The sequence below is a fragment of the Enterococcus sp. PLH-Efm8 genome (assembly GCF_053011625.1).
The window spans coordinates 56,690-172,032 of record NZ_CP172569.1 but is presented as its reverse complement, the minus strand read 5'-3'; the positions used below and the strand labels follow the sequence as shown (position 1 = coordinate 172,032).

Sequence of the window (115,343 nt, the reverse complement as noted above, 5' to 3'; positions counted from 1 at the left end):
TACAAGCTGCTAGAAGAATTTAATGGAACTTTGGCTTTGAAGGATGCCAAAAAAGCGGGCATTTCTCCTGTAACGATCAAACGTATGGTAGATCGAGGGGAGCTGGATCGAGAGTATCCAGGTTTTTTCACCTTACCTGGTCAATTTCCTGATGAATTGTTTATGGCGCAAAAAAAATATGAACGCGGCATTATTTCACATATTACCGCGTTAGATTTGTATGATTTAACAGATATGATCCCTAGACAGATCGATCTGACTGTACCTTACGGTTATCACGTTTCTGAAAAAGGATTGAAGGAATTCGCAGTTGAGCTACACTATACAAAAGCGGAATGGTATGAATTAGGTAAGATTGAAATAAAAAGTCGCTATGGGAATCCTATTATAGCTTATGATCCAGAAAGAACTTTATGTGACATTTGGAATCCCTGGTATACCGTTGAGGATGAAATCAAAGTAAAAGCAATCAAAAACTATATGGAGTCGGACAGAAAAAATCTTAGAAAATTGAATGAGTATCGACGAATTTTACCAACAGACAAAACGATGCGTTCTTATATTATGGCTTTAAATTAAAGGAGAAGATACATGACACCTACGCAGTTAAAAGCAAAAGTGAAGAATATTTCTAGAGAAAAAGAAGTTGATCCGCAGCTTGTTTTAAGACATTTTATGATGGAAAAATTCTTGGAAAAAATCTCAGAGTCTCCTTATCGTGAAAATTTTGTGTTAAAAGGCGGCTTCTTGATTGGCTCAAAGGGTTCTGTTGCAAAGTTTTAAATAAAGAATAAAATCCCTTACGGTATCTATGATTTAAGCTGGGATTCCCAATAATACCTTGATTTCAGTACAGACCGAAAACCCGAAGAGAGTGCCTTCTTTTCGGGTTTTCTTATATAATCCTCGAATGGCTTCCATGCCTTTAATCGTGGTAGAGGCAGTGCGTAAACTTCGATAGAATTTATTGCGTCTCTTTACTGGACGATGGTCTTGTTCAATCAAATTATTCAGGTATTTAATGGTACGATGTTCTGTCCCTTGATAAAAGCCGTATTCTTTTAGTTTCTTAAAGGCACTTGTAATAGAGGGGGCTTTATCTGTGACTACAACCTTCGGTTCATCAAACTGCTTCACTAACCGCTTAAGAAAAGCATAGGCTGCTTGTGTGTCCCGTTTTTTACGTAACCAAATATCCAAGGTTAAACCATCTGCATCGATGGCTCGATACAAATAATGCCATTTTCCTTTAATTTTGATGTACGTTTCATCCATTTTCCATGAATAAAAGGATTTTTTATTTTTCTTTTTCCAAATTTGATAGAGTAGTTTGCCATATTCTTGCACCCAACGATAAATCGTCGTATGAGAAACGTTAATGCCACGATCATATAAGATTTCTTGAACTTCACGATAGCTAAGGTTATAACGAAGATAGTAGCCCACGGCTACAATAATCACATCCTGCTGAAATTGCTTTCCTTTAAAATGATTCATCGTCATTCCTCCTGCTATCTTTTTCTATTATTCTACCTTATTTGATAGTAGATTTAAAACTTTGCAACAGAACCTTACTATGCTTGGAAGCAGGCGTCAAGCCAAACACTATCAAACCTTCTGAATACCAAGCTTTAGAACTAACGTATGGGAAATTTGTCGAAACGAAAAAAGCCAAGACTGTTTCAAGTGAATGGTTGGACTACTTAGAAAATGTCAACAAGTATGGCGCATGTTACATCATGAAAAAGGAGGACAACGAAAATGAATAAGGTGATTTATCAACTAACAACGGAAGATGTGTCACACTTTTTAACAAACAAAGAACATTTGAATGAAGTAATCAGACGGATTCAAAAAGACTTTAGTTGTATGGAAGAAATGAAGTACTTTATTCAAAGAGTCGAAGAACAATTGTATTTGGAAAGTGAAACGAGTCAAACGAAGGTTACAGTCAGCAATAATTATTTAGACGTGTATAAACGTCGTCCTGACACATTAAAAAAAGGAGCGGAGCTTCTACGACTAGAAACAGAAAAATATATCATGAATGTTTACCTAGAAAGGAGTGAACTGGTCGAAAACTTTGTCAGCTACACGATTTGCAGGAAACACTATTACTCAGAATCAGAATATTATTCAATTTTTGAGAGCATGGAATTAATGGAAGAGCTAAACAGCAAAGATGCGACGGTAGACGATTATTACCTTGTATTTACTAAATTTTTGACGTGTGGGACGGAATCTATCGTGTTAATGGGAATGGATTATGAACTCGCTGTACCCGAAGTATTTTTGAGGGAATATGTAGAAGAAGTAGATAACCCAGGCGACGACTGGTACACGACTTTAACTGATTTTTTAGATACCTACACTTACGACGATACAGAAGAAATCCAAAATGAACTTGACCGTAAACGAATGCCATATCAACGATTTGAAAGGAAAAAAGGTCAATAACCATTTATACCGAAAAGTGAGAATGTGTGAAATAAAAACAAAAAACCTTGAAATTAAGGGAATGGTTCTTATTTCGCACCAATCGCTCCAACCGCCCCCGCCGCTTAGGTGGTGCGAAATAAGCGAGCAAAGCCCGAAAACCTAAGAGAAAGAAGGAGATTTATATGAACAAAATTATTCCCTTATTATTAGTCCTATTTGTTGGAGAAATACTTATGCGACTTAGTGCAGCTGTACATTTAAACCTCGCAGTATTTTTGGTAATACTAATGTTTTGTTTGATCTTTTGGCGATTTGTATTAGCCCTCGTAAGTCTACTATTCAAGATGATTGCAGCCATATTTTTCATAGGATTATTTCGATGAAAGGAGAGAGTACCAATGCCAATTGCAATAGGAAATAAACGGTTACCCGTGACGTTGGATGAAAAGAGACAAAAAGAATTGCAGTAACCAAAGCAGAAGTACGGCAAAAGTGAATCCAGGATTATGTGTATTGCGTTAGATTTATTGATTGCGCAAGAAAAAGCAGGATTTGACATACCAGCACTCAAAAAGTGATCGCACTTTGCGCACGTGTTAATACGTGTTATAATTATTTTGTAAGGAGGTATAGTGCACAATGCCACTTACGGGAAAAGAAATGCTTAAGTTATTGAAAAAAATGGCTGGGTTGAGCGAAGGCAAGAGGGATTTCATCATCATCTTTATAAGGATGGTGTTAGAATCACTGTTCCTGTTCATGCCAATCAAGATCTTGGCCGAGGACTTGAGCGAAAAATTTTAAAGGATGCGGGATTGAAATAATCTCGCATTCGATTAAAGAAAGGATTGACTGAAATGTTAAGTGAGCCTTTAGCAAAAACCTATCCTGCTATTTTTAGCCCAGAAGAAGGTGGTGGGTACTTTATTGAATTTCCTGATGTTCAAGGTGCTTACACAGGAATTAACGAAGACGATATATCTTATGGAATTGCTATGGCACAAGAGGTGTTAGGTATGGTTTTAGCAGATTATATTGAGCATGAAGATCTACTTCCAGAACCAACACCAATCAATAAGATTTCTGTTGAAGATGATTCTTTTACTACTTTAATTCGTGTAGATGTTGCCAAATATTTGAAAGACACAGAACTTGTCAAAAAAACCTTAACAATTCCTCAATGGGCGGATAAGCTAGGCAAAAGGGCTGGCATAAATTTTTCAGTCCTTCTAACAGAATCAATTGCAGATAAAGCAGATAACATTCTTCGTTCTGGAAGAAATAATTAGAACTCAAAAGGGTCAGAAACTTAAAAATCTTTGGCTTCTTTTTTTACTACAAAGATGGCTTCTTTAAATTATTTGCCTGATTGATTTAAAAAAATTGCGCAAAGACTACGAGCTAATTAAGTTGCTCGTGGTCTTTTTTTATGAAAACTTTTTAGATCTTATTATTTGTCAAATTAAGCGAGACAAAACTTTCCATTTACGTAACTCAAAAAAACTTCTAATGGTGTTTGGTAATTTAGTGATTTTCTAGGGATATGGTTTCTTTTGGACGCAACGGATGAGATGAATCCTTGATTGACTTGGTTGAATTCCATTTCTTTTGGTAGTCCATCTTTTCGGAGGAGTCCGTTTGAATGTTCATTTAATCCCCGTTGGGAAGGCGTTCCTGGGTCTGCGAAATAAATATCAATATCATTCGTATTACTAATACTTTTCCAATTAGAGAATTCTTTTCCACAATCAAAGGTAATTGATTTGAAAAGATTTTTGGGTACGGATTGAAGCCATTCATTAATCGAATTTTCAATATCAACTGCCTTACGGCCTTCTGGTTTCAAGGCGATAATGGCTTTTGAAAGTCGCTCAACGAGTGTGATGACGGCACTTTTATGGTGGATGCCGACAATCGTATCACCCTCTAAATGTCCAAATTCTTCTTCGAAAACGACATAATCTTTTTTACGTTCAGAAATATTTCTTTTGAATGCCTGTTTTCCACGTTTTTCCTTATAACCATTTGGTTTTCGTTTTCCTTGCATCGGTAAATGTAAAACATTGAATTCTCCCGTCTTAAACCGGCGATAGAGGGTACTTACTGAACAAGAGAAGGTTCGCTCTGCACGGCCAATAATGACGTCTGGGGTCCAACCTTCAGTTGATCTTTTTTCAATGTATTCTTTTTCCTCAGCAGGAAAAATGATTTCGGTTCTCCCACAACGTCGCTTATTTTCTTTGTATTGTTCAAAGTATTCAAGTGCTGTTCCACCACATTTGAGAAAGTTATAGACATTGTAAATTGTTTGGCGTCCACGTTTAAGCTGCTTCGCAACGATAGCAACCGGAGTTTCTTGATGAAAATATGCTTCTATCATTACAAGCTCGTTTGGTGTAAGATGGGTATAAGTCATTTATGTTCACTCTCCTTGTATGCTTTAGCGGGTATTACAATTTGAGTGTAACATAAATGGCTTTTTTATTTGTCTCGCTTAATTATACAAACGGCGTTATAAAAAATAGTGCCATTAAAAAAGAAAAGCGACACACCAATAAAAGTCATATCCTGTGACATTATATGGCATTATCCAAATAGAATAACCGGTTGACATGTAAGCGGATTTCTTTTATAATTTTAGGAGTACAAGTCCTTTTCTAAAAATGTTAACCGGTTATCATGAAAGGGGATACAAATATATCGTTGGAGGATAAAAATATGTCAAAAGTTAACGTATTTAAAAATCAATCTTATTTACAAAGTTCAGCTACATTATTACTATTTTTTGCTTCTTGGGGTGTTTGGTGGTCATTTTTTCAACTTTGGCTAACATCTGAATCAAATGGTTTAGGGTTATCTGGCAGTGCTGTAGGAACAGTATTCTCGGCAAATTCGTTAGTTACCTTAATTTTGATGTTTATTTATGGAACATTACAAGATAAATTGTATATTAAACGAAATTTATTAATTTTTGCTTCTGTATTAGCGACACTTGTTGGACCATTTTTTATATGGATATATGGGCCATTGCTAGATAACAATTTTAATTTAGGCATTATTATGGGAGCGCTATTTTTGTCAGCTGGATATTTAGCTTCTGTAGGAGTTTTTGAAGCTGTGTCAGAAAGGTTTAGTCGTTTATTTGGCTTTGAATATGGACAAGCAAGGGCGTGGGGATCATTTGGTTATGCCTTGGTAGCGCTTTTGGCAGGATTTTTATTTGTAAAAAATCCTCATTTAAACTTTTGGGCGGGATCTTTCTTTGGTTCTTTACTATTGTTAAATTTATTATTTTGGAACCCTAAAGTTGAACGGGAAGCAAATCAAAATTTTAATCAAGAACAAGCTGAATCAAATAGTATTCCTTCTTTAAAAGAAATGTTTGATCTAATGAAACTGCCTCAATTATGGACGATAATCATCTTTATTGTTTTTACATGGACATTTTATACGGTATTCGATCAACAAATGTTTCCGGGATTTTATACTGGTTTGTTTTCAACATCAGCTAATGGTGAAAAAATATATGGGACATTGAATGCTATTCAAGTATTTTGTGAAGCGTTAATGATGGGAATTGTTCCAATCATTATGAGAAAATTAGGGGTTCGAAATACTTTGTTATTAGGTGTAACCATTATGTGTGTACGAATTGGATTGTGCGGGTTTGCCTCGACACCATTATCTGTTTCATGCATAAAAATGTTGCATGCTTTAGAAGTACCATTATTTACATTACCAATGTTTCGCTATTTTACACTTCATTTTGATACAAAGCTATCAGCAACCCTCTATATGATAGGATTTCAGATAGCTGCTCAAATTGGGCAAGTGATTTTATCAACACCATTGGGAATATTAAGAGACAACGTTGGCTATCAACCAACATTTAAAATTATTTCTCTTATTGTATTACTAGCAGGCATATATGCATTCTTTATTCTTAAACAAGATGATAGAGATGTTCAAGGGGATCCATTTATTCGAGGATAATGGAAACCAACAGAATAAAAAACAATTTTATCTAGAAAGTGAGCGAATATATTATGACAAAAAGAGCTATAGAATTAACAAATACACGTTATCGTTTGGGATATCATGTGTCTGCACCATCAGGATGGATTAATGATCCAAATGGATTTTGCTATTTTGATGGGTATTATCATGTGTTTTATCAACATCATCCATATAGTGCTGAATGGGGACCAATGCACTGGGCACATGCTAGAAGTAAGGATTTAGTTCATTGGGAATCTTTACCACTTGCTTTGACTCCTGGAGATCAAGAAGATGAAGGTGGTTGTTTTTCAGGAAGCGCTATTGAAAAAAATGGTGTGTTGTATCTGTTCTATACAGGACATCACTATTATGGAGACAATGATCCAGATCATTTTTGGCAAAATCAAAACATGGCGTATAGTACGGATGGCATTCACTTTACTAAATATGAAAAAAATCCTGTAATAGCAAAAGCACCAGAAGATAACACACATCATTTCAGAGATCCAAAAGTATGGAAACACGATGAAAAATATTACATGGTTTTGGGTAGTCAAGAAAAAGATGGATTAGGTCGTGCTATTGTTTATCAGTCGTTAGATTTATTAAATTGGGATTACATTGGACCAATTTCTAAAGCGAAGGAAGTACTTACAGAAGGATTTATGTGGGAATGCCCAGACTTTTTTGAATTAAATGGAAAATCTATTCTTTTATTATCCCCTCAGGGAATTGAAGCAAATGGAAAAGATTATTTAAATCTATATGAAACAGGCTACTTTATCGGTGATTATGATTATGAGACAGCAAAATTCATTAGAGGAAATTTTTATGAATTAGATAAGGGACACGATTTCTATGCAACACAAACAACTTTATCTCCAGATGGTAGACGTATTGTTATGGCCTGGATGGATATGTGGGAAAGCCCTATGCCTGAAAAAGTAGACGGATGGGCAGGAGCATTAACGCTTCCTCGAGAATTAGAGTTAATTGGAGATCGTTTGTATATGAAACCTGTGAGAGAATTAGAACAACTTCGAGTTGGCAGCGGCGTTGAAACGACAGTTAATTTGGCAGGAGAAATAATAATCGCTCAAGATGCTTCATTCAAAGAAGCTCTAATTGATGTACTATTGACTAAATCAAAAAATCAAGAAGTCAAATTTTCATTAAAAACAAAAGATGAAGAGTTAATCAATATTTTTTATTCTAAGGATAAAAATGAATGTACCTTAACTCGTAACGGCAAAAATGATCCAAGGTATGGAACCATTCAGATGTGTGATAGATTATCACTTCGAGTGTTTATCGATAAAAGTTCGGCAGAGATTTTTATTAATGATGGCGAGCTTGTTTTTACAGAGCGTTATTATACAGAAAATCAACCAAGTATGCATTTGAGTGTTAGTGAAGAAGCTTTTGTCTCGAGTACAATTTATCATCTAAAAAAAGATGCAATTTCTTACGAGTAAGGAGGTTTTATGATGTTAATTGGTAGCATAGAAGCAGGTGGGACTAAATTTGTATGTGCCGTGGGAGACGAGGATTACCGAGTACAAGACCAAATAATTTGTCCAACGACCACCCCCAGGGAAACATTGAAAAAAACTGTTGACTATTTTAAACAGTTTGATATAAATGCATTAGGTATTGCATCATTTGGTCCAATAGAAATTCGAAAAAATTCACCAAAATCAGGATATATTACGTCTACACCAAAGGTGGGATGGCGAAATGTTAATGTGTTAGGTTATTTACAAGATGAGCTGAATGTTCCAATGTCTTGGACAACGGATGTGAACGGATCAGCTTATGGAGAGTACATCATGTCCACTTTATCGAATGAAAAAATAAATTCATTAGTTTATTACACCGTTGGTACTGGCGTTGGTGGTGGAGCTGTTGTTGACGGAAAACTATTAGGATCGTTTGGTCATTCAGAAATGGGCCATACGTTTGTAAAACGCCATCCTGATGATATTGATTTTAAAGGAATTTGTCCTTATCATGGTGATTGTTTAGAAGGCTTAGTTGCGGGACCAACGTTTGAAGCACGTTTTGGAAAAAAGGGTGAAGACGTTTCTTTAACGGATCCTATTTGGGATGTAATGGCCTATTATCTAGCACAAGCTGTGATTCAAACAACATTGATTATACGACCGGATAAAATAGTATTTGGTGGAAGCGTAGTAAATGAAAAATTGTTAGAAAAAATTCGTGTTAATGTTAATAAATTATTGGATGATTACGTGGAAATACCACCGTTAAGTAAATATATTACGCGTCCTTTAATTAAAAATAATGGATCGGCAACACTAGGAAACTTTGCTTTGGGCTTGAATCAATTACAAGAATAAAACATAGAAAAAATATCGATTATCAGGTATAGTAGTTCTATAGAGTTCTTTTTTTCGATAGTTAATTATTGCATTATTTAGGAGAGACAAGAGAATGCGCCCAAAATTAGAAGATGTTGCCAAAAGAGCAAATGTATCAAAAACAACTGTTTCACGTGTATTAAACAATCGTGGCTATTTAAGTCAAAAAACGATTGATAATGTTTATAAGGCTATAGAAGAACTCAATTATCAACCGAACGTTGTAGCGCGTCAATTATTTCAAAAGAAAACTAACATTGTCGGGTTACTATTTCCTACAGTAGCCAATCCTTTTTTTAGTGAACTCGTTGAGGCATTGGAAAAAAAGTTATATGAAATTGGTTATAAGGTATTAATAGGCAATTCGATGAATAATAAAGAAAAGGAAACAAATTATTTAAATCAGTTATTGTCTGATCAAGTAGATGGTTTAATTGTTGGTACACATAACCAAGGAATTCAGGAATATAAATATCAGAATTTACCGATTGTTGCAATTGATCGAGTGATGAATGAAGATATTCCAGTTGTTGAATCCGATAACTACAATGGTGGAAAACTTGCAACCAAGTTATTAATTGCACAAGGTGCAAAAAATATTATTCATACAAACGGTCCAATTGACTTACAGACTCCGGCTAATCGTCGGAGACTAGCCTATGAAGATACTATGAAAGCATATCAGTTAATTCCACGAACTGTGACATTAGATTTCAATATTTCTTATGTAAAGAAAAAACAGATTTTTTTCCAAATGTTTGAGGATTATCCTAAAATAGATGGTATTTTTGCTTCAAATGACATCGATGCGGCCCTAATATTACAAGTAGCAAAAGAAAAGGGGTTAAATGTACCAGCTGATTTATTAGTAGTCGGATATGATGGTACTTTAATGACTCGGAGTATATTACCAGATCTGACAACAGTAATACAACCAATTAATGATATAGCAGACACAGCTGTTGCTATTTTGATGAAACGAATAAATAAAGAAGAAACAAAAAAGGAATATATTTTACCTGTCACATTATGGATGGGGAAGACATCAGTAAAGAAAAAGAACAATTAAATTTATAAAGACTATCAATGATAATTTCATTATTAATTCGTGATATAAAAAATTGTTAAATCTCTTATAATAGACTATGATACAAAATCATGCTTTTAATCTGTGTAGATGTTGCCAAATATTTGAAAGACATAGAACTTGTCAGAAAAACCTTAACAATTCCTCAATGGGCGGATAAGCTAGGCAAAAGGGCTGGCATAAATTTTTCAGTCCTTCTAACAGAATCAATTGCAGATAAAGCAGATAACATTCTTCGTTCTGGAAGAAATAATTAGAACTCAAAAGGGTCAGAAACTTAAAAGTTTTTGATCCCTTTTTTATTCCTCATTTCATAGCTTTTTTAGTAGCTCAATTAATTAGGTCAGAAAGTTACTTTTTTAAAAGGACACCAGAGTATACCCTGTTGGGCTCTTGGTGTTCTATTGAATGTAAATGAGTGTCATTTTTATATTTAATTGGCACAGTTTTTTCTAATTATTTGTCATATTCATAGTCAACTATAGCTACAAAAGCAACTAATTTTGGAGATAGATTGAGATATTTAAAAATCTATCATGAAAAATTAGTTGCTTTTGTCACTTAGCGCTGAAAATTTATGCCATTTATCTAGAAAAATGACAACAGAGTTGGGCAACAGAATTTAAAAATGATCCGGATTTCAGAATTTTAAAGGAGTTTTATTATGGCGAAAATTGGGTATGCTCGAGTAAGCAGCTTAGATCAAAATTTAGACCGACAATTAGAATTATTATCAGAGTGTGATAAAATTTTTAGTGATAAAGCAAGTGGGAAAGATACCAATCGAGAAGGATTTCAAGAAATGATGAAATTCATACGTGAAGGTGATATTGTCGTTGTGACAGAATTAAAACGACTTGGACGAAATAATAAAGAGCTAACAGAAACGATGAATTTAATTCAGCTGAAGAAAGCTACACTGGAAGTTTTGAATTTGCCAGCGTTAACAGGTATCACTGATGATAATTTACGTCGATTACTTAATAACTTAATTATCGAACTATACAAGTACCAGGCCGAAGAAGAACGTCGGTATATTCGCGAAACGCAACAACAAGGAATTGCACTCGCTAAAGCAAAAGGGAAATACAAGGGAGGTACGCTAAAATATCGTGAGAATGATCCGCGACTTCAATTAGCATTTAATTTGTTTTTGACTGGATCTACAGATAAAGAAGTTGAAGAGCTAACAGGGATTAATCGTAGAACGTTTAGAAGATATCGAATGAAACATGGTATTACTAATGAAGTTAGGGAGCAAAAAAATAAATCTTTCAGTTGAGGCTAATATAATTTTGCAAGAAACCAGGTCTTAAGAAAGCTCGTAAAGCATCTCAATTCTCAAAACGTTAATATCCTTTATATATCAACGTTCAAGACGCTTTCCAATTATTTGGAAAGTGTCTTTTTTTTATATTTAGAACACATTCTAGAACACATTAATTAGATTTTTGTAATCCTCGCTGAAACGCTTCGAACACAGCTTTATCAACTAAATCAGGTGTATTCACATAAATTTTTGTAGTTGAAATACCTGAATGTGTCAAAGCGTTAGAAATTTGATTCATATCAGCCCCACCTTGTCTAGCTAAAGTTGCGTAAGTATGTCGAAGTTTATGAGGAGTTAAATGAACCAAATGGGGATGTCTTTTTTTTATAGAATTAATTCGATAATTTAAGTAATCAGTATGGACTGGACAATTTACTTCACCAGAAGGTTTGGAGTAACTAAAAAGATATTGGTCAGGTGTCTGTTTAATTTTCAACTTCAATAGTTGTTCAGCTTGCACTGATTTCCATTCTTGCAATAGTGTCATTACAATTTCCGGAACTTGGATAATAGTATCTTTTCGACCTTTTGTAAATTTCTTTTTTGTGTGTTTATCCAAGGCATATTTAAGACGGACTGTTTGGTTTTCAAAATCAATGTATTTCCATTGCAAAGCATAGGTCTCACTCTTTCTATCCCCAAGATATAAAGTAAGCATAAAAAGAGTGTAATCGTGAAAGGAAAGTAATTGATCATTGAAATCATCTCTTACAGCGTCTAACCAATCAGTGAGTTCTTTCGAAGATAAAGCTTGTTTTCCTTCTCGTATTCTTTTTTCTTCCAGAGCAACTTTCTTAGGTGCAGTAATACTTTGAATTATTTTTGTTGTACGATTAAATTCAATATAATTTAGAACCTCTGCAATATCAAACATGGAACGAACATAGCATTTAATGATTTTTATGTTTGCATATTCCTTCGACTTTTTTGTGAGTTCATCTGATATTATTTCGGTATTTGCATTAAGATAGCTCATGGCATACTCACCAAATATAGGCAGAATATGCAATCGAAATAAATTCTTTGTATTAATGATGGTTATATCGCTTGGAGCTTTATGGGATCTAGTAGTTTGCCCTAACTCATATCTAGGAAGCCATTTAGATTTATAAAACTCCTTGAATTTTATTTGACCTTTGAGCTCTAATGAATTTGCATTCTCCTCTCTTAAGACTTTTGCGATTTTCTTTTTCATTTCATTTTCGGCTTTAATAGCCAATTGCCTAGTTGGAAATGTTTTTTGGAATTTTTCTGAACTGATACCTGTAATTTCTTTAAATTTTTTTGGATATCTCAAATTAGTTTTATATTTTCCATTTGAAAGCTTCGTAGGCAACTTCCTCACTCCTTAATAAAAAAGTAAGGCAGTATATTTCGCTACTTTTAGTATATGCAGTCAAAAGTAAAATTCAAATCTTTTTGAACGTATCCATAAAGCCTTTGATATCTTCTACATCAAAGCGAATTATACCGTCTATTTTTATTACGGGAAAATTATATATACGAATCCATTTATCTAAAGTATTGTTATCAATTCCTAAAAACTCACAGGTTTGTTTTTTGTTTAGATAGACTATTGATTTAATAAAATCATCCCCTTATAAATGAACTAAAATTTTTGAATTGACTTGGGTAAGCACATAGGAATTTCACCTCTCCCCAGTTTACGGCGAGCCTTACGGAAGTATCATTATCTACTGCTATTGTCATGGCATTTTGTCTTCCCAAAACAAAAAGAAATCTCTAAGTAGTTATCGCTAAATAGGTCATGGCGTACTTGAATTCTTAGCTCGAATAGCAGGGAACGTTATTCAAAAATTATATTTAATTGTCAATGGTCAAAATAGGAATATCATCCTAGTCACTATTAACAACGAAAAACCATATGAAAAGGAAACAAAAATGCTAAAAAAGATTTTAAAATTGGAAAACATATTTAGAAATGAACAATCATATTTTTTTGACAGATTATTTAGTTTTTCATAAACAGGTATGTAAAAATTTAAAATAATACCCGTGGTGCTAGTTAATTTTTTCCTAGAGGAAAATGTCTAAACATGTTGGTAAATCAACAAAAAAACGCATATAGTAGTCTCAAAACTCCCAAGAAATGAGGACTACATATGCGTTCATCAAAATATACTGAACATTATACAGATACTTTTATAACATTCAAGGAAATTATGAGAACTGTTTCTAACATATACCACAATTGTGTACCAGATAAGATTAAAAACCGAAGAAATACTGATCAACTGAAGCAACGCGATACAGTGATTATTGCTTGTGTTATATGGGGCATAATTAATGGCTATACTAGCCAAAGAGCCACGTATAGAGCGGTTTGTTCCGTCTTATTTCCTAATGGTGACTTTCCTAGTAGGAGTCGATTCACTCGCTTAAGTTCAAACTTAGCTTACACTATCAAGATTATTCGATACTTTTTCATCAAGAAGCTCACCAAAGGTGAACTAGTCGGAATTATAGATAGTTTTCCTAGTCCATTATGTAAACCAGTTAGAAATAGACAAGCAAAACTATTGAATCAAATAGCCAAAGTTGGCTATAACTCAACAAAAAAATCTTATTTTTATGGTCTTAAAATTCATATGATCGTTACTAAGACTGGCTTTCCGATTACTTACTCAATCACGAATCCAGGTGTCCATGACGTGAAAGTGTTAGAGACTTTATCGGAAGAAGCGAATCTTCCCAATATCCTAGGGGACAAAGGATATATTAGCCATAAAATCCATGAAAAGCTTGCCCTTAAGGGCATTACTATATCCGTTCCGCCACGTAAAAACATGGATAAATCAGAAAAACTAGACCACAGCTTACTTGGAAAACAAAGAAAAACAGTTGAGACTGTTTTTTCTTCCTTAGAAAAATTAGGTTGTCAAAATTTCAACTCACGTTCTGTTAAATGGCTAGAGAGTAGATTTGAAAGCATATTACTGGCTTACAGTGTTCTATTAAGTCGAGCACAACGACGTTTTGAAGGAACTTTGAGATATTCTTTAGGATATTAAAATTAACTAGCACCACGGGTGATTTATAGTATACTATGTCAAAAGGAGGAGTTAGATGAACAATCAAATCGCACTAGCGTATTTAGATTATGATGATCTAGATGCTTTACAAGTTGTAAGTGTTGTCAGTTTTTATGAATCGTTTATCGATGGCGCAGATCCACTTGATATGCAAGGATATTTACAGACACAATTGACAACTGAAATATTGGCAGTAGAATTGGCACAGTCAACCAGTAAATTTATTGGTATTAAGGATCATCAAATACTCATTGGTTATATGAAAGTCAATGATGAAAAAGATGCTATAGAGATTCAACGGCTCTATCTGCTCAAAGATTATCAAAACAAAGGGTTAGGGCAACGGTTACTCGATGAAGCGAATCGTTATGCTAAAACGAAACAAAAACGTTATTTACGTTTGACTGTTTATGAAAAAAATCATGCAGGTATTCGTTTTTATGAACGTCATGGATTTAAAAAAATCGGGATCAAACATTTTCCTTTAGGAAAACAAGATCGTATTTGTCCGATTTTAGAAAAAGAAATCTAAAAAAACGTCCTCACTTTTGATGCTGAGGACGTTTTTTTAGACTGGTAATGGAACCATAATTCGCTTTCTTTTTTGATAAATCGCTAATTCCGTCACACCTTTTGCTTTTAACAGAGCAAAAAGATCATCGAAATGGAAACGGAAATGTTCAAGGTAATGCCCATCTGATCCAACACTAAACAAGGTACCACCACGTGAAAGATATAAATCGATGACATATTCATATAACGCTAAATTGTCATACAAGTAAGCGCTCTTAGCATTTAATTCGAATGCCAATTTATTTTTGATTACTTGATCTAGAATCGGTAAAAACTGCGCTTCATATTGTTTAAATTCAGCAACGGATAGACCAAATACCCGAAAACCATAGTCAAAATGAGCAAAGACATCTGCTTCTATAACAACTAGTGCTTCTGAAAGTTGTGCAAAATACTGAGGAATCACAATAGCAGGATCCATATCTTTGACTTCGTCATCTAAATAATCAAATTGACCATTATGATGCACACTGAGTAATTTTAAATCGTAATCTTTATCGGCTAAATAGTCGATGATCCGATCCTTTTCAGAAGCGATGTAACCGATTTCTATGCCTTTTAAAACACGATTGCCAAAACGCTTATTTAAGCTATCGATTGTTTGACTGTACATTTCATAATCGGGGATATCATCGACTTTAGTAACAGGATTGGCTAAGTCAAAATGTTCAGTATATTTTGATGAACGCATATGTAGTCCTCATTTCTTGGGAGTTTTGAGACTACTATATGCGTTTTTTTGTTGATTTACCAACATGTTTAGACATTTTCCTCTAGGAAAAAATTAACTAGCACCACGGGTCTAATTTAGTAATAAAGGTTAGCTTCTTTTGCATATATGATGGTTTTAAGACCTTAAAAAATTGTGTGTGTGTAATTATTAGAGAGTGTAAAATATTTTGTGTAAATGAAAAAATCCATACAAAAAAGGAAGTCGCTTCTGTAGAATAAAGTTAACGACAACCAATTCACAGAAAAGAGGACTTCCCTATGAATGATTTTACTACAGAAATTGTGCAAACTCTAGTCACTAAAGGCGATTTAAATGAATTATTCCGTTCGCACTTAGAAAAAGCGATAAACACACTCCTACGGACTGAATTAACGGCTTTTTTAGATTACGAAAAATATGATCGCACTGGTTTTAATTCAGGTAATTCGAGAAACGGTTCTTACTTTCGATCAATCAAAACCGAATATGGTGAATTAACATTGGAAATACCTAGAGATCGTAATGGTGAGTTTAAACAACAAACTTTACCAGCCTACAAAAGAACAAACGATACATTGGAAACCACTATTATCCATTTATTCGAAAAAGGTGTTACGATGTCTGAAATTGCTGATTTGATCGAAAAAATGTACGGTCATCACTATACTCCACAAACCATGTCCAACATGACTAAAGTTCTGACTGAAGAAGTAAATGCCTTTAAATCCAGAGCCTTAAATGATAAGTATGTCGCTATTTTTATGGACGCTACTTACATTCCACTAAAACGTCAAACCGTATCCAAAGAAGCGATTTATATTGCCATTGGTATACGAGAAGACGGCACTAAAGAAGTACTGAGTTATGCGATTGCTCCAACTGAATCAACATACGTTTGGAATGAGCTGCTACAGGATATTAACTCCAGAGGAGTTCAAGAAGTCTTGCTTTTTATTACGGACGGCTTAAAAGGCATGAAAGATACTATCCATCAAATTTATCCTAAAGCAAAATATCAGCATTGTTGTATCCATGTATCTCGTAATATCGCTCATAAAGTACGTGTCAAAGACCGAAAAGAAATCTGTGATGACTTTAAGGCTGTTTATCAAGCTAACTCAAAAGAAGAAGCGAATACCTTCTTATCCGGCATGATTGAGAAATGGAAGAAAAACTATCCTAAAGTGACGCAGTCACTCATAGAAAACCAAGACTTATTAACTTTTTATGATTTTCCACCTAGCATTCGTAGAACCATTTACTCAACCAATCTAATCGAGTCTTTCAATAAGCAAATTAAAAGATACAGCCGTAGAAAAGAGCAGTTTCAAAATGAAGAATCACTAGAACGCTTTCTAGTCAGCATTTTTGATACATACAATCAAAAATTTCTAAACAGAAGCCATAAAGGTTTTCAACAGGTAACCGATACATTAGTTTCAATGTTTACTGAGTAACTAATTATTTTGCAGGAGGACAATTTATTTACACAAAATTATTGACGCTCCCCACAATTTTTAGAAGAATTATCTGGAGAAGAATATAGATTATTCCTAAATAATAATATTTTAAAATTAATATCTTATGCCAAGAAAGCTAATAGCCTATCTTTAGTAGATAACTTAGATAATCTTTTACCCGATAAACTTATTTATGATGAGAATGAAGATAATTCACAAAAACAAATAATTATATTTGAATTGTATTTAAAGTGGCTTAGCAGCCTGTCAGTGTCACCAGAAAGCAATGATGATGATAAATATTTTGCGAACAAACTGTTTCAATTTATATTTCCAGACTATTCTTCAATGCCATTTTTTACATTAATAAATTTTATGCTGTATGTTAAAGAACACTTAGGATATGATGATTTAGTAGAAATGATAAAGGCATATGATAAAGAACCTTATCCATTCAAAGGAATCAATACTGGTTCAGATATGGCTATGATTTCAGGCGAAACTGTAGAAGAAATTCTAGCTAATTACAAAGAACAAAATATAAAAACTCTGGAATTAATTAAAAAGAATATAAAATACTATGATCCTTTACTAGCGAATAAAGAAAATATTGATAAGTTATTAAATGCAATTGCTGATTCTGATGTTAGATCTCCTAGAATTGATGAGTTAAAAGAAGAAATTTTAATGTATAAAGAACTTTTTTAATTCATTTGATTACTGTTATACTCAATATCATTCTTAATTCTGTAAATAGTTTGTCTAGTAATATTGTAGTTTTTAGCAATTTTTGAAATAGCTATGCCCTCATTTAAATCCTTAACGATGTTTTCATAAACTAAACGTCGTTGAGGATTTTTTGTATCTGCACTATAGAGTTTTGGACGACCTTTATAGACGCCATTTGCTTTTGCAATTTTAATGACTTGCGCCTGGCGTCGTTTAGATTCGGTACGCTCTTGCTCTGCAATCATGGCCAAAATTTGGATGATTAAATCTTTAATGAATTTATCCAAATGAGGATTGCCAATTGCTTCAGCCATGATCGGTAGACTGGTGATGATCAGCTGCACGTTTTTCTTCTTTAGGTAATTGACTGAAGCAATGATTTCGTCGTAATTTCTTCCAAGTCGGTCGATTGCTTCGACAATAAAAATATCTTGGTCTCGGACAAACTCTAAAGCTTCCTGGAAAATCGGTCGATGAGTAATCGTTGCTCCAGATTGTTTCTCGATGAAAATTTTTTCTGCGCCGAACTTTTTCATTTCTTCAATTTGGCGTTGCTCATTTTGATCAATCGACGAAACTCGAATATAAGCAATTTTCAAAATTTTTACCTACTTCCTCAAACTATTTAAAATACACTCAAAATCAACACTAATTTTTTTATACACTATAAAGCTGTCATTTTTCTAGATAAATGGCATAAATTTTCAGCGCTAAGTGACAAAAGCAACTAATTTTTCATGATAGATTTTTAAATATCTCAATCTATCTCCAAAATTAGTTGCTTTTGTAGCTATAGTTGACTATGAATATGACAAATAATTAGAAAAAACTGTGCCAATTAAATATCAAAATGACAAATTGATGAATCAAATTCAAATTAAGGGGGGCAACCCTGGAAGTCTTAAATTTACCCTCAATGAATGGTATTGAAGATGAAAATTTAAGGCGTTTGATTAATAGCCTTGTCATTGAATTGTACAAGTATCAAGCAGAATCAGAACGAAAAAAAATTAAGGAACGTCAGGCACAAGGAATCGAAATTGCTAAGAAAAAAGGCAAATTCAAAGGTCGGCAACTGAAATTTAAAAAAAATGATCCACGTTTAAAGCATGCTTTCGATTTGTTTTTGAATGGTTTATCCGATAAAGAAGTTGAAGAACAAACTGGGATCAATCGCCGAACGTTTAGAAGGTATCGAGCAAGATATAACGTGACAGTAGATCAAAGAAAAAACAATGAAAAGAGGGATAGTTAATGAGTACGGTTATTTTAGCTGAAAAACAAGCCAGGCATTAGCCTACGCAAGTGCTTTAAAACAAAGCACCAAAAAAGACGGTTATTTTGAGATCAAAGACCCACTATTTACAGATGAAACGTTTATCACCTTTGATTTTGGGCATTTAGTGGAATTAGCAGAACCAGGTCATTATGACGAAAAGTGGCAAAATTGGAAACTTGAATCTTTGCCGATTTTTCCTGATCGATACGATTTTGAAGTTGCAAAAGATAAGGGAAAGCAGTTTAAAATTGTTGCAGAACTTCTCAAAAAGGCAAATACAATTATTGTTGCAACAGATAGCGACAGAGAAGGTGAAAATATCGCCTGGTCGATTATCCATAAAGCAAATGCCTTTTCAAAAGATAAAACATTTAAAAGACTATGGATCAATAGCTTAGAAAAAGATGTGATCCGAAGCGGTTTTCAAAATTTGCAACCAGGAATGAATTACTATCCCTTTTATCAAGAAGCGCAAACACGCCAAATTGCCGATTGGTTGATCGGCATGAACGCAAGCCCTTTGTATACGTTAAATTTACAACAGAAGGGCGTACAAGGTACATTTTCACTAGGACGTGTTCAAACGCCCACCTTATACCTTATTTTTCAGCGCCAGGAAGCTAGTATAAAAGTAAAACAAGGGTCATTTAAGGGCGTTCTAAGCCCCACACAGCGTTTTAAAACCCAAGAGGAGCTTTTTTGCTTTTGTTTCTTCTAAACAAGCTAAAATAGGCAATCAAGAGGGGATAATTGCTGATGTTCAAACCAAAGAGATGGATAGGCTACAATTAACTAGACAGAAAAATTAAGGTGTGTAGACTAGAAGAAAATATACCAGGAGGAATTTTTATGTCTAAGAGAACACGAAGAACTTTTTCACAAGAATTCAAGCAACAAATCGTCAATCTTTACTTAGCTGGAAAGCCACGTGTAGAAATCATTCGAGAATATGAACTAACGGCTTCAGCATTTGACAAATGGGTAAAGCAATCTAAAACGAGTGGTTCATTCAAAGAAAAAGATAATCTTACGCCTGAACAAAAAGAATTGTTAGAACTACGTAAAAGAAACCAGCAATTAGAAATGGAAAATGATATTTTAAAGCAAGCAGCGCTGATATTCGGACGAAGAGACAAGTAATCGATGCGAATAAGCATCTTTACCCTATATCAGCGATGTGCAGAATATTAGGTCTATCACGTCAGTCCTATTATTATCAATCAAAACCAAAGAAAGACGAATCAGAACTTGAAGAAGTAGTCGCTGAAGAATTTATCCGCAGCCGAAAGGCCTACGGCTCAAGAAAAATAAAAAAAGCCTTATCAAAACGAGGCATTCAGATCAGCCGACGAAAAATTAGTAGAATCATGAAAAATAGAGGATTAAAATCGAGCTATACTGTTGCTTATTTTAAAGTACATCATTCTACTTGCAATGAAGCCAAAACGACAAACGTATTGAATCGTAAATTCTTAAGAGACAACCCATTAGAAGCGATCGTAACAGACTTGACTTATGTACGAGTCGGGAAAAAATGGAATTATGTCTGTTTCATTTTGGATCTGTTCAATCGAGAAATTCTCGGCTATTCTTGTGGAGAACATAAAGATGCCGTTCTAGTAAAAAAAGCATTTAGCCGTATCAAACAACCTCTGACAGAGGTTGAGATTTTTCATACTGATCGTGGAAAAGAGTTTGATAACCAAGCTATTGATGAATTATTAACAACTTTTGACATCAATCGATCATTGAGTCATAAAGGCTGTCCTTTTGATAATGCCGTAGCTGAATCAACTTATAAGTCGCTGAAAGTAGAATTTGTCTATCAATACACATTTGAAACCTTACAACAATTGGATTTGGAGTTATTTGACTATGTCAATTGGTGGAACCACCTTCGGTTGCACGGTACACTTGGCTACGAGACACCGGTTGGTTACCGTAACCAGAGATTGGCGCAGCGAATCCTTGATAATGAGCTCGGATGTGCTAACGCTAGCGAGGCAGTCTAACTTTAACTGTTAGCTCCTGCCGAAGATCGTCACATCCGAGGAGGCTCATTGTCAAGGACAATCGGGAATAGCATACGGAAAGAAGTTCTGCACCTTATAAAATTTGTCAAAAAAACTGTTGCCATTCCAGGTTTATGACGACTTTTGGAAGTAAAAATCCATCCATTATCTTTATAATCAGGATTGAATCTTATATGTTGGTGATTTAACTCAATTTCCTCTTTAAGAATTTCTATAGCCCTTTTAGATAATTGGACATTTTGGTAACTTTGTAAGTTTTTTACATTACCTTCATAGCTATTTTCTGCAGCTCCTCCGTGAGTGGACTGACTAATGATGATATTTTGCTTTTCAAAATATTGATAGGCACCAATATTTTGGAGTTTTCGACTCTGTAAGTCAACAGGGCCATTAGTTAGAATACCTATTGGGATGCGGTTTTTATGTAGAGCCAGCAGTAGTTGATGTATCTCAGGAATCATCGTAATCTGATCGAGTTCATATTCATAGTCAGCTTGGAAGTCTAGAGCTTCTGTCCTAGAAATACTATCGATGCCAAATTCTTCCATAGTCTTCTGACAGCGAAAAATTCTAAGCTGCTCAATACTGATGAGTTTTTTCGTGTATTTAGGAAAAGCAACATCAGACCAACATCTGAAACGTTTGTAAATGTTATCTATTTGTTGGATATCAATCGTTGGAAAACATTTCTCAACGCTACGTTTAAAGGGGAGTTGATGGTCATAAAGAGTGTCATCAAGGTCAAAAACAATATTTTTATAAGTCATAATTCTAGTCCGCTTTTAAAATAGTAGTGTACTGGCTAAATTCCTCTAAGTGTTGAGGGCTAATCTGGTTATCTGTAATGATGGTATCGAGTTGATCTAGATTATAGAAGTTAAAGAAATCGTATCGATCGAATTTAGTACTGTCTACTAATAAGAATTTTTCTACAGCATTGTTTAGGGCAAGTTGTTGAATCACACCTTCCTTGTCACTATATGTAGCAATAGAATTATGGGTAACAGCATTTGCACTAACAAAAGCTTTGGCAAATCTAATTGCTTTTAAATTTGTCGAAGCCATTGAACCTACAAAAGCTCCAGTTATTTCTCTATATTCACCGCCAAGAAGCAATAAATCAATGGTTTCGCTATCATTTAGAATCAAGAACACAGGGAGACTATTTGTAATGACACGAATTTTATAACCTTTACGACCTTTCAATTCTAATGCCAGTTGTTCAAGTGTAGTTCCGGGTCCAATAAAAATAGTATCGCCATCTTTGATTAAAGAGCAGGCTTTTTTAGCAATGTCAATTTTTTCTTTTGTATTTAGACTTTTCTTCTCGATATGTGTCTTTTCAAGTGGCTTTTTAGAGGAAAGTAATTGTGCACCACCATGAGTACGTGTTAAAAGTCCATCAGCTTCTAGAGCATCAAGGTCTCTACGGGCTGTCATATCGGAAATATCTAGTTCATCTATTATTTCTTTTATGGTTATGGTCCCATCAATCTTTAACATATCTAAAATTTTTTCTAATCGTCGTTTTTTGTTCATATGAAGACCCTTCTTTCATAAAGTAATTTTTTTCCAAAGATAATTCTCTTTTAATTGTATCATAAAAGACAATATTTTCAAGGTAAAACAAACAATTTCAAACAAAAACAAATGTTAGATGATGAAATAAGAACAGTGGATTGACGTATATTAGCTTAGGTCAGATTTTGTATAAGACGAAAATAAAGTAGGACCTCTTAATCAGTAAGTTATAGAAAGTAAAAGACTTTTGTAATACTTGAATAGATATTTCACGTCCATTTTGTGATGGATTAAATGAACAAAAATGAACAATAATTTAACGGTGTTATCTATTTTTTAAGAAAACAAATAAAAAAAACAAAAAATAAACAAAAAAGTGTTGCTTTTTGTTTGAATGATTGATATTATATAAACAAAGAAATGATGAAAACGTTTTTTCGAACATTTTGCAAAATGTTTTCTACTTCTACGTAGCATTTCTTTCTAAAATTTAGGAGGTGGTCAAAATGGCTATTGTTGTTGGTGCAGATCTCAAAGGTACGAGATTAAAAGATGTTGTGAAAAATTTTCTTGTAGAAGAAGGTTTTGAGGTAATTGATGTGACTAAGGACGGACAAGATTTTGTTGATGTTACCTTGGCAGTTGCCTCTGAAGTAAATAAAGATGAGCAAAACTTAGGTATTGTAATTGATGCTTATGGAGCTGGTCCATTCATGGTAGCAACTAAAATTAAAGGTATGGTTGCAGCAGAAGTTTCAGATGAACGCTCAGCTTATATGACACGTGGACATAACAATTCACGAATGATTACGGTTGGCGCTGAAATCGTCGGTGATGAGCTTGCTAAAAACATCGCTAAAGGTTTCGTCAATGGTAAATATGATGGCGGACGTCATCAAATCCGAGTAGATATGCTTAACAAAATGTGTTAAGAAAAGGAGTTAAGGAATGAGAATCGCAATTGGATGTGACCACATTGTCACAGATGAAAAAATGGCAGTATCAGAATTCTTGAAATCAAAAGGACATGAGGTCCTTGATTTCGGGACATATGACCACGCACGTACTCACTACCCTATCTATGGTAAAAAAGTCGGTGAAGCAGTAGTAAGTGGTCAAGCAGACTTGGGAGTATGTATCTGTGGTACAGGTGTCGGCATTAACAATGCAGTCAATAAAGTTCCAGGTGTTCGCTCAGCGTTGGTTCGTGATATGACATCAGCTATATATGCAAAAGAAGAGTTAAATGCGAATGTTATCGGTTTCGGTGGAAAGATTACTGGTGGTCTTCTTATGAATGACATCATTGAAGCTTTCATTGAAGCTGAGTACAAACCAACAGAAGAAAATAAAAAATTGATTGCAAAAATCGAACACGTTGAAACACATAATGCACATCAAGCAGATGAAGATTTCTTTACAGAATTCCTTGAAAGATGGGACCGTGGTGACTACCACGATTAAGGTATAACAAATGATTCTGACAGTCACACTAAATCCTTCAGTAGACATCTCTTATCCTCTAGAAACATTGAAAATTGATACAGTGAATAGGGTGAAAGATGTTAGTAAGACAGCTGGTGGAAAAGGCTTAAATGTTACTAGAGTCTTGTATGAATCTGGTGATAAAGTTACTGCTACAGGTTTCTTAGGTGGTAAAATTGGTGAATTTATTGAAAGCGAATTAGAACAATCTCCTGTTAGTCCAGCTTTTTATAAAATCTCAGGAAACACTAGAAACTGTATTGCTATCTTACACGAGGGTAACCAAACAGAAATTTTGGAACAAGGACCAACAATTTCTCATGAAGAAGCAGAAGGCTTTCTTGACCACTATAGCAATCTTATTAAACAATCAGAAGTTGTGACAATTTCAGGAAGTTTACCTTCAGGACTTCCCAACGATTATTATGAAAAACTTATCCAACTTGCTTCGGATGAAGGAGTAGCAGTCGTTTTGGATTGTTCAGGTGCACCTCTTGAAACAGTTCTAAAATCGTCGGCTAAACCTACTGCCATCAAACCTAATAATGAGGAACTTTCACAGTTGCTTGGAAAAGAAGTAACAAAAGATATTGAAGAACTCAAAGACGTTCTTAAAGAGTCACTTTTTAGTGGTATCGAATGGATAGTGGTCTCATTAGGTCGAAACGGTGCCTTTGCAAAACATGGTGATGTTTTCTATAAGGTAGATATTCCTGATATCCCAGTTGTTAATCCAGTCGGATCAGGGGACTCAACGGTAGCTGGTATTGCATCAGCTTTAAATAGTAAAAAAAGTGACGCTGACTTATTAAAACATGCGATGACATTGGGTATGTTAAATGCTCAAGAAACAATGACAGGGCATGTGAATATGACTAATTACGAAACACTAAACTCACAAATTGGAGTAAAAGAGGTATAAAAATGGTACTTACAGAACAGAAACGCAAATCTTTGGAAAAAATTTCAGATAAAAACGGTGTTATCTCAGCTTTGGCATTTGACCAACGTGGTGCTTTGAAACGTTTGATGGCACAGTATCAAGATACAGAACCAACTGTAGCTCAAATGGAAGAACTAAAGGTTTTGGTTGCTGATGAACTTACAAAATACGCTTCTTCAATGTTGCTTGACCCTGAATATGGACTTCCAGCAACAAAAGCATTGGATAAAGAAGCAGGTCTTCTTCTTGCCTATGAAAAAACAGGTTATGATACATCAAGTACAAAACGTTTGCCTGACTGCTTGGATGTTTGGTCTGCAAAACGTATCAAAGAGCAAGGCGCTGATGCCGTTAAGTTCTTGCTTTACTATGATGTAGACAGCTCAGATGAACTTAACCAACAAAAACAAGCTTATATTGAACGTGTTGGTTCTGAATGTGTCGCTGAAGATATTCCTTTCTTCTTGGAAATCCTTGCTTATGATGAAGAAATCTCAGATGCAGGTTCTGTTGAATATGCAAAAGTGAAACCTCGCAAAGTCATTGAAGCGATGAAAGTTTTCTCTGATCCACGCTTTAACATTGATGTTCTTAAAGTAGAAGTACCAGTTAACGTTAAATATGTCGAAGGTTTTGCTGATGGTGAAGTGGTTTACAGTAAAGCTGAAGCTGCTGACTTCTTTAAAGCACAAGAAGAAGCGACTAACCTTCCATACATCTACCTAAGTGCAGGTGTATCTGCTAAATTGTTCCAAGAAACATTGCAATTTGCTCACGACTCAGGTGCCAAGTTTAATGGTGTGCTTTGTGGACGTGCTACTTGGGCAGGATCTGTAGAACCTTACATCAAAGAAGGTGAAAAAGCAGCACGTGAATGGTTGCGTACTACTGGATTCGAAAATATTGATGAACTTAACAAAGTTCTTGTTAAAACAGCTAGTCCATGGACTGATAAAGTATAGTAAAAACATAAAACGGAGGATATTGTTATGAACAGAGAAGAGATGACTCTCTTAGGGTTTGAAATTGTTGCTTATGCTGGAGATGCTCGCTCTAAACTTTTAGAAGCGCTTAAAGCGGCTGAAAATGGTGATTTCGCTAAGGCAGATAGTCTTGTAGTAGAAGCAGGAAGCTGTATTGCAGAGGCTCACAATTCTCAGACAGCTATGTTGGCTCGAGAAGCTTCTGGGGAGGAACTTCCATACAGCGTTACCATGATGCATGGTCAGGACCACTTAATGACTACTGTCTTATTAAAAGATGTGATTCATCACCTCATCGAACTTTATAAAAGAGGAGCAAAATAATGCATAAACTCATTGAACTTATTGAGAAAGGGAAACCGTTCTTTGAGAAAATCTCTCGAAACATCTATCTTCGTGCTATTCGTGATGGATTTATCGCTGGTATGCCAGTCATCCTTTTCTCATCTATCTTTATCCTTATTGCCTATGTCCCAAATGCTTGGGGATTCCACTGGTCAAAAGACATTGAGACCTTCTTGATGACTCCTTATAGCTATTCGATGGGTATCCTAGCATTCTTTGTTGGTGGTACTACCGCTAAAGCTTTGACGGACTCAATGAACCGTGACCTACCTGCGACCAATCAGATTAACTTCTTATCTACGATGCTAGCGTCTATGGTAGGGTTCCTTTTGATGGCAGCTGAGCCTGCAAAAGAAGGAGGCTTCTTGACAGCCTTCACGGGAACAAAAGGTCTTTTGACAGCATTTATTGCAGCCTTTGTGACAGTTAATGTTTACAAGGTCTGTGTGAAAAATAATGTTACTATTCGTATGCCTGAAGAGGTTCCACCAAATATCTCTCAAGTATTTAAAGACTTGATTCCATTCACTGTAGCGGTTGTTCTCCTTTATGGATTTGAACTCATTGTTAAGGGAACTCTTGGTGTAACCGTTGCAGAATCAATCGGTACCCTTCTTGCTCCTCTCTTCTCAGCTGCAGATGGTTACCTTGGAATTACACTTATCTTTGGTGCTTATGCCTTCTTCTGGTTTGTTGGTATCCACGGTCCTTCAATTGTCGAACCAGCAATCGCTGCTATCACTTATGCCAATATCGATGCCAACTTGCATCTTATCCAAGCTGGACAACATGCAGATAAAGTTATCACTTCTGGTACTCAAATGTTTATTGTTACCATGGGTGGAACAGGAGCTACATTGATTGTTCCATTCTTGTTCATGTGGATTTGTAAATCAGAACGTAACCGTGCCATCGGACGTGCCTCAGTTGTTCCAACATTCTTTGGGGTTAATGAGCCAATCTTATTTGGTGCACCAATCGTATTGAATCCGATTTTCTTTGTACCGTTCATTTTCGCTCCGATTGTCAACGTTTGGATCTTTAAATTCTTTGTTGACACATTGAACATGAACTCATTCTCTGCCAACCTTCCATGGGTTACTCCTGGTCCGTTGGGAATTGTACTCGGTACTAACTTCCAAGTTCTATCATTTATCTTAGCCGGACTCTTGGTAGTTGTTGATACTATCATTTATTACCCATTTGTTAAGGTATACGATGAACAAATTCTTGAAGAAGAACGTTCTGGTAAAACAAACGATGCTCTTAAAGAAAAAGTAGCTGCAAACTTCAATACTGCTAAAGCAGATGCCGTTCTTGGAAAAGCAGGCGTTGCTAAAGAAGATGTAGCAGCAAACAATAATATCACAAAAGAAACTAATGTCCTTGTTCTTTGTGCAGGTGGAGGTACAAGTGGCTTGCTTGCCAATGCCTTGAACAAAGCAGCAGCAGAATACAATGTTCCAGTCAAAGCGGCAGCGGGTAGTTACGGTGCTCACCGTGAAATGTTGCCAGAGTTTGACTTGGTTATCTTGGCTCCGCAGGTCGCTTCAAACTTCGATGATATGAAGGCTGAAACGGATAAATTGGGCATTAAACTTGCAAAAACTGAAGGAGCTCAATATATCAAATTGACACGTGATGGACAAGGTGCTCTTGCATTTGTTCAACAACAGTTTGATTAATAAATTTGTAAAAGTTATTTGAGACGAGATTATTCTTTCAGTTCCTTATAATATTGTTAACCATATCATTGCATTTCATTTCCTTGGTTTCCGGAACTCAGAATATCGTCTCAAATGCTTTTTTTGAAAGGATTTATAGTTATGACTAAAACACTTCCTAAAGATTTTATTTTTGGTGGTGCTACAGCTGCTTATCAAGCAGAAGGTGCGACTCACACGGATGGTAAAGGCCCAGTTGCATGGGATAAGTATCTTGAAGACAATTATTGGTACACAGCAGAGCCTGCAAGTGATTTTTACCATAAATATCCTGTTGATTTAGAATTAGCTGAAAAATATGGCGTTAATGGTATTCGTATTTCAATTGCCTGGTCTCGTATTTTCCCAACTGGCTATGGCGAAGTAAATGAAAAAGGTGTTGAATTCTACCATAATCTTTTTGCCGAGTGCCACAAACGTCATGTTGAGCCATTCGTGACTTTGCACCACTTTGACACACCAGAAGTTCTTCACTCAGATGGAGATTTCTTAAACCGCGAAAATATAGAACACTTTGTAGATTATGCCGCTTTCTGTTTTGAAGAGTTCCCAGAAGTAAACTACTGGACAACTTTCAATGAAATTGGCCCAATTGGAGATGGTCAATACTTGGTTGGTAAATTCCCTCCAGGCATTCAATATGATCTTGCCAAAGTCTTCCAATCACACCACAATATGATGGTTTCTCATGCACGTGCTGTGAAATTGTATAAAGATAAAGGTTATAAAGGCGAAATTGGTGTAGTACATGCGTTGCCAACCAAATACCCTTATGATCCAGAAAATCCAGCAGATGTTCGTGCCGCTGAGTTAGAAGATATCATCCATAACAAATTTATCTTGGATGCAACCTACCTTGGACACTATTCAGATAAAACGATGGAAGGGGTCAACCACATCCTAGCTGAAAATGGTGGAGAACTTGATCTTCGTGATGAAGACTTCCAAGCACTTGAAGCAGCTAAAGATTTGAACGATTTCCTTGGTATCAACTACTACATGAGTGATTGGATGCAAGCCTTTGATGGTGAGACTGAAATCATTCACAATGGTAAGGGTGAAAAAGGAAGTTCTAAGTACCAGATTAAAGGTGTTGGTCGCCGAATCGCACCAGATTATGTGCCTAGAACGGATTGGGACTGGATTATTTATCCTGAAGGCTTGTATGACCAAATCATGCGATTGAAAAATGATTATCCAAACTACAAGAAGATTTACATCACTGAAAACGGTCTTGGATACAAAGATGAGTTTGTAGATAATACCGTTTATGATGATGGTCGTATTGATTACGTGAAGAAACACTTGGAAGTTTTATCAGACGCAATTGCGGATGGTGCAAATGTTAAAGGTTACTTCATCTGGTCACTTATGGATGTCTTCTCATGGTCAAACGGATACGAAAAACGTTATGGACTATTCTATGTAGACTTTGACACGCAAGAACGCTATCCTAAGAAATCAGCTCATTGGTATAAGAAAGTAGCAGAAACTCAAGTGATAGAGTAATATTACTTGAAAATGTAAAAAATTGTTATCCGATACTTTAGAAAAAGTACAACACTTATTTAGACCAGGCTTTGAAAAGGTATATATTGTTAGTTTCGAAGATTGTCCTATGATTCCTGAGCTTGAAGCTACCCTCGTTGCTAAAATGTGGTAAATGGTATGTTTTAACTGGAAAAGAGTGGATTTGCCATTCTGATTTAGAGTTATCAGCATTTGAATGGGAATTTTTACAATCACTCGATGTAGAAATACGTGAGACTATTCACTTCGAGGTAAATTATTTGCCTTTCCAATAATAAAAAGAAAGGAATTAGTTGTGACTATCGAATTAAAAAACGAGTATCTTACTGTTCAGTTTAAAACACTTGGTGGTCAACTGACTTCGATTAAAGACGAGGATGGGATAGAGTATCTCTGGCAAGCTGATCCAAATTATTGGAATGGACAGGCGCCTATTCTATTTCCTATCTGTGGTAGTTTACGAAATGATTGGGCTATTTATAGACCTCAAGAAAGACCTTTTTTTACAGGTCTTATTCGTAGACATGGTTTTGTTCGAAAAGAAGAATTTATTCTGGAAGAAGTCAATGATAATAGCGTGACCTTTAGTATTAAACCAAATGCTGAGATGCTTGATAATTACCTATATCAGTTTGAACTGAGAGTTGTTTATACCTTGAATGGTAAATCAATTAGAACCGAATTTCAGGTAACGAACTTGGAAATGGAAAAAACAATGCCTTACTTTATTGGAGCCCATCCAGCATTCAATAGTTCTTTAGTAGAAGGTGAAAACTATGAGGATTATTATATTGAATTTAGTGAGGTTGAGTCTTGCTCGATACCAAAGAGTTTTCCTGAGACAGGATTATTAGATTTGCAAGATCGGACACCTTTTTTGGAAAATCAAAAAATTCTCGATTTGGACTACTCACTTTTTTCCCATGATGCCATTACACTTGACCAGCTCAAGTCTCGTAGCGTAACGCTTCGGTCAAGGAAGTCTGGTAAAGGTCTTCGAGTAGATTTTGATGATTTTCCGAACTTGATTCTGTGGTCTACAACTAATAAAAGTCCATTCATTGCTTTGGAACCTTGGAGTGGTCTCTCCACTTCACTTGAAGAAGGTAATTTCTTAGAAGATAAAAGACAGGTAACGAAAATTTCACCTCAAGAAACTTCTAGAAAAATCTATGATATTACTATCCTTAATTAAAATTTGTTATTATTTGAGTCTTCAATAAGATTTGAATACTCTTACCTTGTGATGATAGATTGGTCTTCTCCGTGCCAGTCTTACATCGCAAGGTTTTTAAGTTTTTTGTGGGTCTATGTCAACTGTAGTGGGTGACGAAAAGCTAATATCTAAAGACAGTCTGGTAGTAAAAAATAAGATTATTTACTACTTCTTGATTTAAAATAATAGTGGAGCCATTAATTTGTGGCAAATTTAATTTAATATTTTGCCTCAAATTAGCCACACTTTTTATAGAACTAAGAGGAAAAATGAAATTTTCTTCCTATTAATATAGTTGTTTGAAATCTTAAATATAGCGTTTTGGAATGGCAACAGTTTTTTTGACAAATTTTATAAGGTGCAGAACTTCTTTCCGTATGCTATTCCGATTGTCCTTGACAATGAGCCTCCTCGGATGTGACGATCTTCGGCAGGAGCTAACAGTTAAAGTTAGACTGCCTCGCTAGCGTTAGCACATCCGAGCTCATTATCAAGGATTCGCTGCGCCAATCTCTGGTTACGGTAACCAACCGGTGTCTCGTAGCCAAGTGTACCGTGCAACCGAAGGTGGTTCCACCAATTGACATAGTCAAATAACTCCAAATCCAATTGTTGTAAGGTTTCAAATGTGTATTGATAGACAAATTCTACTTTCAACGACTTATAAGTTGATTCAGCTACGGCATTATCAAAAGGACAGCCTTTATGACTCAATGATCGATTGATGTCAAAAGTTGTTAATAATTCATCAATAGCTTGGTTATCAAACTCTTTTCCACGATCAGTATGAAAAATCTCAACCTCTGTCAGAGGTTGTTTGATACGGCTAAATGCTTTTTTTACTAGAACGGCATCTTTATGTTCTCCACAAGAATAGCCGAGAATTTCTCGATTGAACAGATCCAAAATGAAACAGACATAATTCCATTTTTTCCCGACTCGTACATAAGTCAAGTCTGTTACGATCGCTTCTAATGGGTTGTCTCTTAAGAATTTACGATTCAATACGTTTGTCGTTTTGGCTTCATTGCAAGTAGAATGATGTACTTTAAAATAAGCAACAGTATAGCTCGATTTTAATCCTCTATTTTTCATGATTCTACTAATTTTTCGTCGGCTGATCTGAATGCCTCGTTTTGATAAGGCTTTTTTTATTTTTCTTGAGCCGTAGGCCTTTCGGCTGCGGATAAATTCTTCAGCGACTACTTCTTCAAGTTCTGATTCGTCTTTCTTTGGTTTTGATTGATAATAATAGGACTGACGTGATAGACCTAATATTCTGCACATCGCTGATATAGGGTAAAGATGCTTATTCGCATCGATTACTTGTCTCTTCGTCCGAATATCAGCGCTGCTTGCTTTAAAATATCATTTTCCATTTCTAATTGCTGGTTTCTTTTACGTAGTTCTAACAATTCTTTTTGTTCAGGCGTAAGATTATCTTTTTCTTTGAATGAACCACTCGTTTTAGATTGCTTTACCCATTTGTCAAATGCTGAAGCCGTTAGTTCATATTCTCGAATGATTTCTACACGTGGCTTTCCATCTAAGTAAAGATTGACGATTTGTTGCTTGAATTCTTGTGAAAAAGTTCTTCGTGTTCTCTTAGACATAAAAATTCCTCCTGGTATGTTTTCTTCTAGTCTACACACCTTAATTTTTCTGTCTAGTTAATTGTAGCCTATCCAAAAGTAAGGAATTACAAAAAGAGAAAGAAGAGAAGGAAGAATGAAAAAGGTATTATTTGCGGTTAGTTTAGTTGTTAATATAGCACTAGCAGGAGGATTATTTTATACCATTACAGAAATGAATAAGCTTGATGACCAACGGGAAAGCTTAGCAATCAGTAACGAACAATACAAAAGGAAGCTAGATGAAGCTAGCAGCACCAACGTGGACACTCAAGAAGCCGTAGAATCCTCTACAATTGTTTATAGCAATGAATCCAGTGAAACCCTAACAAATTCGGAAAGAAGCACAGCTCCAGCTACAGAAACTGTTTCTCAAAAAGCTACTATAACAATAGGAAGTAAAGTATTCACGTTTATAGTAAATGGCTTGACAATAGAACACGATTCTAGCAGAACAGGAAAAATGACCGAGCTTTCTCATGAGTTTCCAGTGATTGTTACTACTCCTAGTGCTACCCTTAACGGTATATTGGTGCAAGACAACAATGATAATAATTGCTATATAATGGTAGACGGTCAAACTCTATACAGAGGAACATACCAATAAATTTTGAGTCTTAATATGACTGATATTTATAAAAAATTCCTGATATTAGAACAAGAATACGCTGTCTTCAAATGTATAATATTACAATAGCACGATATAGCAATATTGTTATATCGTGTTTCATAATAATTAAGAGCTTTAAAATTAGTATTTATTAGATACTTAAACGCTATTTTAGTATTGATAAATTGTTACCAGCAACAAAAAAGAAGTTACTTAGTGCTAACTTTTGAGCAACTGCTAGAGGAGGTAGGATATGGCTAATTATCCTGTAATTTTTATTGTATTTTCTAGAAATGTAATTATTCTCTTAAACATTCCAGCATATCCAAGTATATAGAAAATTTACGTTTTCTATATAGTTGGATTTGAATTATAGCTATTTGTAATTTACTTCAATTATTTCGCTATAGCAGCTAATAACCCTATAAAGACACATACAGTAACTCCTTAAATGGGCTGCGTATGTGTCTTTATAGTGTTGATCACTTCATATTTTAGTTGATCGAAATCCTTATCATACGTAGCAATATATACCGCTAAATTTACAGCATCTTTTTGATCAATAGCTAAAAGCTGTCCATTGATTTTCAAAAAGACAAAAGTAGCTAAGAAAGCAGTACGTTTATTTGCATTGTGAAAAGGATGTTTCTTTATCAATTGTATAAGTAGGATAGCTGCTTTTTCATAAATCGAAGGATAAACCTCTTCACCAAAAGCTGAGGCTCGAAGTTGCCCTACACACATTTCTAAAGCATTCGCATCCTTTACACCAAGGGGTTCATTAGGAGAGTATTTTTTTATTTGGATTACATTCATTTTTATAATATCTTTGGCTTCTAGGTAATGAATACTCATTTATCGACAAGCTCTCTAAAAGTAGTATCATATTCAGTTAATGCTTGAGATATTGCTAAATCAATTTCATCAGATAAGGCTTGTTTTTTTGTAATTGCCGCTCGAAGTTTTTCTTCATCTAAAAAAACCGTATCTCCGGGATTTAACCCATTTTCTTTAAGAAACTCCTTTGAAATAGTTAATACTACTGAGTTCCCCACTTCCCTAAATTTTCTTTCTTTAATTGCCATAGTCTTCTCCCTCCTTTTTCTTTGTATATACAGTATATACGCTTGTTGATTTTAAATCAAGCATAGTCCCTCTCATGTCTAACTCTATAGAAAGATTGTTCTTTCTATATAATTAATTAAGAAAATTCAAAAAATTTAGATTGCTCCCTTCTATTTCCTTCCCTATTTATGTATACCATTTATTTTAAATTACGCCGATTGTAAAATTAAGCTAGACAACTAAAAAAAGTCATTTGTGCTACACTCAAAATAGTTCCGACGAAAGAATTATAAGGAGTGAGTACAAATGACCTATAACCATCTTACACCAACTGAACTCGTAATGATAGAAGCTTATTTCAATCAATCACAACCTGTTTCAAAAGTAGCCAATCTGTTACAACGTTCTCGACAAACTATTTATAAGGTCTATCGTTTTCTTAAATCTGGTGGAAGCGCAATGAGCTACTATAAACAATATAAGAAAAACAAACGTAACTGCGGAAGACATCCGATTGTTTTACCTGATGAGCAACAGGAATACATTCAAAAAAAGGTTGTTCAAGGGTGGGCTCCTGATGTCCTTATTGGTCGAGCAGAGTTTCCTATTGCTTGTTCGGTACGCACACTGTATCGAATGTTTAAAGATAAAACCTTTGACACTCACGATTTACCAATGAAGGGAAAAAGAAAACCAAACGGTCATAAAGAAAAAAGAGGAAAACAAGGGTTTCGCCGGTCAATCCGAGACAGAAAGACAGACTATACCCAGTTTGATCATGAATTTGGTCACCTGGAAGGTGACACTATCGTGGGTGGAAAACATAAAAGCGCGGTCATCACATTAGTTGAACGGCTATCTAAAGTCATCATTACCTTGAAACCCGAAGGCAGACAGGCTAAAGACATTGAAAATAGGCTGAATCAATGGTTTCGTTGTGTCCCAAAAAACTTATTTAAATCCATCACATTTGATTGTGGAAAAGAATTCTCAAATTGGAAAAAGATTAGTAATACCAACGATATTTCAATTTATTTTGCGGATCCAGGAACACCTTCTCAACGAGGATTGAATGAACATTCAAATGGCTTATTACGTAAAGATGGTTTGTATAAAGCTATGGATTTTAATGGTGTATCTGAAACCTTTATCCAATCGGTGGCATCGAAACGAAATCATATTCCTAGAAAATCATTACACTATCGGACACCAATGGAAGTATTTTTGAGTTACGTCACAAAAGATGATTTGTCTAACTTAATTTGACAAACGAAATTATTAAACGTATACCTGTTTATATGCTTTTTTTGAAACAAATTAATAAATTTTAGAGCATACCAATTGACAAAACATTCTATAATTGGTATAGTCCAATTATAGAGATACTCTTCTCCCCTACTTATTGAAAGGATGAATGACATGAAAAATACAGAAATATATCAAAAAATAGATACAATCATACTTCATATGCCCGATTATATAAAAGATTTTGTTCAAGATCGTGAGGATAAAGATCAATCACCTCGAACCACTTTAGAATATCTAAAAAATTATAAGCTCTTTTATGAATGGCTTCTGAGTGAGTCTATCGTTCCTGATACTTCTATCACCTCGATAAGACAGTTAACTGCCTATGACCTAAACTTGTACAAATCTCATTTGAAACGTCGCACAAAAGAAAATGTAAAAAAAGAGACAACAAAAACTAAGCTCAAAGATAATAATAACTTAGGTCTATCTACTTCTACTATCAATAGAAATATCACGGCATTAAAGGTTCTATTTAAATATCTTTCGAAAAGTTCCAATAATCCTCTAGGAAAACCATACTTAGACAATAATCCTATGGATCAAGTAGCAACCATCACAGATAAAACTACGTTAGCTGCACGTGCCAATGCCATTGAGAAAAAATTATTTCTAGATAAGGATACACAAAATTATCTAGATTATATTGCCAATGAATATAAAAATACTTTGAGTAAACGAGCTTTGATCTATTATCAACGAGATGTAGAAAGAGACCTGGCGATCAATGCACTGATTTTAGGATCTGGATTGAGACTCTCCGAGGTTATAAATATTAATTTAGATGACCTATCTTTAGATAAGAATAATGTGGTAGTAACTAGAAAAGGAAATAAAAGAGATGCTGTCAATATAGCAGCATTCGCAATGGAATATTTAGCTAATTATCTAGCTATTCGGAAAGAACGATATAAAGTAACAGAAAACGAAAAAGCTTTATTTCTAGCAATTTACCAAGGAGAAGCCAAGCGTATATCCGGTATTGCAATCGAACGGATGGTAGCAAAATATTCAAAAGGCTTTAGAATTCAAGTCAGCCCTCACAAACTGCGTCATACATTAGCTACTAGACTCTACCAACAGACAAATTCATTGGTATTAACTGCCCAACAATTGGGACATTCAAGTACCAATACAACAACTTTATATACCCATATAGACAATGCGGCTACGATCGATGCATTAAATGCTTTATGAGTATAATGTATAAATAGGCGGAAATAAGAAACAACACGCTAGAAAAGCCTGTATTATAGTTTTTCTAGTGTGTTTCTTTTGGTGTGATCCTACTTTTGTTTATCATTTATTTTTTATTATCGTAAATAGGTGTCGGTTTGATTTTAGAAAAATTAGTTTGGATATAATCTGTGGGATCATTTGTTATCTCTCTCAATGAATTTAGATACAAATGACCATAAGTTCCTAAAGTCGTTTGTACATCAGCATGTTTTAACCTTTCTTTAATTCGAAGTGCATCTTTTTATTGTGATATAAGCAAAGAAGCATGACTATGCCTTAATCCGTGTATGCGGATTATATGAACACCAACGATCGTTGCATGTCTTCTCATAATATGACGGATTGTATATTTCTGAGTAGGTGTTCCATTATAAGAAAGTACAAACGACATGCCTCCTATTGAAACTTGACGCTCCTTCCAAGCTTTTAAAAAGGTAATTGTATTGTCGTCTAGTTCGATTGTACGAATACTAGAAGCCGTTTCGGGTTCTACAAACTCATAGGTTTTGGCTCTCTTATAATAGAGTGTTTTATTCACACGCAAGTTTTTATTTTCAAAATCAATATCTTTCCAAGTTAATGCAGTGGCTTCTCCCAAACGCATAACGGTCATAAAAAGTAACCACATACAAATAAAACCAAAATGTTGGTACAAATCATCAATATAAAAAGTTGAAATAACTTTTGTAAATTCTTCTTTTGTCCAAAAATCAACTGTAGTTTTCCTTTTCTTCACATTTCCAATAACTTTTGCAGGATTTTTTTCAAGTAGTCCCAAAACAACTGCTCGATCTAATGACATCTGAAAAATCCCATACATGTTTCTTACATAAGAATTTTTATATTTGCTCAATAAATTATTTTGCCACTTTTGAATGTCAATTGGACGTATTTCTCTTAACTCCATTTTAAAGAAATAAGAAAAGTTTTTTTGATTGTAGATAACCGATTTTTATATGTTCTTTCTTCTACTTTCCCTTGATAATAAGGTAGGAATAATTTATAAAAAAACTCCTCAAACAACATAGTACTTTGAGAAGTTTCTGCTTCTTTTCCATAATTAGAAACAAGTTCGGTATACGCTTTTTTTCTTCTTTAACTGTTTTAACCCCTCTACGTTTTTTTGTACTCTTTTCCCTGTTCGTTTGTCGAATCCCAAACTAGCAGTAAAATGATATTTCCCATTTTTATCTTTTTTAAAATTAACCATGATTCTGAAAATCCTCCTCTACCTCTATCTTCATACCTAAAACTTCTTCTACAGATTCAACAGGTACTAGTCCTAATCTTCTATTTTCGTAATAGGTATAGCTTTTTGAAACCATAATTGCTTTTGCCTGTCGTATGATTCTCTCAGACTGATACTTCCCATAACCTAATTTCATTAATTCATTTTTTGTTATAACCACCATTTAACCACCACATTTTTTATTCAAATATAAAAAAGAACACTACTAAAAATAGTAGCGTTCCTGCATATTTTTATTCAAATTTAATCAGCTTTATAAATCTTTGTATACTTGCTCCTTAATACTCAAAAAATGCACATTAGAAATCTAATTCTAAAAAATATCACTAGTGTTGCATAAAACATTTTAGAATATTCTGAAAACTATTTCCTCTGAAAATAAGTCAAAAAAAACTGTGCTGACGCAGAGGATGACTTTTTCCAGAAAATTTTTTATCTGTTATTCAACTGAAAACCAAAAGTAACGAGCCAAATTTCTTTTTTCTCATGTGGGAATTAATTTTTCTAGACAACATTCAAAGGGCTGAAACAGTAAATAACGAAAGAATCGTTTGATTTGGAACACTGATTTTTCCGTTTTCGTCTCCAATTTGATGAGAAACGTGAGGAGAGCGGAAATCATCGTTAAAATCAATTGATTCTGCACGCCTTTTTCACTTTGAGAAAAGAAGGTTTTAATGGTCATGTGTTGTTTGATGTGCTTGAAAAACAATTCGATTTGCCAACGAGCGTGATACATATCAGAGATTTCTTTTGAAGAGACGTCCATTCGATTGGTGATAAATTGAAACACACGTCCGTTCTTATCTTGAACAGTGACTAGTCGGAAATTGGCGGTTAGATAGGTTTTAGATCCTAAACGAACCAGCTCGTCTCGTAGAATTTCTGTTTCTGGCGATGTTTCCAGAGTATCTATCACGTGAACTTTGGTGTTTTTTTTAATCCGAGTGACGAAGAAATAGCCATCCCAATGCATCTGATCCATCTTTTCAAAGTCCTAATACCCACGATCAAACACGTAAGTTGCCTCTGGTTGATTCACCAATACTGGTAGTTGATTGAGATCATGTTCATGGGCATTTGTTAAGGTAAAATCAGTTGGATACATCGTAGTATCGTCCATATAACAATAGTTTAAGTGTAACTTGACACCTGATTTTGTTTGACGGAAAGTCGCCCACTTATGACGTTTTAAACTAAGCGAAAACGTACTGGAATCAATCAGATACAGATGATTTCGCTTGGTTGGTTTGATTTGATGTTGAACTTTTTCTAACAGTTGTTGAAAAATTTCTTCTAACACTTTAGGTTCAAGTGCATTAAATGCTCGAGACAATTGGGTATGACTAATCGATGACACATCGGTTTCTAGTTGGAGCGATCGGTCGATAAGAGCTGTACTCAAATCACGCAAACTTTCTTTTTCTTCATTAACTGCGTAGAGAAAGAGCTTGAGCACAGCTTCAAAAGACAGTTTTTTACGATACGAATTGTAATCAAAAATACATTTTTGGGAGTTGACAGAAAGTTTTCCTAATTTTATGGCAGAAAACCATTTATTAAATGCTGTATTTGTTTTATACTTATCCATGTATGAGTCCTTTTTATTGGTCTTGGATAAGTCATCCAAGTGCTAGTATAAAGGATTTTTTGTTCTATGGAATAGGTTAAAATTTTAATGCAACACTAGTGAAAATTTTTATATCTTTAGACTCAATGATAAATTCTTTCGTATCCAAGTTAGCCGTTAATGTTGCACTATCACTACCGTTTTTATTTTTACGTGTAATCACTATTTCTGATTCTGATGGCGTTGCTACTTCAATCGTTCCATCCAAATCAAACGCCGCAGATTCATTTCTAAATTTTAAAAGTGCAAATAATTGTTGAATCACTGGCCGTTGCACTTCTTCTTCAATTTCGGCTAAATCATAGTAATGACGATTAATATTACGCCCTTCTTTCGTTGCTTCCAACAGTTCAATATCATTTTTTCCTGCTAATAACCCAACGTAATAAATTTGTGGAATCCCTGGCGCAAATACTTGAATCGCACGTGCTAACAGATAGCTACGGTCATTATCGCCTAATGCACTATAATAGGTGCTGTTAATTTGATAAATATCTAAATTATTGTAATTGGCACTTGAATAGACCTTCTTCACATTCGCCCCGACTTTATACAATTCCTCAGAGGTGTAATCCAATTCTTCATCTGTTAATAAATCACGAGCGTCCACAACACCAATTCCATCATGCGTATCCAATGTTGTAAACTGCTTCATCGGACTCATTTTCAACCAATTGGCTAAACGTTCTGATTTTCCACTATAAAGTGAATACAGAGTGACCATTGGCAAGGCGAAGTCATAGATATAATAATCATGATTGGCAATTTTCATTTGAATGGAATAATGCTCATGGATTTCTGGTAATAATTCGACGTCATATTTCGCTGCTTCTTGACGCACTTCGTCTAAAAGTTCCCAAATATCTGGTTCCACGAAGAAATCATTGGTATCTAATTTTTTAATCGCATAAGCAAACGCATCTAATCGAATTAAAGAACAGCCATGGTTCGCCATATCTTTGATGGTTTCTCGAATAAATTCTTTCACAACTTCTTTGGTCACATCTAAATCAATTTGTTCTTCCCCAAAGGTATTCCAAACCTCTTCTGTCGTACCATCCGCAAATTCTACCGTTTGAAACGGCGCTTTGTCTTTACGCTTGTAGATTAAATCAATATCTTCTTGTGTTGGTCGATTTTCTGGGAAAAATTCATGAATACGGATAAACATTTCTTTGTATGGTGACTGCTCATGGTTTTTTTTGAAATCTTGGAAAAATTTTGATTCACGAGAAATGTGATTAATCATAAAATCAAACATCAAATAATAATCTTCACCTAATGCTTCCACATCTTCCCATGTTCCAAGAGCTGGATCAACTGTCGTATAATCACTCGGCGCAAAGCCTCGATCACCTGTCGATGGAAAAAAAGGCAACAGATGTACACCACCAATAACACCTTGTAAATGTTTGTCTAAGACTTGTTTTAATTCGCCCATGTTTTTTCCTAAACTATCTGCATAGGTGATGAGCATTGCTTCGTTTTTAATTTTCATAATTGTCCTCCATAATTAGCTAATACAATACTTTCAAACGGTCGTAAACGCAATTTTCGACTTTGATCTAATAAAACATCTTCATAATTATTGATTAATACTTGTTGGTACTGTTCATCTACATAATATTCTTGTTCTGTTGCTGTAACGTTTAAGATAACTAATACGATTTTATCTTCTAATTGGCGTTCATAAAGCAAAATATGTTCATTTTTATCTTTCACTGGTAGAAATTGTCCGTAGATTAGCACGTCTTTGTATACACTATTTTTTCTTAATTTAATTAATTGATGATAATAATTGAATACCGACTGTTGATTGGTTAACTGAGCTTCTGCATTGAGTTCTGGATAATTAGGATTTACTTTTAACCATACATTATCAGAAGTTGAGAATCTGGCATTTTTTTGCGTATTCCATTGCATAGGTGTGCGAGAATTATCCCGACTTCGTTTATTGACAGCTTTCAATGCTTGCTCTGGTGCCAATCCATATTCTAATGCCCGTTTATACTGAGAATGCGTAGCTACATCATCAAAATCTTCTAATGATGCCATTTCTATGTTGGTCATTCCTAGTTCTTGTCCTTGATAAATAAAAGGGGTACCTCTTAGTAACATAAAAAGCGTCGCCAACATTTTTTTACTATAATCATTGATCCATTCTTCTGGAATATATTTATTAATTGAACGTGGTTGATCGTGGTTTTCTAAATATAAGGCGCCCCAACCTTTATCTTGCGTAACTAATTGATTCGTAAAAATATTGGTACGCATATCCGTCCATGTCCATTGGCTATCTTTAAACCATTCACCAGTTTCAGGTACATCAATATCCGTATAACTAAAATCAAAAACCATCGAATAATAGCCATCTTCACCAATATATTCATCTAAACGTTCATTAGGAACATCGGCTTCTGCTACCGTCATACTATTATGTGGTTTAAATGTCCGCTCTCTCATTTCTTTTAACCACACTTCAATGCCCGACTGATTAAGAATCCAGGGCCCAATGAAGGCTAACCCATCTTCTCCATCAGATTCAAAGATGCCATACTCTAGTTTTTTTTTGATGTTTAATATCGCATCGATTCTAAATCCGCCTAGTCCTTTATCTAACCAATAGTTAATCATTGCATAGATTTCTTCACGTACTTCTTCATTTTCCCAATTCAAATCAGGCTGCTTTTTAGTAAATGCGTGTAAATAAAACATATTTTCTTCGTTTGGAATGAGTCTCTTTTGGTGTTGCACTTATATTGTAAATTCAAGCTACTATATCTGTTTCAAATAAAAGCGTTGTGTCGCATAATCACCATGTAGTTCTGAGTCAATATAAAAACCGAGATTCATCAATTCATCGCCAGCAAATGTTACATCTTCCATTTGATAAGTTGCTTCTTCTGCTAATCCTGCTAATTTCAATGTGACTAATGGATGCGCAGCTTCTGCTAATACTCGGAAATAAAAGACCATGGCTTCTGTTTGGTCTTTTGAGACAAACATCCATGCAGTATCATTGCCTTCAAACGGACTTTCCAAGCGATAAAAAGTTCCATATTGCAAAAGTTGGCGATGCTTTTTATAAAAGGCAACTTGTTCTTTAATTTCTGCTTTTTCTTCAGAAGTTAATTGCGTTAGATCTAGCTCATAACCAAAAACACCAGCCATCGCAGCATTGCCACGAATAGTTAAACTCGTTTCTCTTCCTGTTTGATGATTTGGGACTGCTGAAACATGCGCACCCATACTTGAAATTGGATACACTAAGCTGGTTCCATATTGAATTTTCAGACGAGCCACGGCATCGGTATTGTCGCTCGTCCAAGTTTGTGGCATGTAATACAAGAAACCTGCATCAAAACGACCGCCTCCACCCGAACAACTTTCAAATAAAATAGTTGGATAATTCGTTGTTAACTTTTCTAAAAATTCATATAACCCTAACATATAACGATGAGCCACTTCACCTTGCATCGTTGAGTCCAACAAGACAGAATAGACTTCTGTCATATTTCGATTCATATCCCACTTCACATAATCAATCGGTACACGATCAAAAATCGCCGTCATTTGTTGATAGATATTATCACGAACATCTTGTCTTGAAAAATCAAGAACATATTGATTTCGACTAATTGAGCGGTCACGACCTGGAATACCCAATGCCCAATCTGGATGTGCTCGAAATAGTTCACTATCTTCAGAAATCATTTCCGGTTCAAACCAAATCCCAAATTTCATCCCGTTATCATGCACTTGCTTGGCTAAATTTTCCAAACCACAAGCAAGTTTGCCTTCTGTTTCAACCCAATCACCTAATGAAGTGAAGTCATTTTCACGACCGCCAAACCAACCATCATCTAAAACAAACATTTCAATGCCCAAGTTCTTCGCATCATCGACAATATTCATGATTTTTTCTTCGTTAAAATCAAAATACGTTGCTTCCCAGTTGTTGATTAACGTGGGACGTTCTTTTAAACGATAGTTTCCACGAATTAAACGGTGATTATACAATTCATGATACGTCTGTGATAACGTATTCAGACCTTCATTACTATAAACCATCACGACTTCTGGCGTTTGAAATGAGTCGCCAGTTTTTAGTTGCCAACCAAAATTAAATGAATTAATTCCCATAATGACCCGTGTTTGGTCAAATGGATCTTTTTGAATCACCGTTTCGTGATTACCGCTATAAACTAAATTAAATCCATATGCCTCTCCTTGAAATTCATCTGTTTTGGCATCTACTAAAGCAACAAACGGATTTTGTTGATGGCTGCTTGATCCGCGTTTACTATCTAATACTTTTATCCCTGTATGAATTTTTTCTCTAGTCATTTGACGTTCTCTTGCCCAGGTACCATTTAAATGAATTAACTCGAGTGGACGATTTGGAAAATCAATTGATTGACTAGCTAAGCGGTTAATCTCCACTGTTTCATCACTATTATTTACTAATTGCGTAGAACGAATAATTACACTGTGATTTTGATAAATTGTGTAGAACAACTGTAAAGTCAATCCACTAATCGCGTCTTTCAATTGAATAATCAGCGTTTCAGCTTCATCATCATCTTCCGTATATAAGGCTGGCAATCCCGCTAAGCTGGGCTTTCCTTTTTGAATTTCGTAGCTATCATAACGAAAATCATTTACACGACTACCGTTTCCTAATTTAATATTATGCGCCGGTTCTCTAAAATCACCATGTCCATATCCTGGAAATTCTAATGGTAATGTGTCTAAAGATAATAAACGATCTTGCGCATTTGCATTGTTGGGTGAGAAGGAACGATCTGTTCGGGGGTAGCGATACCCACCAGAATAGTGCGTAATCTTTTTTCCAAAATAAAGATGCGTTAAATAATTATTTTCTTCGATTCCTAATAGATAGCTAATTTTTTTATTTTGTAAATGAAATGTTTGTGTGTGATTGTCAAATATAATCATAAGTTTATGAACTCCTTTATAATGAGAATAATTTATTGGTTATTTCACTGCTCCATTGCTCATTCCAGCTATAATACTTCTTTGGAAAGCAAGATAAACTAGTGTAATCGTGACAATTCCTACTGTATAGGAAGCAAAACTTGGACCATAGTCGTTAAAATATTGTCCCGTATAATTATATTGAAACAATGGTAGTGTCCACATATTAGAATCACGATTTAAAATTAATAATGGTAGCATGAAATCATTCCAAAACCATAGAGCATTAAGAATAATAGTCGTCGCATGCATTGGTTTTAACATTGGGAAAACAATTTTGAAATAAGTTGTAAAGTGACTAGCCCCATCAATTTCAGCAGCCTCATCCAGACTGATAGGCACATTTAGTTTAATAAAACCAACATATAAAAATAGTGTCTGTGGTACGGCATAAGTGAGATAGAGTAAGATTAATCCCCACATATTTGCTAAACCAATTTTACTCATCATAACGGTAATCGGAATCATAATTACTTGGAAAGGAACAAAAATTCCTAAAATTAAAAATAAATACATCAATCCGTATGCTTTCCCACGAGTCATTTTTCTTGCTAGTGAATAAGCAGCCATAGGAATAATTGCTGTCACAGCAACTACTGCAATGATTGTGATGATTGCCGAATTCCAAAAGTAATGACCAATTCCATCCGCTAACAATCTTCGGAAATTTTCCAAAGTCGCTGGATTAGGAAAACGAAAGAAATTATTCATAATATCGGGTGTTGTTTTAAATGAACCGAATAGCGTTGAAACTAAGGGAACTAAAATCATGAAGCCCCCTAATAATAAAAGCAAGTATTTAGAAATATTTTTTTCTTTTGATGTTTTCATTGGGAAACCTCCTAGATTTCAAATTTTTTCGATAATTTTAATTGTGCCAGTGAAACAATCCCAATTAAGATAAATAAGACTAAAGCAATAGCATTCGCATAACCAAACTGATTGTTTTTAAAAGCATAATTATAAACAAGTAACCCCAAAGATGTTGTGGCATCGCTTGGTCCACCACCAGTTAAAGCAAAAATTTGATCAAATGCTGTTAAGCCACCTTTTAATGCCATAATAAATACCATTGAAATACTTGGTAATAAGTAGGTGATTTCAATATTCCAAAAAATTTGCTTATCATTCGCCCCATCCATTCTAGCAGCTTCAATAATTTCTTGTGGAATACTTTGAAAACCCGCTAAGAAAATGATGACTGGCATGGCAATTCCTTGCCAAAGTAAAACAAAAATTACTGCAAAAATCGCTCCCCATGTTGTTCCTAAAAGACTGGTTTGTAAAAATTCAATGCCTAACATACTACCAATTTTTGGTAAACCATAGTTAAAAATTTGTTTAAATACTAAAGAAACAACCACGCCCGATAAGACCGCTGGAAAAAAGAACCATGCTCTAAAGAATGTTTTCCCTTTAATATTTGCGTTCAACGCCCGCGCAATCAAAATACCAAAACCAATTTGTCCAGCAATCATGCAAAGCGTCACAATTAAAGTGAAGCCAATCGATTTGATAAACTTCGGATCAGAAAAAAGAATCTTATAATTGTTCAAACCCACAAAATCAAAATTATAAGTCAGACCAGTCCAATTAGTTAAACTGTAAAAAGCACCTTGAACCATTGGAAAGTAGAAAAAAATCATCTGCAAAATAATTGGAATTGCTACAAAAATGATTGCCCAGTAACGATTTAAAATTTCTTTTATTTTCATTTTATTTTCCTACCTTCCGTCAGCTTTCATTGGATTAAAGAAAGCATTTAATGCGTTAATCATGGCTTTTTGATTGCCATTGTGTAAATAATTTGTTGTTAAGGTATAAAAATCATTTTCACTATTCCAATCTTTGGCTAACCAAACTAAATGACGATCAGTAAAAGCAAGTTCAGTTAAACCACTTAATGGTGAATCCTGAGTATTCTCGATAACGCCCTCAACAGCACACGGTGCACCATCTACATCATAATATTTCTGCATCGCTTCAGGTGTTGTCATATATTCTACAAAACGTTTGGCTTCTTCTTTATGTTGAGAAGTTGCAGAAACTGATAAGGCTAGGTCTCCTGCGCCAATCGTTAGACTTTGACCTGCTTCATCTGCTGGAAAAGGAAAAGTTCCTACTTCAAAATCTGGATTTTGTGAATGAATCATCGGCATTGCCCATGAACCATTCGGCATAATCAACGCATCACCTTTTGTAAAAGTAACTACTGTATCGTTATAACCGGCACCTTGCCAGTTGTTTTGCAAAGCTTTTGGTTCTCTTAACAAATCTAATCGATTAAAATCTTTTTGCATTTCTTTGCTTTCAGCATTAATTCCATTAACTTCTGAGAAACGCCAAACATTGTTCGCTTCCTCTTCACCACCAGCAGCAGTCGCTATAGCTAGTTGGTGATAACCATTTAAAGTCCAGCCTTCTGCTCCTGCAATCGCAAACGGTACTTTGTTTTGATCTTTAATCTCAGCTACTATTTTTTCAAATTCTGCCCAAGTTTCTGGTGCTTGAATCCCCATTTCCTCAAAAGCAGTTTTGTTATAGTAAAAACCATAGACATTAGCGGTTAATGGTATGCTATATACACGATCCTCAATAGCAAAACGTTGTGCATATCCATTTTTGATATTCTCTAAATACGGTTCTTCGGTTAAGTCCTCTAAATAACCAGCTTTCGCCCATTCTTTCAATTCTATACTTTGAGGATAAAGATTAATGACATCTGGTACATCGCCTGCAAGCATACGTGTTTTAATTACTTCACCAGCATTCGGTACATCCACAACTTTTACATGAATATCAGGGTTTTTTGCTTCAAAATCTTTAGCAATCTCCTGAATCGTTTGAGTCATTTCTTTTTTTTGATTAAAAAACTCTATTTCTACCTTACCGCTTGCATCTTCCTGATTTTTTCCACAAGCAGTCAAAGAGATCGTTGCTCCTAGTGCTATACAAGCTAAAATAATTTTTTTAGACCACTTCATTTTATGCTCCTCCTTATACAATTTGAATGCGTTTTCTTTTTGTTAACACTAATGTAACTGTTTACTAAGTGTTTTGTCAATATTTTTACTAAATTTAACTAAGAAAAGAGTAAGGAATTGAAAATTCCTTACTCTTTCAGCTTCTTTTTAATTATATTCAGGTAAATAGTCCCCATGTGCTTCGATTAAATCATCCACTAAATTTTTGATATCTGTTAAAGACAATTCAGATGATAGATGTGGATCTAAATACGCTGCTTGATAAATTTTTGATTTATCTAGTGTTAAAGCGGCTTCTACTGTCAGTTCTTGAACATTGATATTCGTCCGATTTAAAGCAGCTAATTGTGTTGGCAATTCACCGACATAGGTTGGTTGCACGCCATTTTTATCGACTAAACAAGGTACTTCCACACAAACATCTGTCGGTAAGTTTGTGATTAAGCCTTTATTTAAGACATTTCCTGCAATCACTGACGGAGTTCCTGTCGTAATAGAATCCATGATATATGAAGCATATTCACGGCTTCTCGTATGTGTTAACTCCCCATTATTTACAATGTCCTCTCGCATGCTTTCCCAATCATTAATTTGTTGTTCACAACGACGTAAGTATTCATCCAACGGAATCCCTAATTCGTCAATCAATTCTGGGTATTTTGATTTAATAAAGTATGGATGGTATTCTGCATTGTGTTCACTTGATTCTGTAATATAGTAACCAAAACGTTTCAACAATTCAAAACGTACAGAATCTGGATGTGGATTTGGTTTTTCTGCAGCTAACTGACGAATTGTTGGATAGAAATCTTCCCCATTTTTTGTAATTTCCAACAAGAATGCCATATGATTAATGCCTGCAATTTTCCATTGAAAGTCATTTAAGTCATATTGATCGGCTATTCCTAAATGCTCAAACAATTCTGGTACGCATACTTGAACGCTATGACATAAACCAACAGTCTTAATACTCGTCGCTTTTAAAACACCCATGGTTAACATCGCCATCGGATTTGTATAGTTCAATAACCAAGCATTTGGACAAACTTCTTCCATTTCTTTAGCAAAGTCTAACATTACTGGTAGTGTCCGTAGGGTTCTAAAAATCCCACCAATCCCCATGGTGTCACCAATAGTTTGTCGCAACCCATATTTTTTAGGAATATCAAAATCAATCACTGTTGAAGGTTTATAACCACCCACTTGAATAGCATTGATAACAAAATCAGCCTCTCTTAACGCTTCTTTGCGATCATAATAAGAAACAATATCAGCACGATTTTCATTCGAATTTTTATTAATATTTTTAAGCATTAAATTTGATTCTTTTAGTCGTTTTTCATCAATATCGTACAATGCAATATGTGCATCTTGTAGACTTGGAGTTAACATCGCATCGCCTAATACGTTTTTTGCAAAAATAGTACTTCCTGCACCAATAAATGTAATTTTTGTCATGTACTTACTCTCCAATCACTAATTAATAGTTTTATAATTTACTACCTGTTGTAGCAATTCCTTCAATGAATTTTCTTTGGAAAACGATGAATATCACAACTATTGGCCAAATTGCTAATAACGAACCTGCCATTAATTGTGGGAAGTTCGTGGCATATTGTCCTTGTAAGTTTGCTAATCCCGGAGCTAAAGGCATCTTATCAATTGAAGTATTGACAATCAATGGCCACATTAAATCTTTAAATGCAAACAACGCTGTGAATATTCCAAGTGCAACCAATCCTGATTTAGCAAGCGGCAACATAATTTTGAAAAAGATCGTCCAAATATTGGCACCTTCTAAATAGGCCGCTTCCTCCAATTCATCAGGTAAACCTAAGAAAAATTGTCTTAATAAAAACGTACCAAACGCACTAACTACCCCTGGTAATATTAATGCTGGAATTGTATTTAAAATACCCAATTTTTGTGCTAATAAATACTGTGGAGTAATAAAAATGGAACCGGGAATCATCATTTGAATAAGTACTAAGCTGAAAAGGATATTTTTCCCTGGAAAACTTAGACGCGCACAAGCATATGCAGCCATTGCTGAAAATAAAACCGAGCCAATCACTCGTCCAACAACCATTAAAAATGTATTGATATAAAAAGCCATGAATGGTAATAAATCAAGTACTTGTTGATAGTTACTTAGCTGAAATTTCTCAGGGAAAATTGTAGGTGGAATTTGGGTAGATTCAACCAACGTTTTCCCTGAAGTTAAAATCATCCAAATAAAAGGTAATGCCATTGCAATACCACCTAAAATAAGCATGATATGGATTGGCGCATTTGAAAAAAATTTATTTTTCATAATTTGATAGCCTCCTTAATAGTTTACCCACTTTTTCTGCAACTTCATTTGAATTGCAGTAATAATTAATATAATCACTAAAAGGAACATAACGATTGCCGAACCATATCCCTTGTCATTTAAAATAAATGAATGTTTATAGAATAAATAGGCTAATGATTGTGATTTAAACATGGCGGTACTATTAGGAGTAATCATCATAAAAATAACATCAAATACTTGGAAAGCATTGATAACTGTTGTTACAACTACAAAAAATAATGTTGGTGTAACTAATGGTAACGTAATGTTGAAAAACTGCTGGATTGGACTAGCACCATCAATTTCCGCTGCTTCATAATAATCTTTAGGAATTTCTTATAAGCCGGCTAGTAATAACACCATGTTATAACCAATAGCACTCCAAACTCCTACAATGATAATAGAATAAATCGCAATCGATGGATCCGTTAACCATGCTGGTCCATCGAGACCTATTTTAGCCAACATGTTATTAATCAGTCCATAATCATTATTGAACATCCAGCGCCAAATCATTGCGACTGCGGATGGTGCAGCAACGACTGGTAGAAAATAAATTGTCCGATAAATCGACAATCCTTTAACTTTTCTATTCATTAAAACTGCCACCAACAAGGATAATACAACAATACTAGGTATCGAAACCACTGCATAAATTAATGTGTTTAATAAAGACTGAAAAACTTCACCGTCTGCAAACATTTTTTGGTAATTTCTTAATCCGACCCATTCAGTATCACCGAACCCTACCGTTTTTTGAAAACTTAAAATTGCTGTTTGAATTGCTGGCCATATATTTAATAAAATTAATCCTAATGCCGTTGGAAAAATAAAAATATAGCCCCATATCACTTGATCTTTACGATATTTTCCAAAAATTCGATTTTTCATAATATCCCCCTTTTTGGTATTCATCCATTAATATACAGACGAAATAGAATCCTTTCGCCTGTATATTGTATAATTAACTAATTTAATTTCCGCTCAATATCGCATTGACTTCTTTTTCAATTTGAGCGGTTCCATCTTCAACAGTTACTTCACCAGACAGAATACGGTTAATAATTTGAACTTCTGCTTGTTCAGCTCGTAATCCATCTTTATTGTATGGACGAGGGACTCCATACTCCAACATTTTTCCAAAAGCACTCAAATCAATTGTATCTGAAGAAGCAGCCCACTCGTCTTCAAAGCCTTTTAGTGCTGGGATTGATGCCCCCGTTTCCGCTTGGATTTTATTGGCGTCCTCACTAGCTAAAAATGCCATTAGTTTTTTCACTTCTTCTGGGTATTTTGTACTCGCACTGGCAGCCCAACCAAGTCCATTTGTAATTGTTGCATTAACTTTTCCCTTAGGTAACACGGCAGAAGCAACATTTTCAACTAGATAGTCATTTTTCAAAAATCCCGGTGCAAACCAGTTTCCTTCAATCATCATTGCTAATCTACCTGATTGAAAACGACTTAACTTATCAGGATCTTGTAATTCTGTAATTGTTGGTGAAGCATGATCAACAAGTGCAATATCTCGATAAAAAGCTAAAGCTTCTTGTGCTTCTGGGGTATTCAAACCTGATTTTGTATTGTCATCGGCAAATACTTCTCCCCCATTTTGATAAATAAATGGCCAGTAGCCAGTCTCTGTTCCAATATGTGATGCAAAACCATAGATGCCTTTTGATTCATCTGTTAAATCAATTGCAGCTTGTCTGAGTGTTTCCCATGTCCATGTTTCATCTGGATAATCGACACCTGCATTATCAAATAATTCTTTGTTGTACCATAGCCCCACTACAGAAGCATCTTTAGGGATTGCGTATAGTTCGTCTTCAAGCGTATAGAAATCAGCAATTCCTTCAGTAAAGTTTCCCATGTCAATATCATTTTCTTTGATAACATCATCAAGTCCCATCAAAGCATTCTGTGACATATATTTATAGGATTCGCTAGAGTGCATGGTTACTACATCTGGCATATTACCTCCCGTTGTTGCAGCTTCTAATTTAACCCAATATTGATCCCAAGGCGTTGTCTCCATTTCTACTTTGATATCAGGATTTTGTTTTTCAAATTCATCTAACATTTTTCTTAGTCCTGGAGCTTGGTCAGTATCTCAACTCGCATAGCTTAAAGTTACTTGCCCGTCTTTAGAATTACTATCTCCCCCACCACATGCTGCGAGTAATGTCCCAGTTAAAACAGCTATCCCTGTTAAAGCTATTTTTTTGAAATGTTTCATCTTAATTCCTCCTGTTTTGAATGCGTTTTCTTTTTGTTAACAACACCATAACTGTTTGCTTAATGTTTTGTCGAGATTTTTTACTAAAAATATTAGTAAACAAAAAAGTAAACACCCTTTTTTGGATGTTTACTTTTTTAATCGATATTTTTTTCACTTTCTCTAACAATAATATTATTAGAAACAATCACTTTGATCGAAACATTTCTAACTTCTTTTATTCGTTCATTAACCATGCGAACTGCTAGTTTTCCAATTTCTTCTGTATTCACATTCACCGTATTTAATGCAGGTGTTAAAAATTCAGCAACTTCAATATTATCAAAACTCACAATCGAAATATCTTCTGGAATATGTAGACCATTTTTTTGAAGTGAACGATAAACCCCCACAGCAATAGGATCATTTCCTACCATGATAGCAGTCGGCAACTTATCTTTAGCATGTTTTTTCAAAAGTAAATCTGCTGCCTGCATTCCGTCAAGTGTGGTCCAGCCTTCTAAATAAATTTGACTATATTTTTCTAATCCTTTTTGTTTCATCCACGTCTCATAGGCTATTTTTCGATAATCATCATCTGACACGTGTTTATTTCCTTGGCTATCTAAACGAACACGTCCTCCTCCGATAAACGCAATGTTTCGGTGTCCTTTTTTATACAATCGATCTAAATGCTGATTCGTTGCTTTTGTTAAATCAGTATAAACTGCATCTACTTCAGCTTCAATACTAGGGTCATCAATCACTACGACATTCGAATTAATTGCTGATACTTCTTCAATCACAGAAGATAGCACCTGCCCAATAATCAACACACCTTGACATTTTAGCAAATCGTCTTGCTCCAACGGTGTTTCTGACAAACGAATAATTTTCTTCAAATTGACTTTGCTTTGTTCTGCTTCGACTTGAATCCCTCTGCGAATCGTTCGAAAATAGGGATCTTCCAACTCATCTACTTCAGAAACTGTCGTTATTAATGCAATATTTGTTAAATTTTTTGCAACGGGACTTTTTTTGACATAATGATAAAAATTAACCGATTCTGCAATCTTTCGTTTGGTTTCATCGGTTACTGAAAGTGTCGGATCCTCATTTAGCACGCGCGATACTGTTGCAATGGACACACCCGCCCGTTTTGCAACATCCCTAATTCCTACCATAATAGCTCCTCTTTTCATATTTGAAAGTGTTTACTAACATATAATCATACATTTTGAAAATAAGCAAATTTCGTTAAAAATAGGCACTGTAATCATAATTAAAAACAAGAAAAAATATCCGAACAATTTAGAGTAAATAATGCTAATTCTAGTGAATTTGCGACGAGGAACTGCTAGATCACAGTTCATTCTCTCTATCGTTCGGATATTTTATTGTTAACTATACTTATTTCACAGAGCTTTTTTATTTGATTTTGTGAACAGAGTCTCGAGAAATCAATTCTCCCTCTAATAGTAGTACTTGATTTTTTATTTCTTCTTGTTTGGCCAGTCCAATCAGTTGGTGAAAAGCAATCGCCCCCTTGTTACCTGGATTTAGTCGTATTGTTGTCAACGCAGGATCCATTAATTCTGCAAAAGTAATATCATCAAATCCAATAATCGATAATTGTTCCATCACTCGTTTATTCTTATTTTTTAAAAATTTTACTAATTTAGCCGCTAAATAATCTCCAGTAACAACAATTGCAGTAAATTCAGCTAATTCTTGATAAATTCGCTCAAATTCAGAGTTGTTATATATCCAATGCGATTTAAAGGTTAAATGATATTTCTTTAATGTATCGATATAAGCTTGATGTCGTTCTTGAATAACACTTGGTTCACCTACAATGTAGTCAAAAGAAAGAAACGCTATTTTCTCATGACCATAATGAATCAAATGTTCCACTGCCAATGTACTAGCTTGGTAATCATTTGTATTTACAAATAAACGATTCATTTGTTGTTCAAGTTCTCTTAATGTCTCTTTTGAAAGATGCGTATCAATATAAACAACAGGACCATCAAAAACGTTATTTAATTCCAAAAATTCTTTTACACGTACACCAACAACAATGAACCCCTCAAAACGCCAATTTCTCTGAATAGTTTTAACATCTTCTGCTGAATTAACATTATGCACCAATACAAAATAACCATGATTCTTTGCCTGTTCCTCAATTCCAGACAAAACTTCTGCGGTAAATGGATCAGAAAATACAAAATCAGCATTATCAATAGCCGAAAAATAAAGCAATCCTATTAAAAATGCAATCGTCTTACCGATTCCCTGACAGACAGAACACATTCCACTAGGATCATTAAATGAATAAGCATTTGCATATCCTAAACTAGGTGTTGCAAAACATGAAAACAACACACGAAATAACGCATTGATGTTAGTAATCGTCCCTAACGTTGAGCGCGCACTGCCACCAATCTTCTTTTGATTGACCACAATCGCCGTAGAAAGATTATCAATCTCATCAACCTCTGGACGACTGTATTTAGGTAAAAATAAACGGGTAAAACTATCATAGGTGTCATTCAGTTGACGACCAGCTTCTTGGGTAATAGTATCAAAAACAATCGATGATTTTCCTGAACCAGATACGCTGGTAAAAATACTAATTTTATTTTTGGGAATTTTGAGACTGACATTTTTAAGTTGTTTCTCTTGCGTGGATAATTTCAATATACTCGTTCATTTGGTACTCCCCTTTATTTTGAAATAGTTGAGAATGTTTCAATGAGACACGGTATTTTTGGCAGATGTTTAGTTTACCTAGAAAGAGGTATAAAAATCAAGAAAAAAAGAGAGGCTGACTCATAAGTAGTTTTATTAGTCGAAAATGATAGTTTATAAAAATAGGAACCGCATCAAATCAACATTCTTTAGAATGGATTTGATGCGTTTTTCTTTATTTTTTGACTTATGAGTCAACCTCTTACTCTTCGTCATGGATTTGATTAGCTAATTATTGCTCCACTTGTTCACGAATGAAATTTAAGTACTGCGGTAAAAATAAAGGAATTTCTTCAAAGCGTGGACTTTGATTTTCATACGCTTTTGCATCTAGGTTTCCTTCCCCTGTAGCAATTTCAATCAATAATTGATTTGGGTCACGATAATAAAGTGATACAAAAAATTCACGATCTTTTATTCCTGAATTTATAAAATTGCGCTCTTGTAATTGTTTGTCGATGCGTTGTAAATCAGATTTATTTTCTACGCCAAACGCAACATGATGGACGCTACCAATCCCTTCAATGGCAACTGGATTCTCACGATCTTGAATAATCTGAACTTCTTGATAGAACTGAGTGTCTTGATTTTCTAAGATTGTCACTCGTTGATGACCCGAAAAGAAACTGACGTATTCTTTGTGCTACCAGCCTACCGACAATAACTCTCGTTCAGTCGCATCGGAATATTGTACGCGTAGTTGAATGGCATCAATTCCTAAAATGGCATGCTCTGTAGGGATCTGGTCTGTGACATACGGGAAATAATCATCAATATCTTCAAATTCGCGTAAGGGAACTAAAGCTAATCGTGTTGCATCTGGCCCTTCAAAACGTAAGATAGGTCGTCCAGAAAATGATTCGATTCCATAATGGCAAACGCCTTGTGTTTCAAAATATATTTCCCAAAAATGCAATGATGCTTCGGAAGGAACTTTTAGTATCGTTCGTTCAATCGTATTGGTTCCAAAAAACTGGTTGTTCCCTTCTTGTACTTCAAAAAAAGTCAGTTCAGTTCCCACACGGTGGTGATTATCTGAAAAAAACAGGTGATACATGGTATGATCGTCTTGATTAATTGTTTTCATTAGTAATTTTAAACCGAGTATATTATGATAAAAGTCAAATGTCGGTCGAATAAAGCGATTCACAATAGAAATGTGATGAATACGTGCGGGCATAATATCTAAAAATGAGAATCAAACCTATAAAAGATGGTGAACAACTTTTGTTTTCATCAGAAGAAAATAAGCCCCTTTATTTAGACTATGTAAATCACAATTTGAAAATCATCATTAAAGAGAATAACTTAAAACATATCACACTTCATGGTTTTCGTCATACCCATTGTAGTCTGCTCTTTGAATCTGGTGCGTCTGTCAAAGAAGTGTATGTTCGACTTGGACATACAGATATTAAAACCACTATGGATGATATATACACCCATATCGCGAAAAAGCAGACAGAGGAAACGGCAATTCGTTTTGCAGATTTCATGAGTTCTACAGAGGAAAAGCAAGGAAGTTTGCAGAAGGTCAAAAGTATGGTCAAAAACGAAAAAAGCAGACTATCCCTATTAGATAGTCTGCTAAACGTTGAGTTATCAGTATTTTTCTTATTCCGCAGCGTTTGCGTTTTTGAGACCGTATTGATTCTCTTTTTTTAATTTCATCCTTTTCCAACCTAAAAATGTTATTTAATTACTTAGTTTATATAACACGAACCTATACCAAGTACCAGTAACCCCAGCTTTTATTCCGCGAACTTTATGAAATAAAATCGTTCTAGATAAAAATAGCTTTTAATCTTTGTCTTTACTGTTTATAAAAATTTTTAAATTATACACCTAGTTTAAATCCACGAAGTGATGCTCCTATTTCATCTTCAGTTATACCAATGTACCTTTTTGTAATTGCTTGCGAGCTATGATTAAAAATAAACATTAAGGTAGCAATGTCTCTAGTTTTCTTGTAGTAGTGATACCCAAAAGTTTTTCTTAATGTATGTGTTCCTATATCATCTCGTCCTAATTTTTCTGCTATATCTGCATATATCTGATAGACACGATCCCTTGTTATATGTCGACCTTGTTGCCGACTCGGAAATAACCAATCATTTTCTTCTTTACCTTCAGTATATAATAAAATTTCTTCTCTCAAATTATCTATAAAAATCGGTTTTCGCTTACCTGTTTTATGTTCAACAATAATAGGCTTACTTTTGCCTCGTATATCTCCAACTTTTAATCCTATAATATCTGACATACGTAACCCATTATTGATTCCAAACAAAAATAAAAAACTATCTCTTTCCGGATTACTTGTTCTTCTTAGCCAAAACTGAAAATCTTGTATCTCTTCATTTGTCCTTAACGGTTGTACATTATAGCTCACTATTGTTTCCCTTCTTAAAAATATTCTGAGTTAATGATTATGTATATATTTTACCATAATCATTAACTTATATATATAAACTTTTGAAAGTCAATAAAATCAAGGGATTTAGTTTATGATTTTATATCATTTCAGTAACTCAGAATATTCCGACTTTTTTGTACAAAAAAATTAACCTTACTTATATGAAGATTCTAAGCTCTTATTTAAATTTTAGACGGGCAGTTATCCGTAGAAGTTCTTAGAATAGCTAATTTACATAATTAAATTATATGAAATTTAAGTTTGAACAATATACTAAGAACTCCCCTTACTATAAAGTGAAATAAATTAGCATATGAATAACCGTGCTACCAAACTTTTCATTACGCCGTTTGTATAATTAAGCGAGACAAATAAAAAAGCCATTTATGTTACACTCAAATTGTAATACCCGCTAAAGCATACAAGGAGAGTGAACATAAATGACTTATACCCATCTTACACCAAACGAGCTTGTAATGATAGAAGCATATTTTCATCAAGAAACTCCGGTTGCTATCGTTGCGAAGCAGCTTAAACGTGGACGCCAAACAATTTACAATGTCTATAACTTTCTCAAATGTGGTGGAACAGCACTTGAATACTTTGAACAATACAAAGAAAATAAGCGACGTTGTGGGAGAACCGAAATCATTTTTCCTGCTGAGGAAAAAGAATACATTGAAAAAAGATCAACTGAAGGTTGGACCCCAGACGTCATTATTGGCCGTGCAGAGCGAACCTTCTCTTGTTCAGTAAGTACCCTCTATCGCCGGTTTAAGATGGGAGAATTCAATGTTTTACATTTACCGATGCAAGGAAAACGAAAACCAAATGGTTATAAGGAAAAACGTGGAAAACAGGCATTCAAAAGAAATATTTCTGAACGTAAAAAAGATTATGTCGTTTTCGAAGAAGAATTTGGACATTTAGAGGGTGATACGATTGTCGGCATCCACCATAAAAGTGCCATCATCACACTCGTTGAGCGACTTTCAAAAGCCATTATCGCCTTGAAACCAGAAGGCCGTAAGGCAGTTGATATTGAAAATTCGATTAATGAATGGCTTCAATCCGTACCCAAAAATCTTTTCAAATCAATTACCTTTGATTGTGGAAAAGAATTCTCTAATTGGAAAAGTATTAGTAATACGAATGATATTGATATTTATTTCGCAAACCCAGGAACGCCTTCCCAACGGGGATTAAATGAACATTCAAACGGACTCCTCCGAAAAAATGGACTACCAAAAGAAATGGACTTCAACCAAGTCAATCAAGGATTCATCTCATCCGTTGCGTCCAAAAGAAACCATATCCCTAGAAAATCACTAAATTACCAAACACCATTAGAAGTTTTTTTGAGTTACGTAAATGGAAAGTTTTGTCTCGCTTAATTTGACAAATAATATTAATAAAATATTTTTATTAATATTTTATAACTTTACGCAAGATCATAATTTTGTCGTGTAGATATTTCATTATATCACTAAAGATAATAAGATTTAATGACCTCATTAATATTGTTTGCTAGGTCCAAACTCTTATTAAACTTTCTTTGCTATAAAACCCAAACATAGTAATAAAAGAATAACTTATTACCTTTAAATTATACTACCAACAAATGGTAGTATATTATTAATTTATATAATATGAAACCTAAAATATAGTAGTATGTTAATTTATACTAAATTAAATAAAGTACTACCTTTAATAGGTAGTACTTTATTATCAAGCCATTATTCCTTCTTCTACTAGTTCTTTTTGTCACATAATTTTGCAATCAATAAATGTTGCGCAATAAGTATAAGAATTCCATTTTCTAAATTTGAAAGGTGATCCATAATTTCATGTTCAAGTAGTTTATTAATTGTCCACTTGTCGCTTCATCTAAAAATTTTATAGGTTTTAGGAATGCTATTCGCTTATTTTAGGAAGATTTTAACTGTTTGCTGTAGATATATATCATACTAGTATCGTAATAAAAGTACTCTAAAAGAAGAATTTTCAAATACGCAAAATTAAGTACGAAAGAGTTGAAACAAATTTGGAGAAAAATGAGCATAGAATGTCTAATGAGTTAAATAGACCTAAAAATTATCTAAAAGTGGAGCAAAATTAGGAATTACAAACAAAACACTAAATTAGTTTATATAATTTTCCGTAATATTTAATATATATGAAAAGGAAAACGTAGAAAATTAAGTCAAGTCCACAATCTTGTGTAAAAGTTCAACCTCATCAAAAGCACAATGTTTTGCGTTGTGAACCTAACTGCCATGCCTTTCTTTCTGAGGAGAGAGGTCAGGAGCAGTAGCGCAGCGACTCTTGATGTCTCTCCTCAGAAAGAAGAGACTCGCACAGGTTCATGGTGCTAAATGTTATTCGAATTAAATTCTAAATATTTTCGTGGAGAAGCCAGCCACTCAGTGTCTTTTTCCATCAAAAGTGTTCCAATTATCCGAGTGATGGAATTGATATTTGGAAAAATCCGAATCACTCGTTCTCTCCGGCGAATCTCTTCGTTCAACCGTTCCAACACATTGGTTGTACGAATCCTTCGGCGGATATTTTCAGGAAAAGACAAAATTTGAATAGCATCTTCAAAGCCGTTTTCTAAAATGTCGCAAGCAGCACTTAATTTTGAATCACAACCATATTTTTCCAAGAAGTGCTCTTTTCTTTCACGTGTCAATTCAAGTTCAGAGGCTTTAAAGATACTCTTCAACTCGTCTTTTACATCAGAAGAAACTTTCTTTGGCAGCTTATCAAAAATATTTCTCAAAAAGTGGGCTTGGCATCTTTGCCAGCTCGCACCTAAAAAGTTCTTGCGAACAGCCTTAACTAACCCTTTGTGTGCATCAGAAATGACCAGTTTTACACCGAACAAACCTCGTTGAACGAACGATTGAAAAACGGTATCCCAATTATCTTCCGATTCGCCGTCTTGAACATCAAAACCAAGAATCGTACGTCGTCCATCAGAATCAATGCCGATACCAATATATACACCTTTTGAGACAATACGATGATTTTCCCTTACTTTCATATACAGGGCATCACACATGAAAAATGGATATTCCGAGCCTTCTAGGCTCCGGTTTCTCCACTCAAAAACAAATGGATCCAACTGTTTCATCAGATTTGAAACGAATGATTTAGAAACAGTCGCACCATCCGTTAGCAGTTCAACTGTTTTAGTTACTTTGCGAGTGGAGACACCAGAAATGACCATTTCAATCATGGCAGCGATCAAAGCTTTTTCGCTTCGCTGATATCTTTCAAAGATAGTAGGACTAAACTTACCGTCTCTGGTTCGTGGAACATGAAGTTCTAACGTACCAATTCGAGTTGTAAACGAACGATCGTAGTAACCATTTCTTTGTGATTGCCGTTCTTCTGAACGTTCATAGGCATTTGCCTGAATATATTGATTTCGTTGTTCTTCCATCAGCTGATTAAACATGATAGTCATAAGTGTTTTTGCGGTATCATTCGCACCGCTTTCGTTTATAATTGCTTGAATTTCTTCGCTTTCAAAAGTAAAATGTACTTGAGTCATTGATATCAGTCCTATTCGAGTATGTTTTCTGCAAAAAACATTGTACTCCTAACTGAGATCAATGGCTTTTTTGATGCTTCACTTTTACACAATTATATGGACGTAATCGAAAATTACGTCTACGTTTTCCTATTTAGTTCTTATTTTTATTAAATTTTATATTTGCTCTTTTCACTTTTCGGAATAAATTCACTGTGACTCTTGATACCTTCTTTTATATATTGCTAATGGGTTCTGTTGCGAAGTTTGAAAATCAAACGCGCCCTCTCTGAACTCCAAATATCTTAGGCTGTTATTCCCATTAATACCTTGATTTCAGTAGACACCGAAAAGCCGAAGAGCGTTCCATTTCTTCAGTTCTTTTTATATATTCCTCGAATGGTCTCCATGCCCTTAATCGTGGAAGAGGCTGTACGGAGACTTTGATAAAATTTATTTCGTCGTTTAATAGGTCGATGGTCTTGTTCTATTAAATTGTTCATATACTTCACAGTTCGGTGCTCTGTCTTAGTATATAAACCCACACTCTGTAACTTTCTAAAGGCGGAGCCAAGAGAAGGTGCTTTATCGGTCACAATTGCTTTCGGCTCACCAAACTGTTTATGGAGTCGTTTTAAGAAAGCATAGGCTGCTTGCGTATCCCGTTTCTTTCGTAACCAGATATCTAAGGTTAAGCCGTCCGCATCAATTGCACGATAAAGATAATGCCAACGTCCCTTAATTTTGATATAGGTTTCGTCCATTTTCCATGAATAGAAGGATTGTCTATTTTTCTTCTTCCAAAGATAATAGAGGACTTTGCTGTACTCTTGCACCCAACGATAAATCGTAGTATGACAAACATTTATTCCACGATCATATAACAATTCCTGAACTTCACGATAGCTTAGATTGTAACGCAGGTAGTAACCAACAGCGACAATAATGACGTCTTTTTTGAATTGTTTGCCTTTAAAATGATTCATTACTCTGTCCTCTCTGTTTTTTTCTCAATTTTACACTAAAATAGATTTTTTGGAAAACTTTGCAAAAGAACCGATTATCATACACTTGTTAATGAAATCACAATATCTCATTAAAACACACCCTAAAATCATAACCGTTCCTATGCTCATTTTTTGGATTTTTTAATCACGTAACCAGAAAAATAAATCCCCTCTATTTCACGCAAATCAAAGAAGAACTAAGTAACTACCGTTTAAAGGGGCTCTATAATTTATGGGACTGATGAATCAGAATTGATTCTTCAGCCCCATTTTCATTTTAGGTATTAAAAAACATATCGTTCTCTAGTATGATTAAATCACCACAAAATAAACAACTGAGAGGACGATACGCTATATGAATGATTCTATCAAAAAAATGCTGAGAATAACAGAGAAAGATTTGATGATTACAGAGGTCTCTTACGAGACCCTTCAGAAGAAAAAGACGTTGGTCGTCGATGCTGTTCTCTCGCCTACTCCTCGTGCTTGTAGAAGTTGTGGTTCTACTGTGGTAGATGGAAACGGGAAAGCAATTATAGTGAAAAATGGAAAAAAGGAAACGATTGTCCGTTTTGAACAATACAATCATATGCCTTTGGTTATGCGCCTAAAAAAGCAACGCTATACCTGTAAAAACTGTCGCACCCATTGGACGGCTCAAAGTTATTTTGTCCAACCCAGACATTCAATCGCAAATCATGTTAGATATAAAATTGCTTCTTTACTGACTGAAAAAGTATCTTTATCTTTTATTGCGAAAAGCTGTCAGGTATCTTTGACCACCGTTATTCGTACATTGAAAGAGTTTAAAAGCTATTTACCAAAGCAATCTAAGAAGATCCTCCCCAGAGTATTGATGGTTGACGAATTTCGTTCGCATGCTTCCATAGAAGATAAGATGAGCTTTATTTGCGCGGATGGCGAAACAGGAAAATTAATAGATGTTTTGCCTACGCGTAAATTACCTCGATTAACAAGCTATTTCTTAGGTTGTACCAATCCAGAAGAAGTAGAATTCTTGGTGACAGACATGAACGCCGCCTACTTCCAGCTCACCAAACGTGTTCTGCCAAATGCGAAAGTCGTGATTGATCGGTTTCATATTGTCAAACACATGAATCAAGCGTTCAATGAGTTGCGTATCCGTGAAATGAATGAACTTCGTAAAGCCGGACAGAAAAGCCAGGCAGAAAAACTGAAAAAGAACTGGCGCTTTTTGCTAAAAAATCGTGCAAACATCAACCATTATGAATACAAAACATGGAAAAGTTTCCGAGCACCAAAATACCCATTTCTTACTGAAGCAATGATGATTGATCGATTGCTTGAGTTTTCTCCGCCCCTAAAGGAGGCGTATCCCTTTTTTCATGAATTAGTTGAAGCCTTTCGAGACAAAGACCCTGACTTATTTTTCTCCTTATTGGCAGAACTTCCCGAAACGTTAGATGACAGCTTTCGGGAAAAGCTTCAAAACCTTCTGACCTATGAAGAAGGCATCACCAACGCAATGATCTATCCTTATTCCAATGGAAAAATAGAAGCGAAGAATACCCACATAAAGACAATGAAACGAGTATCCTACGGATTTAAATCATTTGAGAACATGAGAATTAGAATCTTTTTGATCAATCAATTAATCAATGTAAGATAACAAAAAATCTGAGCCAGAATGTGGTTCATTCTGACTCAGATTTGATTTTGCACAACTCATCAGTCCTTATTGACAAAGAGCCTTTAAAGGTAGTTACTTAGTTCTTCTTTGATTATTATCTAACTTTATTATTCATTCCCCACCCTTTGCGCAGTGAGTCTTCGGTATCTTGTTTTATCTGACTGGTAGTTCTTATTATTTCTCCACGATCATCTAATTCTGGAACAATTGGATATTTTTCTCTGAACAAGTCTAGTTCTTTCACCACGTCATTAAACAAATCTTGCTTATCTTCTTGCGTAAGATTCTGTTTAATATACTCATCTAAAGCTTTTCTAAGCAATTCATCTCTTGTCATATTAGTCTCATACTTTTCTACTAAAACTCTGGAAGTCGCATTTAACAAAGTCGACAGTTTTAAAGGATGCTTGGTGGAATAAACCTTATCAAACTTTCTGATTGGTGCGCCAACTTTTTTTGTTCTTCCTCTACTCTGTCTTTCAACATTGGAGGAAGTTTTTATTTCTTGAACTTGGTGCACTTCTAATTGCTTATTTTCAGATGGTGTAATTGCTTGCTGCTTTTTCTTTGCTTCTGCTTCTTTTTTTATTTTGGCGAGTCCTTTATTGTTCCCAAAAATATCAAGTCCTTTGATGTCAGCCAATTACTCCACCTCCGCATACCAATTCTCGTGTTCTTCCAATTCTTTCAAAATACTGATAAATAATTCGTGGCTTTTGCGATCCCATTGTTTTAAGAGACCTTTCTTTGTCTTCTCCATCGTAATACCTGATCCGTCGTATCGTTTTAAGCGCGCATTTTTGAGTACAACATTTTTAATCAAATGTTCCCCATAAATCTCTTGGGCTTGTTTATACATTTCCTGATCTACTGCGTCACCGCTTTCCAACATGAAAGGAATAACACCAGCAACATATAAATTTGTATCAAATTCTTTCACAAAAAAGTCCATATACTCAAGATATTGCATCGCATTTCTCATCGATTTTACTTGGGTCTGTAAGACGACGATTGCCCAGTCCGCAATGTACATCGCGGATTTACTATATACAGAAATAGAAGGTGGGACATCTAAATAGATGACGTCAAACTCATCAAATAATGGTTCTAGCTTTTCTTTCATATATTTGAATTGGGATAATGAATCATTATATTGGTCTTTGATCCAATCATCATACATTTCAAAGGACATGTCTGCTGGAAGTATATAGAGGTTATTGATTACTTTATAGACAGCCTCTTTAGGTGGAAGATTGTTTATCAACACGTCAGTCACAGTATTTTCGTAAACAATCGGTTCACCTTCTCCGCCTCCTTCTTCGTTAGTGAAGTTCATATGCGTTAAGTTCATCACATCAGAAGTATTTCCTTGCATATCCAAGTCAATTATCAAGGTTCTTTTTCCTTCATTAACTGCTGATTCAAACCCTAACATTTGCGCGCACGTACTTTTACCTACGCCACCTTTAAAATTACCGATTACATATTTCTTCGCTACCACGTTCCTACCTCTTTTCTTTTAGCAATATTCATTTGATACTATTATAACATATTTATTTTTAGTTACTACCAAAAAAAGATATATATGTACTACCTTATAATTAATAAGGAAAAGGTAGTACATAAATAAGGAAAAGCTGAAATATATTGATTTATAGCTTTCCTCAAAGTAATGACGTTATTTAATTTATCGAGAAGCAGAGAATACTCGCGACTTTAGTCATGTAGACGAATCAGATTTTCGATAAAAAAGAAGCCGTCCTTCTTAAGAACGACAACAAATCACTAGATTAATTTTTTCAACTGTTCATAAAATTTTTCATGCGTTCCACATAACAATACTGGAATAATCTTGTTTTCTATAATCTCGTAAGCTACTCTATATGTTGTGCCCGCATATTTAAACCCACTAGACCAAATACCTGATAAATCCCCAGTTTTTTGTTCACCCTTATATGGATCAATCGCAATTTCATCATAAATTAAATTCAAAAATTTTTCTTTCAATGGCTTCTCTTTTAGCTTTTTTAAATACTTAATGACATGTTTTGAAGGAACGATTTCATAAGCCAATTTCTGTTGCCAACTCCTCTTTAGTCATTACTTTAGAATTAGTAAGTGTATCTTCAGCAATATCTCTAAAGGAAGAATGCATTTTGTTTTTTCTATTCTTAAATTCTACAAGAATCTCATCTTTATCGTAGCCTTCTGCAATTATATCAGACAAAATATCTTCGCTAAAATCATAAAATTCTTTTTGTGGTTCAACAAATTCATAAAGAATACCATTCTCTACCAACTTTGCTTCAACTTCGACTCCATTAGGAACATTAAAATCTTTAGGTACTGTCAACATGATTGAATTGCCTTGTTTTCTTGTTTTTGTAATCATTTAAATCCCTCATTTCTAACAGTATGTAATTACTTAGTAAATACATTATACCACGAGATAATGTATTTACAAGTAATTACTGTGACTCGTAATGCGTCCTTGCTGAATAAATTTCAACAGTTCTGTTGCAAAGTTTTAAATAAAGAATAAAATCCCTTACGGTATCTATGATTTAAGCTGGGATTCCCAATAATACCTTGATTTCAGTACAGACCGAAAACCCGAAGAGAGTGCCTTCTTTTCGGGTTTTCTTATATAATCCTCGGATGGCTTCCATGCCTTTAATCGTGGTAGAGGCAGTGCGTAAACTTCGATAGAATTTATTGCGTCTCTTTACTGGACGATGGTCTTGTTCAATCAAATTATTCAGGTATTTAATGGTACGATGTTCTGTCCCTTGATAAAAGCCGTATTCTTTTAGTTTCTTAAAGGCACTTGTAATAGAGGGGGCTTTATCTGTGACTACAACCTTCGGTTCATCAAACTGCTTCACTAACCGCTTAAGAAAAGCATAGGCTGCTTGTGTGTCCCGTTTTTTACGTAACCAAATATCCAAGGTTAAACCATCTGCATCGATGGCTCGATACAAATAATGCCATTTTCCTTTAATTTTGATGTACGTTTCATCCATTTTCCATGAATAAAAGGATTTTTTATTTTTCTTTTTCCAAATTTGATAGAGTAGTTTGCCATATTCTTGCACCCAACGATAAATCGTCGCATGAGAAACGTTAATGCCACGATCATATAACAATTCCTGAACTTCACGATAGCTTAGATTGTAACGCAGGTAGTAACCAACAGCGACAATAATGACGTCTTTTTTGAATTGTTTGCCTTTAAAATGATTCATTACTCTGCCCTCTCTGTCTTTTTTCTCAATTTTACACTAAAATAGATTTTTTGGAAAACTTTGCAACAGAACCGAAATGAGTATAGTATGAATTAGTAATTTGGTTTTCATCTAAGTTTAGCTTTGATTTACTAAAATTGATATCTCGATACATGTTCAATACATCTAATACAAATCGAGAATCTTCTTTCGGAAATGGCTCAGAAAGATCACTCCAAATTTCATCATCATAATGATACTCGTAACCTTCTCTCAATATTTCGATTTTTCTTTCATAATAAGATCTGTTTTGGTCCTCAAATTTAGCCAATAACTCAAATTGATTTACTAGTGACAATCTCTGAAAACTGTCCATTAAATGTTTCTTCCTATCTTGTTCATTAACAAAAAATTATAAGCCCTTACAACGAATATTATATATTAAATTTAATTGTAGGTGAACACGAATTTTATAAATATTTATGGTGTTAATGACAAATGATATCCGACTCCTCTTCATACGTTCTGGACTATTTGCTAATAGATTAAAATTTCAGCATCTATTTCTGACCATAAATAAATGAGCTGCCGAAAAGCTGCCAAATCAGACTTGAAAATAAAGGATCAAAAACTTTTAAGTTTCTGACCCCGTAACTCACACTTCAAAATCTTACTTAAAAAGGAGTCTGAAAGAAAAAAAGAGTATTCAAAATTTTTTTCTAACTAGCTACATCACATCTATGCATTGACACTCAAAGAACCAGAATAAGTCATCAGAAAGCAAGGGGGTGCGGACATAATCCTGGACGAAAAAATAAACTTAGGAGGAATGTCCGTGTGTTTTCCCACAAAGAGCGTGTAAGGGCAATTCAGTTATTTTTAAAATACGATTGCTCTTATGCTGCAACCATTCGAGAATTAGGGTATCCGTCGATTGGTGCACTACGGAAATGGTATAAAGAGTATTTGGAATCCGGAGAGCTCCATCAGGAGCACCGAAAAAAATCAAAGTATTCTGAAGAACAAAAACGAATAGCGGTGAATCATTATTTTGAATATGGTCAATGTTATGCACGAACCATTCGCATGCTTGGTTATCCTAATAGAGAGTCCTTGCGGCAGCGGTGTGAAGAACTTGCACCAGGAGCTAGAAAACTCCGAAAAAGTGCGGTAAAGTTAACACAAGATCAAAAAGAAGCTGTGTTGAAAAAATTCTATAAACCGCAAACTAATAGGAAAAATTTAGCAGAATCTGAAGGAATTAGTAGAGTTACTCTATATCAATGGAAAAACACGGTTCTTGGAAAGGATTTTCCATTGCGTATGACTTTAAAAAATCAGGAAAAACAAAAAGAGCTACTTTTAAAGGAAGTAGAAGACTTACAAAAACAAGTACACCAATTACAGCTCGAAAAAACATTACTCGAAGGAGCGGCTGAACTGCTAAAAAAAGAAAAAGGCGTCAATCTTCTTTGTCTATCAAATCAAGAAAAAACGATATTGATTGATGCCTTACGAAATCAGTTCACCTTGAAAGAGCTTCTTCAACAGCTCCAGTTGCCTAAAAGCAGCTATTTTTATCAAAAACAAGCACTTGAGAAACCAGATAAGTATTACAAAGAACGTCAATTAATTATCACGATTTTCAATCATAACTTCTGTGCGTATGGTTACCGTAGAATTCACCAAGCTTTAAAAAATATGGGTAAAAAGCTTTCTGAAAAAGTTGTACGTAGATTGATGACTGAGGAAAATCTATTTGTTAAATTTTCTAGACGAAAAAAGTATTCTTCGTATGCTGGGGAAATTTCTCCTGCACACCCCAATTTATTAAATCGGAATTTTAAAGCAAAGAAGCCAAATGAAAAATGGTTAACAGATATTACTGAATTTAGAATTCCCGCAGGGAAAATCTACTTATCACCACTTGTCGATTGTTACGATGGTGCTATTGTTAGTTGGACTATTGGAACAAAGCCAACTTGCTTCACTCTATGTCTAAAAAGGGTTATTCACCAGATAATTCAGCGTGCGAAGGTTTCTTTGGACGATTAAAAAACGAGATGTTTTATCAACGTGACTGGAAGAATACAACAATCAATCAGTTTATAAACAAATTGGATGATTATATTCATTGGTATAATAATCAACGAATTAAGTTATCTTTAGGAGGGCTAAGCCCTCTTCAATATCGGAAGAAGCAAAGATATATTTGTTAAAAAGGTCCAAAAAAATATCCGCACCCCCTTTTTTTTGTAAAAAACTATTGCACAATACAAGTGGCCTACGGCTATCGAAATTTCCATAACTTTCGAGCAAGAATTTATCTCATTCAAGGCTTGATCTTCCAAGTAAAACAAAAACCAGTTAAGCACTCTGCCTAACTGGTTATGACTAAATTTTCAGTTGTATCTTTCTCTACCAACACTAAATGTCGAAGAGCCTTTTTTCGTTTATGAATGTAAGACCGCTTCTCGAGCCAATGCCAAACAACCGAGCGTTCCAGCGTTGTCTTCTAATGCTGGGGTCACGATATATTTGCTTAACTCAGGTGTTTCGACATACCCATTGACCAATTTTGCAAATGCGTCGTGGACGTTTTGCAGCATATGGCGTTGTTTCATCACACCACCGCCAAAAATGATCACATCTGGAGAAAACATCAAGGTTGTATTGTAGGCACATTGAGCAATATAGGAGGCTTCGATTTCCCAATAAGGATCATCTTCTGCAACCTCTTGTCCTTTTTTCCCTAAGCGTTTTTCGATGGCGGGTCCAGCGGCCATCCCTTCTAAACAGTTGCCATGAAATGGACAGCTGCCAGCAAAGTCATCTTTTGGATGAGGGACGACGAGCATATGCCCCATTTCTGGATGACTAAACCCTTCGATAAAGCGCCCTTCTTGTAAGGCACCGCCGCCAACACCCGTACCGATCGTATAGTAAACGACACTGCTCAATCCTTTGCCACTGCCGAAGACATACTCACCATAGGCAGCCGCATTGACATCTGTTGTCCAAGAAATCGGGATCGGAAATTCTTTTTTCATGGTACCGATGAAATCAAAATTTTGCCATGCCACTTTCGGGGTCGAGGTAATGTACCCATAAGTGGCGGAATCGCGATGGATATCGATAGGCCCAAATGAGCCAATCCCAATCCCTGCTAAATCTGCTTGGTATTGTTTGAAGAAGTCAATGACTAAAGGTATTGTTTCCTCAGGTGTCGTTGTCGGAAAGCTCACTCTTTCCTTGATCGTCATTTCTTCATCGCCAATGGCACACACAAATTTTGTGCCGCCTGCTTCGATTGAACCATAAATCATCACTGAGCTCTCCCTTCTATAGATTAATTAAGCCGCTTTCCAATGAAAAGGTTACTTCACTGTCTGCCAGCAAAAGAAAATCCTGTCCTTTTTCTGTCTCATAAAAAGTTGTACTCATAGTCAGACGATCATTTAGAAAAAGCTCAATAGCTGAAGTATCACGGAAAATTTCGATGGTTAGACAATTATTTTCCAAAGGAATCGTCACACTGCGCTTTTTCAACACTTCCTTTTCAGCTCCTGATAAATCATACGGCATGTGTTCCCTGGAAGCAGTAAAGCACTCCCGTTCAACATCATAGTTAAGCAGTAATGTATGGTCGGGTCCCTTCGCATAGTGAAGTTCTAGTTTCGTTGCCTGTTTTAAATTGATTTCCAAGCGTAAATAGTGCTGGTCATATACTAAGTCCTTCAGTAAGAAGCGATTCTCTTCAGTCTTCGCCCATTCAATCCTTTTCTGCGGATCAATTACTTGATAAATTGATGAAACTGGCCGTTGCAACAATTGATTATCAGCCACCCTCAGCTCTCTAGGCAAGGTCATGGAACCTGACCAACCATGGCCCAGATCATTCGTAGGTATTTTACGCTGCCACATTTGCATCCAAGCAATCATTATTCTTTGGCCTGCTTCGTTTTCACAGGTCTGGGGTGCATAAAAATCTAAACCGCCATCGATTTCATGAAAATTCTCTACTAGAAATTTGCCTGTTTGCCAATCGACAGTACCGATGAAAGCAACAGTTGAGTTCGTATTTTGGTAAGCATTGCCTTGTGGAGTCATTTGAATAGGAGAAAGAATCAAGACTTCTTTGCCATCTAGTTCAAACAAGTCTGGGCATTCCCATACAATGCCTTGTTCTGGAGTTCCCTCCAGCAATACGGAATAAAACTCCCAAGTTAGTAAATCTTTGGAATGGAACATCACAATTTGTCCACGAGCATCTGCAGTTTTAGTAGCGACTACAGTAAAATAGTCTTCTTTTCGCTGAAACACTTTGGGATCGCGGAAATCTTCGGTCGTTGCAACAGAAGCTAAGTGATCTTCTGCGATGATTGGATTTCCGGCATATTTTTCAAAGTGAATGCCATCTTCTGAAACTGCCAAACACTGAACTTGTCGAACTTGCCCTTCCACAACATTGTGTCCTGTATAAATCAAATACAGCTTGCCATCCTTTTCTATGGCACTGCCGGAAAAACAGCCTTCCTTGTCATAGCTTTCACCTGGTGCCAGTGCTACTGGCAAATGCTCCCAGTGAATTAGATCCTTGCTTTTAGCATGGCCCCAATGCATTGGTCCCCAGATGCTGTCGTAAGGATAATATTGATAAAACAAGTGATACTCCTCTTGATAATAAACAAAACCATTTGGATCATTCATCCAGCCAATCGGAGCCATCAAATGAAATTTATTCCGGTATTCTTGATTGACTGTTTGAGCATTTTTCTCAATAAACTCATTGGCCTTTAAAAGTTTTTGCAACATTCACTATTCACTCCTATTTTATACCCGTTCCAGAACCGCCAAGTCCCTGCAGAATATATTTTTGTGCAACGATATAAACAATAATCAGTGGAATCGTTGCAATGGTTAAAACAGCCATCACTTGATTGATATAAACTGGCTGTGTAGTATTGATCGTAGTAATTGCCACTTGCATTGAAAATTTGCTGCTGTCAGTTAAGACCATTAACGGCCAAATATAATCATTCCAGCTGGAGATAAAGGATAAGACACCTACTGTGGCTATGGCTGGTTTAGACATTGGCAGCATGATGTGAAAGAAAATTTTAACAATATTTGCACCATCTAATTTCGCTGATTCAATGATTTCTTCTGGAATCGCGATAAAGAAATTTCTAAACAGATAGATATTAAACGCGCTGGCCATCGCTGGTAAAATCACTGCCAAGCGAGTATTCACTAAGCCTAGTGAATTAACGATGGTAAATTGCGGAATTAAAACCGTCTCCATCGGGACAATCAGCAGAGCTAACAAAGCTCCAAAGATAATTTTCTTGCCTGAAAAATTAACCTTCGCAAAGGCAAAACCCGCCAAAGAGTTTACAATGATTGACCCACAGGCAAAGGTTAAACCATAAAAAATACTGTTTAATAAATAAGTTCCCACACTGAACCGGGAAATAACCTCTTGATAAGTTTTAAACCAATTAGCTGGATTCAAACTAGGTAAAAAAGCTTTGAAGGAAGCTAAATTTTGATAGACATCTGCTTCAGGCTTCATAGAGGAAACTACCATCCACAGCATCGGGAAAATGAATAATGCCGCTAAAAGGAACAGCAAACAATATTCTACGATCATTAGCGGTCCAAATTTCTTGGTCATGCTGGATCATCCTCCTTTACCAATTTTCTTTGAGCAATTGTAATTAAACCAATCATAGTGGTAAAGATTAACGCAATGGAGCTGGAGTAGCCTACCATACGGTCTGTAAATCCAGTTTGGTAAATGTAATAAACCATTGTCATAGTAGAATTCATTGGTCCACCTTGAGTCATTACCATTGGCTGAATGATTAGTTTAAAGGCCGAAATCAATGTGGTAAGTAAAATAAAAATCGCCGTGGGCTTTAATAATGGCATGGTGATATAGCGAAATTGCTGAAACTTAGAAAAACCATCAATTTCGGCTGCCTCATAAACGTCTTGCGGAATATTTTGCATTCCCCCTAAAAACAGCAGCATCTGATATCCTGCACCTTGCCATGCCGATACGAAAACAAGCGTATACATTGCTTGTTTGGGACTAGTCAAAAAAGGCTGCGAAGCAATTCCAATCTTTGCAAATAGCGTATTAACCAGACCTTCATTAGGATTTAACAAGTACAACCATAAAATCGAAATAACGACTAAGGACATCACGACTGGCGCAAAAAAGGCTACTTTAAAAAAGATATTTCCTTTACGATTTTTGTTGATAATAAGTGCCATTCCTAAAGCTGCCCCTATTTGGACCGGAATAATCCAAACAACAAATTTAGCCGTGTTCCAAATACTTTTTACAAAAATTGGATCAGCGAACAGTCGCTTAAAATTTTCTAAGCCGATAAATTGTCTAGCATCTGGCGTTAACAAATAATAATCAGTAAAGGCATAATAAATTACCATGATTACGGGTATGATCAGAAAAATCGTCAGCAGCAGCAAAGCTGGCGCTAGAAAGCCGTAACCTATCAAATTGTCTTTCATTGTCGGTTTTTTTAACACTTGATTGGCCCCCTTTAGAAACTTCTATTTTAGTGAAGTATCAATTGCCTGTTGCATTTCAGCAGCGCGACTATCTGCTACTTTTTGTACATCTGGGTTTTCCTCGAAGTAGCTAATATCTTGAACTGCTTGTTGGAATGCTCTAGATACTTGCGGATAAGCTACAACCACTGGGCGGGCATGTCCAGAAAGTTGGTTTTGCTTAATTAATACCTGCATTCCTTCCGACACTTCATCTTTAATTAAATCAACTGTTGAATTTCTGATAGGTAGAACACTGTTCCCTAAACTCATAATACGACTAGATTCTGTACTGGTTGCAAACTTAATAAAGGCCGCAGAAGCATCCTTTTTCTCTGTTTTCTCAGTCATTGCTAACTGCCAGCTTCCGGTTGGTGAAACTAACTCCCCAGTTGCATCTGAAACGGGGTAAGGCAAAATACCATAATCAATCTCTTGATAGTTTTCCTCTAAATCTGCCATTGTCCAAGAACCGCTCAGCATCATGGCATATTTGCCAGTTTCAAATCCTTTTTCAATAGGACTGATTGTGGTGTAACCTTTTTCAACCAATTCTTGAATAAATTCCAACGCTTCAACGGATTTTTTACCGTTAAAATAGTCTTCGGCTTTGGTTCCATCAGCATTAACGACATCGCCGCCATTCGACCATATAAATGGTGTATATGCGTAGGTCAGCATTTCGTCTCCCGACGCCATTTGCATATCAATTGCAGGCGTTTTGTATTTATCAGTCAGCTTTTGGCAAATTGCTTGAAATTCCGTCCAAGTCCAAGGATCTTCTAACGTCGGCAATTGATCTTCTGTAATTCCAGCATCTTTGAACAGCGACTTATTGTAATAGACACCCACACTGGACTCTGAGAAACCAAACGCATACATTTTGCCATCGTAGGTTCCTTGCTGAATAATGCTGTCTAATACATCATCCATGTCCGCATCTTTCAAATAATCATCTAATGGAGCAATGACTCCTGAATGAGCATAAGCTGCAGTATTCGGTCCATCTAACGTAATAACATCAGGAAGGGTATTGGTTGTAATTGCAGCATTTACTTTATCCTCATATCCACCGCCGCTTCCGCTACGAGGAATATACTCAGTAACAGCTTTATATTCACCCTCGTATTCATCATTAAAATTGTTCACAATCTCTGCCCAAGCTTTTCCTTCAGGCGTTTCATCAGAAAACTGAACCCAAATCTTAATTTCTCCTGGATCACTGCTACCTGAACTTTTCTCCTTACTGCCACATCCTGCAAGTCCTCCAGCTGTTAATGCTAAAATTGCTGCAATTGCTAACATTCTCTTTTTCATCGATGTTCCTCCTATTTTTTGAAACGTTTCCGTTTTATTTTTCAATTAATTGGTAACGTTTCCAATTAATTGGTTTTAAGATATCATTGAAATCACTTTCTGTCAACCTATCTCAAAAAAATCGTTATAAACCGGTTTTTTACTCTTTAGTCGTCTCTCCAGCGTGAAAGAAAACCGGTACTACCACACGCTTAGGCGGTTCTTCATTTAAAATCATCGCCATGAGTGTTTCTACTGAAACCTTGGCCATTTCCTCTATCGGCTGTACAATCGTTGATAGTAAATAGTCTTTTTGCAACGATAGCTTGACTCCATCAAAACCAATAATTTGAAAATCCTTAGGTGCTTCCTTCCCTAGTTTTTTTTGGGCTTTTATCACATCCAAAGCCATGAAATCATTGATGGTAAAAATGCTATCAATTTCAGGATTATCCGAAAAAAAAGCGAGCAATTGTTCCTCTAAATTGCTAATTGGTTCAGGCATATCCAATACCTTCACAGCTATTTTATTTTCCTCACAAATATTGTAAAAACCAGCTTTACGATTGTTTGTTTCGTTAGGGTAAGGTGAAACACCCCCAACATAGCACAAGTTTTTACAGTTACGAGTAAGTAGTTCTTGAGCGGCAATTTGCCCACCTAAATAATTATCTGCCGTTACATAAGAAACCTGTTCCGAAAAATGGCGGTCTATACTGACAAATGGTAAATTTGATGATACATATTTATCAATGTCTGAATAGGTAATACCTATAATTCCGTCTACTTTACTCTGCTTGACCATTTGGATATATTCTTTTTCTTTTTCCGCACTGCCGTTCGCATTACACAAAAAAAGCTTATAATTTTTTTGGCTGAGAGCTTCCTCTACATAGTAGGCAAACTCGGAAAAGAAGGGATGCCAAATCGTAGGTAAAATAAGAGCTATTGTATTGCTACTATTCGTTTTCATACCTCTGGCATATTCATCAGGCTCATAATTAAGCTCACTAATTGCAGCCATTACTTTTTCTTTGGTAACCTCTTTCACCTTTACTCCATTTATTACTCTAGATACCGTACCCACACCAACTCCTGCTAACGCAGCAACATCCTTCATAGTAGTTTTCACTTCACGAACAACTCCTCTCAAAAGAATTTCAGGTATTATTATACCAAAAGAAGGAAACGATTCCAAATTAGCAGGAATATTTTTATTTTAAAATAGATATTAGACGTGAAGCTTTTCGTAAAAAAATTTTCGTATTCAGATTTACCGGATTGACTCTGTCGCCAATATAGGCCGGCATACTTTGTCAATTTTATTTCATCAGAAAAACGTTCAATTGGACCAATTTCAGCGAGTATTCCAGCAGCCTAAACAGGACCAATACCTGGGATACTGGTTAAACATTGATACTCCGGTAGCACCACGACTAAGTCGTCAATGGCTTTATCTAAGTCTTTAATTAATTTTTCAAGATTGGGGTACATGGAACATAGAAACGAAAATGCACGGTAGTGAAAAATTAAAAACACAAGAATCGTTGATTTATTAGTATTCTTGTGTTTTCAATTTTATACATTCAAAAATAGTATCTGGAACATCCGTGCGAAAATGCACGGTAGGAACCAAAAGACGAACATTCTCAATAATTCTCTATATTTAACGGACGTAGTATTCCATTCGATAATTCTTTTTCATAGCGGAAACTATATTTGCCAACAAAATTAATGTGATCACTAATTAATGGAAATTGCTTGCGTAACACTTCTTCGGAACAGTCGAACCCTTCCGTTTTAATTTGTTCAAAGACTTTTTCTAAATATAGTGAATTCCAATATATGATAGCATTAGTTACTAATCCTAATGCGTTGAGCTGTTCCTCCATACCGTCGTAATAAGTTTGATAAAGTTTGCCTTTTCTACCATAAAATATATTTCGACATAGAGCATGACGAGCTTCACCTTTATTTAACTGTTCCGAGCTAGGCTCTCCTAAATAAACACCAAAAGAATTTTTATTGCGCTTAATTTCATTCATTCAAAACCTCCAAAGTAAATTATAAGTAGACTTAAAATTTATTTTTAAAAATGCTATGATAACAGTAAAACTACAAGTAAATTTTACATGTAAATTATATCATTTTTTAAAAGGAGTTTTTATGGCAAAAATTGGATATATTAGAGTGTCTTCACAAGATCAAAATTTAGATCGACAATTGGCAATGATGGAAGACCTTAACATTGATAAATTATTCCAAGAAAAAGCCAGTGGTAAAGATATCCAGCGACCTGAGTTTCAAAAATTACTAAATTATATCCGAGAAGGTGATTGTGTCATTGTTGCATCACTGGATCGCCTAGGCAGAGATTATGAAGACATAAAAAATACAGTTACCTTTATGAAACAGAAAAAAGTAGCATTAAAAATACTAGATGCACAGTTTTTAGATTTTAATACTGGAAATGAACTCCTAGATACTGCTATGTTCGATATGTTTTTATCATTGCTAAGTTATATTGCACAAAACGAACGTGAGAAAATCCGTGAACGTCAGCGGCAAGGAGTATTATTGGCCAAAAAAGCTGGTCGATATAAGGGGCGACCAATTGAATATTCTGAGAACTCAACAGATCCGCAAAAACGATTAGTCTTTAAAACTGTGGTGGACATGTTAAATCAAGGAGTTCCAGTTGCAGAAATTGCCAAAGAAAATGGTCTCTCTCGACCAACCATATATAAAATAAAGAAAGCGAATGATTTGTAGAATTTATACTATATTCATTCGCTTTTCTACCGTGCATTTTCGTTTCTATGTTCCATGTACCCCATATTCTCTATGAAGGAGTTTCAATGTCATATTCTTTTTCATTAGTTCTTTATGAACATATTCCCAGTCTACAGGAAGGTAACCTCGTGCTGTTGTTTGTTTTTCCGGAAAAAGATATTCCTACAGCCAAGTATCGCTCATATCAGCGGTTAGTTCAGTCACCCCCTTCCTGTCTGCTCGAGAAGTAACTTCTCGAATCGTATGTCTGGAGCTTCCCACAGTTAAACTAATCGTTCGTTGAGAAATACCGGAAAAATAAAGCTCCAAAATTTTTCGATAGTGAACCAATAAAATAACATTCTGTATAAGTTGTCATACCGAAAGGTATGCCTTTCTATTATACAGAAGGTTATTCATCTATTAAATATGAAAGTGGAGCAGTTTGTTGCCCTGGATGGAGCTATCTATTGCCTTGAGTGGAGCAGTTATTCACCTCACTGGAGCTATTTATCTGCAATACTCAACTTGTTTAAATTTTTTTTCAGTAACTAATAGGAGTCAATGGCAATACGTACATCCATGTATTCTAAAGTGGTACAAACAAGGGGATTATCCATCGGTTTTCTTTCAAACGAGCTTAGAGTTGCCCTGAGCCAACTAATAAATAGCAAAACAAGCGAACCGAGAGAAGGCTTCGCTTGTTTCTGATCAATTCTGTTTAATTTTATCTAGGATCTCAAAGGTATCTATATCTAACTGGCACAGCCAAAGTAAGTATTTCTTTTCCTTATATGTCTAGTCAACAGTGGGGTAGGAGGTGATCAAATTATTGTATCTTGCTCTTTGTTCACTTGATGCTAGCTGCCAGCGTTTCTCAAATATTTTTTCTTCTTCCATTATCGATCCCCCAAAAAGAGCGCTGCCTGAAACTTCAATAACGGGCAGCGCAAGTCTAATTATGCAGATCTATGTATAGCATAACAAACAAATATGAAAAAACTTAGAAGGTAGTAGAAGTTCTGGCGTCTTTTGCTTTGCTTTCGTTCTTAATGTGTTTCATTCTAGAATATCTCAAAATAAAAACTATGCGTGGTGTTCTCATATTAATTACTTGTTTTTTTCTCTTTTAAGTACATTAATACTTCATATTCCTCAACATGCTTACTTACAAAAGCATTATAAAATGAAGTACCTAAAACCATAGCAATCAATGTTAATATAGAATAGCTGACAATACCCCAGTCTCCAGAAAACATTTCAGGAAACACTGCTTGTGGAAGACCTAGTATTAGAAATGAAATATAACAGATCATAACTACATTTAATAAGTTTTTATTCCTATCTGTCACTTTTCTTTTTAAATGTCTTAATTGTCAAATTAAGTTAGACAGATCATCAATACTTACGTAACTCAAAAATACTTCCAAAGGTGTTCGATAATCCAGTGATTTTCTAGGAATATTATTTCGTTTAGATGCGACAGATTGAATAAAAAATTCATCTACTGAATTGAAATCCATAGATTTCAATAAACCATCTCTACGTAACAATCCGTTAGAATTCTCGTTTAGGCCTCTTTGAGACGGCGTTCCTGGATCAGCGAAATAAATGGCAATATCATTGACATTACTGATCTGTTTCCAATTTGAAAATTCCTTTCCACAATCAAAAGTGATGGATTTGAATAGGTTTTTCGGTACAGATTCAAACCATTGATTTAATTTTTTTTCAATATCAATCGCTTGTCTACCACACGGTTTCAATGTGATGATAACTTTTGATAATCGTTCAACTAAGGTAATTACAGCACTTTTATGTTTCAGACCTACGATAGTGTCACCTTCAAGGTGACCAAACTCATTTGAGAATTGGCTATAATCCTTTTCACGTTCATGAATAGAGCGGCGGAAAGTTTGTTTTCCACGTCTTTCTTGATGTCCATTCGGTTTACGCTTGCCTTTCATCGGTAAGTCAGAAGAATCAAATAGCCCCTTTTTGAACATACGATAAATGGTACGAGCAGAACAACTAATAGGAAACGCTGCACGACCAACAATCACATCGGGTGTCCATCCTTGAACAACCTTTCTTTGAATATATTCTGATTGTTCCTCGGGTAAAACAAGCGGACGTCTACCACAGTTTGATTTGTTTTTCTTATACTGTTGATAATATTCTAAGGCTGATTTTCCTTGCTTGAAGAACAGATATACTTTATGGATCGTTTGTCTTGAACGATTCAAGCAATGGGCAGTTTTAGCAACAGATTGATTCATTTTGAAATAAGACTCTATTATTACAAGTTCATCCGTTGTAAGATGGGTATAGGTCATTTGTACTCACTCCTTATAATTCTTTGGTCGGAACTATTTTGAGTGTAGCACAAATGACTTTTTTAGTTGTCTAGCTTAATTTTACAATCGGCGATGGCAAAAATTTCAATCTTTAAATGGCGAAAAACAAAGAGCGTGAGACCCTATCCTTATCTCACGCTCTTTGTCTATTTTTCTAACAAATCAAGTATTTCTTGAGGAGAATCAATAATTATATCTACACTTTGAAAATTTTCTATATTTTTGGCTCCCCATTTAGCTAAACCAAATGCTATCCCACAAGCTTTCGCACTTTGCATGTCATATAATGAATCACCAATATAAATCGTTTCTTATTTTTTATGCCCAATTCATCAATTGCCTTTTGTATGGGGTCCGGAAAAGGTTTATGCAACTTAGTATCTGAAGCTGTAATTTGTATATCAAAATATAGATTTAACCCGTGGTGCTAGTTAATTTTTTCCTAGAGGAAAATGTCTAAACATGTTGGTAAATCAACAAAAAAACGCATATAGTAGTCTCAAAACTCCCAAGAAATGGGCTCTATAATTTATGGGACTGATGAATCAGAATTGATTCTTCAGCCCCATTTTCATTTTAGGTATTAAAAAACATATCGTTCTCTAGTATGATTAAATCACCACAAAATAAACAACTGAGAGGACGATACGCTATATGAATGATTCTATCAAAAAAATGCTGAGAATAACAGAGAAAGATTTGATGATTACAGAGGTCTCTTACGAGACCCTTCAGAAGAAAAAGACGTTGGTCGTCGATGCTGTTCTCTCGCCTACTCCTCGTGCTTGTAGAAGTTGTGGTTCTACTGTGGTAGATGGAAACGGGAAAGCAATTATAGTGAAAAATGGAAAAAAGGAAACGATTGTCCGTTTTGAACAATACAATCATATGCCTTTGGTTATGCGCCTAAAAAAGCAACGCTATACCTGTAAAAACTGTCGCACCCATTGGACGGCTCAAAGTTATTTTGTCCAACCCAGACATTCAATCGCAAATCATGTTAGATATAAAATTGCTTCTTTACTGACTGAAAAAGTATCTTTATCTTTTATTGCGAAAAGCTGTCAGGTATCTTTGACCACCGTTATTCGTACATTGAAAGAGTTTAAAAGCTATTTACCAAAGCAATCTAAGAAGATCCTCCCCAGAGTATTGATGGTTGACGAATTTCGTTCGCATGCTTCCATAGAAGATAAGATGAGCTTTATTTGCGCGGATGGCGAAACAGGAAAATTAATAGATGTTTTGCCTACGCGTAAATTACCTCGATTAACAAGCTATTTCTTAGGTTGTACCAATCCAGAAGAAGTAGAATTCTTGGTGACAGACATGAACGCCGCCTACTTCCAGCTCACCAAACGTGTTCTGCCAAATGCGAAAGTCGTGATTGATCGGTTTCATATTGTCAAACACATGAATCAAGCGTTCAATGAGTTGCGTATCCGTGAAATGAATGAACTTCGTAAAGCCGGACAGAAAAGCCAGGCAGAAAAACTGAAAAAGAACTGGCGCTTTTTGCTAAAAAATCGTGCAAACATCAACCATTATGAATACAAAACATGGAAAAGTTTCCGAGCACCAAAATACCCATTTCTTACTGAAGCAATGATGATTGATCGATTGCTTGAGTTTTCTCCGCCCCTAAAGGAGGCGTATCCCTTTTTTCATGAATTAGTTGAAGCCTTTCGAGACAAAGACCCTGACTTATTTTTCTCCTTATTGGCAGAACTTCCCGAAACGTTAGATGACAGCTTTCGGGAAAAGCTTCAAAACCTTCTGACCTATGAAGAAGGCATCACCAACGCAATGATCTATCCTTATTCCAATGGAAAAATAGAAGCGAAGAATACCCACATAAAGACAATGAAACGAGTATCCTACGGATTTAAATCATTTGAGAACATGAGAATTAGAATCTTTTTGATCAATCAATTAATCAATGTAAGATAACAAAAAATCTGAGCCAGAATGTGGTTCATTCTGACTCAGATTTGATTTTGCACAACTCATCAGTCCTTATTGACAAAGAGCCAAGAAATGAGGACTACATATGCGTTCATCAAAATATACTGAACATTATACAGATACTTTTATAACATTCAAGGAAATTATGAGAACTGTTTCTAACATATACCACAATTGTGTACCAGATAAGATTAAAAACCGAAGAAATACTGATCAACTGAAGCAACGCGATACAGTGATTATTGCTTGTGTTATATGGGGCATAATTAATGGCTATACTAGCCAAAGAGCCACGTATAGAGCGGTTTGTTCCGTCTTATTTCCTAATGGTGACTTTCCTAGTAGGAGTCGATTCACTCGCTTAAGTTCAAACTTAGCTTACACTATCAAGATTATTCGATACTTTTTCATCAAGAAGCTCACCAAAGGTGAACTAGTCGGAATTATAGATAGTTTTCCTAGTCCATTATGTAAACCAGTTAGAAATAGACAAGCAAAACTATTGAATCAAATAGCCAAAGTTGGCTATAACTCAACAAAAAAATCTTATTTTTATGGTCTTAAAATTCATATGATCGTTACTAAGACTGGCTTTCCGATTACTTACTCAATCACGAATCCAGGTGTCCATGACGTGAAAGTGTTAGAGACTTTATCGGAAGAAGCGAATCTTCCCAATATCCTAGGGGACAAAGGATATATTAGCCATAAAATCCATGAAAAGCTTGCCCTTATGGGCATTACTATATCCATTCCGCCACGTAAAAACATGGATAAATCAGAAAAACTAGACCACAGCTTACTTGGAAAACAAAGAAAAACAGTTGGGACTGTTTTTTCTTCCTTAGAAAAATTAGGTTGTCAAAATTTCAACTCACGTTCTGTTAAAGGGCTAGAGAGTAGATTTGAAAGCATATTACTGGCTTACAGTGTTCTATTAAGTCGAGCACAACGACGTTTTGAAGGAACTTTGAGATATTCTTTAGGATATTAAAATTAACTAGCACCACGGGTATCTATTAAGAAGATCCTAGGTTATCTTAGATTATCTGCTAATCTTTGTATTTCCAGTAGTATCCTCCAGCATGTTTTTGAACTCCATTTGCAGCATCCCTAATACTTTTTGAGTTAACGCCAACTTCTTTTACAGCAGAAGCTATAGTATCGAATTCTTTTATTATTGTTCCATCATCAGTCATTTGAATAATCTGTCTTCCACGCTTCTTGCTAGGCTCACTAATCGCATCCTCTTTTTTGTTCGCTTTTAGAAAATCAGATTTTTCCTTAGCTATCCGCTCTGCCTCTTGTTTAGCAAATAATAGCTTAATTGCCTTATCCCTACGAGCCTCTAAAGTACCAACATCGTGCCGTGTTTTACGCATAATTCCTTCATCAAGAATGAGAATTTCATTATCGTAATCCTTAATTTTTCGATAAGCTTTAGCATAAGAATCATATAGCGCAGGAGCATCATAGCCGTTATATCGAGCTTTATCAAAAAGTGCAATAGCTTCATCTACTTTGCCATTTTTCCTAGCAGTTTCTCCACGTTCCCAATATGGATAACCTGCATCAAATCCTTTCTCCCAATTCCCTATATTTCGTATCTTGTTTAATGAAACTCGATTATGCAACCCGTTAATAATTACATCTTCTCTAGATATCACTTTTTCAATATTTAGGTTAACTTCAGTCTCATCATATCCACGATTTTTTGCATCGAATAATAACTCTTTCATCGCTGATTTTGAAATAGATTTCAGCATACTAAGGCTTTGCTCTGCTTCTTTTTTAGTGTAATTACTAACACTCATATATTCATTCATAGAATTATAACAATCGCTATAAGCACTGAAAATATAATTTGAAAGAGGCGTTAAGTCAAAGGGGCTACGAAAATAGACTCGCACATTTGTTGTACCGCCTTCACTTACAGTACAAGGTTCTATAGGTAAATCAATTCCATTTGTAGCATCTTTTCTAATAATGATGTAATTTCCCTTCTTAGCAAACTTAAACTTTAAGAATGTATATAGACAAGTTACATCGACATAATTATTACTGTTTTTTCGATACCTGATCCAACTGGTGTCGCATCCTTTTTTCTCAATAATATCTTGAATAAAAGCACAAGCTTCAAGTTCTTTTATGTCTGGAGTCATCTTTTCTATTTGCTTTTTTTGTTCTTCCAACGACTCCTCAATAATATCTAAAACACCCCAAAAAATCTTTCCGCATATATCTGCATCTGATTCCGCTCTATGGGCAGTGTCATTTATTAATCCGAAATATTCCGCTACAGTCTCTTGCTTATGATTTACAATGCCTTTTATATGTTTTCTAGAGAGACTCAGAGTATCAACATACTTAATTTTAGCATCATACCCAAGTCTAGAAAATGTGTTACTTAAAAATCCAAAATCGAAACTTGCATTGTGTGCACACATAGTGATTTTTCCATCTAGTGCATCTCCTAAAAATTCTACCAACTGGGGGTAAACTTCCTGCTCATTTGGAGCAGAGTTTAGCATTTCATTAGTTATATTATTTATTGCCGAAGCTGAGGCTGCAATTCTAACTTTTGGATTGACAAGAGTTCCGAATGATTGAATTGGAACTCCTTCTTTAAATAGCACCGCACCAATCTCTACAATTCTATCTGAAGAAGAATTTAGGCCAGTTGTTTCCACATCAAAAGCGATAAAAGTTTTACGAAACTCATCTACATTTGATATGTCCACTTCCAATTTTTCAGCAAAAACTTTACCAGTACGAAATAGACTAGAAGCCAGTTGATAATCAACGTGTTTACTAACCTTTCCTTGTTTTTTCTTTAGAAAATCAAATAATCCCACTATTATTTCCTCCCCCATTAATTTTATCCAGAATCACTTTTACGATGCCTTTTTCTTATATTCTACCTATTCGCATACCACAAGAAGTGATCTAACTTTCTTCTTCTAAAAGGAATATGTATATTATTTTCATCAAGTAGTTTTCCAACACATTCGTTAAATGCCTCGTAATCAAAACTTCTTCGCCACGTATCAATCTTATTCGTAGTTAGTCCTTGGATATAGTGTGGAAGAGTATTTTTAACGATACCATCAAAGATGGAGTAATCATCTCTCCCACACACTTCCACATTATGATATGTACAGTACTTGGATGCAAATGAGAACATATTAACTGCACCAATGTTCCTTGCGATAATATTTATCAACTGAGGATCTCCTTTTGCCAACCGATCATCAAAATTTGGAATCTCCAGAATTACTTTAGCCAAATCATATAGAGACAACCTGCTCTTATATTGAGAAAGATGTGTTGAATTTGTTACATCAATTACCGCAATCTTCATCGCAATAGTATTTAAATCATTATGAAGAGGAAATGCATTCAAAACATCATGTATTATTAGACCTTCTTTCCCATAATTAGAGCTTGCACCTACAAACTTATGCTGTTTCTCAATATTTTCTTCAGTTAAAGATAAGTATTTTTGTTTATGGATTGTTTCACTTATAGTTTTTTCTTTACTTGAATCAAGCTTAAGAACCTTGTCAATGCACCAATATGTTGTTGCTCCTTTTATTGGGGAAATATCATTCTGCTTAAGATATTCTTTTAATAAACTCAGTTGTTTTCCTTCTGGAATAGTACCAGATTTCGTTTCTATGATATGAGGTTGTGGTTTGGAAGTACCTTCATTAGCAGCAAATACAGCATACTCAACATCATTTATTGTTATGATTTTCAATACAAATTACACCTCCTAATTACCTATCTTTATTTCATTGCCATCAGGCAATATAAAAGCCTGCACAAACTTGACACCTAGCACATCAGCAATCGCTTTCAACTCATCTAAGGTTACCGTTTCTCGTTGTAATTTCTTATTGAAATTCTGTGGAGTCTGTCCAATACGTCTAGCAAGTTCGGAAACACTTATATTCATTTGCTCACACAGTTCTTTAATCATTTCTGCCGTAGTCATACAGCACCTCCAAGTTTACGCTAAGAATATTATAAATCATTTGGTTTATAATAACAATAGTTATTAAAATATTATTATAATCAGCAAGCAAAAGAAAACCCACGACTCTACTGTAGAATCATGGGCTATTTACTTCTGGTTTTCATATTTCCATTTCGATGCCAGATTTGAAGGATATGACGAAGTGTTCTTCATAGACTGTAACGCTCTGGATTATCTTCCTTACAAGCTTATCATCGTACTCTAAGGTACGGAATTTGTTCTTGCGGATAAATTCAATCAGCTCATTGATTCGCTCGTTCTCGCCACTGAGGGAGGCATCTTCTACTAAAAGGAGCTGTCGCTTGTCTCTCAGCTCATCAATCTCATCTGCTAGATGTTCATAATCTTGACCCTTATTAGCCAGCTTGATGAGTTCTTTGGTTCTGTTGCAAAGTTTTAAATCTACTATCAAATAAGGTAGAATAATAGAAAAAGATAGCAGGAGGAATGACGATGAATCATTTTAAAGGAAAGCAATTTCAGCAGGATGTGATTATTGTAGCCGTGGGCTACTATCTTCGTTATAACCTTAGCTATCGTGAAGTTCAAGAAATCTTATATGATCGTGGCATTAACGTTTCTCATGCGACGATTTATCGTTGGGTGCAAGAATATGGCAAACTACTCTATCAAATTTGGAAAAAGAAAAATAAAAAATCCTTTTATTCATGGAAAATGGATGAAACGTACATCAAAATTAAAGGAAAATGGCATTATTTGTATCGAGCCATCGATGCAGATGGTTTAACCTTGGATATTTGGTTACGTAAAAAACGGGACACACAAGCAGCCTATGCTTTTCTTAAGCGGTTAGTGAAGCAGTTTGATGAACCGAAGGTTGTAGTCACAGATAAAGCCCCCTCTATTACAAGTGCCTTTAAGAAACTAAAAGAATACGGCTTTTATCAAGGGACAGAACATCGTACCATTAAATACCTGAATAATTTGATTGAACAAGACCATCGTCCAGTAAAGAGACGCAATAAATTCTATCGAAGTTTACGCACTGCCTCTACCACGATTAAAGGCATGGAAGCCATCCGAGGATTATATAAGAAAACCCGAAAAGAAGGCACTCTCTTCGGGTTTTCGGTCTGTACTGAAATCAAGGTATTATTGGGAATCCCAGCTTAAATCATAGATACCGTAAGGGACTTTATTCTTTATTTAAAACTTTGCAACAGAACCTTTTTATTTTACAGAAGCACTCGAAACTGCATCTACTGCAGTTTCATCGTGTGTGCTGGCGCTGGTTACTGCATCTGTTTTTCCACCATGAACAGATGCACTTGAAACCGCATCTTCATTTCCAACAAGTTGTTGACCCGTTTGTTGTAAATACCACTCAATGATTGGTTTGAAATCAAGAATGTATTCATTGATTCCAGCATACTCTCCATTTTCATCATGCATTGCTTGGTAATTATGCACAATATATTTTTCTGGCACTTGTTTTGGTACATGAACACGTACCGCATCTGTTGCTCCGCTTCGCAGTTGTTGAATTACCCACTCTACATTTTTATACGATTTTTCTGGGTGACAGTTGGCTAATGGATTCCCTACCTGACCGGGCACACGAGCAGCTAACATCTCTTTCGCTTCTTGGCGCAAATTATAATATAAAAATTGGTTATTATTATCTGCAAAAGTTAATTCCATCGGCATCGAATCTAAAAAGTAATTGATTTGATCCACTGTCAATAACCCACGATTTAATTTGACGTAAGTATTTCCAGAAACGGCACCGACTGCTTCAGAAGCTTTTTCCAACCAATGATCATCTGACATATCAACATCGGGTATTGTCGTAGCAATTGTTCCTGTCGCATGCAAATCTTCTGGTGGAAGCTTTTTAGGCCCTGCTAAGGTAGACACGACTTTAATGAATTTTACAAAACTTGCTAATGTACTGCCTAAAAAGTCAACAGTTCGTGGATCAATCAAGCGATCTTCTTGGTCAAATGCTTCTTTTGCTTTTCCCAATAAAAATTCATTTCCGGGCATCACTAATGCATTCACGCCTGGTGCGTCCAAAATTTGGCGCAAGTGTAATTGCGCGCGTGAAGTTCCTTGATCGTAGTAAGAAGCACCCACAACCATTACAGGTTTATTTTCAAGTGGATGGATTTTAAATGATAGCCATTCAAGTGCACTTTTCAATCCTGCTGGAACCGTATGATTGTGTTCTGGCGTAGCAATAATTACCCCATCAGCCATTAAGATTTTGCGATTTAGCTGTTGAATAGCAGGACTATTTGTTTGATCATCATCTTGATTGAACAGAGGTAAATCTTTGATTTCAATGATTTCTAAATTAAATAGTTCATGATATTGTTTTTGGATAAATGTTAATAATTTACGGTTATATGAAAGTTCAGCTGCTGATCCGACGATACCTATTAATTTCATCTTTGTTTGCTCCCCTCGATTAAATCGTTTCCCATGAAAAGCTTTCGGCTTCACGTTTATTTGCTTGGTGCGCATGTTGCAATTGACTAGTGATTGTGACAAAGAGTAAGAAATCTTTGAATAGTTCACGTAATTTTGCGACTTGTTCTTCATCAATGAGTCGTCCTTGCTCATCAAAGGCTTGGAGTGAATGACCCAATAAAAATTCTGAGCTTGGCATAATTCGTGCCTTTAACTCTGGTGAATCCAATATTTGGCGCAAATGTGCTTGTGCGCGTGAAGAACCTAACGTGCCATAAGACGCTCCGGTAATCATCACTGGTTTATCCACAAACGGAAAAATACCATATGAAAGCCAATTTAATGCGTTAATCAATGAAGCAGGAACCGCATGGTCATACTCTGGTGTGCTGATGATTACGCCATCTGCTTGTTCAATTTTTCCAGCAATTTCTTTAACAACATTTGGTAGTTCTGTGTTTTCAGGTTTGTTAAATAGTGGCAGCTCCTTGATTTCGACAATTTCGATTTCTGCCTCATTTACAAAATAATTTTTCATAAACTGTAATAATTCACGGTTTGTTGACCGCGTTGAATTTGTTCCTACTAATCCAATAAATTTCATCTTCATTCTCTTTCCTTTCTAACATCGATTTCTGACTGTTCGCACGTACTAAATTTTTTCAAATCCTTTTGTATACAAGAATTGATTCTCTTTTGTTACAACTGCTCCCTCGATACCCGGCTGTTCTTCAAGCGCTTTCAACACTTCTAAAGAAGATGCTCCAAATAAACGTGTAGTCCAGATTTCTCCATCTACAGAAGAATCAGACAAAATCGTCAGGCTTGCTACGTCATTTTTAACTGGAAAGCCAGTTTTCGGATCAATGATGTGATGATACACTGACGAACCATTTTGTAGATAACGTTCGTAGATTCCAGAGGTAACTAAAGATTGGTTGTTTAGTTTAACCACCGCAAGCGACTCTTCACGTGAACCTTTAGGATTTCGCAAACCAATACGCCAAGCACCATCCGAACGTCTTGGTGATTCACCAAAAACAACGATATTTCCTCCTAAGTTAACTAAAGCAAACGCTGCATTTCGCTCTCGGCAATGTGTAATTAATTTATCTGCAATGTAACCTTTTGCTAACGCCCCCAAGTCAATCATCATTCCTGGTTTGGTTAAAAAAACGGTTTTCATTTTTTCATCTAATTGAATTTGGTGTGGATCCGTTAGCAGAAGTAACTCAGTTATCTCTGCTTTTGTTGGAACCAATGCATCTTCAAATCCAATGTGCCATTTTTGTACAACCGGACCAATAGCAATATTCAGATAACTATTTCTTGCACAACTATGTGCTTTTCCTAATTTGATGAGCTCAAAAAGTTCAGGATGTACAATCACAGCTTGTCGTCCAGCAGCTTGATTGATGGCCATTAATTCAGAAGTTGCATCATGTGCGCTGAAGCGATGTTCATAAACGTGCAACCATTCGCCTAACTCTGCTAGTAATCGACTAGGCTCTTCATGCCCAACTTGTAATGTAATTGTTGTCCCCATCATTTGCCAGATTTTCGTTTCTTCGATCACCTGATTCATTTTGTACCTTCTTTACTTGAACTACGGATTACATGAGTAATTAGTTTTTATTTTTGTTACTGTTTTCACAACCAGATGATACGCCTGCTAGATTTATTTGTCAACCGATTTTATATATTTTTTTATATAATAAGGTAATTTTAATATAAAATTTTATATTGTAAAAAAACAAATAAGGGAAACAAACAACACATTTTTGTGTGTTGCTTATTTCCCTCTAACTATCGTTTTCTATTTGATGGTTAACCTACTTAAAATAAATACTGCAACGACAAACGGAGATCAAGCATGCTTTGTAACGTATTTTACGATAATTACGACTTTATTTTATTACTCTATCTTGCTGCCATACCCGTCTATCCCTAATCATCTTTGGTGAATTTTTTCAAAGTTAGCATAACAAAAATAAGTATTTTTTCCTTAGTTAATCAATAGTATCATTTTTTTCATATGATTTAATTCATCAATTAATTTTTTGTTTTTATTAATTTTAGCAAAAGCTAGTGCATCTTGAATCAATTCGAGCACTTCTGCCTTCGACTTATTTTTAGCCTGTGCGTTCTTCGCTAATTGGGCAGCAGCTCGTGCTAAGTAATAAGTCAAATGGTTATCCGAACAAATATCGATTGCGTAATTTAGTAGTGCATCACTTGTTTCCAAATCACCGTCTTGCGCAAAAAAAACACCACAATGAAAGACGATATTTAACACCCGCCAGATATCTTCTGTTGTACGAATCGGATACGTATAAATTTTTTCAAACACTCGATTGAAATAAACTTCTGCTTTTTCCAACTCTTTTTCTCTAGCATAGACCATTCCAATACCTGTATATGCCAATAAACGAAACAACGTGTTGGCTGTTTCTGCCATCAACAACTGATCAAAATGGAACAACACATCCGTAATTGGTGCATTCGTAAAAATCATTTCAAATCCTTTTAGATAGTAGTAACGTGCAATCAGCTCAGACTCGTCAATTACCTTGGGATCAATGGCTGCTAAAATCTGTGTCAATTGTTCATATTCACTCGTAATCAGTGAAAACTCTGCTTTTTCTAGCTGTTCATCAAGTTGTGTATTGATCACGTTCATCGAAGAAAAAAGTTCAACTAACGGAAGATTGATTCGATTACATAATTTGATTAAAATTTTTAACGAAGGGACTTGACCATTGTTCTCAAATTTACTTAATGTTGCTTGTGTACAAATTCCTTCAGACACTTCTTTTTGAGATAAGTTGGCAGCCTTTCTTGCCGTAATAAATTTTTCAATGTTCATTATTTTCTCTCCAATCAGACCTCACACGAAAATCATTTCTGTCTCGATTTTAGCATGTTTTCTTTGGGAATGCTTTAGGTTCTGTTGCAAAGTTTTAAATAAAGAATAAAGTCCCTTACGGTATCTATGATTTAAGCTTGGATTCCCAATAATACCTTGATTTCAGTACAGACCGAAAACCCGAAGAGAGTGCCTTCTTTTCGGGTTTTCTTATATAATCCTCGGATGGCTTCCATGCCTTTAATCGTGGTAGAGGCAGTGCGTAAACTTCGATAGAATTTATTGCGTCTCTTTACTGGACGATGGTCTTGTTCAATCAAATTATTCAGGTATTTAATGGTACGATGTTCTGTCCCTTGATAAAAGCCGTATTCTTTTAGTTTCTTAAAGGCACTTGTAATAGAGGGGGCTTTATCTGTGACTACAACCTTCGGTTCATCAAACTGCTTCACTAACCGCTTAAGAAAAGCATAGGCTGCTTGTGTGTCCCGTTTTTTACGTAACCAAATATCCAAGGTTAAACCATCTGCATCGATGGCTCGATACAAATAATGCCATTTTCCTTTAATTTTGATGTACGTTTCATCCATTTTCCATGAATAAAAGGATTTTTTATTTTTCTTTTTCCAAATTTGATAGAGTAGTTTGCCATATTCTTACACCCAACGATAAATCGTCGTATGAGAAACGTTAATGCCACGATCATATAAGATTTCTCGAACTTCACGATAGCTAAGGTTATAACGAAGATAGTAGCCCACGGCTACAATAATCACATCCTGCTGAAATTGCTTTCCTTTAAAATGATTCATCGTCATTCCTCCTGCTATCTTTTTCTATTATTCTACCTTATTTGATAGTAGATTTAAAACTTTGCAACAGAACCAGTAAAAGCATCTATGAAAAAATGCGGAGCACCTCCCCAAAGTTCAACAGAAGAAATACCAATTTTCTGTTGATAAGCGAAAAATTCTTTGAGAGAATAAAATAAATAGTGGATATTCATTCCTGCTAATTGATTTATTTTAATCATAACTATTGCCTCCTATTAATGGATGATTAAGACTAAAAGAGTGTAGCAATGTATAACAAAACAGCAGAAACAAGGGTTAAGATGGCAAATATTTTGAAGCCAACCTTAAACCATTTAGAGAAATTAATCTCTGCGATGGCTAATCCTGCCAGTAATACACCACTAGTTGGGGAGATAATATTCATTAAACCATTTCCAAACTGGTTACTTAGAACAACAACATCACGACTTACATTCATTAGATCACCCAATGGTGCCATAACCGGCATCGTTAATGCCGCAGCTCCTGAGGAGGATGGAACAAAAAAGGAAACAATTACTTGAGAAATGAGTAGAATCGTAGTGAACAGGAATTTTGGAAGACCACCTAAAAGGTTAGCCAAGCTGTTTAGAATAGTGTCAATAATCATTCCACCTTCCAAGATTACCAAGACTCCTCTAGCTAGCCCAATGATTACAGCAGCATAGGCGAAATCTGAACAGCCTTCGACAAAAGCTTCAGCAATTTCCTTTTGAGAAAATCTAGCGATGCCCCCAGCAAAAAGACCTAATCCTAAGAATAGTGCAGAAATTTCAACCATATACCATCCCTTGGAAATGATACCCCAAATCATGATTCCTAAACCTACGATAAAACCGGCGATAATTAGTTTATCTTGTGTTGAAAACTCTTTTTCAGTGTCAAAATTTTGAAACTTATGCTTAACCTTTAAATCACTCTCATAAACAATAGAGGACAGTGGATTCTTTTTGACTCTGCTAGCATAAAGCATGGTGAAAACAATTGAAATCCCAGTAATGACAATCCAGGATAGCATCCGAAACCAAAGCAGGGGATTTCCGTAAACGCCAGCTACTCCCTGTGCGATTAAAACGTTGAAGGGATTAATCGTCGACCCAACATATCCCGCTTGTGTACTTAAAAATAGAATCAAGATCGCAGTCATGGAATCATAGCCAAGAGAAAACATCAGAGAAATAAACACCGCAAATAAGGGAATGACTTCCTCGCTCATGCCAAAGGTTGATCCTCCTAAGCTGAATAGAATCATCGACATCGGAATAACTAAGATCCCCTTGTCTCCCAGAACTTTTGCTAAGGTAAACAGCCCTCGATCGATGGCTCCCGTTTTTAGGATAATCCCGAAGGCACCACCAACGATGAGAACAAAAGCAACAACCTCAACAGCTGAAATAATCCCTTCAGCTGGTGCCATTAGTATAGAGGAAAAACCTTGTCCATAATCTGCCTTATCGATTTGGTGATAGGTTCCCGGAACAACCGTTGTTTTTTCCATACCTGCGACGTTTTCAACAACTGTCTCAAACTGACCACTAGGAATTATCCAAGTTAAAATTGCAGCCAAAATAATTAAGATAAAAATCAATGTATAACTATGTGGGAAGGTGAATTTTCTTTTCATTGTTTCCATTTTTTAACCTCTCTTTAATTCGTTTTATAACGTTATATCGAAAAGCATTATTTCTTGTAAACTAAGTCACCATCAAGATAGGTAGCGATAACTTCCGCAGCCATCACTTTTTGCCAGTCATCAGTACAGAGGTCCTCGCTGAAAACAGCTAAGCTGGCGCTTTTCCCTACTTTTATTTCTCCGTACTCCGATAAACCATTTACTTTGAAGCTGTTGCTTGTAAAACTTTTCAGCAGCTCGGTTGTCGTGAAGCTTGTTTCTTTCTCCCAGACTTCTTCTCCTTCAGGAAAACGACGGAATACTGCTCTTATAATCGATTCAGGAATATCAGTAATAAACAGCGGTAAATCTGTACCGCTAGTGACTGTTACACCACTTTCCTCTAATCGACAATAATTAAAGAAGTCCTCTGTGGAAACATTTTTTGATTACGTCCATATAATTGTGTAAAAGTGAAGCATCAAAAAAGCCATTGATCTCAGTTAGGAGTACAATGTTTTTTGCAGAAAACATACTCGAATAGGACTGATATCAATGACTCAAGTACATTTTACTTTTGAAAGCGAAGAAATTCAAGCAATTATAAACGAAAGCGGTGCGAATGATACCGCAAAAACACTTATGACTATCATGTTTAATCAGCTGATGGAAGAACAACGAAATCAATATATTCAGGCAAATGCCTATGAACGTTCAGAAGAACGGCAATCACAAAGAAATGGTTACTACGATCGTTCGTTTACAACTCGAATTGGTACGTTAGAACTTCATGTTCCACGAACCAGAGACGGTAAGTTTAGTCCTACTATCTTTGAAAGATATCAGCGAAGCGAAAAAGCTTTGATCGCTGCCATGATTGAAATGGTCATTTCTGGTGTCTCCACTCGCAAAGTAACTAAAACAGTTGAACTGCTAACGGATGGTGCGACTGTTTCTAAATCATTCGTTTCAAATCTGATGAAACAGTTGGATCCATTTGTTTTTGAGTGGAGAAACCGGAGCCTAGAAGGCTCGGAATATCCATTTTTCATGTGTGATGCCCTGTATATGAAAGTAAGGGAAAATCATCGTATTGTCTCAAAAGGTGTATATATTGGTATCGGCATTGATTCTGATGGACGACGTACGATTCTTGGTTTTGATGTTCAAGACGGCGAATCGGAAGATAATTGGGATACCGTTTTTCAATCGTTCGTTCAACGAGGTTTGTTCGGTGTAAAACTGGTCATTTCTGATGCACACAAAGGGTTAGTTAAGGCTGTTCGCAAGAACTTTTTAGGTGCGAGCTGGCAAAGATGCCAAGCCCACTTTTTGAGAAATATTTTTGATAAGCTGCCAAAGAAAGTTTCTTCTGATGTAAAAGACGAGTTGAAGAGTATCTTTAAAGCCTCTGAACTTGAATTGACACGTGAAAGAAAAGAGCACTTCTTGGAAAAATATGGTTGTGATTCAAAATTAAGTGCTGCTTGCGACATTTTAGAAAACGGCTTTGAAGATGCTATTCAAATTTTGTCTTTTCCTGAAAATATCCGCCGAAGGATTCGTACAACCAATGTGTTGGAACGGTTGAACGAAGAGATTCGCCGGAGAGAACGAGTGATTCGGATTTTTCCAAATATCAATTCCATCACTCGGATAATTGGAACACTTTTGATGGAAAAAGACACTGAGTGGCTGGCTTCTCCACGAAAATATTTAGAATTTAATTCGAATAACATTTAGCACCATGAACCTGTGCGAGTCTCTTCTTTCTGAGGAGAGACATCAAGAGTCGCTGCGCTACTGCTCCTGACCTCTCTCCTCAGAAAGAAAGGCATGGCAGTTAGGTTCACAACGCAAAACATTGTGCTTTTGATGAGGTTGAACTTTTACACAAGATTGTGGACTTGACTCATTTTTTATAACAGTTGACATGTAAGCCTCTTCTAACGTTTGATTCAAGCCGAGAATTTGTGGATATACCTCTGCTACTACTTGTCCTTCGTTCATTTTTTCTGCTGTCTTTTGAGTAACCATTTCCAAATCACTAATCGAATTAAAAACGCCTTCAGGTAACCGCTTTCCAAATTCGACAAGAATTGACGCAGCTTTATAACCCGCTTTATCTCCTTCCGTTGTCAAACAGCAAGGAATCTCTACTTCATTGAATGCAGCAACTTCTGCTTTAATTGCCTCATAGTCAATCTCGGGTGAAGCTACTCCTGACTGATAAACACCGTAAATATCTCCACTTCTATCCGCAACAACACCATCTACCATGATCTTCACTCCACCAAAGCGGACCTTTTCAGGGAAAACTTTTTCCTTATACTCATATAGAAGTTCATGCTGTAGAGGTTCTTGGACTGCCTGCACATATAGGTTACTAAGTATTTTCCTCTGAGGTATATTAGAAAGAAATTCTGCGTCATCAAAAACGATTTCTTTCATTGATATAACACCTTTTGAAAGCAGTAATGCTTCAAATTCAGCGTAAACCTCTGCTAAAAGCTTTTTGTTTGCTAGCATTTCCTTAATTAATAATACTCGACTTTCAGCACTGGTTTCTTTTTCTGTAAAACCATAAGTCTGCTTAGCAATAGCATTCATCCAACAATGGCTGCGATTTTTGTCGATCGCTGTGATTGGACCAAAGTGGTTTATTTCATTCAATAGCTCTTCTGATGGGTCAGTTTTCCACAGGGCAGCATCCCAGCCATGAGCATAAATTGGTTCATCTGCTTTTTTATGGTTCATTACAGCTTTAATACGCTCTACAGCCTCGTTAGCTGAAGATGTATCGCTTAAATCTATGCCAGCATTCATAGCCAAATAACCACTGAAAAATACATGATTATCATGAATTGCTGGCATAACGAATTGATCATCATAAGCAATTAATTCCGTGTTTTCATTTAATAGATCACTGTAATTCCAGTTGTTTTCCACCTTTTCAATGATCCCTTCATTGATTACAATATAACCTTTGAAAGGTGGCTGCTCTCCATCAAAAATCATTTTTGACCGCAATATTTGCTTCATAAATAAAATCTACTCCTTGAAATCCAAACAGGAAATCATAAGTAAAAACGATATACTTCTCCCAGGTAATATTGATTACCTACATGAATTGGTATGTTGTTTTGATCGTTGATTAAAGTATCCATAAAGAAAAAGGGCGTCCCAACAGCTACTTCCATTATTTTGGCAATTTGGTCATCAGCTGTGACAATTTCAAGTGCAGTTTCCCCAGGATTGATGGCTAAGGTACCTTGGACTTTAAGTACTTCATACAAAGAATCAGTCAGCTCTTCCTCCATTAAGAAACTATATCTTTCATAAGAAAAATAATTGTTTTCTAACATAATGGGGATGTTATCCGCCATTCGCTTTCTCTGGATATATAAAACATCATCACCTTGAGCGATATCGAGTTTTTTTGCCATCCCTTCAGTTGCTGGAATGATCTTGCGTTCCAAAACAATGCTAGTCGGTGTAAAACCATTAGATTTACAACTCTCACTGAAACCCATAATATATTCAATTTTACGAAAAACTTTATGCCGGTTGACAAAAGTTCCTTTCCCTTGTTTTTTAAGTAGGTACCCTTCTTCTACCAGTTCTTCTACTGCTTTTCTCACTGTGATTCGGCTGACCTCATAACTTTCTATCAGCTCTGATTCAGCGGGAATTTTCGTATTCTCGGGATACTCCCCTGTATTGATTTTATTTTTTAATATTTCTTTTAATTGTAAGTACAATGGTAATTGTGCATTTGTATCCAGCATTTTTTTAACCTCCACTTTACCGGGATTTCTTTCTTTAGGTTATCAAATGCAGGAATTTAAAACAAGCTCAATCGTAATGAATACCAAAGCCGAACGAACCGTCAACCAGACAAGACTTCCCAGCAAATTCATTCCCCTTTTTCATCGCGGTGACTATATCGTCCCCTTCGAGAAAATAAAGTAGGAAAGCTGTTAAGAAAGAAGCTCCCGCTGCCATTGTATCAACTGGTTCTTCTAGCACGGGGTTCACTTCATAAAACTTTGCTCCATCATAACCAATAGCCGTTTTTTCTCCTCGGGTTGCAATCAATACATCATTTCGCTCACAAAAATGCTTCATCAAAAACTGCTTTACTTCTTCATCGGAAAAGTCTTCTATAGAAAAGAAGCCAAAATCAACTTTATCAATTGCCCGCTGAACCTCTTCTTCCGTAAAGTCGTCAGAAAAATCATAAGAAATCTTTCCAGAAACATTTTGTAACTCTTCTAATAGATGATTGACATGGCTATATAATCCCATATGAATCAATTCAAACTGGTTTAAATATTCTCTGTCTTCTTCAGTAAGCTGAATCGGGTATTCACGAGTAACACCTCCCGAATTGCTGCCAAGGAAAATCCGGTCGCCCTCATCAATCTTCACTCTGGCACAGCCATTCTCGCCTTTTTCAAAGCGAGAGTGACTGTTGTCCAGTCCTATTTCTTTTATTGCTGATAAAACATGAGCTGCCTCCTCATCTGAGCCAAAAACTCCCATAAAGCTACTTTCATGTCCCAGTTTTTTTGCAAAAACTGCAAAATTCAATGAATTTCCTCCAGGATACATAATTCCCAGATTTTCATATTTATCGACGACGTTATCACCTAAGCCTAATACCTTCATTTTAATCCTCCTAGTACTCCACTTTCCCCATATAGCGACGAACATCTAAATCATGATTGCGTACATCTGCTAAAGCTGAACGATATTCTGAAAGAATACTGTAGAATAAAATGGGATTGAAGAATTCAGAAACTTCATCTGATATCATATCCAATCCTAGTTCCTTTGCATCAACGATTTCTACTCTTTCTGCATATTTATCAAGGAATCGTTTTGCCCGTTCATCTAAAGCACGAGTGCGTCCAATGCTCATCAAGAGAATAAAATTCGTATCTTTGTCTGTTACTTCAAAAGGTCCATGGAAGAATTCTCCAGAATGAACAGAAGTTGAATCAAGCCATTGCATTTCCATCAAAGAGCAAATTGAAAAACCATAAGCATGTCCATATGATGGTCCACTACCTAAGATATAAAACATTGTTTCATCTTTGTACTTATCAGCAAACACTTTAATACGATCCTGCACCTGCTTAATGCCATTTTCAATTACGGTATCGATAACCTTCATGCCTTCTCTGAATTTACCGTAATGTTCAAATGTTTCGGTAACATTGACCAAAGATACAGTTAAATCAAGAATGATGGCCATAGGATTATTGACTATTTTTGCATCATCTCCCCATTCGTAAAGGAAACTATGATCAGAAACCTTTAATAAATCCGCAGTTTTATTATGAGTCAGACCAACAGTCACAGCTCCTCTAGCTTGAGCGACTTCTCCTGCTTTTACCGTTTCTGCTGTATTTCCTCCATGAGAACATAGAATGACAACAGATTTATCATCTAATTGCTTTGGGGTTACATGGTTAAATTCGTTCGCTGTATATAAGCCTGTAATACACTTCGATGCTTCGGCTTTAAGAAAATAATCTGAGACATACATATCTACCAGCGAACCGCCACAAGCCACCAAATAAATTCCAGAAATCTCTCCATCATTTTTTTCTACAATTGCGTTAACCGTTTTTGCTACATCCATCAACATTTCCTCCTTAAAATTTTAAAAATGTTAATTTTATCCAAAATAAAAGTAACTGATTAAATGTAAAGATATCACATAACGTCATATAACGTCATGTGACATAATTGCATTGTATCCGCTTTCTTTGTGTTTGTCAATAGGAAAAATTTATTTCTCTAAAAAATATAAATAATCTGCAGTGAAACTTGAGTACATATACTAATTTCGAAAAATGCCTATGATTTAAATAATTATGGTGCTGGGATGAAGGTTTATAAGTTTGTCTTGATTTGTTTAGAAGAAATCGTTTTTGCACACAGTTGAATTAGGAAACTACTGGAGTGGAAAATAAAGTGATTTGACGGGTAGATGGGTGCACTTAAATTTGAAAATGGCTTAAAATGCTTTATTTTGAATTGCAGAATTTCTTTTAGTACGCAATTTATGGTCTTAAAACTGATTAAAAAGTGATACATTGATTTTAATACAATTTATGATACAAAAAATGACCTCCTTTCTTAAATAAAAGAGGTCATTTTGTTTTGTCTCATAATCGATTGTTTTTGATACAGTAGTTATATTCAGAAAAAATAAAGACTCTTCTGAGTTTATAATCCTTTGGATTATATACGGATACAGATGTAGACATAAAACAAGCTCAATTTTCAAAAATGGCATTACTCACCTTTTTGGTGAATTATTTGTATAAAAAAAATATAGAAAAGACACCCTGAAATCCTTTAGAATTAATTTGGCTACCAATTCATAGGAGGATTCAAGATGTCTCATACTCAGCTTATCAAAGATACCCTAAATATTCTAGACCTAAATATCTATTTCGAGGAAAATTGTTTAACTAAAGAAAAATACAAAGGGCAAATTTGCTTGATTTACAAAGGAACTCTTCTGTACAAGCCAGAAGAGTGTTCCCATTGTCTTTGTGTCGTCCCCTCTAGGATCATTCGTTGGGGGACGACAACCGTTCGGTTGTTACTGAATGATGTGTCTGAGTATCGCACTTATCTGGAGCTGAAGAAACAACGATTTAAATGTAAGTCTTGCCAAAGAACATTCGTAGCGGATACCTCTGTTGCTGAAAAACACTGTTTCATTAGTCAAAAAGTTCGTTGGTCTGTCATTGCTCGCTTAAAAGAGAATACTTCCATGACGGAAATCGCTCGTCAGAAAAATATTTCCACTTCTTCGGTCTATCGTGTCATGAAGCGATTCTACCGCCCATTGAATCCTTTCAAACAGACTTTGCCAAAGGTCTTATGCTTTGATGAATTCAAATCGGTTCGAAGTGTTGCCAGTGCAATGAGTTTTATCATGATGGACGGACAAAGCCATGCATTATTGGATATTGTCGAAAATCGACGCTTGCCTTATTTAGAACGCTATTTTTCTCGGTTTTCATTAGCGACTCGTGAAGCCGTTCAATTGATTGTTATTGATATGTATGCGCCTTATGTTTCGTTGGTGAAAAAGCTTTTCCCGAATGCTCAGTTGATCATCGATCGTTTCCACATCGTCCAACATATTGGCAGAACTTTCTTGAATCATCGAGTGAAAGAAACCACGGTACGACTTAAAGGAAATTCCCACTCTCAACGAGGGTTAGGGAAAAAATTGAAGCGCTATTGGAAACTCCTACAAAAAGAAGAAGCAAAGTTAAACTATGAAAAACGGGTTTGGCGTGCCAGTTTTAAAGATTATTTGACTGAAAGTGAGATTGCCGATCGACTGTTAGCTGCTTGTCCCAACTTACGCCAAGGCTATCAGTTATACCAAGACATTCTTTATGCGGTAAAGAAAAGAGATCAGTCACTATTTGAGGATTGTTTAACTAGAGACATTAGCGGTCTGCCAGAAACCTATACAACCACTTTACGAACGTTTAAAAAGTTTCTGCCACAGATCCAAAATGCGCTTCACTACAGCTATTCAAACGGACCATTGGAATGCTTAAACAACCACATCAAAGTATTAAAACGCAATGCGTACGGCTTTCGCAACTTTTACAATTTCAAACTACGAATTATGATTCGTCATAGCAAAACATTTTTAACGTAAGCGCCCCATAGAACAGTACCTTACTAACAAATGCACCTCAAGATATACTTGAGCTATCAAGAAGTCTGGAGGTCTTCTATGTATAAATTAAATGAGATTGTTCCTGTCCAATTAGGAAACGAAAAGAGTGCACCAGAAAAAGGTAAACCCGCGGCTGCCAAGTTAGCGATGCGCATCAAAAGAGAGAATGGTTCTGAAGTTTTGATCTATAACGGTATTAACAATTATATTCTTCAAGCTATTTTGAAAGAACTGTTGTCCAATGCTTTATGATTTACTTCAAACCAAACATATTTATATTGTGTGCGGAAAAACAGATTTGCGAAAAGGAATTGATGGTCTTGCCAGTCTTATTCAACAAGAGTATCAACTCGAGCTTTACGAAGATGCCGTTTTTTTATTTTGCGGGAACCGTCAAGACCGTTTCAAACTTCTCTATTGGGACGGTGATGGTTTTCTTCTCTGTTATAAGCGGATAGAAAACGGCAAGTTAAAATGGCCTCGGACGAAAGACGAAGTTCGAACCTTAACGAACCAACAGGTTCGATGGTTGTTAGAAGGATTAAGTATCGATCAACCTCGAGCTATTTTGCCAGGAAAAAAAGGAGTTTTTTAAGCTGGGGGGTTAACACAAAAAATGTGTTGAACCCCTATTTCTTGTGCGTTTCTTGTGGTATTCTGTAACAAAATCAGTTCGATTCAAGGTGGTGAAAAATTTTGGAAACTACAGATACGTTGCTTCAGTTGCTTCAAGAAGCCCATAAAACCAATCAAGCACAACAACAAACCATTCAGAATCTTACAACTGAAATCCAACTATTGAATGAAAAGGTCAATTATTTAACCAACAAATTATTTGGACGCTCTAAAGAGACTCTCTTTGAGGAAACGAATGGGCAATTGAATCTTTTTAGTGATGAAGAAATTTCTGTAAGTGTTCCAGAAGCAGCTGCCACCATTATTCCAGTAAAAGGACATCAACGAGTTGTAGGAACGAAAGCAGACAAAATCAAACACTTACCTATAACAGAGAAAGAACATCTCCTTCCTTTGGAAGAACAATTTTGTGAACATTGCGGTTCACAGATGAAAGATATCGGACGGACAAAAGTACGAGAAGAAATTCGTTTCCATCAGGCTATGTTGGATTGTCTCACCCATTATCAACATACCTATTGTTGTAAAAGCTGCGAAAAAGAAGGACTTTCTTCTTTTAAAAAAGCGATCGTTCCTAAACCTTTGATTTCTAATAGCTTAGGTTCCAATAGTTTAGTGGCGGAAACGATCCGGATGAAATTTGGTCAGAAAGTTCCTGCCTATCGGCAAGAGAACTATTGGAAACAAACACATGGGTTGGATATTTCGAGAGATAATATCACCAATTGGCATATTAAAGCAGTGCAAAACGCGTTAGACCCTTTAGGAGAACGATTAAGAGTCTATCTTAATCAAGAAGAGATTCTACACGGGGATGAAACAAGTTATCGTGTGATTGAAAGTGCCAAAACAGATACCTATTACTGGCAGTTTTGTACAGGAAAAGACAGTCAGCATCCCATCGTTTATTATCACCACGACGAAAGTCGTGCTGGAGATGTTCCGAAAACTTTTCTCAAGGAGTTTACAGGGTATTTACACTGTGACGGCTATAGCGGGTATAATGCCGTGGAAAGTGTACGACTTGTCTATTGTTTCGCGCATGTTCGGCGGAAATTTTTCGAAGCAATTCCAAAAGGAAAGAAAAACACGGATATTCCCGCAGCTCAAGCAGTCAAACAATTGGATAAATGGTTTGTCCTAGAAAAGAAATGGAAAGACTTTTCTCCTGAGAAGCGATTAAGCTGTCGGCAACAAGAACTGCGTCCATTATTTATTGCTTTTTATGAGTGGATGGCAACGATAGATCCTGTTGCAAAATCCAAGTTGGATGCAGCCGTTCAATATGCGTGTAAACTACGAAGTGGTTTTGAACCTATTTTTGAAGATGGTCGTTTAGAACTCACAAATAATCGTGCGGAGCGAAATATCAAAGAGCTGGTGATAGGACGGAAAAATTGGTTGCATTCCACAAGTCTTGAAGGAGCACGAACTTCAGGAATCATTCTGAGTGTATATAAAACAGCAGAACTTAACGGATTGAATCCTGTAAAGTATCTAGAGTTTCTATTTGATAAGATACCAAATCTTCCCGTACTTTCAGCAGAAACTTTAGATCAACTGTTGCCTTGGAACAAGGATGTACAACAACATTTTTCTCGTAACTAAAAACGCCAAACATTCCCGATTCTATTCTATAGGTCGGGTTATTTGACGTACAGGTACTGTTCTATGGGGCGCTTACTTTTCTTCTTCAAGACCAAATAAAAAAGGCTCTATAATTTCTAGGACTGATAGAAAATCATTCTATCGGTCCCTTTTGAGCATGAAAAAACAAAACATACAGAAGCTCCGTTAGAATTGAATCACCACAACACAATCAAAGGAGCGTTCTGTATGCCTGATCTTCATCATATCAAACTACTACTTGGAATCAAAGATAAAAACATTTTCATCACAAATGTGGAATCGAAGAGCATTAAGAATATCAAGAGTCTTGTTGTTTCTGCGACGTTAAGTAAAGAAATTCGTCGCTGTCCTTTGTGTAAACAGATGAATCATGAAGGCATGATCGTTAAGAACGGAAAGAAAAAATCGCTCATTCAACTTAATAAATGTGCGAACCAACTGACTTATCTTGCTTTAGCGAAACAACGCTACCACTGTCGTGGCTGCCACACCTATTTTACGGCGAATACCTACATTGTCGATAGAAACTGCTTTATCGCTAAACAAGTGCGCTATAAAATTTTAGAAGAGCTAACTGAAAAACAAGCAATGACGACAATTGCTAAGCATTGCGGCGTTTCTTGGTCGACCGTTTCTCGGACACTCGCTTCTCTGATCCCCATGACAAAAGTAAAAAGAAATTGGTTACCGCGTTGTTTATTAATGGATGAATTTCGTTCACTGAAAAATCAAGTCGGTCCCTACTCCTTTTCTTGTATGGATGGCGATACTGGAAAATTACTGGATATTCTTCCTTCACGGAAGAAAAAGGCTCTCGTTTCTTATTTTATGCAATTTGAACGACGCGCACGATTGAAGGTAAAGGTCATCGTGACGGACATGAATGTTTCTTATGCCTCTCTGATAAAGGAATGTTTTCCAAAGGCAAAACTCGTTGTGGATCGTTTTCACATTGTCAAACATCTCATTCGTAAATTTGAGGATATTCGCGTACGAATCATGAAAAGCTTTGATCGAAACGATCCAACACAAGCCAAATATTATCGACAATTAAAGGCGTTGTCTCGGCTTCTGATCAAACGACAGGACAAGCTTGTTTATGACAAATGGACCAAATGGCGCAATTTTGGTTGGGCGTATCTCACCGAAAGTGAAGTGGTGGATCGTCTGCTTTCGATCTCTGACGAATTACGAATCGCCTATTTTTACTATCAAGAAATTCTTCAAGCGTTTCACGACAAAGAGGCGGACACTTTCTTTAAACTTGTAAGAACGATGCCCAATTCCGTTCCAAAAGAACTGCATTCTATAAAAAAAGCTTTTATAAACTATGAATCCGGCATTCGTTTAGCCCTCGAATTGCCTTATTCAAATGCCAAAATAGAAAATCTGCATACCCACATCAAAGCATTGAAACGAGTCGCTTATGGCTTTCGAAGCTTTCGGAAAATGAAGACCAGAATTTTCTTACTAAATAATCTGATTACCTATGAATCAAAAAACATCTAAAGTAGAAAAGGAATTCTACCTTAGATGTTCTTATCTCACTCTATCAGTCCTATTTGACAAAGAGCCATAAAAAAAGCAGAAACCAACCGATAGTATCGGGTAGTTTCTACCTGTGGTATTATGCAAAATTCAAAAGATTATACATTGACTTTCGAAACTCTACTTCGTTCCAAAAACGGTTATCTTTTATATATTGTACTTCTATGTCCAATTGAGAATATCTGGATTTCAATTTCAGAATCACAAATATTAGCCAATATTCGATAGTTTCCAATTCGATAGCGCCATTCCCCACTCTTATTTCCAGTCAAACCTTTTCCGTGCTGACGCGGGTCAGTCGTGTTTTCTAAATTCTTTCTGATCCAGGCGACAATTATTTTAGCTTGGTTTCTGTCCATTTTTTTTAATTGCTTCTGGGCTTGCGGCATGTAGATGACTTTATAATTCATTTAGCAGTTTCTCCATTTCCTCTTGAGAAATACCACTCTCTTTTTTCTCTTTGGAAACTTCAATTGCACTCCGTAAAGTCCGTAGATCGATTTCATCTTCGATTTTATCCAGTACAGCATTTCGATAAAGTTCGGTCAATGAAGAATTGTGTGCTTTTGCATATTCTAATACCAGTTCTTTTTCATCGTCGGGAATCCTAAATGTAATGGTTGATTGAGACATGATTCTACCTCCGTTCATCATTTGTACTAACATTGTACTAAATAAAATCCTTTTTGTCAATACAACGTTAGTACAAACAAGATTTGCATCATATCCATTATTCAAATTCTTTGAGATAGCACGGTATCGCAAAATCTCTGACTGATCGTTTTAAGAAGCTGGTCATTTTGAAGCGATTTTCTCCAATTTTCAGGGATCACTTCACCCCCGTAAAGAATACCCGCAAGAGCACCAGTTACGGCAGCAGTAGTATCAGTATCCCCTCCTAAATTGACCGCAGTCAATATGGCTGCTTGATAACTATTCGTATTTTGGTTCTGTTGCAAAATATTCTAGCAATCCCTAGGATCATTCACATGACCTTAGGGATTGCGAACAAAATAAAAAACTTAAAAAGCCAATCCCATTATCACTGCCGAAGCATTTTCGTAAAAGGTGTTACCAGCACCTTTTACTACACCTGAATTATAGCAAGTTTTTTTGGTTAGTCAAAATAGCTAGCACAGATATATAGCCTTATTTCCATTAATTCACTAACCTTTTTCTAAAACAATTTGTTCCAGTTCTTGTAGACTTTCAATTTGTATGTCTGCTTCACTCTGATCGATTTGCATTGGTTGTTTTAGTGCCGCCGTATAGATATTTGCTGCCTTTGCTGATTTAATACCAATCGTTGAATCCTCTACTGCAATAAAGAAGTCACAGTCTAATTGCTGTTTCGCTTTTAAATATATTTCGGGATGTGGTTTGCTTTGTTTTAATGACTCACCACTTATAACAAAGGAAAAATATTCAGTAAGTTCACATTGAATGAGCATACTCTCTATCTCGACAGCTGGAGAAGAAGATGCCAGTGCCAATGGTATATCCCGCTTCTTGAGGAAGTCAAGTAACGGTTTCACTTCTTTTCGTAAAGCTTTAGCGAAATCAATTGGATGCGTTTTTCGATAATCTACATATTTCGGATAAAGTTCCTCTCTTAATGATTTGTCCTCAGGAACTAATGTTTCCCATATTGCAGCTTCTGTTTTCCCCACATAATCATCAATCTGGTTTGATCCTGGATCTATCTCCAGTTCTTGAAAGAAGTTCATTCTTCTCTCAAAATAAAATGTCTCGCTATCTATGAGTACCCCATCCATATCAAAAATTACTCCCATTGTCATTCGAATTCACTCCTATCCTTGAACAATATCGCTCAATAATCGCAACTCTAAATCTGGTATTTCAATTGTGTATTCCCTTTCAATCTCAAAAAAAGCGCTATGAATTTTATCCATTATTTCTCCATTTGCTTGCATATATTCTTCAATGTCCTCTTGCTCATCCACACTTTCTTTACGTACAATTCGTTCAATCATACAACTACAGTGAAGGTACAACAAAAACAGCTGATTATTAGAAAAATCAAAATTTAATAACTTCGATAATTCTTTAATTGCTTTTTGTACAAAAGATAGCACCTTATCTGGATCCAAAATGGTTAAATTTTCGACAATTTTACTAATTGAAAAATTGAAAATTAATTCTTTTTGTAAATCGTTCACTTCAATAGTCAGCTCTTTTTCCAAGTAATGAACAAATTCGCCAATGCTTCCCCCATTAATCAGGCGATCTAATCCAATATATGGAATCTGATTAATTTTGGGATCTTCTGTACCTACAATCATGATGACATCGTATAATTGAAAAGGAGTCTCAAAATTCTTGTTTTCTAACAGCTTTTTGTAATCATACGGAATAATTACTAATTCTCTAACTGCATCTTTCAAGCATTTCGTTAAAATCTCCTGAATCTGGGTCGCACTACCAATCCCTGTATAACAACAAGTAATGATGGCTTTCTTTTTCTTTTTCTTGGGAAGTAGTAACTGCTTTTTGAAAGTAAGACTTGTTTCAATTTCTGCTCCTATTTCGGTGATACTTTTATTGTTTAATACTTGTTGGCCGACTTCCAATAATAACGGTGTATTGATATGATCAATGATTAACAGTGGTCCATTTAGATGATTCACTAATAAACCGCCTAGTTGGTTTAGTGAACCCATATCTACCAATAAAATCAAGCCTGAATCTGTTCGATAATCTCCAAGGAATTGAATCAATTTTGCTTCAATTTTCTCTAATGTAATATCTAAAGGCATATCATAAGCTTGAAAAACGTTCTTATTCAGCATACGGTTGGCAACATTCGCCATACTACTAGCTGTAGAATAACCATGAGCTAGCACAATACTCTTAATACCTGTTTTAACATTCGTGACATTCAAACTATAAAAATATAGCGTAATAAAGAAAATGTCCTCTTCATACACAGGTTGATCTAAACACTCAGATAAAAGGCTTAAGATTTTTTTTGCATACCAATAAGGGGTTTCAAGAACATTAGCAAAAAATTCGTTAAGCTGATCTTTGGTTTTCTTTTCTTGAAGACTATTTTCAAAAATCACTTGATTATCCTTGACATATAGATAGTTGGCCAAAGCGACTACCCGGTTACCATCTTGTTCAAACCCGTAGCTTTCTCGCATAAAATCAATACTTTGACGAATATGATAGTTTAGAATGGCGTATAAAGACTGCTCTTTTTCGTAATCCTCTTGAAAAATAAGCGTATCCATTACTTGTGTTACCTTGGTAACCATTTCTTCTAAAAATAGTTTAATATCCTTGTTATTTTCAATCACTTCAGAGAATCCAGTAAGTAATTGGTCAAAAAATTGAACAAAAAGCTGATTGTTTCTTTCTAGTTGCACTTGTCGTGTTTCTTCTGGATAGTAGATTCGATCTGCTCTTTTCTTTCTGGGTTTATTTAGTTGCTCCTTGAATTTATAACTGTACTCTAAAGGCATATCCAATAATTTAACTTGAATTGTTTGCTGACTCTTCTGGTGGATATATGCGTTTCCGCAAGCATACTTGATAATATTTTTAATATTCCCCACGTTACCTTCAAAATCACTATTCATTAAGAAATGAATCAATGCATCAGAAACAGATAGTTCCTTAGCTAAAATTTGGCTCTCAGAAACAAAAAATTCATCAATCAATGACAGACGTTCAAACGACGGACGTTGTTGAAATCTAGGTAGATTAACAATAACTGGCAATCTCCTAAGAAAAGTTGGTAAGAAAGTCGTATATATATTTTCTGTTGTTGCAAAGACTAATCGAACATCGGCTTTTTTCCGAATACTATTATCCCCCATAGGAGAGAATTCACCCGTATCCATAAATGTAAATAATTTCTCTTGCCCTTCTTCAGATAAGCGATGCACTTCATCTAAAAACAATACTCCTCCATCGGCTTTTTCTAGCAAACCAGTATGCTCCTGGCTTGCTCCGGTAAATGCTCCTTTCGTGTAGCCAAATAAAGCAGAGGATAGTAACTCTGGATTGCTCACATATTGTGCACAATTATAATCTATGAAAGGTGCCGATGTGTGAATGACCTTTTCTTCTACTGCATATTCATATATTTTATTCGCTAGAAAGGTTTTCCCTGATCCACTAGCGCCGATCAATAATAAAGGCAACCCTTTTCCAGGATATAAGACTGCCGTTTTAATTTGATCAATTGCTTCTTTCAAACTTCCTTTAGAGCCAATTACTTGATCTAATGCGGGTTTTTGAGAAATTGTTAACAAGCTTTCAATTGATTCTATTTCGGAGTTATTCAGTGTGATATGTAGTTCTTCAAGAGCTGTTCTATGTAAAAATAAAACCGGGTAACTTTTTACTTTTATGAAAAGCCCTTCACGAACACCTTCATTTAAGTAGCTACTGATTGTACTTCTATTCAACTGTAGAGCTTGCGAAATACTGCGAGCTGAATAATTATCTGAAGGCGTAGATTTCAAAAGCAATGTTAGTTGATAAAGATAGTCATTTAATCGCTGCATCTTGCCACCTGCTTTCACAATATGTACTAGTTATTTTACCATATGTACTAGTTATTTTACCATATGTATAAAATCACATTGAAGAAAACAAGGTGGCTTAATTTCTCAAGCCACCTTATTTAGTTTGATCTATTTTTTAATAAGTTAGTTTCCACATATAACGTCTCTTAGTTAATGGATGTTCTCTTGCTTCTGACAATTCTTCTGCATAAACTCTAAATACTGCAGTAATCACGAATGGGTTAAAGTAGTCTAAGACTTCTTTAGCAATATGTGAAGACAAGCCATAATCCAAGGCATCTACAACTTCTGTTTTCGTATCAAAGCGTTCAAGGAAAGTTAATGCTCGAGCATCTATATTTCTAGTTTTTCCATCATTCATTAATAATATAAACGGTACGTCTTTATCCACAATTTCGAATGGTCCGTGGAAAAATTCTCCTGAATGGAAGGTACCAGAATTAATCCATTGCATTTCCATCATCAAGCAAATTGATGTTGAGTATGCTACTTCATGTGTAGCACCACTACTCATTACATAAATAACTTTTTCATCTTTAAAGCGTTCAGCAAATTTCTTCGCATCTTTACGAGCTGATTCTGCACTTTTTTGGGCAAGATCATAGATAGTAGCAAATCCTTCTTGCATTGCTTCATAATGGTCATAACCTTCTACTTGATGTAAAAGTTCTACTGCCAATTCTAAACAGTAGCCTGTTTTTTCTAATTTAGCAGCATAGTTCTCTGCAAATCGATGATAAATTACATAATCTGCATCTTTTGTTAACGGTGAGTCAATGCTTCGTGTTAGACTAATAACTGTAGCACCTTTTTCTTTAGCTACTGCGTTAGCTTCAACTGTTTCTGGAGTCGTACCTCCTAAAGAAGCTGAAATAACGACAGTTGACTCATCTACAGATGCTGGTGTTGCATAGTTAAATTCGCTGGCTGTGTAATGACTAATCCGTAACTGCTTCGCATTTTGGTCTAGAAAATACTTTGCAGGATAAAGGTCCGCTTTTGAAGCGCCACAGCCAACAAATACGATTGATTTTACCTCTTTTTTCGCTACGATTTCTTTAACAATTTCTTTTGAATTCATCAATTGAATTCCTCCTTATTTATATTATTCAACCAAATTTATTGGTTATTCCCTTATTGTAAGATACCTAACAAACTAAAAATAATTCCTCCGACTAAACAGATTGCCAACATCCATCCTGTTTTGACCTTTTTCTGCAATAACCAGTACATGAAGAAGGTTAATCCTAATGGTAAAAATTGTGGCATAATACTATCTAATACATCTTGTAAGACAAAAGCTTTACCCATTTGAATTGGTGTTGTAATCCCGATCATGCTGGCAATCATCGAACCAATGACCATCAACCCCACAATGGAGCAAACATACATTACTTTATCCATCAAACCTTCTTGATACAGTTTAGACAAGTATTTATTCCCCATGTTATAGCCAATTTTCCCACCATAGTAAGTAACTAAAAAGGAAGGTACAAAGGAAATTAACATTGCTAGAATTGGACCTAAAATACTACCTTGTTGGGCTAAATTAATTCCTAGTCCAAAGGCTAATACCCGAATCGTTCCTTGAAAGAAAGAATCACCAACACCAGATAGCGGTCCCATCAGAGAAGTCTTCACTGCACTGATTGATTCCGGATTAAAGTTTTCTTGGTCTTCGTAGTATTGCTCCTCCATAGAAGCAGTTAACCCTAACACAAATGCACTTGTTTGAGGGGTACAGTTGTAGTACATCATATGCCGCTCGTAAGCTTCTTTCTTCATTGCTTCATCTTCTGGATTCTTGTAAATGTTATCTAGAATTGGTGCAATTCCGTACATAAAACCCATGTTCATTTGTCGTTCATAGTTCCATGAGGCTTGAATTGCCCATGAACGCCATAAGAACTGCCGATATTTCCATGCATTTTGATCTTTCTCTTTCACTTAATCTACCTCCTTATAAGTCATCTAATGGATCTGGCTCATTTTGGTTACCATTTGAGTTTTTACCTTGAACTTGAACCATGACAAACGCAACAATACATGCGAAGGCTGCAATACCAATGATTCCCAATCCAGAATAAGCAGTAATTAAAAATCCAAGTAATAAAAATGGCACCATTTTTTTCGTTAACATCGTTTGTAATAACAACGCAAACCCATATGCTGGTAAAATTTTACTTGCAACCGTTAAGCCATTTGTTAGCCACTCAGGAATCGCATCAACAATCTGAGAAACAAGATTCGTTCCAAAATAAATTGCTAGAAAAATAGGAATAAAATACATGAGAGCATATAATCCCGAGCCATAAAGTATATGAATTCTCCTTGCTTGGCTAAATTTTCCTTGTTCGATAAAGCGATCCGCAACGTGAGTCAAATTTGACAAAATCGTCCGCATTAAGATACCTAGTATTTGACCTAACACTGAAATTGGAATGGCAATCGTTAATGCTGCTTCTGCATTCGCATTTGATAAAATGGCAAAGGCTGTAGCAATAATTGATGCCATATTCATATCAGGTGGTGAAGCAGCTCCGATATTTACTAATCCTAAGGACATCAATTCCAAAGAGGCTCCAACAATTAATCCTTTTTCCATGTCTCCAAGTACCAAACCAACAAGCGTACTGACAATCAACGGTCGTTCAAAATTCATTCTTCCTAAAAGCCTTGAGTCTAAAATACAAAAAACACCGATTAACCCTAAACCAATTGACTGAACGAGCATTTTCATTCCTCCTTTATAACATTGTATTCAAATCTTCTTTTTTAGAAGTTGGTACCTGTTGAATAAATTGTTTAATGCCAAGAGCTTTTAATTTTTTGGCATCTTCTTGCTCAGATTCATTCAAGAAAATGGCATTACTAAATTGCTTGGAACCTTCTTTTTTGATTATCCCTCCATAGTTGATTTCTTGTACTTTAGGATAGGCTTCACAAAATTGACGAATTTCTTTTGTATTACCAAAAATAAGCATGATATTTTCGTTAAGTGTTTCGATTTTAGGCATTTTTTCTAGTAACTGTTCAACTGAAAAAATTGTTAATTTAATGCCAGTCGGTTTAGATAAATTCAAAGACATTTTTTTGAATTCATCATTCGCTGCCTCTTTATTGGCAATAATAATACGATTGATATTTAATGATTTACTCCAAGAAAATACTACCTGTCCGTGCAACAAACGATGGTCAATACGTACTAACTTAATCATAGGTCATCTCCTCCAGTAAGTTGTTCTACTAATAATTTTCTACAATCAATCACTGATTGTTGACTCTCTTTAATAAGCTTTTCTAGCTCACTTTCCCCAATTTTTCCATTATAGGTTGCAATAGAAATAACTAAAGGTAAGTTCATTCCAGTAATTAATTGCAATCCCTCATACTCTTTAATAATAGTGAGCATATCATTATTCACACTACCACCTAGAATATCAGTTAAAATGTAGGTTTCTTCTATATCTATTGTGGCTAAAAGTTTTTTTATTTGTACCAAAATAGATTCATCTTCATCTCTAAATGCTGACAAGGCATGAATTGGTACACTATCTCCAATAATCATTGTCGCTGTTTGCTTTAATCCTTGAGCAAATTCCCCATGGCTGGCAAGAATTATAGTTGCCATTTTCATTCCTCCTATCCTTACGCTTTTCTATAAGCAAGATGCGTGCCAATTTTAGGAAACGCTGTTAATTAAAGGTTTTTCTATATCATGCCAACACTTTTCTTTCCCTAAATTATAGTGTTGATGAAAGTGTGGGTATTTAAAGGTGTCTAATTAAATGATCACTGTAATTGGAATTTAGCTTTGCCCCAATCCCCCGCCACATCCTAAGAAATTTTCTTCCACATACGAAATAAAGCGTAAAAAGCGTCCATTAATATTTTTTTCGGTAATTACAACAAAAAATAGAACTTAATGTGCTACAATATATGAATACGCGTTCATGTGAAAGGAGATGTTATAGTGGAAATCAAGGTTTTATTTGAAAACTCAAGAATAAATTTGAACTTTAAAAGTGGACATGGGTTATCTCTCTTAATTAACTACTCAGGGAAGAAATATCTCTTCGATGCTGGCGCTAATAAAAAATTAGTCTATAATGCGACTAAAATGGGGGAAACTTTGAATGATCTGGAGGCAGTGATTATTTCACACGGTCATTCTGACCACACCGGCGGGTTAAGATATTTAAAATCAGGAAACGCCCCTATTTATACAGCTGAAGGTGTAACTTTACCCCATTATTTAAAGATTTTAACCACGTTTCTGTATGTTGGTATTCCTAAAAATGAAATCCTTAAAATGCATGAGAATTTACATACAATAAAAACGAAAACAGAACTTGCTCCGAGCTTCCATATCATCCCCCTAGGCAAAGCAAACTCGACCACCAAGAATTTATACAAAAAGATGGATGATAAATTTGTTTATGATGATTTTTCAGATGAATTATTGGTCGTAATTGAGCAAGAAGACGGTCTGATTGTCTTTACTGGCTGTAGTCATCATGGCATTATCGATATGATGGAAATTGCTCTTGAAACATTTCCGACTAAACCCATAAAATACCTAATTGGTGGCTTCCATATGATTGGCATACCTTATATAAATAATTTAGGTCTACCTGAGCAAGAGGTAATGAAAATTGGAAATAAATTGAATGACTCACGAGTAGAAAAAATCCTTACTTGCCACTGCACAGGTTCAAAAGCCTTCAACATATTAAAAACACAGTTAGGAAACAAGCTAGAAGCTATTAAAACTGGACAGCACTTAGAGATAAGTTAAAAGAGAAACTGATAGGACTGTCGAGAGGACAAAAGCTATATGAAATACCCCCTCTAATGTTTGCTGGCGATAACACAAAAGGCAGACCTTCTGTGAATAGGGCTACCTTTTTGTGTTTTTTCACTAACTTTCAATATCTTGGTCATTCAAGGAAAATCACCTATATTTCTGTGTGGGTTTACTTCCTTATTAAATCGAGTCATCTATTTCGTTTATTCACTTTTTCAAGTGGACATTCATTAAGCTGTTTATGGCAGAATAAAAGTACATACAAGTGCAACGAAAAACTACACAACTCCGCAAATCGATTAAGTTAAGATAAAAAGCCATTGCGGGCAACCTGAAACTCCTCTAAAGTTATAGTCTCGACACTGTAACTGGAGGTAAGAAAGGTATGCTCACAATGACCGATATTAATACTATCAGAAATTTACGAAATAATCATGATAAATCCATTAATCATATTGCAAAGGAGCTAGATGTAAATTGGCGCACGGCTAAAAAATATGCAGATGATGATTTGCTGCCGCAACCTAAAGCACGCAAAAAGACTGGTATGATGTATACAGAAAAGTGGGGAGGCATCGTTTCCCTATGGCTTTCAGAAGATGCTAAGCTGCCAAATAAAAAGCGTAGGACTGCTGAAGCAATGACTACTGCTTTAAAAGCCGATGGCTTTCCAGGATCCTACCGAACAGTCTGTGTATTCATTCAAGATTGGAAAGCGACACACTACTTGGAAACACTGGAAGACCAAGGCTTTGAGCGTCTTGAACACCCGCCAGCAGAAGCGCAACTTGATTTTGGTACGATGGAAGTTTGTCACGATGGAGCGTTTAAAGATGTGAAGGTATTAGTGATGACTTTCCCTTTTAGTAATGCAGGATTCGCCGTTGTACTCCCCGCCGAGAATCAAGAATGTTTGTTGGAAGGCATGAAAGAACTCTTCAGCCAATCAGGTGGCGTTCCTCGGAAAATACGGATTGATAATATGTCAACGG

102 protein-coding genes and 23 pseudogenes (2 of these 125 running past the window's edge) are annotated in these 115,343 nt (G+C 35.5%); 48 read left to right on the top strand and 77 right to left on the bottom strand.

Features of this window, described 5'->3' with window-relative positions; genetic code table 11:
- On the top strand, nucleotides 1–579 hold the 3' portion of the coding sequence (locus ACIFUW_RS14785; protein ID WP_002299811.1) for a type IV toxin-antitoxin system AbiEi family antitoxin domain-containing protein. Its footprint begins 18 nt before the window's first position; only the last 579 of its 597 coding nucleotides appear in the window; the start codon falls outside the window, past its left edge; the stop codon is at nucleotides 577–579.
- Between the two features lie 12 nt (nucleotides 580–591).
- Nucleotides 592–762, top strand: a pseudogene (locus tag ACIFUW_RS14780) (nucleotidyl transferase AbiEii/AbiGii toxin family protein); the annotation flags it as partial.
- A 54-nt stretch (nucleotides 763–816) separates the two neighbouring features.
- Here the strand turns inward: ACIFUW_RS14780 and ACIFUW_RS14775 are convergent.
- Nucleotides 817–1,497 (bottom strand): IS6-like element IS1216 family transposase, encoded by a 681-nt coding sequence (locus ACIFUW_RS14775; protein WP_001015311.1) that lies wholly within the window; start codon nucleotides 1,495–1,497, stop codon nucleotides 817–819.
- A 68-nt stretch (nucleotides 1,498–1,565) separates the two neighbouring features.
- Between ACIFUW_RS14775 and ACIFUW_RS14770 the strand changes: the two are divergent.
- The 6 genes and pseudogenes from ACIFUW_RS14770 to ACIFUW_RS14745 all read left to right on the top strand — a co-directional run.
- A pseudogene (locus ACIFUW_RS14770) lies at nucleotides 1,566–1,769 on the top strand (hypothetical protein); the annotation flags it as partial.
- Nucleotides 1,762–2,457: a hypothetical protein gene (locus ACIFUW_RS14765; protein ID WP_002305050.1), complete on the top strand. Its 696-nt coding sequence runs from the start codon at nucleotides 1,762–1,764 to the stop codon at nucleotides 2,455–2,457. The pseudogene ACIFUW_RS14770 and the gene ACIFUW_RS14765, both read left to right, overlap by 8 nt.
- A gap of 164 nt (nucleotides 2,458–2,621) precedes the next feature.
- On the top strand, nucleotides 2,622–2,822 hold the full coding sequence (locus tag ACIFUW_RS14760; RefSeq protein WP_002324500.1) for a hypothetical protein: 201 nt from the start codon (nucleotides 2,622–2,624) through the stop codon (nucleotides 2,820–2,822).
- Nucleotides 2,823–2,837: 15 nt separating this feature from the next.
- Nucleotides 2,838–3,017, top strand: a pseudogene (locus ACIFUW_RS14755) (hypothetical protein).
- 61 nt (nucleotides 3,018–3,078) lie between these two features.
- A pseudogene (locus ACIFUW_RS14750) lies at nucleotides 3,079–3,263 on the top strand (type II toxin-antitoxin system HicA family toxin).
- A 33-nt stretch (nucleotides 3,264–3,296) separates the two neighbouring features.
- Nucleotides 3,297–3,728, top strand: coding sequence for a type II toxin-antitoxin system HicB family antitoxin (locus ACIFUW_RS14745; RefSeq protein ID WP_002305052.1), 432 nt, complete (start codon nucleotides 3,297–3,299; stop codon nucleotides 3,726–3,728).
- A gap of 173 nt (nucleotides 3,729–3,901) precedes the next feature.
- Here the strand turns inward: ACIFUW_RS14745 and ACIFUW_RS14740 are convergent, their stop codons facing one another.
- Complete coding sequence (locus ACIFUW_RS14740) at nucleotides 3,902–4,855, bottom strand: IS30 family transposase (protein ID WP_000222572.1); 954 nt, start codon at nucleotides 4,853–4,855, stop codon at nucleotides 3,902–3,904.
- 302 nt (nucleotides 4,856–5,157) lie between these two features.
- Here ACIFUW_RS14740 and ACIFUW_RS14735 point away from each other — a divergent pair, with 302 nt between their 5' ends.
- The 5 genes from ACIFUW_RS14735 (at nucleotide 5,158) to ACIFUW_RS14715 (ending at nucleotide 11,188) form a co-directional block, all read left to right on the top strand.
- Nucleotides 5,158–6,432: an MFS transporter gene (locus ACIFUW_RS14735; RefSeq protein WP_002323715.1), complete on the top strand. Its 1,275-nt coding sequence runs from the start codon at nucleotides 5,158–5,160 to the stop codon at nucleotides 6,430–6,432.
- Between the two features lie 53 nt (nucleotides 6,433–6,485).
- Entirely contained in the window at nucleotides 6,486–7,913 is a 1,428-nt protein-coding gene (locus ACIFUW_RS14730) for a glycoside hydrolase family 32 protein (protein WP_002361237.1), read from the top strand.
- Nucleotides 7,914–7,925: 12 nt separating this feature from the next.
- Entirely contained in the window at nucleotides 7,926–8,798 is an 873-nt protein-coding gene (locus ACIFUW_RS14725) for an ROK family protein (protein ID WP_002322785.1), read from the top strand.
- Nucleotides 8,799–8,892: 94 nt separating this feature from the next.
- On the top strand, nucleotides 8,893–9,888 hold the full coding sequence (locus tag ACIFUW_RS14720; protein WP_002305056.1) for a LacI family DNA-binding transcriptional regulator: 996 nt from the start codon (nucleotides 8,893–8,895) through the stop codon (nucleotides 9,886–9,888).
- Nucleotides 9,889–10,570: 682 nt separating this feature from the next.
- Nucleotides 10,571–11,188 carry a recombinase family protein gene (locus ACIFUW_RS14715; RefSeq protein WP_002323453.1) on the top strand — a complete coding sequence of 206 codons (618 nt, stop codon included), beginning with the start codon at nucleotides 10,571–10,573 and terminating at the stop codon, nucleotides 11,186–11,188.
- A gap of 157 nt (nucleotides 11,189–11,345) precedes the next feature.
- Here ACIFUW_RS14715 and ACIFUW_RS14710 read toward each other — a convergent pair whose 3' ends face one another.
- Nucleotides 11,346–12,572: a tyrosine-type recombinase/integrase gene (locus tag ACIFUW_RS14710; RefSeq protein WP_010729769.1), complete on the bottom strand. Its 1,227-nt coding sequence runs from the start codon at nucleotides 12,570–12,572 to the stop codon at nucleotides 11,346–11,348.
- A gap of 787 nt (nucleotides 12,573–13,359) precedes the next feature.
- On the opposite strand from ACIFUW_RS14710, the gene ACIFUW_RS14705 reads away from it, so the two are divergent.
- Both ACIFUW_RS14705 and ACIFUW_RS14700 read left to right on the top strand, forming a co-directional pair.
- A complete protein-coding gene (locus ACIFUW_RS14705; RefSeq protein WP_086322007.1) occupies nucleotides 13,360–14,268 on the top strand; it encodes an IS982-like element ISEfm1 family transposase in 909 nt (302 codons plus the stop codon).
- Between the two features lie 55 nt (nucleotides 14,269–14,323).
- Nucleotides 14,324–14,821, top strand: coding sequence for a GNAT family N-acetyltransferase (locus ACIFUW_RS14700; protein ID WP_002328877.1), 498 nt, complete (start codon nucleotides 14,324–14,326; stop codon nucleotides 14,819–14,821).
- A 36-nt stretch (nucleotides 14,822–14,857) separates the two neighbouring features.
- Here ACIFUW_RS14700 and ACIFUW_RS14695 read toward each other — a convergent pair whose 3' ends face one another.
- Nucleotides 14,858–15,553: a PHP domain-containing protein gene (locus ACIFUW_RS14695; RefSeq protein WP_002328878.1), complete on the bottom strand. Its 696-nt coding sequence runs from the start codon at nucleotides 15,551–15,553 to the stop codon at nucleotides 14,858–14,860.
- Between the two features lie 299 nt (nucleotides 15,554–15,852).
- Between ACIFUW_RS14695 and ACIFUW_RS14690 the strand changes: the two genes are divergently transcribed.
- Together ACIFUW_RS14690 and ACIFUW_RS14685 are read left to right on the top strand one after the other, a co-directional pair.
- Nucleotides 15,853–17,031: an IS256-like element ISEf1 family transposase gene (locus ACIFUW_RS14690; protein WP_000997695.1), complete on the top strand. Its 1,179-nt coding sequence runs from the start codon at nucleotides 15,853–15,855 to the stop codon at nucleotides 17,029–17,031.
- A 273-nt stretch (nucleotides 17,032–17,304) separates the two neighbouring features.
- Nucleotides 17,305–17,742, top strand: a complete 438-nt coding sequence (locus ACIFUW_RS14685) for a hypothetical protein (RefSeq protein WP_002328879.1) — start codon at nucleotides 17,305–17,307, stop codon at nucleotides 17,740–17,742.
- On the opposite strand, the gene ACIFUW_RS14680 is transcribed toward ACIFUW_RS14685, so the two are convergent.
- The gene (locus tag ACIFUW_RS14680) at nucleotides 17,739–18,362 is read right to left on the bottom strand and encodes a recombinase family protein (protein ID WP_002328880.1); all 624 of its coding nucleotides are present in this window, start codon (nucleotides 18,360–18,362) and stop codon (nucleotides 17,739–17,741) included. The genes ACIFUW_RS14685 and ACIFUW_RS14680 overlap by 4 nt on opposite strands.
- Before the next feature lie 256 nt (nucleotides 18,363–18,618).
- Here ACIFUW_RS14680 and ACIFUW_RS14675 point away from each other — a divergent pair.
- From ACIFUW_RS14675 to ACIFUW_RS14665, 3 genes and pseudogenes are all read left to right on the top strand, one after another.
- Nucleotides 18,619–19,018: pseudogene (locus ACIFUW_RS14675) on the top strand (recombinase family protein); the annotation flags it as partial.
- Nucleotides 19,018–19,815 (top strand): annotated as a pseudogene (locus ACIFUW_RS14670) (toprim domain-containing protein); the annotation flags it as partial. The pseudogenes ACIFUW_RS14675 and ACIFUW_RS14670, both read left to right, overlap by 1 nt.
- A 76-nt stretch (nucleotides 19,816–19,891) precedes the next feature.
- Nucleotides 19,892–21,054 (top strand): IS3 family transposase gene (locus ACIFUW_RS14665; protein WP_086956687.1). Its coding sequence is split into 2 segments (ribosomal slippage): nucleotides 19,892–20,168 and nucleotides 20,168–21,054, totalling 1,164 coding nucleotides; the frame shifts between segments, so codons are not numbered across the junction.
- A 29-nt stretch (nucleotides 21,055–21,083) separates the two neighbouring features.
- Here ACIFUW_RS14665 and ACIFUW_RS14660 read toward each other — a convergent pair.
- The gene (locus ACIFUW_RS14660) at nucleotides 21,084–21,842 is read right to left on the bottom strand and encodes an HAD family hydrolase (RefSeq protein WP_002333400.1); all 759 of its coding nucleotides are present in this window, start codon (nucleotides 21,840–21,842) and stop codon (nucleotides 21,084–21,086) included.
- 4 nt (nucleotides 21,843–21,846) lie between these two features.
- The gene (locus tag ACIFUW_RS14655) at nucleotides 21,847–22,614 is read right to left on the bottom strand and encodes a DeoR/GlpR family DNA-binding transcription regulator (RefSeq protein ID WP_002290556.1); all 768 of its coding nucleotides are present in this window, start codon (nucleotides 22,612–22,614) and stop codon (nucleotides 21,847–21,849) included.
- A 488-nt stretch (nucleotides 22,615–23,102) separates the two neighbouring features.
- Between ACIFUW_RS14655 and lacA the strand changes: the two genes are divergently transcribed.
- From lacA to ACIFUW_RS14610, 9 genes and pseudogenes are all read left to right on the top strand, one after another.
- Entirely contained in the window at nucleotides 23,103–23,528 is a 426-nt protein-coding gene (gene lacA, locus ACIFUW_RS14650) for a galactose-6-phosphate isomerase subunit LacA (RefSeq protein ID WP_002290555.1), read from the top strand.
- A gap of 16 nt (nucleotides 23,529–23,544) precedes the next feature.
- Nucleotides 23,545–24,060 carry a galactose-6-phosphate isomerase subunit LacB gene (lacB, locus tag ACIFUW_RS14645; RefSeq protein WP_002290554.1) on the top strand — a complete coding sequence of 172 codons (516 nt, stop codon included), beginning with the start codon at nucleotides 23,545–23,547 and terminating at the stop codon, nucleotides 24,058–24,060.
- Between the two features lie 10 nt (nucleotides 24,061–24,070).
- Entirely contained in the window at nucleotides 24,071–25,003 is a 933-nt protein-coding gene (gene lacC, locus ACIFUW_RS14640) for a tagatose-6-phosphate kinase (protein WP_002290553.1), read from the top strand.
- A gap of 2 nt (nucleotides 25,004–25,005) precedes the next feature.
- Nucleotides 25,006–25,986: a tagatose-bisphosphate aldolase gene (gene lacD / locus ACIFUW_RS14635; RefSeq protein ID WP_002290551.1), complete on the top strand. Its 981-nt coding sequence runs from the start codon at nucleotides 25,006–25,008 to the stop codon at nucleotides 25,984–25,986.
- A 27-nt stretch (nucleotides 25,987–26,013) separates the two neighbouring features.
- Nucleotides 26,014–26,331: a PTS lactose/cellobiose transporter subunit IIA gene (locus ACIFUW_RS14630; RefSeq protein WP_002290550.1), complete on the top strand. Its 318-nt coding sequence runs from the start codon at nucleotides 26,014–26,016 to the stop codon at nucleotides 26,329–26,331.
- Nucleotides 26,331–28,037, top strand: a complete 1,707-nt coding sequence (locus ACIFUW_RS14625) for a lactose-specific PTS transporter subunit EIIC (RefSeq protein WP_002290549.1) — start codon at nucleotides 26,331–26,333, stop codon at nucleotides 28,035–28,037. Before ACIFUW_RS14630 ends, ACIFUW_RS14625 begins: the two co-directional genes overlap by 1 nt.
- Nucleotides 28,038–28,178: 141 nt before the next feature.
- On the top strand, nucleotides 28,179–29,585 hold the full coding sequence (lacG, locus tag ACIFUW_RS14620; protein WP_002333401.1) for a 6-phospho-beta-galactosidase: 1,407 nt from the start codon (nucleotides 28,179–28,181) through the stop codon (nucleotides 29,583–29,585).
- Between the two features lie 22 nt (nucleotides 29,586–29,607).
- A pseudogene (locus ACIFUW_RS14615) lies at nucleotides 29,608–29,881 on the top strand (DUF3884 family protein).
- 20 nt (nucleotides 29,882–29,901) lie between these two features.
- Complete coding sequence (locus ACIFUW_RS14610) at nucleotides 29,902–30,801, top strand: aldose 1-epimerase family protein (protein ID WP_002333402.1); 900 nt, start codon at nucleotides 29,902–29,904, stop codon at nucleotides 30,799–30,801.
- A 471-nt stretch (nucleotides 30,802–31,272) separates the two neighbouring features.
- On the opposite strand, the gene ACIFUW_RS14605 is transcribed toward ACIFUW_RS14610, so the two are convergent.
- Nucleotides 31,273–32,435 (bottom strand): IS3 family transposase gene (locus ACIFUW_RS14605; protein ID WP_127824108.1). Its coding sequence is split into 2 segments (ribosomal slippage): nucleotides 31,273–32,159 and nucleotides 32,159–32,435, totalling 1,164 coding nucleotides; the frame shifts between segments, so codons are not numbered across the junction.
- A gap of 115 nt (nucleotides 32,436–32,550) precedes the next feature.
- Here ACIFUW_RS14605 and ACIFUW_RS14600 point away from each other — a divergent pair.
- The gene (locus tag ACIFUW_RS14600) at nucleotides 32,551–33,060 is read left to right on the top strand and encodes a hypothetical protein (protein WP_002295345.1); all 510 of its coding nucleotides are present in this window, start codon (nucleotides 32,551–32,553) and stop codon (nucleotides 33,058–33,060) included.
- 450 nt (nucleotides 33,061–33,510) lie between these two features.
- Here the strand turns inward: ACIFUW_RS14600 and ACIFUW_RS14595 are convergent, their stop codons facing one another.
- A complete protein-coding gene (locus ACIFUW_RS14595; RefSeq protein WP_002329899.1) occupies nucleotides 33,511–33,918 on the bottom strand; it encodes a type II toxin-antitoxin system death-on-curing family toxin in 408 nt (135 codons plus the stop codon).
- Nucleotides 33,915–34,148, bottom strand: a complete 234-nt coding sequence (locus ACIFUW_RS14590) for an addiction module antitoxin (protein ID WP_002290351.1) — start codon at nucleotides 34,146–34,148, stop codon at nucleotides 33,915–33,917. Before ACIFUW_RS14590 ends, ACIFUW_RS14595 begins: the two co-directional genes overlap by 4 nt.
- Before the next feature lie 286 nt (nucleotides 34,149–34,434).
- On the opposite strand from ACIFUW_RS14590, the gene ACIFUW_RS14585 reads away from it, so the two are divergent.
- Nucleotides 34,435–35,394: an IS30 family transposase gene (locus ACIFUW_RS14585; RefSeq protein WP_002303350.1), complete on the top strand. Its 960-nt coding sequence runs from the start codon at nucleotides 34,435–34,437 to the stop codon at nucleotides 35,392–35,394.
- Between the two features lie 153 nt (nucleotides 35,395–35,547).
- On the top strand, nucleotides 35,548–36,633 hold the full coding sequence (xerS, locus tag ACIFUW_RS14580) for a tyrosine recombinase XerS (protein ID WP_002290352.1): 1,086 nt from the start codon (nucleotides 35,548–35,550) through the stop codon (nucleotides 36,631–36,633).
- A gap of 178 nt (nucleotides 36,634–36,811) precedes the next feature.
- On the opposite strand, the pseudogene ACIFUW_RS14575 reads toward xerS, so the two are convergent.
- The 19 genes and pseudogenes from ACIFUW_RS14575 to ACIFUW_RS14485 form a co-directional block, all read right to left on the bottom strand.
- A pseudogene (locus tag ACIFUW_RS14575) lies at nucleotides 36,812–37,582 on the bottom strand (site-specific integrase); the annotation flags it as partial.
- Between the two features lie 153 nt (nucleotides 37,583–37,735).
- On the bottom strand, nucleotides 37,736–37,885 hold the full coding sequence (locus ACIFUW_RS14570; protein WP_002290356.1) for a hypothetical protein: 150 nt from the start codon (nucleotides 37,883–37,885) through the stop codon (nucleotides 37,736–37,738).
- The gene (locus ACIFUW_RS14565) at nucleotides 37,878–38,087 is read right to left on the bottom strand and encodes a DUF3173 domain-containing protein (protein ID WP_002290357.1); all 210 of its coding nucleotides are present in this window, start codon (nucleotides 38,085–38,087) and stop codon (nucleotides 37,878–37,880) included. The genes ACIFUW_RS14570 and ACIFUW_RS14565 overlap by 8 nt, the downstream gene beginning before the upstream one ends.
- A 321-nt stretch (nucleotides 38,088–38,408) precedes the next feature.
- A pseudogene (locus ACIFUW_RS14560) lies at nucleotides 38,409–39,515 on the bottom strand (IS4 family transposase).
- Nucleotides 39,516–39,591: 76 nt separating this feature from the next.
- Nucleotides 39,592–41,052: a sucrose phosphorylase gene (gtfA, locus tag ACIFUW_RS14555; RefSeq protein WP_002335326.1), complete on the bottom strand. Its 1,461-nt coding sequence runs from the start codon at nucleotides 41,050–41,052 to the stop codon at nucleotides 39,592–39,594.
- A complete protein-coding gene (locus ACIFUW_RS14550) occupies nucleotides 41,049–42,269 on the bottom strand; it encodes an alpha-amylase family glycosyl hydrolase (protein ID WP_002342361.1) in 1,221 nt (406 codons plus the stop codon). The genes gtfA and ACIFUW_RS14550 overlap by 4 nt, the downstream gene beginning before the upstream one ends.
- Nucleotides 42,270–42,329: 60 nt before the next feature.
- A complete protein-coding gene (locus ACIFUW_RS14545) occupies nucleotides 42,330–44,513 on the bottom strand; it encodes an alpha-galactosidase (RefSeq protein WP_002290367.1) in 2,184 nt (727 codons plus the stop codon).
- 39 nt (nucleotides 44,514–44,552) lie between these two features.
- Nucleotides 44,553–45,383, bottom strand: a complete 831-nt coding sequence (locus ACIFUW_RS14540; RefSeq protein WP_002290368.1) for a carbohydrate ABC transporter permease — start codon at nucleotides 45,381–45,383, stop codon at nucleotides 44,553–44,555.
- A gap of 11 nt (nucleotides 45,384–45,394) precedes the next feature.
- Nucleotides 45,395–46,267, bottom strand: coding sequence for a carbohydrate ABC transporter permease (locus ACIFUW_RS14535; RefSeq protein WP_002290370.1), 873 nt, complete (start codon nucleotides 46,265–46,267; stop codon nucleotides 45,395–45,397).
- A gap of 9 nt (nucleotides 46,268–46,276) precedes the next feature.
- Nucleotides 46,277–47,536 carry an extracellular solute-binding protein gene (locus ACIFUW_RS14530; RefSeq protein WP_002290371.1) on the bottom strand — a complete coding sequence of 420 codons (1,260 nt, stop codon included), beginning with the start codon at nucleotides 47,534–47,536 and terminating at the stop codon, nucleotides 46,277–46,279.
- 147 nt (nucleotides 47,537–47,683) lie between these two features.
- Nucleotides 47,684–48,994: an alpha-glucosidase/alpha-galactosidase gene (gene melA, locus ACIFUW_RS14525; protein WP_002329911.1), complete on the bottom strand. Its 1,311-nt coding sequence runs from the start codon at nucleotides 48,992–48,994 to the stop codon at nucleotides 47,684–47,686.
- 31 nt (nucleotides 48,995–49,025) lie between these two features.
- Nucleotides 49,026–49,850, bottom strand: coding sequence for a carbohydrate ABC transporter permease (locus ACIFUW_RS14520; RefSeq protein WP_002350071.1), 825 nt, complete (start codon nucleotides 49,848–49,850; stop codon nucleotides 49,026–49,028).
- Between the two features lie 15 nt (nucleotides 49,851–49,865).
- A pseudogene (locus tag ACIFUW_RS14515) lies at nucleotides 49,866–50,762 on the bottom strand (carbohydrate ABC transporter permease).
- Nucleotides 50,763–50,844: 82 nt separating this feature from the next.
- A pseudogene (locus tag ACIFUW_RS14510) lies at nucleotides 50,845–51,960 on the bottom strand (ABC transporter substrate-binding protein); the annotation flags it as partial.
- A 24-nt stretch (nucleotides 51,961–51,984) separates the two neighbouring features.
- On the bottom strand, nucleotides 51,985–52,110 hold the full coding sequence (locus tag ACIFUW_RS14505; protein WP_002290377.1) for a hypothetical protein: 126 nt from the start codon (nucleotides 52,108–52,110) through the stop codon (nucleotides 51,985–51,987).
- Between the two features lie 137 nt (nucleotides 52,111–52,247).
- Nucleotides 52,248–53,273, bottom strand: a complete 1,026-nt coding sequence (locus ACIFUW_RS14500; RefSeq protein WP_002338088.1) for a LacI family DNA-binding transcriptional regulator — start codon at nucleotides 53,271–53,273, stop codon at nucleotides 52,248–52,250.
- A 244-nt stretch (nucleotides 53,274–53,517) separates the two neighbouring features.
- Nucleotides 53,518–54,351, bottom strand: a complete 834-nt coding sequence (locus ACIFUW_RS14495) for a LacI family DNA-binding transcriptional regulator (RefSeq protein ID WP_306297425.1) — start codon at nucleotides 54,349–54,351, stop codon at nucleotides 53,518–53,520.
- A 3-nt stretch (nucleotides 54,352–54,354) separates the two neighbouring features.
- Nucleotides 54,355–54,802: pseudogene (locus tag ACIFUW_RS14490) on the bottom strand (substrate-binding domain-containing protein); the annotation flags it as partial.
- Between the two features lie 270 nt (nucleotides 54,803–55,072).
- Nucleotides 55,073–56,020 (bottom strand): annotated as a pseudogene (locus ACIFUW_RS14485) (ring-cleaving dioxygenase).
- A gap of 2 nt (nucleotides 56,021–56,022) precedes the next feature.
- Between ACIFUW_RS14485 and ACIFUW_RS14480 the strand changes: the two are divergent.
- Nucleotides 56,023–56,505, top strand: a pseudogene (locus tag ACIFUW_RS14480) (tyrosine-type recombinase/integrase); the annotation flags it as partial.
- Between the two features lie 172 nt (nucleotides 56,506–56,677).
- Here ACIFUW_RS14480 and ACIFUW_RS14475 read toward each other — a convergent pair.
- On the bottom strand, nucleotides 56,678–57,232 hold the full coding sequence (locus tag ACIFUW_RS14475) for a tyrosine-type recombinase/integrase (RefSeq protein WP_002290383.1): 555 nt from the start codon (nucleotides 57,230–57,232) through the stop codon (nucleotides 56,678–56,680).
- A gap of 464 nt (nucleotides 57,233–57,696) precedes the next feature.
- On the opposite strand from ACIFUW_RS14475, the gene ACIFUW_RS14470 reads away from it, so the two are divergent.
- A complete protein-coding gene (locus ACIFUW_RS14470) occupies nucleotides 57,697–58,650 on the top strand; it encodes an IS30 family transposase (RefSeq protein ID WP_085807902.1) in 954 nt (317 codons plus the stop codon).
- Nucleotides 58,651–59,627: 977 nt separating this feature from the next.
- Here the strand turns inward: ACIFUW_RS14470 and ACIFUW_RS14465 are convergent.
- A complete protein-coding gene (locus ACIFUW_RS14465; protein WP_002296840.1) occupies nucleotides 59,628–60,815 on the bottom strand; it encodes an IS256-like element IS16 family transposase in 1,188 nt (395 codons plus the stop codon).
- A 284-nt stretch (nucleotides 60,816–61,099) separates the two neighbouring features.
- Nucleotides 61,100–61,780 (bottom strand): annotated as a pseudogene (locus ACIFUW_RS14460) (IS6-like element ISS1N family transposase).
- Nucleotides 61,781–62,156: 376 nt separating this feature from the next.
- Between ACIFUW_RS14460 and ACIFUW_RS14455 the strand changes: the two are divergent.
- Nucleotides 62,157–63,452, top strand: a complete 1,296-nt coding sequence (locus tag ACIFUW_RS14455; protein ID WP_002297218.1) for an ISL3-like element ISEfa11 family transposase — start codon at nucleotides 62,157–62,159, stop codon at nucleotides 63,450–63,452.
- 115 nt (nucleotides 63,453–63,567) lie between these two features.
- Here the strand turns inward: ACIFUW_RS14455 and ACIFUW_RS14450 are convergent, their stop codons facing one another.
- The 6 genes from ACIFUW_RS14450 to ACIFUW_RS14425 all read right to left on the bottom strand — a co-directional run bounded on the left by ACIFUW_RS14450 (nucleotide 63,568) and on the right by ACIFUW_RS14425 (nucleotide 67,073).
- On the bottom strand, nucleotides 63,568–64,116 hold the full coding sequence (locus ACIFUW_RS14450; RefSeq protein ID WP_002292681.1) for a hypothetical protein: 549 nt from the start codon (nucleotides 64,114–64,116) through the stop codon (nucleotides 63,568–63,570).
- Entirely contained in the window at nucleotides 64,117–64,974 is an 858-nt protein-coding gene (locus tag ACIFUW_RS14445) for a ParA family protein (protein ID WP_002292680.1), read from the bottom strand.
- A 284-nt stretch (nucleotides 64,975–65,258) separates the two neighbouring features.
- The gene (locus tag ACIFUW_RS14440; RefSeq protein ID WP_076713767.1) at nucleotides 65,259–65,546 is read right to left on the bottom strand and encodes a type II toxin-antitoxin system RelE/ParE family toxin; all 288 of its coding nucleotides are present in this window, start codon (nucleotides 65,544–65,546) and stop codon (nucleotides 65,259–65,261) included.
- The gene (locus ACIFUW_RS14435; protein WP_002292678.1) at nucleotides 65,536–65,865 is read right to left on the bottom strand and encodes an AbrB/MazE/SpoVT family DNA-binding domain-containing protein; all 330 of its coding nucleotides are present in this window, start codon (nucleotides 65,863–65,865) and stop codon (nucleotides 65,536–65,538) included. Before ACIFUW_RS14435 ends, ACIFUW_RS14440 begins: the two co-directional genes overlap by 11 nt.
- Before the next feature lie 172 nt (nucleotides 65,866–66,037).
- Entirely contained in the window at nucleotides 66,038–66,718 is a 681-nt protein-coding gene (locus ACIFUW_RS14430) for an IS6-like element IS1216 family transposase (RefSeq protein WP_106914394.1), read from the bottom strand.
- A 31-nt stretch (nucleotides 66,719–66,749) separates the two neighbouring features.
- A complete protein-coding gene (locus ACIFUW_RS14425) occupies nucleotides 66,750–67,073 on the bottom strand; it encodes a YfbU family protein (protein WP_002340505.1) in 324 nt (107 codons plus the stop codon).
- Between the two features lie 461 nt (nucleotides 67,074–67,534).
- Here ACIFUW_RS14425 and ACIFUW_RS14420 point away from each other — a divergent pair.
- Nucleotides 67,535–68,916 (top strand): annotated as a pseudogene (locus ACIFUW_RS14420) (IS3 family transposase).
- 234 nt (nucleotides 68,917–69,150) lie between these two features.
- Here the strand turns inward: ACIFUW_RS14420 and scrK are convergent.
- The 8 genes and pseudogenes from scrK to ACIFUW_RS14380 all read right to left on the bottom strand — a co-directional run.
- On the bottom strand, nucleotides 69,151–70,023 hold the full coding sequence (gene scrK, locus ACIFUW_RS14415) for a fructokinase ScrK (RefSeq protein WP_002340504.1): 873 nt from the start codon (nucleotides 70,021–70,023) through the stop codon (nucleotides 69,151–69,153).
- A gap of 16 nt (nucleotides 70,024–70,039) precedes the next feature.
- The gene (locus tag ACIFUW_RS14410) at nucleotides 70,040–71,512 is read right to left on the bottom strand and encodes a glycoside hydrolase family 32 protein (protein ID WP_016629104.1); all 1,473 of its coding nucleotides are present in this window, start codon (nucleotides 71,510–71,512) and stop codon (nucleotides 70,040–70,042) included.
- Between the two features lie 13 nt (nucleotides 71,513–71,525).
- On the bottom strand, nucleotides 71,526–72,374 hold the full coding sequence (locus ACIFUW_RS14405) for a carbohydrate ABC transporter permease (RefSeq protein ID WP_002313079.1): 849 nt from the start codon (nucleotides 72,372–72,374) through the stop codon (nucleotides 71,526–71,528).
- Nucleotides 72,371–73,237: a carbohydrate ABC transporter permease gene (locus tag ACIFUW_RS14400; protein WP_002322555.1), complete on the bottom strand. Its 867-nt coding sequence runs from the start codon at nucleotides 73,235–73,237 to the stop codon at nucleotides 72,371–72,373. Before ACIFUW_RS14400 ends, ACIFUW_RS14405 begins: the two co-directional genes overlap by 4 nt.
- 42 nt (nucleotides 73,238–73,279) lie before the next feature.
- Complete coding sequence (locus tag ACIFUW_RS14395) at nucleotides 73,280–74,593, bottom strand: ABC transporter substrate-binding protein (RefSeq protein WP_002313081.1); 1,314 nt, start codon at nucleotides 74,591–74,593, stop codon at nucleotides 73,280–73,282.
- Nucleotides 74,594–74,732: 139 nt separating this feature from the next.
- Entirely contained in the window at nucleotides 74,733–75,704 is a 972-nt protein-coding gene (locus tag ACIFUW_RS14390) for a LacI family DNA-binding transcriptional regulator (RefSeq protein ID WP_010729506.1), read from the bottom strand.
- A 125-nt stretch (nucleotides 75,705–75,829) separates the two neighbouring features.
- Nucleotides 75,830–75,988 (bottom strand): annotated as a pseudogene (locus tag ACIFUW_RS14385) (transposase); the annotation flags it as partial.
- Nucleotides 75,989–76,221: 233 nt separating this feature from the next.
- Nucleotides 76,222–76,557, bottom strand: a pseudogene (locus ACIFUW_RS14380) (Tn3 family transposase); the annotation flags it as partial.
- Between the two features lie 181 nt (nucleotides 76,558–76,738).
- Here ACIFUW_RS14380 and ACIFUW_RS14375 point away from each other — a divergent pair.
- Nucleotides 76,739–77,344, top strand: a complete 606-nt coding sequence (locus ACIFUW_RS14375) for a recombinase family protein (RefSeq protein ID WP_002313084.1) — start codon at nucleotides 76,739–76,741, stop codon at nucleotides 77,342–77,344.
- Nucleotides 77,345–78,055: 711 nt separating this feature from the next.
- Here the strand turns inward: ACIFUW_RS14375 and ACIFUW_RS14370 are convergent.
- The 5 genes and pseudogenes from ACIFUW_RS14370 to ACIFUW_RS14350 all read right to left on the bottom strand — a co-directional run bounded on the left by ACIFUW_RS14370 (nucleotide 78,056) and on the right by ACIFUW_RS14350 (nucleotide 80,074).
- A pseudogene (locus ACIFUW_RS14370) lies at nucleotides 78,056–78,244 on the bottom strand (hypothetical protein).
- Nucleotides 78,245–78,450: 206 nt separating this feature from the next.
- Nucleotides 78,451–78,603 (bottom strand): hypothetical protein, encoded by a 153-nt coding sequence (locus ACIFUW_RS14365; RefSeq protein WP_224459554.1) that lies wholly within the window; start codon nucleotides 78,601–78,603, stop codon nucleotides 78,451–78,453.
- Between the two features lie 117 nt (nucleotides 78,604–78,720).
- Nucleotides 78,721–79,680, bottom strand: coding sequence for an IS30 family transposase (locus ACIFUW_RS14360; protein WP_002301399.1), 960 nt, complete (start codon nucleotides 79,678–79,680; stop codon nucleotides 78,721–78,723).
- 167 nt (nucleotides 79,681–79,847) lie between these two features.
- Entirely contained in the window at nucleotides 79,848–79,979 is a 132-nt protein-coding gene (locus ACIFUW_RS14355) for a hypothetical protein (protein ID WP_002348863.1), read from the bottom strand.
- A complete protein-coding gene (locus ACIFUW_RS14350; RefSeq protein WP_228780300.1) occupies nucleotides 79,952–80,074 on the bottom strand; it encodes a hypothetical protein in 123 nt (40 codons plus the stop codon). Before ACIFUW_RS14350 ends, ACIFUW_RS14355 begins: the two co-directional genes overlap by 28 nt.
- Nucleotides 80,075–80,355: 281 nt before the next feature.
- Between ACIFUW_RS14350 and ACIFUW_RS14345 the strand changes: the two genes are divergently transcribed.
- Both ACIFUW_RS14345 and ACIFUW_RS14340 read left to right on the top strand, forming a co-directional pair.
- The gene (locus ACIFUW_RS14345; protein WP_002297218.1) at nucleotides 80,356–81,651 is read left to right on the top strand and encodes an ISL3-like element ISEfa11 family transposase; all 1,296 of its coding nucleotides are present in this window, start codon (nucleotides 80,356–80,358) and stop codon (nucleotides 81,649–81,651) included.
- 100 nt (nucleotides 81,652–81,751) lie between these two features.
- The gene (locus ACIFUW_RS14340) at nucleotides 81,752–82,660 is read left to right on the top strand and encodes an IS982-like element ISEfm1 family transposase (protein WP_010729754.1); all 909 of its coding nucleotides are present in this window, start codon (nucleotides 81,752–81,754) and stop codon (nucleotides 82,658–82,660) included.
- A gap of 58 nt (nucleotides 82,661–82,718) precedes the next feature.
- On the opposite strand, the gene ACIFUW_RS14335 is transcribed toward ACIFUW_RS14340, so the two are convergent.
- From ACIFUW_RS14335 to ACIFUW_RS14320, 4 genes and pseudogenes are all read right to left on the bottom strand, one after another.
- A complete protein-coding gene (locus tag ACIFUW_RS14335) occupies nucleotides 82,719–84,521 on the bottom strand; it encodes an exonuclease domain-containing protein (protein WP_010729753.1) in 1,803 nt (600 codons plus the stop codon).
- A gap of 62 nt (nucleotides 84,522–84,583) precedes the next feature.
- Entirely contained in the window at nucleotides 84,584–85,426 is an 843-nt protein-coding gene (locus ACIFUW_RS14330) for a hypothetical protein (protein ID WP_002342384.1), read from the bottom strand.
- Nucleotides 85,427–85,441: 15 nt separating this feature from the next.
- Nucleotides 85,442–85,663 (bottom strand): helix-turn-helix domain-containing protein, encoded by a 222-nt coding sequence (locus ACIFUW_RS14325; protein WP_002331328.1) that lies wholly within the window; start codon nucleotides 85,661–85,663, stop codon nucleotides 85,442–85,444.
- 142 nt (nucleotides 85,664–85,805) lie between these two features.
- Nucleotides 85,806–86,090, bottom strand: a pseudogene (locus ACIFUW_RS14320) (site-specific recombinase); the annotation flags it as partial.
- Between the two features lie 68 nt (nucleotides 86,091–86,158).
- Here ACIFUW_RS14320 and ACIFUW_RS14315 point away from each other — a divergent pair.
- Nucleotides 86,159–86,839 carry an IS6-like element IS1216 family transposase gene (locus tag ACIFUW_RS14315; RefSeq protein ID WP_002336713.1) on the top strand — a complete coding sequence of 227 codons (681 nt, stop codon included), beginning with the start codon at nucleotides 86,159–86,161 and terminating at the stop codon, nucleotides 86,837–86,839.
- Between the two features lie 57 nt (nucleotides 86,840–86,896).
- Here ACIFUW_RS14315 and ACIFUW_RS14310 read toward each other — a convergent pair whose 3' ends face one another.
- From ACIFUW_RS14310 to ACIFUW_RS14275, 8 genes and pseudogenes are all read right to left on the bottom strand, one after another.
- A complete protein-coding gene (locus tag ACIFUW_RS14310) occupies nucleotides 86,897–88,117 on the bottom strand; it encodes an NAD(P)H-dependent oxidoreductase (protein ID WP_002339142.1) in 1,221 nt (406 codons plus the stop codon).
- A gap of 19 nt (nucleotides 88,118–88,136) precedes the next feature.
- Nucleotides 88,137–88,742 carry an NADPH-dependent FMN reductase gene (locus tag ACIFUW_RS14305; protein WP_016922376.1) on the bottom strand — a complete coding sequence of 202 codons (606 nt, stop codon included), beginning with the start codon at nucleotides 88,740–88,742 and terminating at the stop codon, nucleotides 88,137–88,139.
- A 48-nt stretch (nucleotides 88,743–88,790) separates the two neighbouring features.
- Entirely contained in the window at nucleotides 88,791–89,723 is a 933-nt protein-coding gene (locus ACIFUW_RS14300; RefSeq protein WP_002350224.1) for an FAD:protein FMN transferase, read from the bottom strand.
- Nucleotides 89,724–90,143: 420 nt separating this feature from the next.
- Nucleotides 90,144–91,004: a helix-turn-helix domain-containing protein gene (locus tag ACIFUW_RS14295; RefSeq protein ID WP_002350223.1), complete on the bottom strand. Its 861-nt coding sequence runs from the start codon at nucleotides 91,002–91,004 to the stop codon at nucleotides 90,144–90,146.
- Between the two features lie 131 nt (nucleotides 91,005–91,135).
- A pseudogene (locus ACIFUW_RS14290) lies at nucleotides 91,136–91,816 on the bottom strand (IS6-like element IS1216 family transposase).
- Between the two features lie 53 nt (nucleotides 91,817–91,869).
- Nucleotides 91,870–92,037 (bottom strand): hypothetical protein, encoded by a 168-nt coding sequence (locus ACIFUW_RS14285; RefSeq protein WP_002322961.1) that lies wholly within the window; start codon nucleotides 92,035–92,037, stop codon nucleotides 91,870–91,872.
- Between the two features lie 32 nt (nucleotides 92,038–92,069).
- Complete coding sequence (locus ACIFUW_RS14280; RefSeq protein ID WP_002298077.1) at nucleotides 92,070–93,470, bottom strand: YfcC family protein; 1,401 nt, start codon at nucleotides 93,468–93,470, stop codon at nucleotides 92,070–92,072.
- Nucleotides 93,471–93,517: 47 nt separating this feature from the next.
- A pseudogene (locus ACIFUW_RS14275) lies at nucleotides 93,518–93,847 on the bottom strand (amidohydrolase family protein); the annotation flags it as partial.
- A 157-nt stretch (nucleotides 93,848–94,004) separates the two neighbouring features.
- On the opposite strand from ACIFUW_RS14275, the gene ACIFUW_RS14270 reads away from it, so the two are divergent.
- Nucleotides 94,005–95,192: an IS256-like element IS16 family transposase gene (locus tag ACIFUW_RS14270; RefSeq protein ID WP_002296840.1), complete on the top strand. Its 1,188-nt coding sequence runs from the start codon at nucleotides 94,005–94,007 to the stop codon at nucleotides 95,190–95,192.
- A gap of 57 nt (nucleotides 95,193–95,249) precedes the next feature.
- Here ACIFUW_RS14270 and ACIFUW_RS14265 read toward each other — a convergent pair whose 3' ends face one another.
- The 4 genes from ACIFUW_RS14265 to ACIFUW_RS14250 form a co-directional block, all read right to left on the bottom strand.
- The gene (locus tag ACIFUW_RS14265; RefSeq protein ID WP_002288620.1) at nucleotides 95,250–96,491 is read right to left on the bottom strand and encodes an amidohydrolase family protein; all 1,242 of its coding nucleotides are present in this window, start codon (nucleotides 96,489–96,491) and stop codon (nucleotides 95,250–95,252) included.
- 35 nt (nucleotides 96,492–96,526) lie between these two features.
- On the bottom strand, nucleotides 96,527–97,237 hold the full coding sequence (locus ACIFUW_RS14260; RefSeq protein ID WP_010729750.1) for a GntR family transcriptional regulator: 711 nt from the start codon (nucleotides 97,235–97,237) through the stop codon (nucleotides 96,527–96,529).
- Nucleotides 97,238–97,304: 67 nt separating this feature from the next.
- Nucleotides 97,305–98,120 (bottom strand): fructoselysine 6-kinase, encoded by an 816-nt coding sequence (locus ACIFUW_RS14255; RefSeq protein WP_085803950.1) that lies wholly within the window; start codon nucleotides 98,118–98,120, stop codon nucleotides 97,305–97,307.
- A gap of 10 nt (nucleotides 98,121–98,130) precedes the next feature.
- Nucleotides 98,131–99,099, bottom strand: coding sequence for an SIS domain-containing protein (locus ACIFUW_RS14250; RefSeq protein WP_002336724.1), 969 nt, complete (start codon nucleotides 99,097–99,099; stop codon nucleotides 98,131–98,133).
- A gap of 762 nt (nucleotides 99,100–99,861) precedes the next feature.
- On the opposite strand from ACIFUW_RS14250, the gene ACIFUW_RS14245 reads away from it, so the two are divergent.
- The 5 genes from ACIFUW_RS14245 (at nucleotide 99,862) to ACIFUW_RS14225 (ending at nucleotide 104,949) form a co-directional block, all read left to right on the top strand.
- The gene (locus ACIFUW_RS14245; protein ID WP_010729749.1) at nucleotides 99,862–101,154 is read left to right on the top strand and encodes an ISL3 family transposase; all 1,293 of its coding nucleotides are present in this window, start codon (nucleotides 99,862–99,864) and stop codon (nucleotides 101,152–101,154) included.
- Between the two features lie 78 nt (nucleotides 101,155–101,232).
- A complete protein-coding gene (locus tag ACIFUW_RS14240) occupies nucleotides 101,233–101,427 on the top strand; it encodes a hypothetical protein (RefSeq protein WP_002285758.1) in 195 nt (64 codons plus the stop codon).
- Complete coding sequence (tnpB, locus tag ACIFUW_RS14235; RefSeq protein WP_002287659.1) at nucleotides 101,417–101,770, top strand: IS66 family insertion sequence element accessory protein TnpB; 354 nt, start codon at nucleotides 101,417–101,419, stop codon at nucleotides 101,768–101,770. Before ACIFUW_RS14240 ends, tnpB begins: the two co-directional genes overlap by 11 nt.
- A 101-nt stretch (nucleotides 101,771–101,871) precedes the next feature.
- A complete protein-coding gene (gene tnpC, locus ACIFUW_RS14230) occupies nucleotides 101,872–103,419 on the top strand; it encodes an IS66 family transposase (protein ID WP_002296127.1) in 1,548 nt (515 codons plus the stop codon).
- Between the two features lie 228 nt (nucleotides 103,420–103,647).
- Nucleotides 103,648–104,949 (top strand): ISL3 family transposase, encoded by a 1,302-nt coding sequence (locus ACIFUW_RS14225; RefSeq protein ID WP_002302440.1) that lies wholly within the window; start codon nucleotides 103,648–103,650, stop codon nucleotides 104,947–104,949.
- Nucleotides 104,950–105,128: 179 nt separating this feature from the next.
- Here ACIFUW_RS14225 and ACIFUW_RS14220 read toward each other — a convergent pair whose 3' ends face one another.
- From ACIFUW_RS14220 to ACIFUW_RS14175, 10 genes are all read right to left on the bottom strand, one after another.
- Entirely contained in the window at nucleotides 105,129–105,398 is a 270-nt protein-coding gene (locus ACIFUW_RS14220; protein ID WP_002389879.1) for a type II toxin-antitoxin system RelE family toxin, read from the bottom strand.
- Nucleotides 105,388–105,621 carry a type II toxin-antitoxin system RelB family antitoxin gene (gene relB / locus ACIFUW_RS14215; protein ID WP_002389877.1) on the bottom strand — a complete coding sequence of 78 codons (234 nt, stop codon included), beginning with the start codon at nucleotides 105,619–105,621 and terminating at the stop codon, nucleotides 105,388–105,390. The genes ACIFUW_RS14220 and relB overlap by 11 nt, the downstream gene beginning before the upstream one ends.
- Before the next feature lie 101 nt (nucleotides 105,622–105,722).
- Nucleotides 105,723–105,947 (bottom strand): ADP-ribosylglycohydrolase family protein, encoded by a 225-nt coding sequence (locus tag ACIFUW_RS14210; RefSeq protein WP_016922343.1) that lies wholly within the window; start codon nucleotides 105,945–105,947, stop codon nucleotides 105,723–105,725.
- A gap of 207 nt (nucleotides 105,948–106,154) precedes the next feature.
- Nucleotides 106,155–106,787, bottom strand: a complete 633-nt coding sequence (locus ACIFUW_RS14205; protein ID WP_010729807.1) for an HAD family hydrolase — start codon at nucleotides 106,785–106,787, stop codon at nucleotides 106,155–106,157.
- 12 nt (nucleotides 106,788–106,799) lie between these two features.
- A complete protein-coding gene (locus ACIFUW_RS14200) occupies nucleotides 106,800–109,523 on the bottom strand; it encodes a sigma 54-interacting transcriptional regulator (protein WP_010729806.1) in 2,724 nt (907 codons plus the stop codon).
- Nucleotides 109,524–109,659: 136 nt separating this feature from the next.
- Nucleotides 109,660–110,625, bottom strand: a complete 966-nt coding sequence (locus ACIFUW_RS14195) for an SIS domain-containing protein (RefSeq protein WP_002322451.1) — start codon at nucleotides 110,623–110,625, stop codon at nucleotides 109,660–109,662.
- A gap of 53 nt (nucleotides 110,626–110,678) precedes the next feature.
- Nucleotides 110,679–111,491: a PTS system mannose/fructose/sorbose family transporter subunit IID gene (locus ACIFUW_RS14190; protein WP_002298371.1), complete on the bottom strand. Its 813-nt coding sequence runs from the start codon at nucleotides 111,489–111,491 to the stop codon at nucleotides 110,679–110,681.
- Nucleotides 111,492–111,504: 13 nt separating this feature from the next.
- Entirely contained in the window at nucleotides 111,505–112,278 is a 774-nt protein-coding gene (locus ACIFUW_RS14185; protein ID WP_010729805.1) for a PTS mannose/fructose/sorbose/N-acetylgalactosamine transporter subunit IIC, read from the bottom strand.
- A 13-nt stretch (nucleotides 112,279–112,291) separates the two neighbouring features.
- The gene (locus ACIFUW_RS14180; protein WP_002298375.1) at nucleotides 112,292–112,762 is read right to left on the bottom strand and encodes a PTS sugar transporter subunit IIB; all 471 of its coding nucleotides are present in this window, start codon (nucleotides 112,760–112,762) and stop codon (nucleotides 112,292–112,294) included.
- The gene (locus ACIFUW_RS14175) at nucleotides 112,759–113,175 is read right to left on the bottom strand and encodes a PTS sugar transporter subunit IIA (RefSeq protein ID WP_002298377.1); all 417 of its coding nucleotides are present in this window, start codon (nucleotides 113,173–113,175) and stop codon (nucleotides 112,759–112,761) included. Before ACIFUW_RS14175 ends, ACIFUW_RS14180 begins: the two co-directional genes overlap by 4 nt.
- A gap of 342 nt (nucleotides 113,176–113,517) precedes the next feature.
- Here ACIFUW_RS14175 and ACIFUW_RS14170 point away from each other — a divergent pair, with 342 nt between their 5' ends.
- The gene (locus ACIFUW_RS14170) at nucleotides 113,518–114,342 is read left to right on the top strand and encodes an MBL fold metallo-hydrolase (RefSeq protein ID WP_002298379.1); all 825 of its coding nucleotides are present in this window, start codon (nucleotides 113,518–113,520) and stop codon (nucleotides 114,340–114,342) included.
- Between the two features lie 394 nt (nucleotides 114,343–114,736).
- Nucleotides 114,737–115,343, top strand: a pseudogene (gene istA, locus ACIFUW_RS14165) (IS21 family transposase) (its annotated part continues 386 nt past the right edge of the window); the annotation flags it as partial.

What these genes read in the sequence shown, in the direction of transcription:
- ACIFUW_RS14775 (WP_001015311.1), bottom strand. Translation starts at nt 1,497, where the DNA reads ATGAATCATTTTAAAGGAAAGCAATTTCAGCAGGATGTGATTATTGTA.
- ACIFUW_RS14765 (WP_002305050.1), top strand. Translation starts at nt 1,762, where the DNA reads ATGAATAAGGTGATTTATCAACTAACAACGGAAGATGTGTCACACTTT.
- ACIFUW_RS14760 (WP_002324500.1), top strand. Translation starts at nt 2,622, where the DNA reads ATGAACAAAATTATTCCCTTATTATTAGTCCTATTTGTTGGAGAAATA.
- ACIFUW_RS14745 (WP_002305052.1), top strand. Translation starts at nt 3,297, where the DNA reads ATGTTAAGTGAGCCTTTAGCAAAAACCTATCCTGCTATTTTTAGCCCA.
- ACIFUW_RS14740 (WP_000222572.1), bottom strand. Translation starts at nt 4,855, where the DNA reads ATGACTTATACCCATCTTACACCAAACGAGCTTGTAATGATAGAAGCA.
- ACIFUW_RS14735 (WP_002323715.1), top strand. Translation starts at nt 5,158, where the DNA reads ATGTCAAAAGTTAACGTATTTAAAAATCAATCTTATTTACAAAGTTCA.
- ACIFUW_RS14730 (WP_002361237.1), top strand. Translation starts at nt 6,486, where the DNA reads ATGACAAAAAGAGCTATAGAATTAACAAATACACGTTATCGTTTGGGA.
- ACIFUW_RS14725 (WP_002322785.1), top strand. Translation starts at nt 7,926, where the DNA reads ATGTTAATTGGTAGCATAGAAGCAGGTGGGACTAAATTTGTATGTGCC.
- ACIFUW_RS14720 (WP_002305056.1), top strand. Translation starts at nt 8,893, where the DNA reads ATGCGCCCAAAATTAGAAGATGTTGCCAAAAGAGCAAATGTATCAAAA.
- ACIFUW_RS14715 (WP_002323453.1), top strand. Translation starts at nt 10,571, where the DNA reads ATGGCGAAAATTGGGTATGCTCGAGTAAGCAGCTTAGATCAAAATTTA.
- ACIFUW_RS14705 (WP_086322007.1), top strand. Translation starts at nt 13,360, where the DNA reads ATGCGTTCATCAAAATATACTGAACATTATACAGATACTTTTATAACA.
- ACIFUW_RS14700 (WP_002328877.1), top strand. Translation starts at nt 14,324, where the DNA reads ATGAACAATCAAATCGCACTAGCGTATTTAGATTATGATGATCTAGAT.
- ACIFUW_RS14695 (WP_002328878.1), bottom strand. Translation starts at nt 15,553, where the DNA reads ATGCGTTCATCAAAATATACTGAACATTTTGACTTAGCCAATCCTGTT.
- ACIFUW_RS14690 (WP_000997695.1), top strand. Translation starts at nt 15,853, where the DNA reads ATGAATGATTTTACTACAGAAATTGTGCAAACTCTAGTCACTAAAGGC.
- ACIFUW_RS14660 (WP_002333400.1), bottom strand. Translation starts at nt 21,842, where the DNA reads ATGACTTATAAAAATATTGTTTTTGACCTTGATGACACTCTTTATGAC.
- ACIFUW_RS14655 (WP_002290556.1), bottom strand. Translation starts at nt 22,614, where the DNA reads ATGAACAAAAAACGACGATTAGAAAAAATTTTAGATATGTTAAAGATT.
- lacA (WP_002290555.1), top strand. Translation starts at nt 23,103, where the DNA reads ATGGCTATTGTTGTTGGTGCAGATCTCAAAGGTACGAGATTAAAAGAT.
- lacB (WP_002290554.1), top strand. Translation starts at nt 23,545, where the DNA reads ATGAGAATCGCAATTGGATGTGACCACATTGTCACAGATGAAAAAATG.
- lacC (WP_002290553.1), top strand. Translation starts at nt 24,071, where the DNA reads ATGATTCTGACAGTCACACTAAATCCTTCAGTAGACATCTCTTATCCT.
- lacD (WP_002290551.1), top strand. Translation starts at nt 25,006, where the DNA reads ATGGTACTTACAGAACAGAAACGCAAATCTTTGGAAAAAATTTCAGAT.
- ACIFUW_RS14630 (WP_002290550.1), top strand. Translation starts at nt 26,014, where the DNA reads ATGAACAGAGAAGAGATGACTCTCTTAGGGTTTGAAATTGTTGCTTAT.
- ACIFUW_RS14625 (WP_002290549.1), top strand. Translation starts at nt 26,331, where the DNA reads ATGCATAAACTCATTGAACTTATTGAGAAAGGGAAACCGTTCTTTGAG.
- lacG (WP_002333401.1), top strand. Translation starts at nt 28,179, where the DNA reads ATGACTAAAACACTTCCTAAAGATTTTATTTTTGGTGGTGCTACAGCT.
- ACIFUW_RS14600 (WP_002295345.1), top strand. Translation starts at nt 32,551, where the DNA reads ATGAAAAAGGTATTATTTGCGGTTAGTTTAGTTGTTAATATAGCACTA.
- ACIFUW_RS14595 (WP_002329899.1), bottom strand. Translation starts at nt 33,918, where the DNA reads ATGAGTATTCATTACCTAGAAGCCAAAGATATTATAAAAATGAATGTA.
- ACIFUW_RS14590 (WP_002290351.1), bottom strand. Translation starts at nt 34,148, where the DNA reads ATGGCAATTAAAGAAAGAAAATTTAGGGAAGTGGGGAACTCAGTAGTA.
- ACIFUW_RS14585 (WP_002303350.1), top strand. Translation starts at nt 34,435, where the DNA reads ATGACCTATAACCATCTTACACCAACTGAACTCGTAATGATAGAAGCT.
- xerS (WP_002290352.1), top strand. Translation starts at nt 35,548, where the DNA reads ATGAAAAATACAGAAATATATCAAAAAATAGATACAATCATACTTCAT.
- ACIFUW_RS14570 (WP_002290356.1), bottom strand. Translation starts at nt 37,885, where the DNA reads ATGGTTAATTTTAAAAAAGATAAAAATGGGAAATATCATTTTACTGCT.
- ACIFUW_RS14565 (WP_002290357.1), bottom strand. Translation starts at nt 38,087, where the DNA reads ATGGTGGTTATAACAAAAAATGAATTAATGAAATTAGGTTATGGGAAG.
- gtfA (WP_002335326.1), bottom strand. Translation starts at nt 41,052, where the DNA reads ATGAAAATTAAAAACGAAGCAATGCTCATCACCTATGCAGATAGTTTA.
- ACIFUW_RS14550 (WP_002342361.1), bottom strand. Translation starts at nt 42,269, where the DNA reads ATGTTTTATTTACACGCATTTACTAAAAAGCAGCCTGATTTGAATTGG.
- ACIFUW_RS14545 (WP_002290367.1), bottom strand. Translation starts at nt 44,513, where the DNA reads ATGATTATATTTGACAATCACACACAAACATTTCATTTACAAAATAAA.
- ACIFUW_RS14540 (WP_002290368.1), bottom strand. Translation starts at nt 45,383, where the DNA reads ATGAAAACATCAAAAGAAAAAAATATTTCTAAATACTTGCTTTTATTA.
- ACIFUW_RS14535 (WP_002290370.1), bottom strand. Translation starts at nt 46,267, where the DNA reads ATGAAAATAAAAGAAATTTTAAATCGTTACTGGGCAATCATTTTTGTA.
- ACIFUW_RS14530 (WP_002290371.1), bottom strand. Translation starts at nt 47,536, where the DNA reads ATGAAGTGGTCTAAAAAAATTATTTTAGCTTGTATAGCACTAGGAGCA.
- melA (WP_002329911.1), bottom strand. Translation starts at nt 48,994, where the DNA reads ATGACAAAAATTACATTTATTGGTGCAGGAAGTACTATTTTTGCAAAA.
- ACIFUW_RS14520 (WP_002350071.1), bottom strand. Translation starts at nt 49,850, where the DNA reads ATGAAAAATAAATTTTTTTCAAATGCGCCAATCCATATCATGCTTATT.
- ACIFUW_RS14505 (WP_002290377.1), bottom strand. Translation starts at nt 52,110, where the DNA reads ATGAAACATTTCAAAAAAATAGCTTTAACAGGGATAGCTGTTTTAACT.
- ACIFUW_RS14500 (WP_002338088.1), bottom strand. Translation starts at nt 53,273, where the DNA reads ATGGTAGGAATTAGGGATGTTGCAAAACGGGCGGGTGTGTCCATTGCA.
- ACIFUW_RS14470 (WP_085807902.1), top strand. Translation starts at nt 57,697, where the DNA reads ATGACTTATACCCATCTTACACCAAACGAGCTTGTAATGATAGAAGCA.
- ACIFUW_RS14465 (WP_002296840.1), bottom strand. Translation starts at nt 60,815, where the DNA reads ATGACTCAAGTACATTTTACTTTTGAAAGCGAAGAAATTCAAGCAATT.
- ACIFUW_RS14455 (WP_002297218.1), top strand. Translation starts at nt 62,157, where the DNA reads ATGAATGATTCTATCAAAAAAATGCTGAGAATAACAGAGAAAGATTTG.
- ACIFUW_RS14435 (WP_002292678.1), bottom strand. Translation starts at nt 65,865, where the DNA reads ATGATTACAAAAACAAGAAAACAAGGCAATTCAATCATGTTGACAGTA.
- ACIFUW_RS14430 (WP_106914394.1), bottom strand. Translation starts at nt 66,718, where the DNA reads ATGAATCATTTTAAAGGCAAACAATTCAAAAAAGACGTCATTATTGTC.
- ACIFUW_RS14425 (WP_002340505.1), bottom strand. Translation starts at nt 67,073, where the DNA reads ATGGACAGTTTTCAGAGATTGTCACTAGTAAATCAATTTGAGTTATTG.
- scrK (WP_002340504.1), bottom strand. Translation starts at nt 70,023, where the DNA reads ATGATTTATGGTTCAATCGAAGCAGGCGGCACAAAATTTGTGTGTGCC.
- ACIFUW_RS14410 (WP_016629104.1), bottom strand. Translation starts at nt 71,512, where the DNA reads ATGTTGCAAAAACTTTTAAAGGCCAATGAGTTTATTGAGAAAAATGCT.
- ACIFUW_RS14405 (WP_002313079.1), bottom strand. Translation starts at nt 72,374, where the DNA reads ATGACCAAGAAATTTGGACCGCTAATGATCGTAGAATATTGTTTGCTG.
- ACIFUW_RS14400 (WP_002322555.1), bottom strand. Translation starts at nt 73,237, where the DNA reads ATGAAAGACAATTTGATAGGTTACGGCTTTCTAGCGCCAGCTTTGCTG.
- ACIFUW_RS14395 (WP_002313081.1), bottom strand. Translation starts at nt 74,593, where the DNA reads ATGAAAAAGAGAATGTTAGCAATTGCAGCAATTTTAGCATTAACAGCT.
- ACIFUW_RS14375 (WP_002313084.1), top strand. Translation starts at nt 76,739, where the DNA reads ATGGCAAAAATTGGATATATTAGAGTGTCTTCACAAGATCAAAATTTA.
- ACIFUW_RS14365 (WP_224459554.1), bottom strand. Translation starts at nt 78,603, where the DNA reads ATGTTTTCTGGAGACTGGGGTATTGTCAGCTATTCTATATTAACATTG.
- ACIFUW_RS14360 (WP_002301399.1), bottom strand. Translation starts at nt 79,680, where the DNA reads ATGACCTATACCCATCTTACAACGGATGAACTTGTAATAATAGAGTCT.
- ACIFUW_RS14355 (WP_002348863.1), bottom strand. Translation starts at nt 79,979, where the DNA reads ATGCAAAGTGCGAAAGCTTGTGGGATAGCATTTGGTTTAGCTAAATGG.
- ACIFUW_RS14345 (WP_002297218.1), top strand. Translation starts at nt 80,356, where the DNA reads ATGAATGATTCTATCAAAAAAATGCTGAGAATAACAGAGAAAGATTTG.
- ACIFUW_RS14340 (WP_010729754.1), top strand. Translation starts at nt 81,752, where the DNA reads ATGCGTTCATCAAAATATACTGAACATTATACAGATACTTTTATAACA.
- ACIFUW_RS14325 (WP_002331328.1), bottom strand. Translation starts at nt 85,663, where the DNA reads ATGACTACGGCAGAAATGATTAAAGAACTGTGTGAGCAAATGAATATA.
- ACIFUW_RS14315 (WP_002336713.1), top strand. Translation starts at nt 86,159, where the DNA reads ATGAATCATTTTAAAGGAAAGCAATTTCAGCAGGATGTGATTATTGTA.
- ACIFUW_RS14310 (WP_002339142.1), bottom strand. Translation starts at nt 88,117, where the DNA reads ATGAAATTAATAGGTATCGTCGGATCAGCAGCTGAACTTTCATATAAC.
- ACIFUW_RS14305 (WP_016922376.1), bottom strand. Translation starts at nt 88,742, where the DNA reads ATGAAATTTATTGGATTAGTAGGAACAAATTCAACGCGGTCAACAAAC.
- ACIFUW_RS14300 (WP_002350224.1), bottom strand. Translation starts at nt 89,723, where the DNA reads ATGAATCAGGTGATCGAAGAAACGAAAATCTGGCAAATGATGGGGACA.
- ACIFUW_RS14295 (WP_002350223.1), bottom strand. Translation starts at nt 91,004, where the DNA reads ATGAACATTGAAAAATTTATTACGGCAAGAAAGGCTGCCAACTTATCT.
- ACIFUW_RS14285 (WP_002322961.1), bottom strand. Translation starts at nt 92,037, where the DNA reads ATGATTAAAATAAATCAATTAGCAGGAATGAATATCCACTATTTATTT.
- ACIFUW_RS14280 (WP_002298077.1), bottom strand. Translation starts at nt 93,470, where the DNA reads ATGGAAACAATGAAAAGAAAATTCACCTTCCCACATAGTTATACATTG.
- ACIFUW_RS14270 (WP_002296840.1), top strand. Translation starts at nt 94,005, where the DNA reads ATGACTCAAGTACATTTTACTTTTGAAAGCGAAGAAATTCAAGCAATT.
- ACIFUW_RS14265 (WP_002288620.1), bottom strand. Translation starts at nt 96,491, where the DNA reads ATGAAGCAAATATTGCGGTCAAAAATGATTTTTGATGGAGAGCAGCCA.
- ACIFUW_RS14260 (WP_010729750.1), bottom strand. Translation starts at nt 97,237, where the DNA reads ATGCTGGATACAAATGCACAATTACCATTGTACTTACAATTAAAAGAA.
- ACIFUW_RS14255 (WP_085803950.1), bottom strand. Translation starts at nt 98,120, where the DNA reads ATGAAGGTATTAGGCTTAGGTGATAACGTCGTCGATAAATATGAAAAT.
- ACIFUW_RS14250 (WP_002336724.1), bottom strand. Translation starts at nt 99,099, where the DNA reads ATGGATGTAGCAAAAACGGTTAACGCAATTGTAGAAAAAAATGATGGA.
- ACIFUW_RS14245 (WP_010729749.1), top strand. Translation starts at nt 99,862, where the DNA reads ATGTCTCATACTCAGCTTATCAAAGATACCCTAAATATTCTAGACCTA.
- ACIFUW_RS14240 (WP_002285758.1), top strand. Translation starts at nt 101,233, where the DNA reads ATGTATAAATTAAATGAGATTGTTCCTGTCCAATTAGGAAACGAAAAG.
- tnpB (WP_002287659.1), top strand. Translation starts at nt 101,417, where the DNA reads ATGCTTTATGATTTACTTCAAACCAAACATATTTATATTGTGTGCGGA.
- ACIFUW_RS14225 (WP_002302440.1), top strand. Translation starts at nt 103,648, where the DNA reads ATGCCTGATCTTCATCATATCAAACTACTACTTGGAATCAAAGATAAA.
- ACIFUW_RS14220 (WP_002389879.1), bottom strand. Translation starts at nt 105,398, where the DNA reads ATGAATTATAAAGTCATCTACATGCCGCAAGCCCAGAAGCAATTAAAA.
- relB (WP_002389877.1), bottom strand. Translation starts at nt 105,621, where the DNA reads ATGTCTCAATCAACCATTACATTTAGGATTCCCGACGATGAAAAAGAA.
- ACIFUW_RS14205 (WP_010729807.1), bottom strand. Translation starts at nt 106,787, where the DNA reads ATGACAATGGGAGTAATTTTTGATATGGATGGGGTACTCATAGATAGC.
- ACIFUW_RS14200 (WP_010729806.1), bottom strand. Translation starts at nt 109,523, where the DNA reads ATGCAGCGATTAAATGACTATCTTTATCAACTAACATTGCTTTTGAAA.
- ACIFUW_RS14195 (WP_002322451.1), bottom strand. Translation starts at nt 110,625, where the DNA reads ATGAATTCAAAAGAAATTGTTAAAGAAATCGTAGCGAAAAAAGAGGTA.
- ACIFUW_RS14185 (WP_010729805.1), bottom strand. Translation starts at nt 112,278, where the DNA reads ATGCTCGTTCAGTCAATTGGTTTAGGGTTAATCGGTGTTTTTTGTATT.
- ACIFUW_RS14180 (WP_002298375.1), bottom strand. Translation starts at nt 112,762, where the DNA reads ATGATTAAGTTAGTACGTATTGACCATCGTTTGTTGCACGGACAGGTA.
- ACIFUW_RS14175 (WP_002298377.1), bottom strand. Translation starts at nt 113,175, where the DNA reads ATGGCAACTATAATTCTTGCCAGCCATGGGGAATTTGCTCAAGGATTA.